At 58.3% G+C, this 115,343-nt stretch carries 100 protein-coding genes, 1 tRNA gene and 1 riboswitch (1 of these 102 only partly in view); of the genes, 61 read left to right on the top strand and 40 right to left on the bottom strand.

Annotation, left to right across the window (positions count from 1 at the left end; genetic code table 11):
• Positions 1 to 31: 31 nt before the first annotated feature.
• Together J2S62_RS09075 and J2S62_RS09070 are read right to left on the bottom strand one after the other, a co-directional pair.
• Complete coding sequence (locus tag J2S62_RS09075) at positions 32 to 1,963, bottom strand: HNH endonuclease signature motif containing protein (RefSeq protein ID WP_310173891.1); 1,932 nt, start codon at positions 1,961 to 1,963, stop codon at positions 32 to 34.
• A gap of 390 nt (positions 1,964 to 2,353) precedes the next feature.
• Positions 2,354 to 3,148, bottom strand: a complete 795-nt coding sequence (locus J2S62_RS09070; RefSeq protein WP_310173888.1) for an RDD family protein — start codon at positions 3,146 to 3,148, stop codon at positions 2,354 to 2,356.
• Positions 3,149 to 3,255: 107 nt separating this feature from the next.
• Here J2S62_RS09070 and J2S62_RS09065 point away from each other — a divergent pair, with 107 nt between their 5' ends.
• The gene (locus tag J2S62_RS09065; protein WP_310173886.1) at positions 3,256 to 4,248 is read left to right on the top strand and encodes a stage II sporulation protein M; all 993 of its coding nucleotides are present in this window, start codon (positions 3,256 to 3,258) and stop codon (positions 4,246 to 4,248) included.
• An 86-nt stretch (positions 4,249 to 4,334) separates the two neighbouring features.
• Entirely contained in the window at positions 4,335 to 5,453 is a 1,119-nt protein-coding gene (locus J2S62_RS09060) for a TIGR01906 family membrane protein (RefSeq protein ID WP_310173883.1), read from the top strand.
• Here the strand turns inward: J2S62_RS09060 and J2S62_RS09055 are convergent.
• Both J2S62_RS09055 and J2S62_RS09050 read right to left on the bottom strand, forming a co-directional pair.
• Positions 5,444 to 7,255, bottom strand: a complete 1,812-nt coding sequence (locus J2S62_RS09055; RefSeq protein ID WP_310173880.1) for an AMP-dependent synthetase/ligase — start codon at positions 7,253 to 7,255, stop codon at positions 5,444 to 5,446. The two genes, J2S62_RS09060 and J2S62_RS09055, sit on opposite strands and share 10 nt — an antisense overlap.
• 79 nt (positions 7,256 to 7,334) lie before the next feature.
• Complete coding sequence (locus tag J2S62_RS09050) at positions 7,335 to 8,978, bottom strand: dolichyl-phosphate-mannose--protein mannosyltransferase (protein WP_310175826.1); 1,644 nt, start codon at positions 8,976 to 8,978, stop codon at positions 7,335 to 7,337.
• A gap of 31 nt (positions 8,979 to 9,009) precedes the next feature.
• On the opposite strand from J2S62_RS09050, the gene rsmI reads away from it, so the two are divergent.
• Complete coding sequence (gene rsmI, locus J2S62_RS09045) at positions 9,010 to 9,876, top strand: 16S rRNA (cytidine(1402)-2'-O)-methyltransferase (RefSeq protein WP_310173876.1); 867 nt, start codon at positions 9,010 to 9,012, stop codon at positions 9,874 to 9,876.
• Positions 9,877 to 9,939: 63 nt separating this feature from the next.
• Here the strand turns inward: rsmI and J2S62_RS09040 are convergent, their stop codons facing one another.
• Positions 9,940 to 11,199: a ferrochelatase gene (locus tag J2S62_RS09040; protein ID WP_407649943.1), complete on the bottom strand. Its 1,260-nt coding sequence runs from the start codon at positions 11,197 to 11,199 to the stop codon at positions 9,940 to 9,942.
• A gap of 320 nt (positions 11,200 to 11,519) precedes the next feature.
• Between J2S62_RS09040 and J2S62_RS09035 the strand changes: the two genes are divergently transcribed.
• From J2S62_RS09035 to J2S62_RS09005, 7 genes are all read left to right on the top strand, one after another.
• The gene (locus tag J2S62_RS09035) at positions 11,520 to 12,065 is read left to right on the top strand and encodes a hypothetical protein (protein WP_310173871.1); all 546 of its coding nucleotides are present in this window, start codon (positions 11,520 to 11,522) and stop codon (positions 12,063 to 12,065) included.
• Positions 12,066 to 12,293: 228 nt separating this feature from the next.
• Positions 12,294 to 13,775, top strand: coding sequence for an NAD-dependent succinate-semialdehyde dehydrogenase (locus J2S62_RS09030; RefSeq protein ID WP_310173870.1), 1,482 nt, complete (start codon positions 12,294 to 12,296; stop codon positions 13,773 to 13,775).
• A gap of 69 nt (positions 13,776 to 13,844) precedes the next feature.
• Positions 13,845 to 14,798 carry a TatD family hydrolase gene (locus tag J2S62_RS09025; RefSeq protein WP_310173869.1) on the top strand — a complete coding sequence of 318 codons (954 nt, stop codon included), beginning with the start codon at positions 13,845 to 13,847 and terminating at the stop codon, positions 14,796 to 14,798.
• Between the two features lie 169 nt (positions 14,799 to 14,967).
• On the top strand, positions 14,968 to 15,987 hold the full coding sequence (locus J2S62_RS09020; RefSeq protein WP_310173866.1) for a G5 domain-containing protein: 1,020 nt from the start codon (positions 14,968 to 14,970) through the stop codon (positions 15,985 to 15,987).
• A gap of 104 nt (positions 15,988 to 16,091) precedes the next feature.
• Positions 16,092 to 16,997 carry a 16S rRNA (adenine(1518)-N(6)/adenine(1519)-N(6))-dimethyltransferase RsmA gene (gene rsmA / locus J2S62_RS09015; protein ID WP_407649942.1) on the top strand — a complete coding sequence of 302 codons (906 nt, stop codon included), beginning with the start codon at positions 16,092 to 16,094 and terminating at the stop codon, positions 16,995 to 16,997.
• A complete protein-coding gene (locus J2S62_RS09010) occupies positions 16,994 to 17,956 on the top strand; it encodes a GHMP family kinase ATP-binding protein (RefSeq protein ID WP_310173860.1) in 963 nt (320 codons plus the stop codon). The genes rsmA and J2S62_RS09010 overlap by 4 nt, the downstream gene beginning before the upstream one ends.
• A gap of 71 nt (positions 17,957 to 18,027) precedes the next feature.
• Positions 18,028 to 19,821 (top strand): ABC-F family ATP-binding cassette domain-containing protein, encoded by a 1,794-nt coding sequence (locus J2S62_RS09005; RefSeq protein ID WP_310173857.1) that lies wholly within the window; start codon positions 18,028 to 18,030, stop codon positions 19,819 to 19,821.
• Here J2S62_RS09005 and J2S62_RS09000 read toward each other — a convergent pair.
• Both J2S62_RS09000 and J2S62_RS08995 read right to left on the bottom strand, forming a co-directional pair.
• Positions 19,804 to 20,946 (bottom strand): threonine synthase, encoded by a 1,143-nt coding sequence (locus J2S62_RS09000; protein ID WP_310173854.1) that lies wholly within the window; start codon positions 20,944 to 20,946, stop codon positions 19,804 to 19,806. The two genes, J2S62_RS09005 and J2S62_RS09000, sit on opposite strands and share 18 nt — an antisense overlap.
• A 32-nt stretch (positions 20,947 to 20,978) precedes the next feature.
• The gene (locus J2S62_RS08995) at positions 20,979 to 21,554 is read right to left on the bottom strand and encodes a MarR family winged helix-turn-helix transcriptional regulator (RefSeq protein ID WP_310173851.1); all 576 of its coding nucleotides are present in this window, start codon (positions 21,552 to 21,554) and stop codon (positions 20,979 to 20,981) included.
• A gap of 343 nt (positions 21,555 to 21,897) precedes the next feature.
• Between J2S62_RS08995 and J2S62_RS08990 the strand changes: the two genes are divergently transcribed.
• A complete protein-coding gene (locus J2S62_RS08990) occupies positions 21,898 to 24,153 on the top strand; it encodes an MMPL family transporter (protein WP_310173847.1) in 2,256 nt (751 codons plus the stop codon).
• A 10-nt stretch (positions 24,154 to 24,163) separates the two neighbouring features.
• On the opposite strand, the gene J2S62_RS08985 is transcribed toward J2S62_RS08990, so the two are convergent.
• Entirely contained in the window at positions 24,164 to 25,084 is a 921-nt protein-coding gene (locus J2S62_RS08985) for a DNA-formamidopyrimidine glycosylase family protein (RefSeq protein WP_310173844.1), read from the bottom strand.
• Between the two features lie 201 nt (positions 25,085 to 25,285).
• On the opposite strand from J2S62_RS08985, the gene J2S62_RS08980 reads away from it, so the two are divergent.
• The 3 genes from J2S62_RS08980 to J2S62_RS08970 are packed head-to-tail and all read left to right on the top strand — an operon-like array spanning position 25,286 to position 26,929.
• Positions 25,286 to 26,227 carry a DMT family transporter gene (locus J2S62_RS08980; RefSeq protein ID WP_310173842.1) on the top strand — a complete coding sequence of 314 codons (942 nt, stop codon included), beginning with the start codon at positions 25,286 to 25,288 and terminating at the stop codon, positions 26,225 to 26,227.
• A gap of 40 nt (positions 26,228 to 26,267) precedes the next feature.
• Positions 26,268 to 26,618, top strand: coding sequence for a DMT family transporter (locus J2S62_RS08975; protein ID WP_310173839.1), 351 nt, complete (start codon positions 26,268 to 26,270; stop codon positions 26,616 to 26,618).
• The gene (locus J2S62_RS08970) at positions 26,615 to 26,929 is read left to right on the top strand and encodes a DMT family transporter (protein ID WP_310173837.1); all 315 of its coding nucleotides are present in this window, start codon (positions 26,615 to 26,617) and stop codon (positions 26,927 to 26,929) included. Before J2S62_RS08975 ends, J2S62_RS08970 begins: the two co-directional genes overlap by 4 nt.
• Before the next feature lie 23 nt (positions 26,930 to 26,952).
• On the opposite strand, the gene acs is transcribed toward J2S62_RS08970, so the two are convergent.
• From acs to J2S62_RS08940, 6 genes are all read right to left on the bottom strand, one after another.
• Positions 26,953 to 28,908 (bottom strand): acetate--CoA ligase, encoded by a 1,956-nt coding sequence (acs, locus tag J2S62_RS08965; protein WP_310173834.1) that lies wholly within the window; start codon positions 28,906 to 28,908, stop codon positions 26,953 to 26,955.
• Between the two features lie 161 nt (positions 28,909 to 29,069).
• Complete coding sequence (locus J2S62_RS08960; protein WP_310173832.1) at positions 29,070 to 30,227, bottom strand: cysteine desulfurase family protein; 1,158 nt, start codon at positions 30,225 to 30,227, stop codon at positions 29,070 to 29,072.
• Positions 30,227 to 31,081: a carboxylating nicotinate-nucleotide diphosphorylase gene (nadC, locus tag J2S62_RS08955; protein ID WP_310173830.1), complete on the bottom strand. Its 855-nt coding sequence runs from the start codon at positions 31,079 to 31,081 to the stop codon at positions 30,227 to 30,229. Before nadC ends, J2S62_RS08960 begins: the two co-directional genes overlap by 1 nt.
• Complete coding sequence (locus tag J2S62_RS08950; protein WP_310173828.1) at positions 31,068 to 32,669, bottom strand: L-aspartate oxidase; 1,602 nt, start codon at positions 32,667 to 32,669, stop codon at positions 31,068 to 31,070. Before J2S62_RS08950 ends, nadC begins: the two co-directional genes overlap by 14 nt.
• Complete coding sequence (gene nadA / locus J2S62_RS08945) at positions 32,666 to 33,979, bottom strand: quinolinate synthase NadA (protein WP_407649938.1); 1,314 nt, start codon at positions 33,977 to 33,979, stop codon at positions 32,666 to 32,668. The genes J2S62_RS08950 and nadA overlap by 4 nt, the downstream gene beginning before the upstream one ends.
• A gap of 30 nt (positions 33,980 to 34,009) precedes the next feature.
• Complete coding sequence (locus J2S62_RS08940) at positions 34,010 to 34,873, bottom strand: NUDIX hydrolase (protein ID WP_310173826.1); 864 nt, start codon at positions 34,871 to 34,873, stop codon at positions 34,010 to 34,012.
• A 181-nt stretch (positions 34,874 to 35,054) separates the two neighbouring features.
• On the opposite strand from J2S62_RS08940, the gene J2S62_RS08935 reads away from it, so the two are divergent.
• The 11 genes from J2S62_RS08935 to pth all read left to right on the top strand — a co-directional run bounded on the left by J2S62_RS08935 (position 35,055) and on the right by pth (position 44,496).
• On the top strand, positions 35,055 to 35,597 hold the full coding sequence (locus tag J2S62_RS08935; protein WP_310173824.1) for a methylated-DNA--[protein]-cysteine S-methyltransferase: 543 nt from the start codon (positions 35,055 to 35,057) through the stop codon (positions 35,595 to 35,597).
• Positions 35,581 to 36,174, top strand: a complete 594-nt coding sequence (locus tag J2S62_RS08930) for a DNA-3-methyladenine glycosylase I (protein WP_310173822.1) — start codon at positions 35,581 to 35,583, stop codon at positions 36,172 to 36,174. The genes J2S62_RS08935 and J2S62_RS08930 overlap by 17 nt, the downstream gene beginning before the upstream one ends.
• A gap of 54 nt (positions 36,175 to 36,228) precedes the next feature.
• On the top strand, positions 36,229 to 36,756 hold the full coding sequence (locus J2S62_RS08925) for a type 1 glutamine amidotransferase domain-containing protein (protein WP_310173820.1): 528 nt from the start codon (positions 36,229 to 36,231) through the stop codon (positions 36,754 to 36,756).
• A 162-nt stretch (positions 36,757 to 36,918) separates the two neighbouring features.
• A complete protein-coding gene (locus J2S62_RS08920) occupies positions 36,919 to 38,679 on the top strand; it encodes a Rho termination factor N-terminal domain-containing protein (RefSeq protein WP_310173817.1) in 1,761 nt (586 codons plus the stop codon).
• 111 nt (positions 38,680 to 38,790) lie between these two features.
• Positions 38,791 to 38,862 (top strand) — tRNA-Gln (locus tag J2S62_RS08915).
• A 46-nt stretch (positions 38,863 to 38,908) separates the two neighbouring features.
• Positions 38,909 to 40,369 (top strand): bifunctional UDP-N-acetylglucosamine diphosphorylase/glucosamine-1-phosphate N-acetyltransferase GlmU, encoded by a 1,461-nt coding sequence (glmU, locus tag J2S62_RS08910; RefSeq protein WP_310175822.1) that lies wholly within the window; start codon positions 38,909 to 38,911, stop codon positions 40,367 to 40,369.
• Positions 40,370 to 40,452: 83 nt separating this feature from the next.
• Positions 40,453 to 41,433 carry a ribose-phosphate diphosphokinase gene (locus J2S62_RS08905; protein WP_310173815.1) on the top strand — a complete coding sequence of 327 codons (981 nt, stop codon included), beginning with the start codon at positions 40,453 to 40,455 and terminating at the stop codon, positions 41,431 to 41,433.
• Positions 41,434 to 41,634: 201 nt separating this feature from the next.
• Positions 41,635 to 42,438 (top strand): DUF222 domain-containing protein, encoded by an 804-nt coding sequence (locus J2S62_RS08900; RefSeq protein ID WP_310173811.1) that lies wholly within the window; start codon positions 41,635 to 41,637, stop codon positions 42,436 to 42,438.
• Positions 42,435 to 42,977: an HNH endonuclease gene (locus J2S62_RS08895; protein WP_310173808.1), complete on the top strand. Its 543-nt coding sequence runs from the start codon at positions 42,435 to 42,437 to the stop codon at positions 42,975 to 42,977. The genes J2S62_RS08900 and J2S62_RS08895 overlap by 4 nt, the downstream gene beginning before the upstream one ends.
• Positions 42,978 to 43,243: 266 nt before the next feature.
• Positions 43,244 to 43,882: a 50S ribosomal protein L25/general stress protein Ctc gene (locus J2S62_RS08890; RefSeq protein ID WP_310173805.1), complete on the top strand. Its 639-nt coding sequence runs from the start codon at positions 43,244 to 43,246 to the stop codon at positions 43,880 to 43,882.
• Between the two features lie 8 nt (positions 43,883 to 43,890).
• On the top strand, positions 43,891 to 44,496 hold the full coding sequence (gene pth, locus J2S62_RS08885; RefSeq protein WP_310173802.1) for an aminoacyl-tRNA hydrolase: 606 nt from the start codon (positions 43,891 to 43,893) through the stop codon (positions 44,494 to 44,496).
• A gap of 64 nt (positions 44,497 to 44,560) precedes the next feature.
• On the opposite strand, the gene J2S62_RS08880 is transcribed toward pth, so the two are convergent.
• Complete coding sequence (locus J2S62_RS08880; RefSeq protein ID WP_310173800.1) at positions 44,561 to 45,085, bottom strand: DUF2505 domain-containing protein; 525 nt, start codon at positions 45,083 to 45,085, stop codon at positions 44,561 to 44,563.
• Positions 45,086 to 45,204: 119 nt separating this feature from the next.
• On the opposite strand from J2S62_RS08880, the gene mfd reads away from it, so the two are divergent.
• Entirely contained in the window at positions 45,205 to 48,813 is a 3,609-nt protein-coding gene (gene mfd / locus J2S62_RS08875; RefSeq protein WP_310173798.1) for a transcription-repair coupling factor, read from the top strand.
• A 13-nt stretch (positions 48,814 to 48,826) separates the two neighbouring features.
• On the opposite strand, the gene J2S62_RS08870 is transcribed toward mfd, so the two are convergent.
• From J2S62_RS08870 to J2S62_RS08845, 6 genes are all read right to left on the bottom strand, one after another.
• A complete protein-coding gene (locus J2S62_RS08870) occupies positions 48,827 to 49,882 on the bottom strand; it encodes an acyltransferase (protein ID WP_310173795.1) in 1,056 nt (351 codons plus the stop codon).
• A gap of 13 nt (positions 49,883 to 49,895) precedes the next feature.
• Positions 49,896 to 50,954, bottom strand: a complete 1,059-nt coding sequence (locus tag J2S62_RS08865; RefSeq protein ID WP_310173792.1) for an acyltransferase — start codon at positions 50,952 to 50,954, stop codon at positions 49,896 to 49,898.
• A 75-nt stretch (positions 50,955 to 51,029) separates the two neighbouring features.
• Positions 51,030 to 51,302, bottom strand: a complete 273-nt coding sequence (locus tag J2S62_RS08860; RefSeq protein WP_310173791.1) for a hypothetical protein — start codon at positions 51,300 to 51,302, stop codon at positions 51,030 to 51,032.
• A 70-nt stretch (positions 51,303 to 51,372) separates the two neighbouring features.
• A complete protein-coding gene (gene deoC / locus J2S62_RS08855; protein WP_310175820.1) occupies positions 51,373 to 52,050 on the bottom strand; it encodes a deoxyribose-phosphate aldolase in 678 nt (225 codons plus the stop codon).
• A 27-nt stretch (positions 52,051 to 52,077) separates the two neighbouring features.
• Positions 52,078 to 53,784 carry a phospho-sugar mutase gene (locus J2S62_RS08850; protein WP_310173789.1) on the bottom strand — a complete coding sequence of 569 codons (1,707 nt, stop codon included), beginning with the start codon at positions 53,782 to 53,784 and terminating at the stop codon, positions 52,078 to 52,080.
• Positions 53,774 to 54,532: a purine-nucleoside phosphorylase gene (locus J2S62_RS08845; RefSeq protein ID WP_456077495.1), complete on the bottom strand. Its 759-nt coding sequence runs from the start codon at positions 54,530 to 54,532 to the stop codon at positions 53,774 to 53,776. The genes J2S62_RS08850 and J2S62_RS08845 overlap by 11 nt, the downstream gene beginning before the upstream one ends.
• A gap of 171 nt (positions 54,533 to 54,703) precedes the next feature.
• Here J2S62_RS08845 and J2S62_RS08840 point away from each other — a divergent pair, with 171 nt between their 5' ends.
• Both J2S62_RS08840 and J2S62_RS08835 read left to right on the top strand, forming a co-directional pair.
• On the top strand, positions 54,704 to 56,110 hold the full coding sequence (locus tag J2S62_RS08840; protein ID WP_310173784.1) for an NAD(P)H-quinone dehydrogenase: 1,407 nt from the start codon (positions 54,704 to 54,706) through the stop codon (positions 56,108 to 56,110).
• 100 nt (positions 56,111 to 56,210) lie between these two features.
• A complete protein-coding gene (locus J2S62_RS08835; RefSeq protein WP_310173781.1) occupies positions 56,211 to 58,196 on the top strand; it encodes an acetoacetate--CoA ligase in 1,986 nt (661 codons plus the stop codon).
• 93 nt (positions 58,197 to 58,289) lie between these two features.
• On the opposite strand, the gene J2S62_RS08830 is transcribed toward J2S62_RS08835, so the two are convergent.
• From J2S62_RS08830 to J2S62_RS08815, 4 genes are all read right to left on the bottom strand, one after another.
• Complete coding sequence (locus J2S62_RS08830) at positions 58,290 to 59,702, bottom strand: MFS transporter (RefSeq protein WP_310173778.1); 1,413 nt, start codon at positions 59,700 to 59,702, stop codon at positions 58,290 to 58,292.
• A 129-nt stretch (positions 59,703 to 59,831) separates the two neighbouring features.
• Positions 59,832 to 61,667, bottom strand: coding sequence for an acetyl/propionyl/methylcrotonyl-CoA carboxylase subunit alpha (locus tag J2S62_RS08825; protein WP_407650012.1), 1,836 nt, complete (start codon positions 61,665 to 61,667; stop codon positions 59,832 to 59,834).
• Between the two features lie 176 nt (positions 61,668 to 61,843).
• A complete protein-coding gene (locus J2S62_RS08820; protein WP_310173771.1) occupies positions 61,844 to 62,476 on the bottom strand; it encodes a Maf family protein in 633 nt (210 codons plus the stop codon).
• Entirely contained in the window at positions 62,473 to 64,101 is a 1,629-nt protein-coding gene (locus J2S62_RS08815) for a DUF885 domain-containing protein (RefSeq protein WP_310173768.1), read from the bottom strand. Before J2S62_RS08815 ends, J2S62_RS08820 begins: the two co-directional genes overlap by 4 nt.
• A 168-nt stretch (positions 64,102 to 64,269) precedes the next feature.
• Between J2S62_RS08815 and J2S62_RS08810 the strand changes: the two genes are divergently transcribed.
• The 4 genes from J2S62_RS08810 to J2S62_RS08795 all read left to right on the top strand — a co-directional run bounded on the left by J2S62_RS08810 (position 64,270) and on the right by J2S62_RS08795 (position 67,684).
• A complete protein-coding gene (locus J2S62_RS08810) occupies positions 64,270 to 65,031 on the top strand; it encodes an amino acid ABC transporter ATP-binding protein (protein WP_407649936.1) in 762 nt (253 codons plus the stop codon).
• Positions 65,032 to 65,070: 39 nt separating this feature from the next.
• Complete coding sequence (locus J2S62_RS08805; protein ID WP_310173766.1) at positions 65,071 to 65,940, top strand: glutamate ABC transporter substrate-binding protein; 870 nt, start codon at positions 65,071 to 65,073, stop codon at positions 65,938 to 65,940.
• A gap of 131 nt (positions 65,941 to 66,071) precedes the next feature.
• Positions 66,072 to 66,746 (top strand): amino acid ABC transporter permease, encoded by a 675-nt coding sequence (locus J2S62_RS08800; protein WP_310173763.1) that lies wholly within the window; start codon positions 66,072 to 66,074, stop codon positions 66,744 to 66,746.
• Positions 66,743 to 67,684, top strand: a complete 942-nt coding sequence (locus tag J2S62_RS08795) for an amino acid ABC transporter permease (RefSeq protein WP_310173760.1) — start codon at positions 66,743 to 66,745, stop codon at positions 67,682 to 67,684. Before J2S62_RS08800 ends, J2S62_RS08795 begins: the two co-directional genes overlap by 4 nt.
• Here J2S62_RS08795 and J2S62_RS08790 read toward each other — a convergent pair.
• Entirely contained in the window at positions 67,681 to 67,887 is a 207-nt protein-coding gene (locus J2S62_RS08790) for a hypothetical protein (RefSeq protein WP_310173756.1), read from the bottom strand. The genes J2S62_RS08795 and J2S62_RS08790 overlap by 4 nt on opposite strands.
• Positions 67,884 to 69,503 carry an acyl-CoA carboxylase subunit beta gene (locus J2S62_RS08785; RefSeq protein ID WP_310173753.1) on the bottom strand — a complete coding sequence of 540 codons (1,620 nt, stop codon included), beginning with the start codon at positions 69,501 to 69,503 and terminating at the stop codon, positions 67,884 to 67,886. The genes J2S62_RS08790 and J2S62_RS08785 overlap by 4 nt, the downstream gene beginning before the upstream one ends.
• Before the next feature lie 74 nt (positions 69,504 to 69,577).
• On the opposite strand from J2S62_RS08785, the gene J2S62_RS08780 reads away from it, so the two are divergent.
• The 11 genes from J2S62_RS08780 (at position 69,578) to J2S62_RS08730 (ending at position 80,708) form a co-directional block, all read left to right on the top strand.
• A complete protein-coding gene (locus J2S62_RS08780) occupies positions 69,578 to 70,312 on the top strand; it encodes a biotin--[acetyl-CoA-carboxylase] ligase (protein ID WP_310173750.1) in 735 nt (244 codons plus the stop codon).
• 26 nt (positions 70,313 to 70,338) lie between these two features.
• Positions 70,339 to 70,878 (top strand): PH domain-containing protein, encoded by a 540-nt coding sequence (locus tag J2S62_RS08775; protein ID WP_310173746.1) that lies wholly within the window; start codon positions 70,339 to 70,341, stop codon positions 70,876 to 70,878.
• A complete protein-coding gene (locus J2S62_RS08770; RefSeq protein WP_310173743.1) occupies positions 70,875 to 72,026 on the top strand; it encodes an adenylate/guanylate cyclase domain-containing protein in 1,152 nt (383 codons plus the stop codon). Before J2S62_RS08775 ends, J2S62_RS08770 begins: the two co-directional genes overlap by 4 nt.
• Complete coding sequence (locus J2S62_RS08765) at positions 72,026 to 72,754, top strand: PP2C family protein-serine/threonine phosphatase (protein WP_310173741.1); 729 nt, start codon at positions 72,026 to 72,028, stop codon at positions 72,752 to 72,754. The genes J2S62_RS08770 and J2S62_RS08765 overlap by 1 nt, the downstream gene beginning before the upstream one ends.
• Position 72,755: 1 nt before the next feature.
• Entirely contained in the window at positions 72,756 to 74,969 is a 2,214-nt protein-coding gene (ligA, locus tag J2S62_RS08760; RefSeq protein WP_310175816.1) for an NAD-dependent DNA ligase LigA, read from the top strand.
• Complete coding sequence (locus tag J2S62_RS08755) at positions 74,966 to 76,030, top strand: inositol monophosphatase family protein (RefSeq protein ID WP_310173739.1); 1,065 nt, start codon at positions 74,966 to 74,968, stop codon at positions 76,028 to 76,030. Before ligA ends, J2S62_RS08755 begins: the two co-directional genes overlap by 4 nt.
• A complete protein-coding gene (locus J2S62_RS08750; RefSeq protein ID WP_310173737.1) occupies positions 76,027 to 76,542 on the top strand; it encodes a GNAT family N-acetyltransferase in 516 nt (171 codons plus the stop codon). The genes J2S62_RS08755 and J2S62_RS08750 overlap by 4 nt, the downstream gene beginning before the upstream one ends.
• 12 nt (positions 76,543 to 76,554) lie before the next feature.
• Positions 76,555 to 76,821: an Asp-tRNA(Asn)/Glu-tRNA(Gln) amidotransferase subunit GatC gene (gatC, locus tag J2S62_RS08745; protein WP_310173735.1), complete on the top strand. Its 267-nt coding sequence runs from the start codon at positions 76,555 to 76,557 to the stop codon at positions 76,819 to 76,821.
• Complete coding sequence (locus J2S62_RS08740; protein ID WP_310173732.1) at positions 76,821 to 78,092, top strand: amidase family protein; 1,272 nt, start codon at positions 76,821 to 76,823, stop codon at positions 78,090 to 78,092. The genes gatC and J2S62_RS08740 overlap by 1 nt, the downstream gene beginning before the upstream one ends.
• Positions 78,089 to 79,561: an Asp-tRNA(Asn)/Glu-tRNA(Gln) amidotransferase subunit GatB gene (gatB, locus tag J2S62_RS08735; RefSeq protein ID WP_310173729.1), complete on the top strand. Its 1,473-nt coding sequence runs from the start codon at positions 78,089 to 78,091 to the stop codon at positions 79,559 to 79,561. The genes J2S62_RS08740 and gatB overlap by 4 nt, the downstream gene beginning before the upstream one ends.
• Positions 79,562 to 79,643: 82 nt before the next feature.
• Complete coding sequence (locus J2S62_RS08730) at positions 79,644 to 80,708, top strand: NAD(P)/FAD-dependent oxidoreductase (protein ID WP_310173727.1); 1,065 nt, start codon at positions 79,644 to 79,646, stop codon at positions 80,706 to 80,708.
• Here the strand turns inward: J2S62_RS08730 and J2S62_RS08725 are convergent.
• Positions 80,705 to 81,538, bottom strand: coding sequence for a protein kinase family protein (locus J2S62_RS08725; RefSeq protein ID WP_310173725.1), 834 nt, complete (start codon positions 81,536 to 81,538; stop codon positions 80,705 to 80,707). The two genes, J2S62_RS08730 and J2S62_RS08725, sit on opposite strands and share 4 nt — an antisense overlap.
• 195 nt (positions 81,539 to 81,733) lie before the next feature.
• On the opposite strand from J2S62_RS08725, the gene trhA reads away from it, so the two are divergent.
• The 4 genes from trhA to J2S62_RS08705 all read left to right on the top strand — a co-directional run bounded on the left by trhA (position 81,734) and on the right by J2S62_RS08705 (position 84,547).
• On the top strand, positions 81,734 to 82,417 hold the full coding sequence (trhA, locus tag J2S62_RS08720) for a PAQR family membrane homeostasis protein TrhA (RefSeq protein ID WP_310173723.1): 684 nt from the start codon (positions 81,734 to 81,736) through the stop codon (positions 82,415 to 82,417).
• Between the two features lie 70 nt (positions 82,418 to 82,487).
• Positions 82,488 to 83,156 (top strand): hypothetical protein, encoded by a 669-nt coding sequence (locus tag J2S62_RS08715; RefSeq protein WP_310173721.1) that lies wholly within the window; start codon positions 82,488 to 82,490, stop codon positions 83,154 to 83,156.
• Between the two features lie 52 nt (positions 83,157 to 83,208).
• Positions 83,209 to 83,532, top strand: a complete 324-nt coding sequence (gene cutA, locus J2S62_RS08710) for a divalent-cation tolerance protein CutA (protein ID WP_310173719.1) — start codon at positions 83,209 to 83,211, stop codon at positions 83,530 to 83,532.
• Positions 83,533 to 83,713: 181 nt separating this feature from the next.
• Positions 83,714 to 84,547, top strand: coding sequence for a VOC family protein (locus J2S62_RS08705; protein ID WP_310175814.1), 834 nt, complete (start codon positions 83,714 to 83,716; stop codon positions 84,545 to 84,547).
• 129 nt (positions 84,548 to 84,676) lie between these two features.
• On the opposite strand, the gene J2S62_RS08700 is transcribed toward J2S62_RS08705, so the two are convergent.
• Both J2S62_RS08700 and J2S62_RS08695 read right to left on the bottom strand, forming a co-directional pair.
• A complete protein-coding gene (locus J2S62_RS08700) occupies positions 84,677 to 85,327 on the bottom strand; it encodes a VOC family protein (RefSeq protein WP_310175812.1) in 651 nt (216 codons plus the stop codon).
• Between the two features lie 234 nt (positions 85,328 to 85,561).
• Complete coding sequence (locus J2S62_RS08695) at positions 85,562 to 86,656, bottom strand: baeRF3 domain-containing protein (protein WP_310173718.1); 1,095 nt, start codon at positions 86,654 to 86,656, stop codon at positions 85,562 to 85,564.
• Between the two features lie 144 nt (positions 86,657 to 86,800).
• A riboswitch (SAM riboswitch) is annotated at positions 86,801 to 86,912 on the top strand.
• Positions 86,913 to 86,986: 74 nt separating this feature from the next.
• On the opposite strand from J2S62_RS08695, the gene J2S62_RS08690 reads away from it, so the two are divergent.
• From J2S62_RS08690 to J2S62_RS08680, 3 genes are read left to right on the top strand one after another with little or no spacing between them, the layout of a single operon-like run.
• Positions 86,987 to 88,324: an O-acetylhomoserine aminocarboxypropyltransferase/cysteine synthase family protein gene (locus J2S62_RS08690; RefSeq protein WP_310173716.1), complete on the top strand. Its 1,338-nt coding sequence runs from the start codon at positions 86,987 to 86,989 to the stop codon at positions 88,322 to 88,324.
• Between the two features lie 14 nt (positions 88,325 to 88,338).
• Positions 88,339 to 89,469 (top strand): homoserine O-acetyltransferase MetX, encoded by a 1,131-nt coding sequence (gene metX, locus J2S62_RS08685; RefSeq protein WP_310173714.1) that lies wholly within the window; start codon positions 88,339 to 88,341, stop codon positions 89,467 to 89,469.
• Between the two features lie 4 nt (positions 89,470 to 89,473).
• Entirely contained in the window at positions 89,474 to 90,100 is a 627-nt protein-coding gene (locus tag J2S62_RS08680; protein ID WP_310173713.1) for an alpha/beta hydrolase, read from the top strand.
• Positions 90,101 to 90,173: 73 nt separating this feature from the next.
• On the opposite strand, the gene J2S62_RS08675 is transcribed toward J2S62_RS08680, so the two are convergent.
• From J2S62_RS08675 to J2S62_RS08660, 4 genes are all read right to left on the bottom strand, one after another.
• A complete protein-coding gene (locus tag J2S62_RS08675; RefSeq protein ID WP_310173711.1) occupies positions 90,174 to 91,220 on the bottom strand; it encodes an NAD(P)-dependent alcohol dehydrogenase in 1,047 nt (348 codons plus the stop codon).
• 110 nt (positions 91,221 to 91,330) lie between these two features.
• On the bottom strand, positions 91,331 to 92,206 hold the full coding sequence (locus J2S62_RS08670) for a formylglycine-generating enzyme family protein (protein ID WP_310173708.1): 876 nt from the start codon (positions 92,204 to 92,206) through the stop codon (positions 91,331 to 91,333).
• Positions 92,196 to 93,842, bottom strand: coding sequence for a sulfatase family protein (locus J2S62_RS08665; protein ID WP_310173706.1), 1,647 nt, complete (start codon positions 93,840 to 93,842; stop codon positions 92,196 to 92,198). The genes J2S62_RS08670 and J2S62_RS08665 overlap by 11 nt, the downstream gene beginning before the upstream one ends.
• Positions 93,843 to 93,955: 113 nt before the next feature.
• Positions 93,956 to 94,186, bottom strand: coding sequence for an RNA-binding S4 domain-containing protein (locus J2S62_RS08660; protein WP_310173704.1), 231 nt, complete (start codon positions 94,184 to 94,186; stop codon positions 93,956 to 93,958).
• Between the two features lie 113 nt (positions 94,187 to 94,299).
• On the opposite strand from J2S62_RS08660, the gene J2S62_RS08655 reads away from it, so the two are divergent.
• Genes J2S62_RS08655 through J2S62_RS08645 form a run of 3 tightly spaced genes read left to right on the top strand, consistent with a single transcriptional unit; the run spans position 94,300 to position 97,756 of the window.
• Positions 94,300 to 95,676 (top strand): glycine--tRNA ligase, encoded by a 1,377-nt coding sequence (locus J2S62_RS08655; protein ID WP_310173702.1) that lies wholly within the window; start codon positions 94,300 to 94,302, stop codon positions 95,674 to 95,676.
• Positions 95,677 to 96,543, top strand: coding sequence for a GNAT family N-acetyltransferase (locus J2S62_RS08650; protein WP_310173700.1), 867 nt, complete (start codon positions 95,677 to 95,679; stop codon positions 96,541 to 96,543).
• Positions 96,536 to 97,756, top strand: a complete 1,221-nt coding sequence (locus J2S62_RS08645) for a YibE/F family protein (protein ID WP_310173697.1) — start codon at positions 96,536 to 96,538, stop codon at positions 97,754 to 97,756. The genes J2S62_RS08650 and J2S62_RS08645 overlap by 8 nt, the downstream gene beginning before the upstream one ends.
• On the opposite strand, the gene J2S62_RS08640 is transcribed toward J2S62_RS08645, so the two are convergent.
• Together J2S62_RS08640 and J2S62_RS08635 are read right to left on the bottom strand one after the other, a co-directional pair.
• Positions 97,750 to 98,937, bottom strand: coding sequence for an MFS transporter (locus tag J2S62_RS08640; protein ID WP_310173695.1), 1,188 nt, complete (start codon positions 98,935 to 98,937; stop codon positions 97,750 to 97,752). The genes J2S62_RS08645 and J2S62_RS08640 overlap by 7 nt on opposite strands.
• Positions 98,938 to 98,977: 40 nt before the next feature.
• Positions 98,978 to 99,682: a class I SAM-dependent methyltransferase gene (locus tag J2S62_RS08635; RefSeq protein WP_310173693.1), complete on the bottom strand. Its 705-nt coding sequence runs from the start codon at positions 99,680 to 99,682 to the stop codon at positions 98,978 to 98,980.
• 351 nt (positions 99,683 to 100,033) lie between these two features.
• Between J2S62_RS08635 and J2S62_RS08630 the strand changes: the two genes are divergently transcribed.
• From J2S62_RS08630 to J2S62_RS08615, 4 genes are read left to right on the top strand one after another with little or no spacing between them, the layout of a single operon-like run.
• A complete protein-coding gene (locus J2S62_RS08630) occupies positions 100,034 to 101,545 on the top strand; it encodes a CoA-acylating methylmalonate-semialdehyde dehydrogenase (RefSeq protein ID WP_310173691.1) in 1,512 nt (503 codons plus the stop codon).
• An 8-nt stretch (positions 101,546 to 101,553) separates the two neighbouring features.
• The gene (locus tag J2S62_RS08625) at positions 101,554 to 102,615 is read left to right on the top strand and encodes an enoyl-CoA hydratase/isomerase family protein (RefSeq protein WP_310173689.1); all 1,062 of its coding nucleotides are present in this window, start codon (positions 101,554 to 101,556) and stop codon (positions 102,613 to 102,615) included.
• A 9-nt stretch (positions 102,616 to 102,624) separates the two neighbouring features.
• Positions 102,625 to 103,503 carry a 3-hydroxyisobutyrate dehydrogenase gene (gene mmsB / locus J2S62_RS08620; RefSeq protein WP_310173687.1) on the top strand — a complete coding sequence of 293 codons (879 nt, stop codon included), beginning with the start codon at positions 102,625 to 102,627 and terminating at the stop codon, positions 103,501 to 103,503.
• Positions 103,504 to 103,505: 2 nt separating this feature from the next.
• Positions 103,506 to 104,279: an enoyl-CoA hydratase-related protein gene (locus J2S62_RS08615; RefSeq protein WP_310173685.1), complete on the top strand. Its 774-nt coding sequence runs from the start codon at positions 103,506 to 103,508 to the stop codon at positions 104,277 to 104,279.
• A gap of 129 nt (positions 104,280 to 104,408) precedes the next feature.
• Here J2S62_RS08615 and J2S62_RS08610 read toward each other — a convergent pair whose 3' ends face one another.
• Entirely contained in the window at positions 104,409 to 106,166 is a 1,758-nt protein-coding gene (locus J2S62_RS08610) for an AMP-binding protein (protein ID WP_310173683.1), read from the bottom strand.
• Between the two features lie 426 nt (positions 106,167 to 106,592).
• On the opposite strand from J2S62_RS08610, the gene J2S62_RS08605 reads away from it, so the two are divergent.
• From J2S62_RS08605 to J2S62_RS08595, 3 genes are all read left to right on the top strand, one after another.
• Positions 106,593 to 107,354, top strand: a complete 762-nt coding sequence (locus J2S62_RS08605; protein WP_310173679.1) for an SDR family NAD(P)-dependent oxidoreductase — start codon at positions 106,593 to 106,595, stop codon at positions 107,352 to 107,354.
• Positions 107,355 to 107,402: 48 nt separating this feature from the next.
• On the top strand, positions 107,403 to 108,557 hold the full coding sequence (locus tag J2S62_RS08600) for an acetyl-CoA C-acetyltransferase (RefSeq protein ID WP_310173678.1): 1,155 nt from the start codon (positions 107,403 to 107,405) through the stop codon (positions 108,555 to 108,557).
• A gap of 77 nt (positions 108,558 to 108,634) precedes the next feature.
• Positions 108,635 to 110,197, top strand: coding sequence for a fatty acyl-CoA synthetase (locus J2S62_RS08595; protein ID WP_310173674.1), 1,563 nt, complete (start codon positions 108,635 to 108,637; stop codon positions 110,195 to 110,197).
• A 2-nt stretch (positions 110,198 to 110,199) separates the two neighbouring features.
• Here J2S62_RS08595 and J2S62_RS08590 read toward each other — a convergent pair whose 3' ends face one another.
• From J2S62_RS08590 to J2S62_RS08580, 3 genes are all read right to left on the bottom strand, one after another.
• Positions 110,200 to 111,270 (bottom strand): DUF998 domain-containing protein, encoded by a 1,071-nt coding sequence (locus J2S62_RS08590; RefSeq protein ID WP_310173672.1) that lies wholly within the window; start codon positions 111,268 to 111,270, stop codon positions 110,200 to 110,202.
• A gap of 35 nt (positions 111,271 to 111,305) precedes the next feature.
• Complete coding sequence (locus J2S62_RS08585; RefSeq protein WP_310173670.1) at positions 111,306 to 113,066, bottom strand: AMP-binding protein; 1,761 nt, start codon at positions 113,064 to 113,066, stop codon at positions 111,306 to 111,308.
• Positions 113,067 to 113,147: 81 nt separating this feature from the next.
• Entirely contained in the window at positions 113,148 to 114,170 is a 1,023-nt protein-coding gene (locus tag J2S62_RS08580) for an LLM class flavin-dependent oxidoreductase (RefSeq protein WP_310173668.1), read from the bottom strand.
• A 312-nt stretch (positions 114,171 to 114,482) separates the two neighbouring features.
• Between J2S62_RS08580 and dusB the strand changes: the two genes are divergently transcribed.
• Positions 114,483 to 115,343: the 5' portion of a tRNA dihydrouridine synthase DusB gene (gene dusB / locus J2S62_RS08575; protein ID WP_310175810.1), read on the top strand. Its footprint extends 288 nt past the window's final position; 861 of the gene's 1,149 nt are visible here — the first part of the coding sequence; it begins with the start codon at positions 114,483 to 114,485; the stop codon falls past the right edge of the window.

The following is a 115,343-nucleotide window of genomic DNA, read 5'->3' as shown; positions in this document are numbered from 1 at the left end:
CGATTCTGTATGGGATCGCGGCCATTAGCGTTTAAAACGCCCAGTAGAGGTTCCGGAGTAGGGGTTGGGTGGGGTCTAACCAGGGGGCTGGTTGGAAGAACGTGGTGCCGTGGTGTTTGCGGATTTTCCATTTGCCGTTATGCACCGCCCCGTGGTGGTGGGCGCACAGGGTGATGGCGTTATCGACGTTGGTGGTGCCGTTGTTGAGCCATTCGGTGATGTGGTGGATTTGGCAGTAGACGGCTGGCACGGTGCAGCCGGGGGCTTGGCAGCCACGGTCTCGGGCTAGGATCGCTCGACGTTGGGTCGGGGTGAATAACCGATGAGCGCGGTATTGGGCGAGGACTTCGTGGTGGCCGTTCCAGATTTGGCCCACGAGTTTACTGTCACAAGCTAATGGAGCAATGTCAGCAGGGCGCATGGCGCCGATGTTCACGGCCTCCGACATAAACTGAGTCCACGATGGTGGGGAGTGGCCCCGGGTGTGATCGGGATTCAAACATACCGGCTCGTGATCGGGATTCGGACGCGTGATGATCGGTGGTAACACTCCGGCGGCTTGGGGTGGTCGTCGCACCGCCTCCGGGAGAGCACCGACTCCGAGGGTTTCATAGGCTGTCTGGATGTCTTGGACGATCATCAACTGAGCCGACGCCCCGTGGGCTTTCTTGACGCCGAGGTCCTTGGGATCCATCGTCAACAAGTTTTGAAACATGCCAATGATAATGGCTGCTAACCGCTGACCGGTGGTGAGCGGGTCGATAGTCGCCGTCTTTTCAGCTGAGAGGGTGGCGCCCTGAGGGTCTTCAGCTTGAGCATCCGGATCCGGGCTAGATGTCAGGTCGTTGAGGTCATTGACGGCTGCCGCCGGGTCAGGTGCTTCCTGGTCGTCGGTGGCTAGCAGGTCCAGGACCTCTTGGGGGATCTCGACCGGGGTGCCATTGAAATTCAGCTGATGCAGGGACCAGTTTTTAAACGCCGCATACACCGCCGGGGTGGCATGCATGCTAATTTTGCCGGACCCATCGGCCAGGTTCTGGGTGCGAAGCGCGTTGTCGGGTTGTTTGCGCAGCGCATCGGATACCAGGGGCCCGTCAGGGTCGATCGCGTGGGCGATTTTGTTGGCCCATCGGGTTTTGGCTTCGGAGAGTTCATCGGGAGTCAGAGTCTCGGCGGCATCGACCAGAGCGTCTTCAAAGGCCAGCAGGATGTCGCGTTTGATCCCGGGGAGGGCCTTGGTTTTGTGCACGTACTTGGTGAGATCTTTGTCCATGCTGATAATCCGATCGAGGTTTTCGCCGGAAATCTTGCCTTCGGCAAAGGATTCAGCGACTTTGAGCAAATTGGGCTGATAGGCCGCCAACGCGGGATTTTTGCCCGAGGCCCAGGTGACATACGGGACCCGATCATGAATCTTCGTCGTCTGAGCTGTGGAGAGTTTCAGCACTTCCCGGAAGTACACCTGCCCATTCTTATAACCTTTGACCCCTTCTGGAGTACCGAGCATTACCTGCTGATCGTTCATGGCGGGTTCCAGATGGGCCGCGAAATGTGTGAGGATCGCATCGGCCGCTCGCTGATGGTGTCGCAACATATGCGCAATGCCAGGCAGCGAATCATAATAGTTATCAGGTGCTACGGGTATCGAGTGCGGCGACGTCGCATGCTGCTGTGCGCTGTTGGGATCATCTGCTGCGCCTTGATCTTCAGCATCTCTATCGTTGTTGGTCTGGTGCGTGACCGTAGCGGATTTGAATCCCATCCAGTCTTCCCCGGAAGCCGTGACAAAGCGAGCAATTTCTGAAGCGGCCGCCGGATCGGCCATCCGCTGTGCGGCCACGTCGGCGAAGAAGGCTGCAGCGTAGACGGCTTCTCCCACACTCATGTCATCGGCAGCTGCCGGGTCAAACGCTGGCGAGGACACCGGGGAGCCAATATTGGGCAAAATTTGGGTGGTATCCATCAACGGGTCCTTTCGACAGGCAACAAACAGCAGGAAGTTCGTGATTAACGACGAGAAAAAGGAGAAAGAGTGGAAGGGGAAGGGTTGATGTATGCCCCCATTTTACCGTCTGGCTGTGACGTACGCAATAGTTTTAATGGTTTTAAAGCGTGTTTTAATGTCGTGTTTGGCGGTATATATCATACGGGTAGGACACGATAAGGGTGTGGTATAAGTTTTGTGGATAACTAAAAACATTTTCGACTTTTCCACATTCGACCGCGACAGGGTTGCGCGTTCGATGTGAAGCGATTACGAGCGCCTCGTCCGGCAACCGAAATGGGACCCTAAGACGTCAAAAGAAAATCCACTCCCGCACGTCTCGGGAGTGGGCGTAAGCAACGAGTTTCGTTATTTCAAGAGGTATTCAGCATCGCGTTGTCGACGCTCACGTCGTTTCGCGAGGACCTGATAATCCCGATTTCTACGTTCTGCCATGACACCCACAAGAAAAGTAAATGGGTCAATACCCTGTGGGGGACCAGGAGTAACGTACGGCAGCACCGCAACGTACAACTGGTTCGACAGATGAGCCAGCGCGCCAGGGTCCATCGTCGGCGCATTGCGGATCAGCGAATTAATTTGATGTGCCAGCCCTGCGGGGACGCGCCCCAGATCGGCAGTTTGGGCCCAGTTTTGTAACGCGGGTGGGACGGCCGGTAGGGGAGCGGGCATCCGAGGCGCTCGAGCCACAATGACAAACGTTCCGGCCATCATATCGCCCAGGCGTTTGGACTGCCGGTTGAATAATGACGCAATAATGGCCACCGAGCCGGCGGTCATCCACAATTCAAAGACTCCGACGAGACACCGCGTCAACGCGTGGCGCCAACGGATGGTGCCGCCATCATCACGCACGACGCGCAACCCGAAAATCAGCTTGCCCAACGAACGTCCCTTGGAGAGCCCTTCGACCAACAGCGGGATGACAAATATCAGGGTGACCATCGCAATGATGACGACGGCTTGGCCGGCTGCGGCATCGACGGCAAAGATCGCGGTGAACTGACCGACGAGCATCATGAGAACGAGCCAGCCCACAAAGTACACCACCGCATCAAGGACGGCTGCGGCTAACCGGGGCATAAAGTTTGCAGCCCGAAGATTCAACACCACAGCTTCACCGGTGATGGTGTGTTCCCGCATGCTGCATCCTTGTCATGTCCGGTATCAAAAGGCTAGGTTCCAGTCTAAACCTACGTCATGAGTCACCGGCTGAATGTCCGCCGACTCACCCTAGTAGTGTAGGCGGTGTGGACTTGGAAGCATACGCCGAAACGCACCGCGTCGATTGGCGCAGACTCGACACCTTAGCGCGCCGATCCGGGCTGTCTGCCCCTGAAATTGACGAGCTGGTGGAGCTGTACAGCCGGGCGTCCACCCAGTTGTCATTCGTTCAGGCTCAAGATCCGGACGGGCCCTATGCCAACCGGTTGTCGCTGATTATTGCCCGAGCCCGGGCCCGCCTCACCTCGGCCACCGGGTCGCGGACCGCCGACGTGAAAACCTTCTTTGCCGTGAAGCTGCCCTATGCCTTGTACCGCATCCGGTGGCTGACCATGGTGCTGGGCGCCGCGTTTGTGGCCGTGGCGTTGGCATATGGTTTCTGGTACGGCAACAACCCGCAGATGTTCGATGCGATGTTAACCGAAGAAGCCCAACGAGCCTACGTCGAGGAAGACTTCACCGATTACTACTCCGAGAACCCAGCTGCCTCGTTCACCACGCTGGTGTGGGTCAATAATGCCTGGATCGCCCTGCAAGAAGTGGCTTTTGGCATCACCGGATTTTTCGTCCCCTACGTGCTGTGGGTCAACGCTCAGGGGTTGGGTATTTCTGCAGCACTGATGCATCGCTACGACGAACTCGACACGTTTTTCGCCTTCATCCTGCCCCACGGGCTGATGGAGCTAACCGCCATCTTCATCGCCGGGGCCGCCGGGCTGCGGGTGTTTTGGGCCTGGGTGGCACCGGGCCGGATGACGCGCCTGCAGTCACTGGCCTATTGGGGGCGTCAGTTGATCCTGGTGGGTGTGGGGCTGGTCGGTGTGCTGCTCATTTCTGGGCTCGTCGAAGGACTCGTCACCCCATCTGGTCTGCCGACCTGGGCGAAGATTACCATCGGTGCGCTTGTGCTGGCCGGGTACTGGGCCTACACCTGGATCTTCGGGTCGCGAGCCGCCCGCGCCAACGCTGACGCCGATCTGGCCGACTATGACGGGGGACGCCAGACGATCACCGGGTAGATCCGCTGGTCTCCGGTGTGCCACACTCCACGATGGACGTACCGCGTCGTAGGCTGACCATAAACCGTGAGTGAAAGGTGGGCACTATGTCGAAGCAGTCTTGGCAGCCCGACGAGCCAGCCGAGTCCGAGAAGCCAACCGCACAACAGGATCCCACCCCGGATCCGACCGTGCCAATCCGGGCCACAGAACCGGATACAGCACCGGCCGCTGCACCACGCCGTCCGCGCCGTCGGATCGATCCCGAAGGCGAGGCCCTGCACACCGGATCCACCGCCAAGTCCAGGCCATCCATCGACGACCTCGTCACGCCACAGCCGGTCGCTGCCGGTTCAACCGCAACCACACCGGGTACCGCCCCAGGCGCGACCCCATCGCCCAACGCATTACCCACCGAACCGTTAGAAGATTCCTTCGAAGACGCCGCTGCCGCCCGGGCAAAGGCACGCGAGCGAGCCGTGGTCGGTTCGCCCGCAGCAGCTAGAGTGATGCAGGTCGTCTTGGCCATCCTGGCGCCGCTGGTCATACTCATCGCGGTCATCCGACTGGTGGCCTCCCCGGTGTTTCTGTGGTTTGAATACCACCGGCCCGGATTCCCACCCGATCTCTACGGCATGGATACCGAACAGCGGCTGACCCTGGGGTCGTATGGCCTGGACTACTTATTCAACCTGGCGCCACCGGCCTACCTGGCAGATCTGCGCTTTGCCAACGGCAACCCGGTCTTCACCGACGCGGAAGTCGCCCACATGGTTGACGTCAAACAGGTCATGTGGGGCACCATGATCGGCGGGCTGATCGCCGCGGTGATCTGTCTGGTGTTAATTGTCTTGTTGTACCGGATGCGCAAAGGGGCCATCGCCCGCGCCCTGTTTGCCGGGGCTCTGTGGTTCACCATCGCCCTGACCCTGCTGGCCATCGTTGCGGTCTTTGGCTGGGAGGCGTTCTTTGCGGGCTTCCATCAGGTTTTCTTCGCCGATGGCACCTGGACGTTTTATCAAACCGATTCACTGATCCGGCTCTACCCGGGCCAGTTCTGGATCGATGCGGCGGCCTGGATTGCTGGCATCACACTGGCCATCATGATCATTACGATGCTGCTGACAGCCCCGACCGGTCGACGGCGCTACCGCAATGAGCAGGCGCAGCGGTTCCTGGAATCCCAGGTGCTGGGCGACGGTTCGGCCGCGCGCACTCAGCCGTAGAGTTCGGCCATCGCCTCGTCGAAGTCGTTGATGACCGCTTCGCGGCGCAACTTCTCCGACGGGGTGACGTGTCCAGTTTCTTGCGACAGTTCAGTCGGCAGGATCGCCATCTTGCGGACGGATTCGGCCTGCGACACGCTTTGGTTGGCCAGATCAATGTAGTGCTGGATTTCGGCGTGGACATCTTCATCGGTCCGGGCCTGTTCGACCGTGAGCCCGGCCTTGCCGCGCCGGGCGGCCCACTGTTCGAGCTGCTCGGTGTCCAGCGAAATCAGTACCCCAACGAATGGTTTGTTATCCCCGACGACGACGGCGTGCCCGACGATTGGACACGTCGAGATGGTCTCTTCCAGCGGGCCGGGGGAGACGTTTTTGCCGCCGGCGGTGACCAATAGGTCTTTGGTCCGGCCGGTGATGTAAATGAAACCCGCGTCGTCGATTTTGGCCAGGTCACCGGTGGCGAACCAGCCCTCGTCGTCGAAGGATTTGGCGTTTTCTTCGGCAGAAAGATAGCCGGGGGACACGACCAACCCGCGCAACAGCAGCTCGCCCGATGCAGAGACTTTGGCTTCCATGCCGGGCACGAGCTTGCCGACCGAGCCGAGCCGGACATTATCCGGCACGTTCACGGTGGCCGGGGCGGTGGATTCGGTCAGCCCGTAGCCTTCATAAATCTCCAGACCCATCCCGGTGAACAGGTGGGCGAGTTTTTCATTCAGCGGCCCGGCACCGGAGATCGCGGCACGCGCCTGGCCACCGAAAACCCCTCGAATTTTCGCGTACACGATGCGGTCATAGAGGGCGTGTTTGACGCGCAAGCCCACCGGCATTTCGCCGGTCTGGCGGGCCCGCGACCACTCTTCAGCAACCTCGACCGCATCGGTGAGCAGGGTCTTGCGAAACCCGGTGGCATCTTCGATCTGCGTCAGAATCGCGTTATAGGCTTTCTCCAGAACCCGCGGTACGACCAGCAGCCACGTGGGCTGATAAGCACCCATGAGTTTGGTGACGTTGCTGGTATCTGCGGTGTGGGCGACTTGGATGCCCGCGACCAGGGCGAAGTACTGCACGGCCCGAGCCAGGATGTGAGCCAGCGGCAGGAACATCAACAGTCGTGGATTGGGACGATCCAGCACAATCTCACGAGCCCAGGGAACAATATTGACCGCCCCGTCGGCCAGGTTACTGTGCGAAATGCGGGCCCCTTTGGGGGTGCCGGTCGTGCCAGAGGTATAGACGATCGTGGCCGTAGTGTCCATCGTGGCCACACTGCGGGCGGCTTCGATCTGGTCATGCGACACGTCGGCACCCAGTTGACCGAGCGCGGCCAAGCCGTCATCGGTCAGCTGAAATTGTTCGATGTCGTGCAGGTCGTAGTCTTCGATGGCCCGGGCGACCGCCCGCGATGGGGCGTCTCCGGCGACGAAGATTTTGGCGGCCCCGGAATCGGCGAGAATATGGGCAACCTGGGAGGGCGAGGAGGTCTCATAGACGGGCACGGAAATGCCACCGGCAAACCAAATGGCCTGATCCACCAGCGCCCACTGATAACTGGTCCCCGACATGACCGCGATCAGGTCGCCGGGTTTGACGCCCGAGGCGATCAGCCCGGCGGCGACTTTGCGCACCTGAGCCAAGAATTCGAACGCCGTGACTTCCGACCAGCTTAGGTTGTCAAGGTCGGTGGTGTTTTGGACGGCGTAGACGACTTGTGCAGGATTGGCACCGAGGCGTTCGACCACCAGATCGGTGAGGTTTGAGTCGGGGTCGAGGCGTTGAATTTCTGGTGTAGCGACGTGCACGAGGCCTGCTTTCGACGGGTTCAGACTTGCCGGGCCCTAGTCTATCGTCATCATCGTGACCCCGTCATGGTGTGTGTCACTATATCCAGGACTGGAACCACATGCGGTGCTGCCACTGTTCCCAATCGATGGGCACCCCGGTCCAGATGGGCAAGAAATATGCGGTGACCGCCAGTGCTGCCACGACGAACAGACCGATCCCGACCGCCGCGTTGGTTCGCGAGCGCCACCCGGTTGCGTCCGGGGTGGTGCGGTTGAGCCACAGTCCGGCCACGTAGGCAATCGCCAGGACCAGAAACGGTACATAGGCCACCGTGTAGAAAAAGAACATCGTGCGCTCTGGCCATATCACCCAGATGAGTTGTCCGGCCGCATACACGGCCAGGATGGCCCCGGCGCGCCAGTCGCGGACCACCAGCCAGCGCAAGAAGATGATGACGATGGCGAGCAGTCCGGTCCACCAGATGAGCGGGTTGGGCAGATCCAGGATGGCTGCCGCGCAGCGTTCTGCCGCACACGTCATGCCATCCTCGTCGGTCCGGTAGTAGAAGGACACCGGCCGTCCGGCAAAGGGCCATATCCATGCGGCCGAGGCATAGTTGTGGTCGCTGTCCAGACCCGTATGGAAGGTCGTGGCCTGGGCGTGATAGTGAATCAGGGATGCCAGCCAGTCGGGTAGCCAGGTGGGGTGTTGGGCGCCCCAGGTGCGATAGTAGCCATCGGTTGAGGCCAACCAACCACCCCAGGTGCCGATATAAGCGATCGCGCCGATGAGCACAATTGAGGCAAATGCCCACAACCCATCCAGAACCACGGCACCGGGCAGCCAGCGGCGGATACCGGCGGTTTTGCGCGCGTTGGCATCCCACCAGACGGTCAGTAGGCCAAAGGCTGCGACGAAGGCTAGGCCTGAGAGTTTGACGGACACGGCAATGCCCAGCAGTACCCCGGCCAGGATGCGCCAGGGGCGCAGGCCCAGCCACGGGCCGTACGTGATCGTCTTCTCCCAGGCGGTGCGGTCTGCTCGGGAAGCGTCGGGATCGGTGGCGCGTCGGTAGCGAGCCGCAAGCTCCGTGACCAGACGTCGTCGGCCCCATGTGCGGTCAGCGATCAGCGCGCAAAACGCCCCGAGCACAAACACCATGAGAAAGATATCCAGCAGGGCCGTGCGCGACATGACGATGTGGTGACCCTCGATGGTCAGCAGCACCCCGGCGACCGAGGCCAGAAATAGCGAGCGGAACAGTTTCGCGGCTAAGACGAAGGTCAGCAGCACCGCCAGGGTGCCGGCAGCGGCTGCGCTAAAGCGCCACCCGAACGCGTTGTCATACCCGAATAGGGCCATACCCACGCCGATGAGCCACTTGCCGGCTGGCGGATGCACCACATACGCGGCTTCCTGGTCGGGTTCGGCTTGACCTGCCGCAAAGGCATCGTCGACATCGTCGCCCCAGGCGCGTTCGTAACCGAAGTGCCACAGCGAGTAGGCATCTTTGACGTAGTAGGTCTCATCGAAAATGAGCTCTTGAGGGTGTGCCAGATTCCAGAACCGCAATAGCCCGGCCGCCACGGTTAGCACGGCGGCGATGACCCATCCTGCGGTGCCGAGCCGAAACGTTGGGGACAGCAGTCGAGCGTGGAGTCCCTGAAGCGAAAAGGCGGCAGCTTTGGACTGCAGCCAATTTCCGGGCTTGCTCAGGTGGGGAGTGGACACACAGGCCATGCTACCGGTCGTGGGGGCGGATAATGGGAAGATGGACACACCTTCAACCCCCTCAGAACCGACCGCGCTCGCGGGCCTGACCTTAGCCGCGACCCCGATTGGGAACCTGGCCGATATGACCGACCGGGTCAAGGCCGTGGTGGGGCAGGCCGATATCATTGCCGCCGAGGACACCAGGTCGCTGCATAAGTTATTACATGCCGCCGGGGTACAATTTCGCGGCACTGTGGTGTCGCATCATGAACATAATGAAGCCGAATCGGCAAAGGGGCTGATTGAGGCGGTGCGTTCCGGCCGCTCCGTCGTGTTCGTACCCGAGGCGGGCATGCCGGCGATCTCTGATCCGGGGTATCGACTCGTCCAGGAAGCCATTGCCGCTGATATCCCGGTCACGGTCGCTCCCGGTGCATCGGCTGCGATCACAGGGTTAGTGTTGTCCGGATTGCCAACGGCGCGCTTTGCCTTTGAAGGGTTTCTCCCACGCAAGACCGGCGAGAAAACCACAATGCTGGCAGACCTGGCGGCTGAACCACGGACCCTGATCTTCTATGAATCCCCGCACCGCACCGCCGACACGTTAGCCGCGATGGCCCAGGCGTTTGGTCCGGATCGTGCCGCAGCCGTGGCACGCGAGCTGACCAAATATCACGAAGAGATCGCCCGCGGGACACTGACCGAGCTGATCGAGTGGGCCAATTCGAAAACCCTTAAGGGTGAGATTGTGATCGTGGTGGGGCCAGCGCCTGACGCCGCGCCGGCCACTTTTGACCAAGCGTTGGCCCAGGTGCAGACCCTGGTGGCCGAGGGACAGCGGTTGAAGGCCGCGACCCGGCAAGTTGCCGACCAGACCGGGCATTCGGCGCGCGAATTGTATAACGCAGCCCTTTCGGAGCGTTAGAAAGACCAAATCGGTGGCACCCTCGCGTCAGCAAGAGCCCACCGGTTTGATGAGGTGTTTGGATTAGGGCAGCAGGCCACCGGTTGCGGCACGCAGTGGGCCGGAGCCTTCACAGCAGCCGGCGCGGCATACGTCATAGCCCGGACCGTATTTGGTCAGCGCTTTGCGCTCGGAAGCTGGCGTACCATTGAGGCGTTCTTCGACCAGATCGACCATGGCGGCAACGAATTGTGGATGCACCCCGGGGGTCGCAACCCGCTTATAGAGCAGCCCTTGTTCGTCGGCGGTTTCCTTGGCTTCGATATCCAGGTCCCACCAGACTTCCATGTGATCCGACAAGAAGGTGGCCGGAACGACGACGACGGCTTTGCGCTTGCCGGGCAGCTCTTCGAGGTAGTCGTTGATATCTGGTTCCAACCACGGGATATGGGCGGGGCCGGATTCGGACTGGTACACCAGTTCCCACGGCACATCAATGCCGTACTGTTCTTTGACGGCCTCCATGACCAGGCCACCCACTGCCAAGTGCTGTGCCTTGTAGGCGCCGAGTTCACCGTAATCGTGCTCATCGGGTTCGCCCGATTTAGCGTTATCTTTGATCGGGATCGAGTGTGCGGTGAACAAGACTTCTACGTCTTTGCTCAGATCCAGGTCCTGGCGTTCTTCGACCAATTCGGCGATGGCCTTGAGCGTGCCTTCGATGAATGGGTTCACGAAACCCGGGTGGTCAAAGAAGGTCCGTGAGGAATCAATCTGGACGTCATCCCAGAGATCCAATGCCTCAAGAGCGTCGGCGAAGTCTTCGCGGTACTGACGGCACGAGGAATAGGCCGAGTAGGCGGAAGTCACCAGCGCGAAGATTTTCGTGGGGCGACCATCGACTTTATTGTCCTCGTGGGCCTTGGAGACGGCTTCGGTGAAGTACGGGTCCCAGTTGCGGTTGCCGAAATAGACCGGCAGGTCGATCTCGCGGCGCTTGAGTTCTTCCTCAATCGCTGCCTTCAGCGCAAGGTTTTGTTCGTTAATCGGGCTGACACCGCCGGCTTCCCGGTAGTGAACAGCGACTTCTTCTAGGCGTTCATCGGGGATGTTCCGGCCCATGGTGACGTTACGCAAGAACGGGATGACGTCATCTTGACCATTGGGGCCACCATATGACGACAGCATGATGGCATCGAATTCGGTGGGAACTTCAACCCATTTATCACCGGACTGCGCTTCTGGGGTGGCAGCTGGGACACGAGCACCAGCCTGCACAACGACGCGGGGTGACGGTTGAGGTTTGGACCATTCGGTCACGCGAGCCTCCTGAGAGTTGGGCATCACAACGATCTGGACTGATCGTCAGCCGTGGTTAGTAATCAAGTATTCAAGGTCTTATGCGAGTGAAAAGAGCATGGACCCTACGGTCCGGGTTCGTCTTTCAGTTTAGCCACCGGACTCAACGCGATGCCATTTGGGTCGTGCAGATTCTTCGGCTGTGCGATGAACAGTGAACAAACTCACCACCCACCGCTCTTCGTGGTCCAGAACCCGCGCGAGCTTCCCCAGAGACGCTGTTTTCATCGGGGTGCCCGGAGTACAGTAGAAACACCCCTGGTGCCCAAGGCAGGTGTACTGACGGGGCGGATCCGAGGAGGGTCGTGATGGCTCAACAAGCGCATCCAAACGAACCGATACGTCCCGTCGATCGTGAGGCCAATGACACGACTCTTACCGGGCGTCCAGAACCTGACTTCCGGCCCGACGCGCTGCATAAGCTCCTGGCTGGCTTCAGCATTGGGGTAGCCATCACCGCGCCCATCTTCTTCGCGCTGCAAAGCATCGGGACGCTCGACGTGTTACCGGTGCGCTATGGCATGGACGGACAAGTCCTGCGCGAAGGGTCTGTCTGGGAAGCCATCGGCGGACTGATCTTATTGGGTCTTGGTACGCTGGCCCTGGTCATCCTTGCCCGGTACCCAAAGATCTTGAACTACCCGGTCACCCTGACAGAGCACAACGTGCAGGGACAATACAAAACCGCCGTCTACACGTTAGTGTGGGTGGCTTTCAGCATGTCGCTGACCATGCTCATCTTGGTGGCATCCTGGCTTCAGCTGATCAACATCGGCTGGATATGGCTGGCGTTGTTGCTGACGGTCACAGCCATCATCATTGGCATTTCACGGATGCTCAAGCTCCGCTAAAGCGGCGCTAGCACGCGTTGACCTATTCCCAATGTGAATGGTCGATATGACCCCTGCACATACCCCGATGCGTGCCATAGGCTGGTGCCAAGCGCTACCTTGCCCACCGTGACGAGTTAGCCTTTGCAGAGGGATCTGCGTGTAAAATTTATTGATGCATTGAACTGCACGAGCCTGACGACATATACCGATGTCAGTGCCCGCCCGACAGATCGAAAGAAGGTATCCGTGACTGTCAGCGCACAACAAGAACAAGAACTGCTACAACGCGTTCCCACCGGCCTACTGATCAACGGAGAATGGGTCGAGGCTTCCTCCGGGAAAACCCTGCCCGTTTATGATCCAGCAACGGGCAAAGAGCTGCTGCGGATCCAAGATGGCAACTCCGACGACGCGCTCAAAGCCCTAACTGCAGCCGACGAAGCACAGGCTGAGTGGGCCTTGACCGCACCACGCGAACGCGCCGAAATTCTGCGCCGCGCCTTTGACATCGTGATGGAGCGCGCTGAAGACTTCGCGCTGCTGATGACCCTTGAAATGGGCAAACCGCTGGCCGAAGCTCGCGGCGAAGTCAACTACGGCGCCGAATTCCTCCGCTGGTTCTCCGAAGAAACCGTGCGACACTACGGTCGGTACGGCAACACCCCAGAGAGCAAGCTGACCATGATCGTCCGGCACAAGCCGGTCGGCCCATCCTTGCTGGTCACCCCGTGGAACTTCCCGCTAGCTATGGCCACCCGGAAAGTCGGCCCAGCCGTAGCCTCCGGCTCCACCATGGTCTTGAAACCAGCCCAGCTGACACCACTGACCTCCCAGTACTTCGCCCAGGCCATGCTCGATGCCGGGTTGCCAGCAGGCGTCCTCAACGTGGTATCCGGTTCATCGGCCTCAGCGATCTCCGGTCCGCTGCTCAAAGACCGCCGTCTACGCAAACTGTCCTTCACCGGTTCCACCCCGGTTGGCCGCCGCCTGATGGCAGATGCGGCCGAAAACGTGCTGCGTACCTCGATGGAACTTGGCGGCAACGCCCCACTGATCGTCTTTGACGACGCTGACCTCGATAAAGCAGTCCAAGGTGCGATGGATGCCAAACTGCGCAACATGGGTGAAGCCTGCACCGCAGCAAACCGCATCCTCGTCCACGAAGACGTCGCCGACGCCTTCCAATCAAAATTCGCCGAAGCGATGCGCGCCCGGAAAGTCGGCCGCGGTACCGAACCAGACGTCAACGTCGGGCCCATCATCGATGACAAAGCTCGCGAAGATGTCCACGGCCTGGTCACCGAAGCCGTCGACGCCGGTGCAAAAGTGGTCACCGGGGGCCAAAAGGTCGAAGGCGAAGGCTACTTCTATGAGCCAACCGTCCTCTCAGTCCTGGAAGATTCACCGATCCTGAAACAAGAAATTTTCGGACCGGTCGCTCCGGTCGTGAAATTCAAGGACGAAGCACACGCCATCCGTCTGGCGAATGCTTCCGAATACGGCCTGGCAGCCTACATCTTCACTGAGAACCACAACCGCGCCCTGCGAGTTGCCGATCAGATCGAATTCGGGCTGATCGGGTTCAATGCCGGTGTCATCTCCAACGCCGCAGCACCTTTTGGTGGCGTCAAGCACTCGGGCTTGGGCCGCGAAGGTGGCGCCGAAGGCATCGAAGAATACACCACCGTTCAATACATCGGAATGCCAAACCCACACACCCAGAACTAGGTTTTGGCTCGTAGGACAGCCCCGCTGAGACGTTGAGCTCGGCGGGGCTTTCCGCATTAAGCTGGGCTTATGGCCACTTCAGAACAACACACCCCTGTCCAATACCTGCCGCAAACAGAACGCTTCGGCGATGATGGTGCTCCGGTGCGCTCCGCCACGGATGAATACACCGGACGCAAACGCAAGCTCGAGTATCCACCGGCCCCTGAACGGTCCCCGGTGCCGGTGGTTGATAATCACACGCACCTCGACTTTCGAGACGGTCACGTCCGGCTGACACCCACAGAAATTATGGATGCCGCCGCCACCGTCAATGTGGTCGGAGCTGTTCAAGTAGCAACCGATTTGGATGCTGCCCGCTATACGCTGGAGGCACTGGACCAAGAGCCGCGTTTGCGCGGTGCCCTTGCGATTCATCCCAACGAGACCGTCACACTGGCGCAGCAGGGCAGACTCGATGACGCCATCGATCAGATCGCAGAATTGGCGAAGCATCCCTCAGTGGTCTGTATTGGCGAAACTGGACTGGATTATTACCGGACCGAAGGTGAAGAAAACTGGAAGATCCAAAAATATGCATTCAAGCGCCACATTGAGTTAGCGGTTGAACTCGGGCTCGCGTTACAGATTCATGATCGGGAAGCTCACGACGATGTGATTGCCGTATTGCGCTCGATGGATCAGTTACCCGAACACGTCGTCTTCCACTCATATTCTGGTGATGCGCAGATGGCTGAGATCCTCAATGAGCACGGCTGGTACGCCTCGTTTTCTGGGATCGTGACCTTCAAAAACAACCACGACGCACGCGAAGCGGCCCAGCGGATGCGCCCAGAATTGCTCCTGGTTGAAACTGATGCACCATTTCTGACCCCACACCCATACCGGGGTCGACCAAACGCCCCGTACATGGTGCCATACACGCTGTATCAGTTAGCCCAAACTCGTGACCAACCAGCCGAAGATCTCGGAGCTGTTATCTTTGAGAACACTCAGCGTGTTTATGGAGAATTTCGTAGCTGACTAGGTGGTATCGAAGCAGTAGCTGATGCGTAGCGGCGACGGTGATCAACAATGATCGTTATCAAGTTGTAATCATCGTTACCTTTCCGTTATAGTCGTGCACAATGTCATGACTGGTCGGTGACGAAGCGACCGCCACGTCGGAACTACAACACTTTGGATATTCTTTATGTCAAGCATTTTTAGCGGCACTCTGACGAAGATCGTTGCGCAGATTGCAGCCCTAGTACTCGTAGTGGGCGGACTGGCAGCTTTCGTAATCACTCAGGCGAACGCCGATAAGTCAGCTACTGCCACCGCAGACACCGCAGAACAACCAGCAGACGAACCACTCAACATTGAGCGCGTATCGTCGATCACTCCGTTGAGCGCAGATCAGATTCAACTCCCACGGACCATCGAAATCACCGTCGCAGATGAAACAAAAGAAATTCTGACCACCGGTGAAACCGTTCAAGAAGTTCTGGACAACGCCGAAGTGAGCGTGGGTGCGGATGACAAAGTTTCACCTCAGCCCGATGCGACGCTGAATGACAGCACGAACATCGTTGTCACTGTTGTCGAAAAGCACGAGGTCACTGAAGAAGAGACCATCGAGTACGACACCACACGCAAAAACGACGACAGCCTCGAAAAAGGTAAAACCAAGACCGAAACCGAAGGCGCCAACGGCACCGCAGTCGTGACCTACGAAGTAGTTACCGAAAACGGTGAAGAAGTCGACAAGACTGAAATCGACCGTGAAGTCACCAAGGAACCAACCGATGCAGTGATTCTGCGCGGTACGAAGGAACCTGAGCCAGAACCGGCACCAGAACCAGAACCTTCGTCTTCCTCATCGTCGTCATCATCGTCTTCCTCATCGTCGTCATCATCGTCTTCCTCCTCGAGCTCGTCATCCAGCTCTTCCAGTTCATCGTCCTCGAACTCCGGTGGCGGCGCTCCGACCTCGGGTGTGTGGGCCCAGCTGGCGCAGTGTGAATCCGGTGGGAACCCATCGATTGTCTCCTCGACCGGGAAGTACCACGGCCTGTACCAGTTCAGTGTTGAAACCTGGCAATCCGTTGGCGGCTCCGGTCTGCCATCGCAGGCTTCACCAGCTGAACAGACCCAACGTGCTCAGATGCTGCAGCAGCGTTCCGGCTGGGGCCAGTGGCCAGCATGCGCCAGATCCCTTGGTCTCCTCTAAGCCGCAGATAATGTAATAACCGCACAGAAATTCGGGCCGGAATCCACGACGTGGGTTCCGGCCCGAAGCGGTTAACCAGCGCATCGGGGGTGGCTGTGGCTAAGATGGGCTCTGTGACTTCAGAAGAACTGCCGTTATTATCTGGCGCCGATATCCGCAGACTTGCCGATCTGCTTCACTTGCGACCCACAAAAACTCTGGGCCAAAACTACGTCATCGACCCGAACACTATTCGCCGGATCGTCAATGCCGCACATCTGGAGTCCACCGAACATGTGCTCGAGATCGGCCCGGGACTGGGCTCGCTCACCCTGGGACTGCTCGATCGGGCTCAAGCTGTAACAGCTGTCGAGATAGATGTCCCCGTCGCAGAGCAACTGCCCAAGACCACCGAACAGTGGCGACCCGACAGCGCCGACCGTTTGGCCGTCATCCCCGCTGATGCCCTGAAATTGACCGGTGACGAGATAGTGGCCGCCGCTCCTGCGGCAGCTCATGGGCCGCCCACCGCGATCGTGGCTAATCTGCCCTATAACGTGGCGGTCCCGGTCATGCTGCACTTACTTGCGGAACTTCCCAGCGTCCGGCACGGGCTGGTGATGGTTCAACACGAGGTGGCCGAACGGCTCACCGCTGGCCCCGGTTCCAAAATTTACGGGGTACCCTCCGTCAAGATGGCCTGGTATGCGGAAGCAACCATGGCGGGTGTTATCGGAACCAAAGTCTTCTGGCCAGCACCGCGTATCAACTCGGGGCTGGTACATTTCACCGCGCGCACGCCCCCTGCAACCACAGCCACCCGAACCCAAGTATTTGAGGTCATTGACGTAGCGTTTGCCCAACGTCGTAAGACCATGCGCGCCGCCCTGAGTGCCTGGGCGGGTTCTGGAGCGGAAGCCGAAGAGCTGCTGGTGGCCGCTGGCGTCGATCCGAAGGCCCGCGGTGAAGTCCTGCACGTCACAGACTTTGCACGCATCGCCGAACAGTACCACGCAAGGACCACACCGTGAGCGCACACCCCGCAACTTACCAAACTGTTTCAGCTCAAGCCCCAGCCATGATCGCGCTGACTTCCAACATTGGTCAGCCGCTGGATCATCAACGAGCTCCGGTCCTGCAGCTCAAAATGGCAATCTCACGCTATGACATCGCCGTCATCGAACCACGCGATGACAAAGAGATCTTTGTCAGCTACGAGGACGCGACGCAGACTCCGATCGAATACCAGGACATTCCAGAAGATGATCTGGTCGCTGTGTTCCGGGCCGTTGATGCACTCCGCGATTACCTGGCGCGACCAAAAGTAACCTCTGGTGTCGATATCACGATCCAAAAGAACATCCCGTTCGACACCCATCTCGGTGGCCGAGGAGCCAGCGCAGCCGCTGTGATAGTGGCCCTGACCCAACTCTGGAATGCGAACATTGCACGAGAGGATCTGACCAGAATTGCCCACCGAGTCGAACTCGGTGCGGTGGAGTCTCTGACCGGTGGGGTGCTCCTCAGCCGTGAATCAGCGACCGAAGCCACCGTGACCCAGGTGTTGAGCCACCGCGAACTGGCATTGGTCATCGTCCCGGCCGCAGCTGACATTCCCACCGAAGAGCTCGTCACAATCTTGCAGACCATGCGCGATGAGCAATCACACGATGCCGGTCGTGACCGGTTGGAATTCGATCCGGCGCTGCTCGAGGCACTAGCCCACGGACGCGCCGCTGAAGTCGCGCTGCTGATGCATAACGATTTCCAGCCAGCTCTTGTGACCCTGTTGCCAGAGCATAACGATTGGCTCACCGCAGGCATGACCGAAGGCGCTTTGGCAGCTCAAACCATCGGACCGGGGGCTTCATTGCTGTTGTTAGCTCGCGACTTTGAGGATGCTACGAAGATTGCTGAGCGCTTCGAGGAGCGCATGGAAATCGCAGCGATCGCCGAATACGGTCCCGTAGCGGGCGCGCAGGTGCTCTAACCCCGCCTCGTGGTGCTCTGAACGAAGACCAGACCCGAGCTGTGTCGTCGTCCACTATTATGGATGAAGTTATGGCGCATCTTTTAGGGGCAGAAGCCCTGCACTTTGAATACCCGACTCAACAAGTTCTCAAATCGGTGACGATGGGGGTCTCCGCCGGAGACCGCATCGGCATCGTTGGTCGCAATGGCGACGGCAAGTCAACCCTGATGAAGCTCCTCGTGGGCAAGCTCGAGCCCGATGCCGGACAGGTCACGGTCCGCAGCGACGTGACCATCGGCATGCTGGATCAGTCCGATGCCGTGGATACCAGCCAAACGGTCGGCCAAGCCATCGTCGGCGATCTGGCCGAACACGAATGGGCCAGTGACCCCAAAATCCGCGACGTCATCCGAGGCCTGGTCACCGATTTGGACTGGAACGCCACGGTTGGCTCGTTATCGGGCGGCCAGCGTCGTCGAGTCGCGCTTGCCAGACTGTTGATCGGCGATTGGGATATTCTGGCGCTCGATGAACCAACGAACCACCTGGACGTCGAGGGGATCGCCTGGCTGGCAGATCACCTGAACCGTCGCTGGGCAAATAACGCTGGAGGACTCCTGGTGATCACCCACGACCGGTGGTTTTTGGATGCGGTCTGTAACCAGACCTGGGAAGTGCACGACGGTGTGGTCGATGCTTTCGAAGGTGGGTATGCGGCATATGTTTTGCAACGCGTCGAACGTGACCGGATGGCCGCTGTGGCCGAGGCGAAACGCCAGAACCTGATGCGCAAAGAACTCGCGTGGTTACGCCGGGGAGCGCCGGCTCGAACCGCGAAATCGAAATTCCGGGTTGATGCTGCCACCCAGCTCATTGAAGATGTCCCACCCGTGCGTAACCCCATTGAGCTACAACGCCTGGCGGTGGCCCGGCTGGGCAAAGACGTGGTTGACATTGAAAATGTCAGCGTCAGTTTCGGGGAGCGCCAGGTTTTACGGAACGTCACCTGGCGGATTGCTCCGGGGGAGCGGACCGGCATTCTCGGAGCCAATGGAGCCGGCAAATCCACCCTGCTGGGCCTGATTACCGGCGCGGTACAACCCACCCATGGGAAGGTCAAGCACGGCAAGACCGTGCAAGTCGGCATGTTGGATCAGCAGTTTTCCCAACTGCAAGAAATCGGTGCCGACCGGGTGCGTGAAGTCTTGGCTCGCACCAAGACCAGCTTCACGATCGACGGTAAGGAGCACACTCCCGCTCAACTGCTGGAGCGCCTCGGGTTTCGGCGCGAGCATCTGTCAGCTCGGGTCGATGACCTCTCCGGTGGCCAGAAGCGGCGGTTACAACTGCTCATGCTGTTGCTGAGCGAACCCAATGTGATCGTATTGGACGAACCAACCAACGATGTGGACTCCGATATGCTCACCGCCATGGAAGACCTGCTGGATTCCTGGCCCGCTACGCTCATCGTCGTCTCCCACGACCGGTACTTACTGGAACGCGTGACTGATCAGCAGTATGCCATTTTGGATGGCACGCTGCGCCACGTACCCGGCGGCGTGGATGAGTACTTGCGACTGAGCAAGCAGCTGGCTTCACAACCGGCGGCCACCCGACCCGAGCAGACCCAGACATCAGACGCCACCGAAGAGGACACCAAGCTGACGGGCGGCAAACGCCGTGAGGCACAGCGCGAACTGTCAGCCATTGAACGACGACTCGCCAAGCTCGCGTCGAACATCGAACAGTTACACGAGCAGCTTGCCGCACACGACCAGACTGATTACGAAGGCCTGCAAGAACTCACCACACAGCTTCGCACGGTGGAGCTAGAAAACGAGGAGCTCGAAGAGCGCTGGCTCGAGCTATCCATGCAGTTGTGAACCCACCAGCTCCTGGACCGTTGTAGTGGCCTTGAGTCCGGCACCGGTCAATAACACGACGCTCTGTTCGGTCGGAGCAATCGTGCCGGTGGCCAGCAACCGGGTATACGCTGCCGCCGCGGTCGCGCTCGTGGGTTCCACTAATACACCTTGCGAGGCTAACTGCCCCAGCGCGGCGATAATGGTTTCCTCGGTGACCGCAACGGTGGCACCATGACTGTCACGCAACGCGTGAATGATCTGTGCCAGACGTAGCGGCCTGGCAATTGCGGTGCCCTCAGCAATCGTCGGCAGCACCTGTCGTTCGACTGGCTGATCGGTGTGTGCTTGGAAGCTGGCATCGACCGGCGAACAGTTCTGAGGTTGGGCAGCAAACAGCCGCGGCATCTGATCTATCTGGCCGGCGGTGAGTAGTTCGCGAAATCCCAGCCAGCATCCCAGCAGACTACTGCCGGCGCCGACCGGGACGATCACATTATCTGGTGCCTGGAACCTGAAGTCCTCCCAGAGTTCATAGGCCAGCGTCTTGGTGCCCTGAAGGAACAACGCCTGCCAGTTATGACTGGCATAAAACACGTCACCGTGCGCTTGGCGGATCGCCGCTTCCTGGGAGGCTTCACGAGGACCGCCAACAAGTTCGACCTCAGCCCCATAGGCACGAACTTGCGCAATTTTGCCGGGCGTGGTCGAAGCAGGCGCTACTACCTTCACGTGAAGACCCCCGGCGGCACCGTAACCGGCGATGGATGCCCCACCGTTGCCCGAGCTGTCTTCCACAACTGAGGTGATGCCGTGTGCCCGCAGATAGGACAGCATGACACTGGACCCGCGGTCTTTGAAACTGCCGGTGGGGTTCAAAAAGTCGAGTTTGAAATGCACACGTGCCCCTTCAGACCACGGCATTTCGACCAACGAGGTGAGGCCTTCGCCCAGCGAGATGGGGTTCGGCAGTTCAATGGGCAGCGCGGCACGATAGCGCCACAGCGATCGCGTACTCGTTTCCACTTCAGAGTGCTGGATGCCCGGTCCAGGATCGATCCACAACGGTCGGCCAACATCTGAACGCCATCGAGGCTGCCTCAGATCGTAGACGCTGCCATCTACGGGATCACGATAAACGGTCACTGTTCCATCATAAGGAGACTGCCCCTGGGATGTTATAACCCAGGGGGATCCCACTGCCCGTCATACACCTGGATTTCGTTGGTCATGTCTTTCAAGAACCGGATGACGACCTCGCGTTCGTCCCACGTAAGACGGGCGGCTGCATGGAAGCGTTTGGCCTGCTGGCGCCCGACCGTCTCGACTGCAGCTTCATAGGTGCTATCCGTGATCGTAATCGCCAGTGCACGGCGGTCGCTGGGATGGGGCGCACGTACGATGTGCCCGCCGGCTTCTAACCGATCAAGCAACTTCGTGGTCGATGCCGTGGAGATCTCTAAATGCTGGGCGATTGCCCCCGGAGTAGCAACCTTCTTGGTGTTGCGAGCCACGATCAAAAAGTGCAACGCCTTCATATCGGTGGGTCCCAGCTTCATATACCGCTGCGAGGCATCCGAGAGTCGCTGTTCGGCTGCTCGGAGCGCCGCCAAAGCCGCCATCAGCTCACCAATCTGGCTGATGGTCTCTGGCGTGTGTTCGGCACGGTCGACTAGGCGCGAGTCTGGATCAGAGGCATCCAAATCATAGACATTGGGTGACCGCGGTTGTGGGTCCTCCGGTTGGTCTGTCATAGCAAAGATAACTCCGTTCACATCGCGTTCGCCTAATTGCTAGTTTAGCTAGTAATATAACTTCGGTAACTACTTGGAGCCGACTGGAGGATCTCCCATAGCGACTCAGTTTCATCGGGCCGAGACTGCAGCAGCACCGCCCAATACGGTGGGGCACTTCAAGCACGGTTCCAAGGGCTTCTGCTTATTCACCACACAGCTACGTCGACTCAACTCCTACGGTCTCTTCCGTCAGACTGCCAGGTGTTGAGTCGTTGAACAACTCGGCCCAGTGTGCCGTACTCCACGGCAACCCGGGGCCACACCCCTTGCCCAACCAACCGCACCACGCAGGATCCGATGAATGGACAACATCATGAAACATGCTTCGCCATCTGAGACTGATCAGACGCCAGATGACACTGACCTCGGCAAACATGCTAAACCTCGTGGCCGAACGCCGCGTCGATGGTTACGGATCTTACTGCCGGCGCTGTTGATTATCGCGTGGGTAACGGGTGCGGCAGTCGGTGGCCCCTATTTCGGCAAGGTCAATGAAGTCTCCACCAACGATCAGACCACGTTCTTACCCGAATCTGCCGAAGCCACGCAGGTCCAAGAGCTCCAAGATGAGTTCACCGATAACGACGGTATCCCCGCCATTGCGTTATTTGAGAGCGATGAGGAGCTGTCCGAGGAACAACTGGCCGACATCGAACAAGTGCTTGACGAGGTGGTTGACCTCGACGGGATCGAAGACGAGGTCTCACCACCGATACCCTCTGATGACGGAATGGCCGTTCAGGCGTTCATCCCAATCGATTCGGATGCCGAAACCTCAGATATTGTTTCGGTCCTATCCGATGATCTGCGAGAGGCTGCCCCGGACGGTGTGACGGTCTACGTGACCGGACCGGCAGGCTTCAGCGCTGACCTCAGTGAAGCATTCGCAGGCATCGACGGTCTGTTGCTGATCGTGGCAGTAGTGGCAGTATTTATCATTTTGATTTTTGTGTATCGCTCCTTTCTGCTGCCCATCGCTGTGCTGGCTACGAGCCTGTTCGCGCTGTGTGTGGCCTTGCTCGTCGTATGGTGGCTGGCCAACTGGGATATTGTGCTGCTCAACGGGCAAACACAAGGTATTTTATTTATTCTCGTCATCGGTGCTGCCACCGACTATTCCTTGCTATTAGTCGCCAGATACCGCGAAGAGCTGCGCGTGACCCAAGATAAGTGGGTCGCCGTGACGGGAGCGATCAAAGGATCCATCGAACCGATCTTGGCTTCTGGCTCCACGGTGATCGCCGGACTGTTGATGCTGCTGCTGAGTGATCTGAAATCCAACAGCACGCTAGGACCCGTCGCCTCGATTGGGATCGTATTTGCCATGCTGTCAGCGCTCACGCTGCTGCCCGCAATTCTTTTCGTCTTCGGTCGCACAGCGTTCTGGCCGCGACGGGTCAAATACGAACCAAAACTGGTGGCCGAAGAAAACGGGATGCCATCGAAAGGCTTCTGGCCCAAAGTAGCCAGGCTGGTTCAAAAGCGCCCTCGTACGATCTGGATCGTGACCACCCTGGTGCTAATAGCTGGCGCCGCCGCGGTACCCCAGCTCAATGCCGATGGCGTGCCTGAATCCGAACTGGTCTTGGGCGAATCGGAAGCCCGTGACGGCCAGGAGGCCTTGGGTGAGCATTTCCCCGGCGGCTCGGGCAGCCCTATCCAGGTGATCGCCCCGGAGGGTGACGTCGAGGCCGTGGTTGAGGTGTTAGAAGACTACGAAACCATCGAGGAAGTCTCGATTACCACCGAAGACACTCCGGCAGGCAGCGCACCGATTACTGAAGACGGCATCGAAGCCATGGGCCCACCTGGAACACCAGAGCCCGAACCGACCGTGGTCGAGGGCAACGTGTTACTGGAAGGCACCTTGAGCGAACCGGCTGACTCACCCGAAGCAGCCACCGCAGTTCGTGAGCTTCGGGCCCAATTCGACGAGACAGCACCCGACGCGATGCTCGGTGGGGTGACCGCAACCGACGTCGACACCATCGATGCTTCGATCGATGACCGGAATCTCATCATTCCGATCATCTTGGCGGTCATCTTCGTGATCCTGATGTTGCTGCTCCGGTCGATCCTTGCGCCGGCCTTGCTCATCGCCACCACGGTGCTATCCTTTGCCACGGCCATGGGGGTCTCTGCGCTGGTGTTCAACGGGATCTTCGAATTCCCCGGGGCAGATCCGGCCGTGCCGCTGTTCGGTTTCGTCTTCCTAGTAGCGCTGGGGATCGACTACAACATCTTCTTGATGACCCGAGTCCGAGAAGAATCATTGAAACACGGCACCAGGGAAGGCGTGCTGCGCGGCCTAACGGTTACCGGCGGGGTCATCACCTCGGCCGGGGTGGTGCTAGCAGCAACATTTGCTGCCCTGGCGGTCATCCCGATCTTATTCCTGGCCCAGTTAGCGTTCATCGTGGCCTTCGGGGTACTGCTCGACACCTTCATCGTGCGTTCCCTGTTAGTCCCCGCGTTGACCTACGACATCGGTCCGAAGGTCTGGTGGCCTTCCAAACTGAGCCGCACACCGGAGAAAAACACGCTCAGCCGCTCATGATACGGCGGCCCTATCCGGTCTGGCAGTTGGGGCACCAGTGCAGATCCCGCTCATTATCGGGCTTGGTTCCCAGCTTTTCTAACCGGACGGGGCCGCCACAGCGTAAACAGCCTTGGCGCTCGCGGCCGTACACCCAGAAATTGGGATCACGCCGGCTGCGTTTCCTGTCAGCTCGAGTGCGTGCTTGTTCTGTTGCAGTCGCAACACGCACCCCGAATGGCGCATCGGGATCGCGGCGAACATCCACGGTCCGGCGTCGGGCTCGCTCCGGCGCACGTGGCGGCACGTTGATCACCATCAGGTCTTTGGCCAACAGGATCAATCCGATCAGTTGTTCGTCGGTGAGTTCGGATACGGGCCGGTGTGGATGCATGCCCGCCAACAGCAACACTTCGCACCGGTAAATGTTGCCGATGCCTGACACGAGCCGCTGATCTAATAGCGCTGTGGCAATCGGTTGATCTGGGGCTTGGCGAAAGTTCTGCAATGATTGGGCCAAGAGCTGTTGCGCAGTATCGGGCTGGTCCCAGGCAGAATCCAATAGGTCGGGGCCAAGGAACGCGAGCTGCTGTTCTGCCTGTTCTACCGACAGTACCTCGAGCAGCTTTAGGCTATCGCCGAGCACACTATGGTCTGCAAAGTGCAAGATACAGCGCGTGCGGAAGCTGGGTCGGGTGTCTATCTGCCACGAACCATCCATCCCAAGATGGGACAACACCACGAGCTGATGTGCTGTGTCGGTGACATTCTCGGGTGAGGCGACCGTGACGGAGAGGTACTTGGCGGTTGGCGTGATGTCGGTGACCAACCACCCTGATAAGTCCATGGTGGCCAGTTGCGGCACGCGGAAGTCGCTGCGTTGAATGATGTGTTCGTGCATCACCGGCCGCAATCGGTGAGCCAGTCTGACCAGGGAATCGCCTTCTGGCATGTCCTTACCTCGCTGCCGGGGGCTTTGTCTACGGTCTATCGTAGGCCCCGCCGGTGGTAGCTGACACCCCTGGATCGGTTCGACGCCAAGAATAGGGCTCCTGAGCCGCAATACACCCAAAGGTAGAGGTCAGCGATGACTAGACTCAACAGTCTATTGGAGACGTCATTTCGATGGGGGAGCGGTCATGGGTGGGGCACGGTGAGTTCGTCACGCTTGCAAGGCATCCTGGCGGTGCTCATCGCCTCGTTGTTGTGGGGGACCACCGGGACGGCCGCGACCTTTGCGCCGGAGGTCGGGCCGCTTGCCATTGGCGCCGCAGCTCTCGGCATCGGGGGCCTGTTGCAAGCCCTCATCGCGTTACCAGCCTTACGCCGAGCACGCCTTCATCTCACAACGCACCTCGGGTATATCATCACCGGTGGACTGGCCGTATGGAGCTATCCCTTAGCGTTCTATTCTTCGATGCACCTGGCCGGGGTCGCCGTGGGGACCGTAATCTCATTAGCCTCGGCCCCCTTAGCCTCAGGCATCCTGGAATGGCTCATTGATCGCAAAAGACTCGGTGGCTGGTGGTACCTCGCAGCCGCCTTGGGGATCGCCGGGAGCGCGCTGCTGATCGTATCCACGAATACCAGCGCTGCAGTCAGTGAGCTGTCCGCGCTGGCAGGGATCCTGCTTGGACTAATCGCTGGGGCAGCGTATGCGACCTATTCGTGGGTGGTCCAACGACTCATGCGTGAGGGAGTGGGTCGTGCAGCTGCCATGGGGTCGGTCTTCGGGTTCGGCGGAGCGCTGCTGATCCCCGTGCTGCTGGTCACCGGGGCTCCGCTGCTGGCGAGCCCGCAGGCCCTGTCGGTTGGCCTGTACATGGCACTGGTTCCGATGTTTGTTGGGTATGTTGCGTTCGGGTACGGGTTATCGAAAATCCCGGCCAGCTCAGCGACGACCTTGACCCTGACCGAGCCGGCAGTAGCGACGGTCCTTGCCGTGCTGGTCGTCGGCGAGCAACTGACAATGTCGGGGTGGTTTGGGTTAGCCATGTTTGCGCTGGTGTTGGTGATCATTGCCTGCGCACCACAACACCGTGTGACGAAAACCCAGCCAGCCATGGCTCGCCTCCGGGATATGAAGGGTTGCTAGAGTAATCCCGGATTACGTGACCAAAAGGTGGGGGCTACTGATGTGGAAACGATGGCTATTGTTAATTGGGGCCATAGTTGCCGAAGTGCTCGGTACCATGTCGCTGCGAGCGGCAATTGACGCCCCGCTATTCATCATCGGTGTCGTGGTCGGCTATGTTGTGGGTTTTGCCCTGTTAGGGCTTGCCTTAGGGCAAGGCATTCCCGTAGGGATCGCCTACGGGATATGGGCGGCTGCCGGGGTCGCGCTGGTGGCAATACTGAGCGCCATGATTTTCGGCGAAACCCTGAGCTTTGTGGCCATTATCGGGCTGGTCACCATCATCGCTGGCGTCTTTATCGTCCAAACGGGGCAGGCCAGCGCTCCGAAGGCGGAGGTACTAGAATCATGAGCTGGGTCTATCTGTCATTCGCGATCGTCGCGGAGATTATCGGCACGCTGAGCCTTCGGGCCGCAGACGGGTTCCGCCGAAAAATCTGGATCATCCCGCTGGTGATCTTCTATGCTTTGGCATTCTTCTTTCTGGCGCTGACCATCGCGGCGGGCATGCCGGTGGCGGTCGCTTATGGCATCTGGTCGGCGGTAGGGGTTGCACTGATTGCACTGTTAGCGCGCATCATTTGGAAAGAGCCCCTCACACCTCGCATGATTCTTGGGCTCATCCTCATTATGGTGGGCGTGCTCCTGGTCGAAGTAGGCTAACCCTTTCACAATCTCGATGCGGATTATGATTTTTGTCTGGCCCGCATCTCCTCCTGGATCGCATCCATGACGGAGGCATCGGCCAGTGTGGTTACGTCACCGATTTCACGGTTTTCAGCCACATCTTTGAGGAGCCGGCGCATAATCTTGCCAGACCGAGTTTTGGGCAAATCCGGGACGACCATGATGGCCCGCGGTGTGGCGATCGGACCGATCGAGGCCCGAACATGATCCCGTAACTGTTGAACAGCATCGTCGCGATCTTTGGCGCTCTCGCGGAGGATGACAAACGCTTCGATCGCCTGTCCGGTGGTCTCATCCTGCGCCCCCACCACGGCGGCTTCTGCCACCATACTGTGGGCCACCAGTGCGGATTCGATCTCAGCCGTCGACATCCGGTGGCCTGAAACATTCAAGACATCATCGACCCGACCCAGAACCCAGATATCACCGTCGCGGTCATATTTGGCCCCGTCACCGGCGAAGTAGACGCCCGGGTATTGCGACCAGTAGGTCTTCTTGTAGCGTTCTTCGTCTCCCCACAGGGTGCGCAGCATGGCCGGCCACGGTTCGGTGATCACCAGATAGCCACCACTACCGGGCTCGACGGGTTGGCCTTGCTCGTCATAAATATCTGCCACAATCCCGGGTAGGGCGCGCATCGCAGCCCCTGGTTTTGTTGAGGTCACACCGGGCAGCGGGCTGATCAGGATGCTGCCGTTTTCGGTCTGCCACCACGTGTCCACGATCGGACAGTTATTGCCGCCGATATGTTCGCGATACCACATCCAGGCTTCCGGGTTGATCGGTTCGCCCACGCTGCCCAGCAGACGCAGGGTGGACATGTCGTATTTGGCCGGGATATCGCGGCCCCAGCGCATGAAGGTACGAATACTGGTGGGCGCACAATACAACACGGTGACCCCGTATTTTTCCACGATCTCCCACCAGCGACCGCGGTGTGGGGTGTCCGGGGTGCCTTCATACAGCACGGAAGTCGTGCCATTGGCCAATGGCCCGTAAACAATATACGAGTGCCCGGTGACCCACCCGATATCGGCCGCCGTCCAGAAGATATCGGTTTCAGGTTTGATATCGAACACCGCCCAGTGGGTATAGGAGGTGCCCACTAGATACCCGCCGGTGGTGTGCATAATACCTTTGGGTTTGCCGGTCGTACCCGAGGAGTACATGATGTATAGGGGGTGCTCTGCATCAAAGAATTCCAGGTCGTGGGTTTCCGATTGCCGGTCGACGAGATCGTGCCACCAGATGTCGCGGTCATCGTCCCAGTTGACCTCTTGACCGGTGCGTTGGACGACGACCACATTGCGGACTTGTGGTAGGTCTTGGAGGGCTTTATCGACGGTGGCTTTCAGCGCGTTCGTCTTGCCCCGCCGGTAGCCCCCGTCGGCGGTGATGACGATTTCAACCCCGCAGTCTTCGACGCGATCGGCGATGGCTCGATCAGAGAATCCGCCAAAGATCACGGTGTGCGGGGCGCCGATGCGCGCGCATGCCAACATCGCAAAGACCGTCTCGGGGATCATGGGCATATACAACGCGACGCGGTCGCCGGCTTTGACCCCGAGTTCGACCAGTGCGTTGGCGGTTTTGGAGACCTCGCGCTGCAAGTCCGCGTACGTGATGACCCGGGTGTCGCCACCTTCGCCCTCAAAGTAGTAGGCCACTCGGTCACCCAGCCCTGCCTCAACATGCCGATCGACACAGTTATAGGCTGCGTTGAGCTTGCCGCCGATATACCACTTGGCAAACGGCGCCTCAGACCAGTCAAGCACCTCATCAAATGGCGTCTCCCATGAGATGCGCTGGGCTTTTTCGGCCCAGAACCCGATGCGGTCTTCTTCGGCTTTGGTGTATTCCTCGGCGGTCACATTCGCTTGGGCCGCGAAATCGGGTGGGGGATCGAAGGTTCGGTCTTCGTGGCTGAGTTCTCGGATCGTGTGTTCGTTGGCCATCGTCTGCTCCTTGACTGCGGCTCATACCGACGAGCAGAACAGCACTGCCTCAGATAGTGGGGTTGGCGTGTCTGCTCCACGATACCTGCGCAAAATGTGATGCATGTCTCACTTGGTACCTTACGCGCAGCGGAGATGAAGTCAAGGGGTTGTAGAATCCGCTACCGGGCAACCGAGGTGTGCTGGGCGAGCACGTTCAGCGCCGTTTGCACCAACCGATCATACGAGGCCTCATCGAGCGGATCCGGGAACGTAAACCGCAACGCCGTGACCGCCACATCGGGGTCGTAGCCCATCGCCAGTAGGATCCCGGAGGGCTCTTTCTTCCCTGCCGAGCATGCCGAGCCCGACGACGCGGCAATGCCGGCGATATCCAGGTCAACGACTAGCGATTCGCCCGAGAACCCTGCGATAACAAACGAGGCGTGGTTGGGGACGCGTTCGGTGGGGTGCCCGGTGAGTTGTGCGCCGGCAACATGCTCCAGGACGGTGGCGACAAAAGCATCGCGTTGAGCAGCCATGGCTTGGGCTCGCGAGCCAGCTTGGCCCATCACGGCAGACACTGCCGCGCTAAACCCGGCAATGGCCGCGAGGTTTTCGGTACCTGCCCGGTGCCCAGACTCCTGACCACCCCCGTGCAATAAGGGTTCAAAATCGATGCCCTGACGAATCAACAAGGCACCGGCACCTTGCGGGCCACCAAATTTGTGCGAGGCAATCGACATGGCATCCACTGCGTCGCCCGGCCAGCCGCCAGCCGCGAAACTAACCGGCAGCGATGCGGCAGCCTGTACCGCATCCGTGTGCATGACCGCCCCGACCGCACGGGCCGCTGCAGCGATCCGCTCCACGGACTGCACGGTGCCGACCTCCCCATTGGCCAGGCCCAAAGATACTAGCGTGGTGTCGGAGCGGATCGCTGCCACAACGGCTTCCTCATCGACGCGCCCGTGGGCGTCCACACCGATCTCGGTGATCTCAAAACCCGCGATGCGCGCCAAAAACTCACAGCTTTTGCGAATCGAAGAATGCTCAATTGCGGTGGTCACAATGTGCTTACCGCGTGGTGTCGCCAAGGCAATCCCCTTGAGCGCAAGGTTGTTGGCTTCAGTCCCGCCGGCAGTAAAGACCACTTCACCCGGAGTGGCCCCAAATGCCCGAGCAAGCGCTTCCCGCGATTGTTGGAGCGTGGCCTTGGCTGTTTTCCCGGGCGTGTGCACGGAAGACGCATTGGCCGGGCCGCCATCTAACACAGCCAACATCGCCTGACGGGCTTCGTCACGCAGCGGGGCAGTAGCGGCGGCATCGAGATACAACATTAGGCAGCGTCCAATCCAAGATCCAGTGCGGCAGCACCGTGGGTGAGGGCGCCAACCGAAATAATGTCGACGCCAGTCTGAGCTATTTTTGCCACCGTATCAAGCGTCACGCCCCCGGAAGCCTCCGCCACACATCTGCCATCGATCAGCTCCACCCCGGCACGTAAGTCGGCCGGGGAGAAGTTATCCAGCAATACACCGGTCACCCCGGCCTCTACCACCGGTTCCACTTGGGACAGCTCATCAACTTCTACGATGATCGACGTGGTGTGGCCGATGCGGGCTTTCACCTGCAAAATCGCTTCCGTTAACCCTGTGCCTTCGGTCGCGCCGAGAGCAGCCAAGTGATTGTCCTTGAGCATGACCGCATCCGAGAGACTGAACCGATGATTGACCCCGCCGCCGGCCACCACCGCATGTTTTTCCAGCGCTCGCAGTCCCGGGGTAGTTTTGCGGGTGTCGGCGATCCGGGCCGACGCCCCGAGGCGGGTCACCTCGGCGACGAACTGTGCCGTCAACGTGGCAATCCCAGAAAGTCGTTGGACGAAGTTTAACGCCACCCGTTCGGCCGTCAGAATGCCAGCAGCCGGACCTGATACAGAGGCCAGGACCGCACCGGCGGAAAACTCCGTGCCCTCGGGGACGAGTTGTGAGACCGTGATGCACGGATCCACCTGACGAAACGTTTCTGACAGCACCGGCCCGCCGGCAAACCGCCCGGGCTGCCGAGCCACGAGATTCGCGTGAAACTGCATCGTCGAGGGAATCGCGGCGGTCACGCTGATATCTCCCCACGGCGCATCTTCGGCCAAGGCCCGGGTCACCCCATCGGCAACAATGCTAGACGTCAACATGATGGTAAAGCTCCTTGGTTGTTGTGGTGGGGTGTCGGACCTCGGGATGATCGGATGGGATGAGACGCCACGCGTTTCGGGTGGCTTGGGCTGGGTCGGGTTCCGGATAATCCTCGCGCCAATGCCCGCCACGAGATTCGGTTCTGGCCAGCGCCGCCATACCAAGCGCCCGGACTAACGGGGTGAGCGGGTGGTCGATACCATCCAGCGCTACTAGCAGTGTGGTCAGCCCGGCTCGGGTGCGCACCAACCCGGCATACTGTTGGGTCAGCGCGCGAAGTTTCCCTTCAGCCTCGGTCGTAGGAGGCGCCGGGGACGGCGCGTACCCAACGACGTGTGCGGTGGAAATAAACTGGCGGAAGGCGGACTCAAGTGGCCAACTTGGATGATGGCGATCCTCGCGTGCAGCCTGTGCTGCCCGCGCCCCAAAGACTAAGCCTTCTAACAGTGAATTTGAGGCCAGCCGGTTCGCCCCGTGCACACCGCTCGAAGCGGCCTCACCGACGGCATAGAGTCCTGCAACTGAGGTGCGGCCCCAGGTATCGGTGGCAACACCACCCATGCAGTAGTGCGCAGCGGGGGCGACGGGGACCCACTCGGTGGTCCAATCGATCCCGTGGGTAGCTAACCGAGAAGTCAGCACCGGGAATCGGCGTGCAAGTGTGCCAGGCCCCTGGGTTTGGTCGATGACGGTGGCATCCAACCAGACTGACGACGTCGCCTCCTGGTGCATCACGGCGGCACTGGTTCGAGAGACGACGTCTCGTGGGGCCAGCTCGGCATCCGGGTGCGTGCCCAGCATGAAGCGCTTGCCGGTGGAGTCGCGAAGGACCGCCCCGGCACCGCGAACCGCTTCAGAAATGAGCTCCCCGGAGACCGACAACACCGTCGGATGAAATTGCACGAACTCGAGATCTGCCAGCACGGCACCGGCGTTGGCTGCAGCCAGAATCCCGCGCCCGGTCACTGCCGCGGAACTCGACGTGCTCGCATAGAGCCCGGCGTACCCACCGGTTGCCAGGATGACAGCACTAGCATCCAACTTCGCATCGCCGTGTGGCGTGGTGTAATACACCCCGATGACCCGTCCGCTTTCAGTAGCAAATTGTGTTACGGTCGCCTCGTCGATCAACCGGACGGTCCCGTCGGCAATATGGCGCTGAACTTTTTGCGTCAGGAAGGCAGACAGTGCGGCACCCGAACGGTCCTCGCCGGCATGCACAATGCGTGCCGTGCTGTGGGCGCCTTCCAACCCGAAGATCAGGTCGCCGCTGTCGTCACGGTCTGCTGGGAAGCCTTCGTCAAGCAAGTCGTGGACGCACCCGATGCCCTGTTCTGCAAGCAGACGCGCAACATGCGCATCGACAAGCCCAGCACCGGCGGTGACGGTATCGGCGGCGTGTGAGGCCGGCGTATCGCTCGGCCCGAGGGCAGCTGCGATCCCACCCTGTGCCAGTGCAGTATTGCCAGCCGCGAGCTCATCGACGCCGAAACGCCCGGTGGTCACGAGCGTCACCGGCACACCCTCGCGTGCCAACCGGTCTACCGCAGTCAAGCCCGCAACGCCGGCTCCGATCACCACGATCATGGTCGAGCCGCCAGCATCCGCTCCAAAGCCACCTCGGCATCAGCCGTCACGGTCGGGTCTACCGAAATCTGGTTGACCACCCGCCCGGCGACATATTCTTCTAAGACCCAGGCCAGATAAGCCGGGTGAATACGGTACATCGTGGAACACGGGCACACCACCGGATCGAGACAGAAAATGGTCATTTCCGGGTGTTGGGCCTGGAGCCGGTTGACCAAATTGATCTCTGTCCCGACGGCGAACACGTCGCCGGGTTTGCCCGCCGCGATCGCTTTGCGAATGTATTCAGTTGAGCCCACACCATCGGCGGCTTCAACAACCGGCGCAGGGCATTCCGGATGCACAATAACCTGCACATCGTCGTAGTCCGCACGGGCCTTGTCGATTTGGGCGACCGTGAAGCGCTTATGCACCGAGCAGAACCCGTTCCACAAAATGACCTTAGCGTCCTGGAGCTGTTGCATGGTGTTACCACCCATGGGCAGGTAGGGACGCCATAGTGGCATGTGGTCTTCACTGATCCCCATGGCCTTGGCAGTATTGCGACCGAGATGTTGATCCGGGAAAAATATGACGCGCTTACCGCGTTCAAACGCCCACTCCAGCACAGTCGCGGCGTTCGACGACGTACACACGATGCCACCGTTGCGACCACAAAATGCTTTGATCGCAGCCGAGGAATTCATATACGTCACCGGGATCACTTCAGCTTTGTCCCCGGAAGAGGTGCCGAGCGCCTCGGTAAGTTGTTGCCAGGCGGATTCGACCTGGTCAATCGTGGCCATATCTGCCATCGAGCACCCTGCTGCCAGGTTTGGCAACATCACGGCCTGGTCAGCGGACGACAAGATATCTGCGGTTTCAGCCATGAAATGTACCCCACAGAAGATAAATGCCTCAGTTTCGGGGTGATCTTTGGCTGCTTGAGCAAGCATGAACGAATCGCCCACAAAATCGGCGTGTTTGACGACTTCGTCGCGTTGATAAAAATGGCCCAAAATTTTCACGCGATCACCCAGCTGAGCTTTGGCAGCAACGATCCGATCGTGTAGCTCTGCATCTGTCGCCTGCGTGTAGCTCGCCGGGATAGCTTTTTGCTGCGGAGCGGTAGCAGGTGCAACATCGCCCGTTGAAGCTCCCGGCCCATAGCCGGGCTCGGTGTCGATCTGCCACGGGTCTGCGGTCAATTGACTGTCACACGTGGTGGTCATGGTTGCCGGCTGGCCAATAGCGATCGTATCGCCCAGCATCGTGCGAGTGCGCCGTTCAGTTTCGGCGGCGGCCGCGATCAAATTCGCAACGCTTGTCATAGGACTCCTTCGTCTTCGGATGAGTTCTGCTCAGGCCTTTTCAGGTTCTGCTGTGAAACGATAAAGCCGCGCAGGGCGGTGTGGTGTGCCTTGTTCCACTCGCCCGGTATCTTCCAGCTGCCCTTGGGCCAGCATGTCTCGCCGGAAATTGGCGGGATCGAGTTGCTCACCCAGAATCGCCTCGTGGACGCGCCGCAGCTGGGCCAGGGTAAATTCGCGACCGAGAAATCGGTGAGCCACCATGGAATATTCGGTGCGTTGCCGTAGGCGCCAGACGGCGTAGTCGATAATCTCGGTGTGATCAAATGCGAGCTCAGGGAGCCGGTCAATCGAAAACCAGGCAACGTTATCATCGGCGCTGGCCACCAGGGCGCCTGAAAATTCGGTCACCGCGTCAGGCGCGGCGCTTGCGACGTCAGATGCCACATCGCGGGACGGTTGAGGACTTGGCGGCGAGGCCAGATCGAGCGCGCCATACGACCCCCAATAGGCAATGGTGACCAAGCGTTGTGCTGTGGCTGATCTGGTGGTCGCACCAAAACTGTAGAGCTGTTCCAGGTACCCGGGGGAGCGCAGCACCGCTTCGTGCAGGGTCCGTGCTGCCGTTTGGTCTAGATCCTCATCCCACGGAATGGGCCCTCCCGGCAGCGCCCAAAGTCCATCAAAGGGAGGACGAGTCCGGCGCACTAAGGGCAACCACAGCGTGGTCGAATGCTCATCACGGGCTCCCTCGCGGCCGGCATACTCACCCCATGTCGAAATCACCTCACCAGTGCCGGGGTCTGCCACATTGGCGTCCACGGGTGGATGCAGCGCGAACGCAACGGTCGACACTGCAACGGCCGGGGGCATAAACCGCCGCTCTGAGGCACTCGGTGCAGATAACTGAACCATCGCTTCCTTCCTGATGCCGACTGCAACCCTTAAAGTCATATTGACTCTAAGCAAGTATGAACGGGGTGGAGTGTAATGTCAAACACGTTCACCGAGCTATCCACAGGCCGACAGGGCGGGCCTTACCTCTTCGACTCGAGCGGGCATAATGGTGTATAACGTTCAACCAAAGGGGTAGATCATGACCCACACTGCTGTACCCGAAACCGTTCACTACACCATCCAGACATCGCCCATCGGTCAGCTCCTGATCGCCGCGATTAACCAAGAGATTGTCCGCGTGGCGTTTCACAATCAGGATTTCGACACTGTTATCACCGGGCTCCAGACCCAGTTCGGTGGTCCCGTCCACCGGGATGACAACGCATTACAGTTCGCAACCGATCAGTTCGAGGAATATTTCGCCGGCACCCGCTACAGTTTCCAACTGCCCACACGGCAAATTTCACCAGATCGATTCAATAGTCAGGTGCAACAACGCCTCACCACGATCCCGTACGGCCAAACCCGTTCGTACGGCGAGTTTGCTACCGAACTGGCGCGTCCCGGTGCTGCTCGGGCGGTGGGGAGTGCGTGCGCCCGAAATCCCATGCCGCTGATCCAACCCTGCCATCGCGTTGTCCGAGCCGACGGGACAATCGGTGATTTCAGTGGAACACCGGCGGCGAAGAAATACCTCTTGGCTTTCGAACGAGGCGAAAACCCAGATGCGCCAACATCCTAAATACGCCAATGTGCTCATCGACGACGAAGGTGTAGCTCGTCCCCGATGGGCGGTATCTAATCTCGTCTTACAGCACTACTTCGACACGGAGTGGGGGCGCCCGGTTCGCGATGAACTCGGTCTCTTTGAACGGCTCAGTCTTGAAGGGTTCCAAGCCGGACTTTCGTGGCTGACCATCCTGAACAAGCGACCGGCTTTCAGGGCAGCGTTTGCCGAGTTCGATCCTGAGGCCGTGGCCGTATTTACAGACGGCGATGTGGAGCGGCTCATGACCAACGACCAGATTGTTCGCAACCGACAAAAGATTCTCGCCGTCATCCAAAACGCGAAAGCCACCCTGGCGCTGCGAGAAACCATAGGTCTCGTTGACCTGATCTGGTCATATCAACCCGTCGAAGCTCCGGAATTAGACGACGATGGTAATCCGCCAAGCCAGTCCCAGGAATCTATCGCGCTAGCCAAAGAGCTCAAGCGCCACGGCTTTCGCTTCGTTGGTCCCACAACGATCTTCTCCCTGATGGAGGCCGTGGGCATGGTTGATACCTTCCCGTTTCGAAGATCCTCTGACCTTTCATAGGCCCAGGACGCTCGTTAGGCTGGTGTTGCACCCAATCTGAATAGGAGTGAATTCATGAGCGACATTCAAGGACGTCGCATAGCATTTCTGGTTACCAATGGTTATGAACCGTCGGAACTCACTTCACCATGGGACACCGTGACCGATCAGGGCGGCGAAGCTGTCCTGGTCTCCCCAGAATCTGACAAAGTCAGTAGCGGGGATCATTCCCAAAAAGTCGATCTGCACGTGGCCGAAGCGAAAGCAGAAGATTTTGACGCACTGGTGTTACCTGGCGGCACAAAAAATGCCGACAAGATCCGCATGGATCAAGATTCCGTGAACTTCACCCGCGCGTTTTTTGATGCCAATAAAACGGTGGCATCGATCTGTCACGCAGCGTGGATTCTCACGGAAGCCGATGTGGTCAAAGACCGGAATATGACCAGCTACCCAAGCCTGCAGACCGATCTGCGGAACGCGGGCGCGAACTGGTCCGATGAAGAACTCGTCGTGGATGGCAACCTGATTACTTCACGCACACCGGACGACCTGCCAGCCTTCAACGAAGCGATTATCAACAAGCTCACCGAAGAGAACTAACCTCGATGACCCTTTATTCGGCGCGGATGCAAAATTGTATTCGCGCCGAATGTCCTTAAACAGTCAATCGGCGAAAGTTCATGCATCCATTGGAAACATCGGCGTACCTAGGCGGGCAGGACCCATACCTGTGACACGTCTAACTAGTGCAGAATAGAGAACATGGACTCATCACAAGATACTTCCCTCATTCGCCGACTGGGTCGGCTTGTCGGTCGCAGTGTGCTGACCGCGGCCGCAGTTGCGGTTTCCCTCTATGCAACGCGGAGGCGATCCAACCCAGAGGAGAGCCAAGAGCCTTCAGCTGATGAGGCGGCTGAGGAAACTGTTGCGACGGCTGCTGAAGCAAGTGAGGAGGAGTCGACAGTAAAAGAGGCCCCGGCTGAGGATGAAGCTCAAGGGACACCTGAGAATGAGGCTCAAGAATCCGAAGAGTCTACTTATGAAGTAGCCAAAGACGAGCCAGTTGCGGAAGAGACCCCTACTGAGGGTGAAGCTGACGAGTCAGGTAGGGAAGCCGCCGCAGAAGAACCTGTAGACGAAGAGGTCCCTGCAGACGATGAGTCCGATGAGCTTGAAGAATCAGCCGATGAAGCGACAGCGCTCGAGGAGCTGACGGCAGATGAGTTGTATCCGATGGCGCAACGTCTAGGCATTACCGGTCGAGCAACCATGGACCAGGCGCAGTTGGTCGAAGCCCTACAGGCCGAAGGGGTTCAAGAAATAGTCGATGGGGAACCTGTAGGAGAAGAAGCTTTTGCGGGGGATGAGTCTGAAGAAGCAGCTGATGAAGCGAGAGCGCTCGAGGAGCTGACGGCAGATGAGTTGTATCCGGTGGCGCAACAAATGGACATTGCTGGTCGAGCGACCATGGATCAGGCGCAGTTGGTCGAAGCCCTACAGGCCGAAGGGGTTCAAGAAATAGTCGATGGGGAACCTGTAGGAGAAGAAGCTTTTGCGGGGGATGAGTCTGAAGAAGCAGCTGATGAAGCGAGAGCGCTCGAGGATCTGCCGGCAGATGAGTTGTATCCGGTGGCGCAACAAATGGACATTGCTGGTCGAGCGACCATGGACCAGGCGCAGTTGGTCGAAGCCCTACAGGCCGAAGGGGTTCAAGAAATAGTCGATGGGGAACCTGTAGGAGAAGAAGCTTTTGCGGGGGATGAGTCTGAAGAAGCAGCTGATGAAGCGAGAGCGCTCGAGGATCTGCCGGCAGATGAGTTGTATCCGGTGGCGCAACAAATGGACATTGCTGGTCGAGCGACCATGGATCAGGCGCAGTTGGTCGAAGCCCTACAGGCCGAAGGGGTTCAAGAAATAGTCGATGGGGAACCTGTAGGAGAAGAAGCTTTTGCGGGGGATGAGTCTGAAGAAGCAGCTGATGAAGCGAGAGCGCTCGAGGATCTGCCGGCAGATGAGTTGTATCGGGTGGCGCAACAAATGGACATTGCTGGTCGAGCGACCATGGACCAGGAACAGTTGGTCGAAGCCCTACAGGCCGAAGGGGTTCAAGAAATAGTCGATGGGGAACCTGTAGGAGAAGAAGCTTTTGCGGGGGATGAGTCTGAAGAAGCAGCTGATGAAGCGAGAGCGCTCGAGGATCTGCCGGCAGATGAGTTGTATCCGGTGGCGCAACAAATGGACATTGCTGGTCGAGCGACCATGGACCAGGAACAGTTGGTCGAAGCCCTACAGGCCGAAGGGGTGCATGAAGTAGCCGATGGGGAACCTGTAATAGAAGGGGCCCCTGCTGAGGAAGACGCTGAAGAGCATGCTGACGAAGCGAGACCGCTTGATGAGCTGACGGCAAATGAGCTGTATCGGGTGGCGCAACGGTTGGACATTGCTGGACGATCGACCATGCGCAAAGCACAGTTGGTCGAGGCCCTGCAAGCCGAAGGTATTGATGAAGCAGAGGTATAGCCCGCCAAAACACTGCGCCGCCACCCCGGGTTTCGAACCCAGAATCGTGACAATTCGAAAGTTCAGGGCAAATGTGGCACAATAATTCAGGTGTTGATGATCAATCAACAGTCCGCCCTGGTGTAATGGCAGCACGCCAGCCTTTGGAGCTGTGTGGTCTAGGTTCGAATCCTAGGGGCGGAACTGCCGCAACGCGGTTGAGAAATAGCGTCTTACGATCAAAGGTGAGATCTCCTTGAATTCTTCTTCTCCCGCGGCTGTTATCGTGCTAGCCGCCGGCGCTGGCACACGAATGAAATCGGCACTCCCCAAAGTTTTGCATCCGATGGCCGGACGCTCGCTGGTCGGGCACGCCCTCGACGCTGCAGCTAGTCTGAGCCCTGAGCACCTCGTCGCCGTTGTACGTCACGAACGTGAACGCGTCGTTGAACACCTGCTCTCGCACACGCCCGATCTCGTCATCGCCGACCAAGATGACATCCCAGGTACCGGACGCGCAGTAGAACTCGGTCTACAAGCCATCGGCGATGTCACTGGCACCGTTGTGGTGACCTACGGTGATGTGCCGCTGCTGACCCCTGAGACGCTCAACGCGCTGGTGACCGAACATCAAGAATCTGCAAACGCAGTGACGGTATTGAGCGCCAACGTGCCGGACGCCACCGGCTACGGCCGCATCGTACGCGACGACAATGGTCTGGTGACCGAAATTGTCGAACACAAAGACGCGCTGAAAATTGCTGAAGATACCGGTGATACCACGATCGCCGACATCACCGAGATCAACTCTGGGATCTATGCCTTTGACGGTGAAGTGCTCGCCCGCACACTCGCCGAAGTCACCACCGACAACGTCCAGGGCGAAAAATATCTGACCGATGTCTTGAGTCTGGCCCGCGCCGAAGGCGGACGGGTAGCCACCTATGTCACCGAAGACCTCTGGGAAGTCGAAGGCGTCAACGACCGCGTGCAGCTCGCCACGCTGGGTGCGGTCTTGAATCGTCGGATCACTGAACGCTGGATGCGCGAGGGCGTGACCATCGTGGACCCCTCCACTACCTGGATTGATGTCGACGTCGAACTCGACCAGGACGTGACCATCAAGCCCAACACACAACTGCACGGCAAGACACAGGTTGCTACCGGCGCGGTGATTGGTCCCGACACCACACTGATCGACGTCGTCGTTGGCCAAGACGCGAACATTCGCCGTACCGAAGCAACCGAGGCCACCATCGGCCAAGGGGCTAAAGTCGGACCCTTCACTTACATTCGTCCGGGCACCGTGCTGGGTGAGACCGGCAAAATCGGCGCCTTCTACGAAACGAAGAACGTCAACATTGGCCGAGGCGCCAAACTCTCCCACCTCGGGTACGCCGGCGATGCTGATATTGGCGAGAATACCAACATCGGCTGTGGCAATATCACCGCGAATTACGACGGAGTGCAAAAGCACCGGACCGTCATTGGCGCCGAAGTCCGCACCGGCTCCAACACCGTGTTCACCGCACCGGTGAGCATCGGAGACGGCGCGTACACCGCAGCCGGAGCAGTTGTGCGTAAAGATGTTCCACCCGGTGCACTGACCATGAACGCTGTGGACCAGCGCATCATCGAAGATTGGGTCCTCAAGCGTCGACCTGACACCGCAGCAGCCGACGCTGCTCGCAAGGCCAACGAGGCGTCATAATTTGCCGCCCGTATGTTTCAACACTGTAAGAACCCCTACAGTGAAAGCACCAGCAGCACGCCGTATGTTCAAGGGAGAACTGGTTGAGCGAAATTGTCACCAATGAGAACAAGAAGCTCGTATTGGCCTCGGGTCGAGCGCACCCGGAGCTTGCAGAAGAAATAGCAGAGCATCTTGGCACCGAACTACTACCCTTAGACGCCTACGACTTTGCAAACGGTGAAACCTATGTTCGCCCAAGCCAGTCGGTGCGCGGCAAAGACGTTTTCATCCTGCAGTCCCACCCAGCGCCCATGAACAACTGGGTCATGGAACAACTATTGCTATGCGATGCGATGAAACGTGCCTCCGCTCGTCGCATCACCGTAGTCTCACCGTTCTATCCGTACGCTCGACAAGACAAAAAAGGCCGCGGACGTGAGCCCATCTCCGCGCGGATGATCGCTGACCTGTATCAGGCCACCGGAGCTAACCGCATCATGACCATGGATCTGCATACCTCGCAGATCCAGGGCTTCTTTGACGGACCGGTAGACCATCTGTTCGCCTTCCCCATCCTGGTTGACTACATCCGTGGGCGGGTTGACATCGACAAGGTCACAGTCGTTTCACCTGACACCGGACGCGTCCGTGTAGCCGAGCAGTGGGCCGACCGGCTCGGTGGTGCACCACTAGCATTTGTGCACAAATCCCGTGACCTTTCCCAGCCCAATAAAGCCGAATCCAAAACCGTGGTCGGCCAGATTGAAGGCCGCACCTGCGTCCTGATCGATGACATGATTGACACCGGCGGTACCATCGCCGGTGCCGTACAGATCCTCAAGGATGCCGGCGCTGCGGAAGTCATCATCGCTGCTACTCACGCGGTCTTCTCAGACCCAGCTGCGCAGCGTTTGGCAGACTCAGGTGCCTCGGAAGTCGTGGTCACCAATACTCTGCCAATCCCGGAAGAAAAGCGCTTCCACAACCTCACCGTGCTGTCAGTCGCGCCGGTCCTGGCCAACGCGATCCGCGAAGTCTTCGAAGACGGATCGGTTACGAGCTTGTTCGACGGCAACGTTTAAACACGCCGGCCCATCGTATTCTCACCCGCTCTCCGCAAGGGGAGCGGGTGATTTCGTCTCTGGAACCTTTTGGTTTGCCAACGATAGCGCACGCCGGGAGATCTCGTGGCGTTTTTCCACAGGCTCGGAGGTCTTCGTGGGGTTGTCCACAAAGCGTGGGTTTTCCCTTATCATGTCCGTGTGAATAGCTAGCATTGTGGTATGGAAACAGCGGTTGAGATGGCAGATCTGGTCCAGGAGTTCGTTGACTCCCTGGCCGAGTTGCCGCCTGCTGCGTCCGAGGAAGGCAACATTGACCGGCTCCAACACCTGGAGCGCGCCAAACGAGCTCTGGCTGCTGCCCAGGCGAGTGCGACGAATGCGTTTGTGGAGCAGCGTAAGGCCCATGAGGCCGGGATGCGGATCACGACCTCCGAGCAACTCAAAGGCATTGAGGCCGAAGTCGGCCTAGCCCGTGGGGAATCGCCGTTTGTCGGCGCCGCGCTGACCTATACGGCCACCGCGTTGTGTAACGTTCTACCGAACACCTATGCGGCGTTAGCTGCTGGGCGTGTCAGTGAATATCATGCTCGGATCGTGGCCGAGCAGACGAGTCATCTCTCGGATGCTCATCGTCGGGAGATTGATGGGCTGATTGCCCACCGGTTGGGCAAGGCCTCCAGCTCCCAGTTACGCAAGCTGATTCTGGGACATTCCTACCGACTGGATCGTGCGGCCGCTGAGCAACGGGCAGCACAGAATCAGCGGGATCGCCGGGTGTGTTTGGATCCGGGCAGCGACGGCTTCTCGTATCTCACCGCCGAGTTGCCGACTCACCAGGCGGTAGCGGTCATGGACGCACTGAGGCAACAGACCAATACACGCCTGGCCGCCCAACGCCGGCGACAGACCGAGGCCGAAGCCGCCGCTGACACCCCTGCGGCCGAGCCCTTGAGCCGCGACCAAGTTATGGCCGATGTGTTCGTGGAACTGCTCACCGGCCAAACCACCGCCGGGGGGGGGTGACCGCCGAAGTCGTGGTCGTGATGCACGATACGAGCTTGTTGGGTGATGATGATGTGCCGGCCTGGATCCCCGGCCACGGGCCGTTACCTGCCGGCATGGTGAAACGCTGGTTGGCAGAGCCTGAGGCGGCGAAGTTTTTCCGGCGCATGTACACCCGCGCCACCGATGGCCAACTCGTGGCACTGGAATCTAAACGACGTCACTTCCCCGAAGGGCTGTCTAAGATGTTGGCCATCCGGGACGACACGTGCGCGACGCCATGGTGCAATAGCCCGGTGGAAGATGCCGATCACCGGAAATCCTGGGCCCAGGGTGGGACCACTAGCTGGGATAATGCCACCGGGCTGTGTAAACGCTGTAACCAGCGCAAAGAAAATCGGGGTTGGAAGTATTCCGGGACCCCAGCCCTACTCATGGTGACCACCCCGACCGGGCACCAGTACACGGTGCCCACCCGACCCCCGATCAGCCAACTCCGCCACGACACCACAGACCCACCCATGGGACCCATCGACATCGCCTGGCCCGTCGCAGCCTAACACCCATGCCACCATGCCCACCCGAAGGTGCGCGCACCGGGACGCTGCTAGTCGCGGGGCGTAAGTACCAATCTTGGAGTTGCCAAGGGTAGATTCGTCTGCAGCAGGCACAGGTGCTATAGTAATGAGTCGTTGCCCAGGCGAGGGAGTCTCACCACTCCGTGATCGACGAGGCTGAGTAGCACCCACTTTTGGTGTTTTACTGTTCCTGCCTGGAAAATATGAGTGCATCCCGCACTTTGGAAAAACCTAGGAGGAACACACATATGGCTGTTGACTATATTGAACTCACAGTAGAAAACCGCACCGACTTCGGTAAAGGTGCTGCCCGCCGTGCACGCCGTGACGGTTACATTCCCGCCGTACTCTACGGCCACGGCGAAGAACCACGCCACCTGCTGCTGCCACGCCACGAAGGTTTCCTGGCACTGCGTAACGCAAACCAGCTGCTGCGCCTAGTTGAAGGCGATAGCGCCGAAATGGCACTGCCAAAAGACATCCAGCGCAACCCGCTGAAAGACGAAGTCGACCACGTCGACTTGATCCTGGTCCGTCGCGGTGAACTTGTCACCGTGGATGTCTGGGTTGAAGTCATCGGTGAACCTGCACCAGACCACACCTACGTGCTCGAAGCTAACAGCATTCCTGTTGAAGCCGATGCACTGGATCTGCCTGAATCTGTCGAGATCGACCTGACCGGCCGTACCGCAGGCGAACACGTCTACGGAACTGACGTCATCCTCCCAGAAGGCGTCACGCTGGATGTTGAGGACCCAGAAGAGTACCTCATCGCCACCGTTGACGAAGTCTCCGAACAGGACCTCGGCGAAGACACCGACGCAGATGCATCAGGCGAAGTCCCAACCGTAGCTGAACAAGCAGCTGCGAAATCGGCCGACGAGTAAAACTCGCCTTGTCGACTCACACCGTAGGACCGCTCGATCCCACCACCGGACCAGTTCTGGTGGTGGGATTGGGCAACCCCGGCGACCGATATGCCGCAACCCGCCACAACATCGGTCACATGGTGGTCAATGAGCTAGCCGAACGCAACAGCCAACGATGGAACACTCACAAGGCAGGGGCTGCGGTCGCAGAATTCCGCTTGGGCATCGGAGGCTCCAAGATTGTGCTGGCCAAACCGGCCACGTATATGAACCTATCGGGCAAGCCCATTGCCGCACTGTTAAAATTCTTCAAAATCGGGCCCGAGAATCTCATCGTGGTGCACGACGAACTCGACATTGAATTCGACACTATTCGCCTCAAACGCGGTGGGGGCGAAGGTGGACATAACGGCCTAAAATCCACGTCTCAGGCACTGGGCACCAAAGAGTACTTACGCGTCAGAACCGGTATTGGACGTCCCCCAGGACGGATGGCTCCGGCAGATTATGTCCTGCGTCCGTTTTCGACCACCGAACTCGAAACGCTGCCAATGCACATTGACCGGGCAGCAGACGCCGTGGAAGTCTTGGTCGAAGACGGACTCACCACCGCACAAAATCGTTTTCACTAAGAAAGCCCACAAAAATGCGGGATGACCCCAGAAGGACCATCCCGCAAACGCGCTTGGTAGTACGTTAGTGCTGCGTCAACCAAGCATCCAATTTCTTGTTCATTTCAGTCAGCATTTTTCCTACTTGAGGCTCAGCCATCTGCGCGATCTTCGACCCCATCAACGGGATTGAAGATTTCAACGATCCCGAAACATTCACGGTCGTACCGGTCCCATCAGCAGTCGGGGCCAGCTTGATTGTTGCCGTACCGGTCGCTTTGGCCATAGGCACTTTAATCGTTACATTGGCATCACGAGCGCCGTCCCCGGACGCAGCGGACCACGCCTCGGATTGCTCAATGTTCACGCGGCCTTTGACGAAACGCTGCACCGCCGATGGCAGCCGCTGAGCGACTTGTTCGCCATTGACACTGCGGTGAATGGTCACGGAGACCGTGTCACTAGCAGCAGGCTGCGGTGGCACAACAGTAAATTTATCAACACTGGCATTGAACTCTTCAGCGACGTGCTGCTGAAAATCTTGGCTAATCAGTCCCTCAAACACACGCTGCGGTGGGTGAGAAATCGTCGTGGATTCATTGAAAGCCATGGGTTCCCTCTTTGCTGCTCGCTAACAGTGGATAGAAGGTAAGTGTAGACGATGCGGCTTGTAAAACAGTTATGCTGGAAGGCGCGCCACTTGTGAATATCCCCAAGATTTGGAAGTTAATGTTGTCTGAAGACGCTGTGCTCTCAGGGCTTTTGGCTCAGATTGAATCCGATTCCGCCGTCGCAGCAATGCGAACCTCCATCACGCGTACCGACCGTACCGCGGACTTGTCGCTCTCGCTGCCAGACGGCGCACGGGAAGCTGTGACCGCCAGCCTGGCACAGGCTTTGTGCGAGTCAGCGTTTGAAGCCCCGGTTGTACTCTTAGTGACCGCTACTGCTCGCGAAGCAGAAGACCTGGCACAAGGGTTGAGTGCCTGGATGGATGCCTCAACCGTCGCGCACTTCCCATCGTGGGAAACTTTGCCGCATGAGCGTCTGTCACCACGCAGCGACACGGTGGGCGAGCGCATGGCAGTGCTCCGTAAATTGGCCCACCCCGGCCGAGACGGTCAAGCACCTCTGAAAGTTGTCACGGCCCCGGTGCGGTCCATCGTCCAGCCGATCGTCAAAGACCTGGGTGACTTGGAACCGGTCTTATTACAAACCGGCGAATTTTACGACTTCGAGCAGGTCATTGAAGACCTCGCCAACGCTGCCTACACCCGGGTGGATATGGTCTCCCGGCGCGGAGAATTCGCTGTCCGCGGCGGCATCATCGATGTTTTCCCGCCCACCGAACCCCACCCGTATCGTATCGAATTTTTCGGTGACGAAGTCGAGGAGATCCGCTACTTTTCGATCGCTGACCAGAGATCACTCGTTGATACCTCCGATGACGGATCGGAAACCCCGACCAACATGTATGCGCCACCGTGCCGCGAACTGCTGTTGACCGAAGAAGTTCAGCAAAAGGCCCGTGACCTGCAAGTCTCCATGCCCAATGTGCTGGAGATGCTAGAGCCCATGTCCAACGGCATGGCAGTCGAAGGCATGGAGTCGTTGGCCCCGCTGGTCACCGAGATGGAGTCTTTCCTCGAAGTACTGCCCGAAGGCTCGATGACCATTCTGGTAGAGCCTGAAAAAGTCCGCGGCCGGGTTCATGACCTATTGACCACCAACGAAGAATTTTTGGAAGCCGCCTGGGCTGCCGCCGGTGAAGGGCTGTCAGCTCCGGTGGAAAACCAACAGGAAGCCGGTGGGTTCGCGACCCTGGGGGATACCCGCACCGTGGCCCTCGAACAGGACCAGGGGTGGTGGCAGTTCACGGCGTTCGACACTGATGAGACGTTTGATGCCACAGCACTGCGTTCGGGTTTCAGGTCTCCGGTACAGTTCGCCGGTGATGTGGCAGCAATGCAAGAACACGTGTCCAACCGCATCCGGGACAAGTGGTCAATTGTGGTGGCCACCCACGGCCCCGGTCCGGCACGACGACTGGCAGAACTCTTCGGCGAACAAGGACACACCGCTTCAGTGGTCGACGCCATCACCGAACCCAAACCAAGCCAGATTCAGATCACGGTGGCTTCGCTGGGAGCCGGCTTTGCGTGGCAGGACCAACGGTTAGCCATTGTTACCGAATACGATCTATTCGGTCGACAAGCAGCCGGTAGCCAACGTGGCGAGAAACGCTCGTTGGCGCGTAAACGTCGCAACGCAGTGGACCCGCTGGCCTTGGAAGAAGGCGACTTCGTGGTCCACAATCAACACGGTATCGCCAAATTTATTGAACTCCAACGACGTAAGGTGGCTGGAGCCCGCTCTACAGCGGGCGAAGAAGGCTACCGCGAATACCTCGTGTTGGAGTTCGCTCCGTCAAAACGCGGTGGGGCCGGCGACCGGCTTTTCGTCCCGACCGACCAGCTCGACCAGGTCAGCCAGTATGTGGGCGGCGATGTGCCATCCTTGTCGAAAATGGGCGGTTCCGACTGGGCCCAGACTAAAAGTAAAGCCCGACGAGCGACTCGCGAGATCGCCAAAGAACTTATCCAGTTGTATTCTGCGCGAATGGCCACGAGAGGACACGCGTTTTCGTCGGATAGCCCGTGGCAGGATGAACTAGAACAAGCCTTCCCTCACATTGAAACCCCCGATCAGCTCACCACGGTTGACGAAGTCAAAAAAGACATGGAAAACGAAGTGCCCATGGACCGGCTGGTCGCAGGAGACGTGGGCTTTGGTAAAACCGAAGTCGCAGTGCGCGCTGCCTTCAAAGCGATCCAGGACGGTAAACAGGTGGCCCTGCTTGTGCCAACCACGCTGTTAGCACGACAACACGCAGAAACATTCACCGAACGTTTTGCTGGTTTCCCCGTGACCGTCCGGGCATTATCGCGGTTCCAAAAAGCCAAGGAGTCGCGGGAGACCGTTGAGGGCCTAGCCGACGGCAGCGTCGATATGGTCATCGGGACTCACCGACTGCTATCCGATGAAATCCAGTTTAAGGATCTTGGACTGGTCATTGTCGATGAGGAGCAACGGTTTGGTGTCGAGCATAAAGAAAAGCTCAAACACATGCGTACCAACGTCGATGTGCTGGCTATGACGGCCACCCCGATCCCACGAACGTTGGAAATGTCGATGACCGGCATCCGCGAGACCTCGACGCTTGCCACTCCACCAGAACAACGCCACCCGGTGCTGACCTACGTGGGCCCGTATACCGACAAGCAAATCACTGCGGCCATCCGGCGAGAAATGATGCGCGAAGGTCAAGTTTTCTACGTCCACAACCGGGTGAACAGCATCAATAAGGTCGCCAGCCGGATCCAAGAGCTCGTACCAGAAGCGCGGGTTGCTATCGCCCACGGTCGGATGTCCGAGTCCACGTTGGAACAAATCATGGTCGACTTCTGGGAAAAGGAATACGATGTTCTGGTGTCGACCACGATTATCGAAACGGGCCTCGATATCGCCAACGCCAACACCCTGATCATTGAAGACGCGCACCGTTATGGGCTGTCCCAGTTACACCAGTTGCGGGGTCGTGTCGGACGCGGCCGGGACCGTGCCTATGCGTATTTCCTCTACGACTCTGCCAAACCGCTCAACGAAACCGCGATGGAACGGCTCAAAGCAGTGGCCACCCACAACGAACTAGGTTCGGGGATGCAGCTGGCCCAAAAAGACCTCGAAATTCGAGGCGCCGGCAACTTATTGGGTGGCGAACAATCCGGGCACATCGCCGGGGTGGGCTTCGATTTATACTTGCGGATGGTCGGCGAAGCGGTCGCCGATTTCAAGGGCGAAGAAGATACCTCCCCACAAGAGGTCAAAGTTGAACTGCCCGTCAACGCGCATCTACCGCACGACTACGTGCCGGGTGAGCGGCTGCGCTTGGAGGCATACCGTAACTTGGCACAAGCTACCGACACCGATGCGGTCAACGCCGTCGTCGAAGAACTCAACGATCGCTATGGTGAACTACCTGAAGCCGCTCAGAACCTCGTAGCAGTTGCGAACTTCCGAAACACAGCGCGCGAGTACGGGATCTACGAGATCATGCTGATGGGTAAGAACATCAAATTTGGTCCTATCGAAGAGCTCCCGGATTCCCGAGCGATGCGGCTGAAGCGGATGTATCCCGGGGCTACATACCGGGCGCCGTTGAAGGCCATCATGGTCCCCAGACCCAAGACGCAGGCAGTCACCGGAAAAGAGCTGGTCGATGCAGAGCTGTTGGCATGGGCCGGGGAATTCATTGCCAACATCTTCGGTGATAACTAGTCCCGCGCGTCGGCTACCGGTTGCGGAAGATGTTGCGCTCTTGACGCGCTCCCGAAAGTAACGGTGCTGCCGGGGTCATGTTGATCAGCAGGCCTACGGCAAATGAGGTTGACAGGGCCACTCCGATGCGCAGCCAGAAGTCTTGCAGTGAATCAGAACCATAGCCGTTCTGGTACATCCAGATCAGCATGAGCCCGTGGAAAAATACCACGGTCGTACCCGTTCGGACCAGCCGTGAGACACCAGCGCGAGTCCAGGGGAAGTTTTCGAGGGCATCATTCACCCAGGTAGCAAACACCAAGATAAACCCGATCGTCACTGCAATCGCGATCAATGGGGTTAAGATCGGCGTGCCAAAATTTCCTGCTTGAATGAAGTGGGCACTCACGTCGGTGGTCGCCGTGACGACCAACGCCCCGACAACCAACAGCAGGCCTAATACCGCGAGTAGGTGTGAGGAAAAGTGCTGCACGATCGGCATCAACAGTTTGCGCAGCAGTTCCCCGACTAACAGGTAAAACATCACAGGCCACGCCAGTCCCAGGCGCAGCGGCGTATCTACCAGAACATGCGTCTCAAGCACTCCGGTACTCACCAGGTATGAAGCCACATAGGTCGCGACCATCCCAAGGACCGCGACACTCCACACCACCGCTGTACCGAAGCGTTCGAGAAACCGTCGTAAAATCGTGGCCCCGGCCAGTGTGGTCACGAACCAGGCGGCCATCCAAAAGATTGACTGCCCGGTGCCCCCTAACCACCCGGACTCGAGGTGTTCCAAAATGACGTCTTCTTGACCCCATGTCACCGTGATCAACCACACCGAAATGATCACCGACCAGGCAAGGTAGGGGATGACCAAAGTATCCCACCGCCGGGTGAACTCGGATTGGAAGGTTCGTCCGGCCGTGAAGAAGAACCCCGACAACATGAAGAACAGGGGCATACGCCAGATAGTCAGCAGTTCTTGGTGGGGAAACGCCCCCGCATGGCCCACCACGACCATGACGATGGAAAAGACCCGCAGCAGGTCGATTCCGGTATTGCGTGGTGGGCGTGTCGTCGGCATATGCTCGTTTCCCTTAGGCCGCGGTGGCGATGCGCGCCGGACGTTCCCGCGGCACGCCCGAAAATAGTCGGGCCGCGGGGGTCATGTTCACAAGCACACCGATAGCGAAGGCGAGCACGAGCGTCACACTGAACCGGATGGCCAGATCAGTGAGTGAGCTGCCATTGAAGCCGACGTTATACATGTACAGCAGGATCAGACCGTGGCCCAGCACCACGGTAGAACCCGTCCGGGCTAAGCGTCCAATCAGTCGGGCTGCAAGCACCCAGCGGTGTAGGGCCCGGTTGACCCCGGTGGCAAACACCATCAAGAATCCGATCGTGACGATAATGGAGATTGCTGGCGTGATGACTGGCCAACCGAACAGCCCGGCGTGAATATACTGGGCGGGGATGTTGAAATGTGCCACCAAAATCAGCGGAGCAACAATCAGCACGACACCGATCGAGGTGGCGCGCGTGGCAGAAAGCTCAGTCACGATGGGCATGATCCGCGTCCTGATTTCTTGACCGATCAGCAAGTAGAAGATGACCGGCAGACTGATACCCAACCGTAGTGGGAGTTCGGCAAACGGATGTCCATCGAGTACATCGGCGCGGTCCAAGTAGACAAATACCCGCGATGCCACGATGCCTCCGATGCCGACAGCCCAGGCGACCCAGCGGGGGAAGCGCTCGAAATACCGCAGCATGACAGCTGAGATAGCAAGCGTGAGTAAGAACCAGGATGACATCCAAAAGATCGACCGCCCGGTGCCACCGCGCCACCCGGTGTGTAGGTGATGTAGCAGCTCGGCGGGATCTGACCACTTCACGACTAACACGACCAGGGTGATGATCATCGACCAGGCCAAATACGGGATGACCAGTGTCTCCCACCGGCGGGCTGCTTCGAAACGTAGGGAGCGACCGTATGGGACAAGAAAGAACCCGGAAAGGATGAAGAATAACGGCATACGCCAAATGCTCAGCAACGTCGAACCATCAAAGGTTCCGGCGTGACCGAGTATGACCATGGCGATGGAGAAGACGCGCAGCGCATCGATGCCGAGGTTACGGTGTGTTGTTTTCATAAGGTGTGCAAACACAGCAGCACCCGGGGTGTAACGACCCCGGGTGCTGCGCGAAGTGTTTTAGAGGCTCGCGGTTTAGAGGTTAGGTGACTTGGTTTCGTGAATTGGGTCTGTCACGAAATCTTCATCCACGGTGTTGGACTGTCCGGTGAACTGCCAGCCGATGAAAAAGACGATGGTAGACAGCACAAGCAGGCCGCCGAAGGTCCACCATACGTTTTCAAAATCGGCGAAATTCAGCAGGTAAAGGCTCACTAGGAATAGCACCAGGGAGACGCCAAAGATCAACCAGTTGCCAGCCGCGTTTCCTTCACCGGAAAAGTTTGCCGGTTTGCCGTCACGAATCAAGGGACACCTCGTTCTTTCAGAAAGTTTACAGTCGTCAGCTTACCTCGGACGACGATGCGATGATGTGTTGTTAACTTACAATAGCGTATGTCGCGCTGGCTCCCAGGCGGGTTGCGCCAGCTTTGAGCATATCAATGGCATCTTGGCGGGTGCGGATGCCTCCGGAGGCTTTTACACCGACCCCGTCGCCAACGGTCGAGCGGAGTAAAGCGACATCTGCGACTGTCGCCCCGCCGGGGCCGAAGCCGGTTGAGGTTTTCACGTAGTGTGCCCCGGCCTCCACTGCTGCTTCACAGGCAATGATCTTTGCTTGGTCCGTCAGTGCGGCGGTCTCCAAAATGACCTTGACCACCACGTCGTGGCCAGCGGCAGCTTCGACGACCGCACCGATGTCACGGACCAGTGTTGCCTTATCGTTGGCCAGCGCGGCGGCCTGATCAATGACCATGTCCACCTCATCGGCGCCGTGTTGAATTGCTTGGGAGGTTTCGTAGGCCTTCGTCTCTGGGGTCTGGGCGCCGGAGGGGAAGCCAATCACGGTGCAGACTTTCACTGGACTGGAAGCTAATCGTGTGGCCGCGCGTTCGACCCAGATGGGCTGAATGCAGACCGAGGCTGTGCCATACGATTGTGCTTGCTCGCACAACGTGTCAATGTCTTGAGCCGACGCGGTGGGCCCCAAGAGCGTGTGATCAATCAGAGCGGCCAGTTCAGTAGCATCGAGCTGATCGACCTGCTCGGGGGTCATGGATGCAGTAGGTGACACGTTTTCTCCTTAGGTGACTTCCACGAGGGTGGCAGCTTCAGTGTGTAACTGATGCATGACCGCTTCAACAGTGGCAAGGGGGATGCCGGGTTCTGCCAGCACCGAAATGTAACACTTGACCTTGGGCTCGGTGCCCGAGGGCCGGATCATCAACCGAGTTGAAATGTCACCGGTGGTCGCAAATTCGACCATATGTTGCGGCCCGTAGCGTTGGGCGAGTAGGACATCGTCCTGCTGATAATCAATAGTCGTCACCGGTCCGTAGCCGGCGAGTGTCTCGGGCGGATTGGTCCGTAAATCTTCGACGAGTAGTGTCCCAACGCTAGGGGAGGGCACCATCACAGATATCTGCTTCGACAGGGCAGGTCCGATATTTTCCGTCAACTCGGAGAGGTAGTCGACCAGGGAGCTGCCCTTGGCTTTCAACTCGGCCGCTAGGTCGGCGACAACCACGGCGGCTGAGAGCCCATCTTTATCGTTGACTATCTGTGGGGCGACGGCATAGCCCAGGGCCTCTTCGTAGCCGTACCCTAAATTCGGTACGCGGCAGATCCATTTGAAACCCGTGGGGGTAATCGCATGTTCGACGTCGTGGTGTTGGGCTAGTTGGGCTAGCTGTGGGGCTGAGACCACCGAATTTGCTGTGGTCAGGTCGTGCGCTGACAAGTAGGGCATTAGCCGCGCACCAATGATCAACCCGATCTGGTCACCTGTCAGGCGCTGCCATTGACCGTCGATGGGGACCATGATGGCAAGCCGGTCGGCGTCCGGGTCGTGGGCAATAACGAGGTCGGTATCGGGGTGGGTCTGCGCTGTGGCGACCGCAAGATCGAGGGCACCGGGTTCTTCGGGATTCGGAAAGTCCACGGTTGGAAATGTTGGATCGGGTTGCACCTGGTCCGTCACCACAGTGGGGGCCGAAAACCCGGTGGCTTCCATGAGCTCACAAAAGGTTGCCGCTCCCACACCGTGCAGGGGCGTATAGACCACGCTGAGATGCCGACGGTGTGTTTCGGTGGGGGACAGGTCGTTGAGGAATGCTGCCACGGCTTTAACATATTCGTCGATGACCGCTTCGGTAATCATTTCCCAGCCTGTGTCCGCACGATCAGGTAGATCAGGGGCTACGTTCCAACGCTGAATATGGGTGGCGATCTGCTGATCAAGTGGGGCCGTGATCTGGGCATAGGCTCCAGCAGCATCGGCGAGCCGGGCGCCTAAGTACACCTTGTACCCGTTATCAGTGGGCGGATTGTGCGATGCGGTGACCATAATCCCAACGTCTGCCTGAGACCTTTGCAGCGCGAAGGCAACAACCGGGGTGGGCGTTGGCATCGCCATGAGTTGAACTCGGCACCCAGCCGCCGTAAATACCGCAGCAGAATCCAGCGCGAAATCTTTCGAGCCGTGCCGGGCGTCGTAGCCAATAATCACGGCCGGGTCGGGCACGTGAGCGGTCGCAAAGTCAGCGATACCGGCGGCTGCGCGTTGGACGACCACGCGGTTCATTCGGGTGGTGCCGGGGCCAAGCGGCGCCCGCAAACCTGCGGTCCCGAACGTCAAATACCCGGCGAACCGAGCTGTTAGCGCGGCATGTGCTGTGTCGTCTCCGCGTTCTGCGGCAGCAATTTCTGCTTCGAGCACACCAGCGTTGGCAGGATCGAGTTCCATCCACTCACGCGCGAGGGCCATGACATCTTCGAGTTCAGATTGCATGAATAATATCCGCCAAAATTTTGGAGACACGGGGCGCGGCAGCGCTGCCGGCTGCGATGACATCCTCGTGGGTTAAGGGGGCATCGGTCACTCCGGCTGCGGCATTGGTGACTAACGAGATGCCCAATACTTCGAGACCGGCGTGCCGGGCGGCAATGGTATCCAGTGCCGTGGACATACCCACGAGATCGCCACCGAGTGTGGCGGCCATGGCAACTTCTGCTGGGGTCTCATACTGTGGCCCGGCAAACTGGACGTATACACCCTCGGTGAGGGACGGCTCGACGCGCCTGGCGACTTCGCGCAGGTGTTTGGCGTACGCGTTGGTCATATCGACGAACTCTGGCCCCACCAGCGGAGTTGTCCCGGTGAGATTGATGTGATCAGAAATCAGCACGGGGGTGCCAGGCGCCAGGTTCGGGTCTAAACCGCCACAACCGTTGGTCAGCACCACGGTGGATGCACCGGTGGCTGCTATGGTGCGGACCACGTGCGCAACGGCTTGGACATCCCGACCGGCATAGAAGTGCGTGCGAGACCCGAAGACCAGCACCCGCCGACCATTGGGCAACCGTACCGAAGACACCTTCTGGACGTGTCCGGCAACCCCGTCGCCACCTAGCCCGGGAACCTTGTCGAACGAGACCTCACCGGTCACTTCACCCAGTGCATCGATCGTGTGAGCCCACCCGGAGCCAAGCACCACACCGAGGTCATGTTTGGGGGTATCGAACTGTTCGGCCAGCATGCTGGCGGCTTCACGCGCCAGGTCAAAGCCGGGATGGTCGCCACGCAGAAAGTGTTGAGTATCGTTCACAGCACCTACTGTATCGCCGGTATCAGCCAAAACCAACGCAATACAAGCTCCACCGGCGTAGTCTGTGTGCATTCGGTTCCGAAACAGACCACAATAGACAACGTGAGCACTTTAGAAATAGTTCCTCGTCCGTCCATTACTATTGTCGGCGGCGGCCCCGGCGGGTACGAAGCCGCCCTGGTGGCCTCAAAATTTGGTGCCGACGTCACGCTGGTTGAACGCAACGGCATCGGCGGCTCGGCGGTACTGACCGACGTGGTCCCCTCCAAAACGCTGATCGCTGCCGCTGACTCTCGTCGCAGGGTAATGGGCGCTCCAGGTCTCGGTCTGGACTTTGACGCAAAGTCCGTGCGGTCGGATCTCGAGGGCATTAACCAGCGCCTGTTGCGTCTAGCCTCTGAACAGTCAGAGGATATTCGTCGCCGCCTCCAAGCCAACGGGGTGCGGATTGTCGTCGGGGAGGCCAAATTCGTCGAACGTAACGTGGTCGAAGTGGTCACGATGGATGGCAAAACCGAGACGATCACCTCTGATGCAGCACTCATCGCCACCGGTGCGACACCTCGCGAACTGGATTCAGCCAAACCCGATGGCGAACGCATCTTCAACTGGAAACAGCTGTACTCGATCGATGAGCTCCCAGAGCACCTCGTCGTGGTCGGTTCTGGTGTGACCGGTGCAGAATTCGCGTCCGCATACCAGCTGCTGGGCTCCAACGTCACCCTGGTGTCCTCGCGCGAAACCCTGCTGCCCGGCGAGGATCCAGACGCGGCCCAAGTGCTCGAGGACGTGTTTTCGGAAACCGGTGTGAACGTGATCTCGCGGACGCGCGCCGAATCGGTCACCAGGACTCGCGACGGAGTGCGCGTGGAGCTCTCCGCCGGGGGATACGTGGAGGGCACGCACTGTCTCTTAGCCGTTGGTGGTATTCCGAATACCGCTGATCTGGGACTGGAAGACATTGGGGTGGAAATGACCCCGTCCGGCCACATCAAGATTGACGCAGTTTCGCGCACTTCGGTCTCCAGCATTTATGCCGCAGGGGACTGCACCGGCCGCCTTGCGCTCGCGTCGGTGGCCGCCATGCAGGGGCGGATCGCCGTCAACCACCTGCTGGGTGATATCGTCAAACCGTTTTCCAGTAACCAAGTGGCCTCTAACATCTTCACGTCCCCGGAGATCGCCACGGTGGGTGTGACCGCTGAGATGGTCGCGACCGGTGAGTATCAAGTGGATCAGCATGTCATTCCGATGGCATCCAACCCGCGCGCCAAGATGATGAACGTTGAAGACGGCTTCGTTAAAATCTTCTCCCGGCGCGGCTCGGGTCACGTTGTGGGTGGGGTCATCGTCGCACCGCGCGCCTCCGATCTGATCTATCCGCTTTCGTTGGCTGTCTCGCAAAAACTCCACGTTGATGACTTGGCCGAGACCTTCACCATCTACCCGTCGTTGTCGGGCACGGTGGCAGAAGTTGCACGTCAGCTGCACCGTCGCGAAGAGTTTTAGACCGCGCTCAACAAGGTGATCTGGACTACACTGTGGTCCAGGAGTTTGAGGTGAGCATTCAACGGTGCCCACCTTGGCATCAACGACGTTGGGAGACACTTTGAGCAACGATATTCTGTGGCAACCACAAGCTGAAACGGTGCAACAGACCGCGATGTATCAGTTCATGCAGGCCATGAAAACCAAACACGGTCTGGCCATGGAGACCTACCTGGACCTGTGGAACTGGTCGGTTGATGATCTTGAAGTTTTCTGGACCGAAATCTGGGAGTATTTCGACATCATCGGGCACAAGCCCACCGGCCCGATGGTGCAGGGGCAGATGCCCGGCACACAATGGGCCCAAGGCGCCAAAGTGAACTACGCAGAAAATATTCTGCGTCATGCCACCAAGATGGCGGACCAAGAAGCCGTCGTCGGTCTGGATGAATCCCTCAACCGTACCGCGCTGACGTGGCAACAGCTCAATGAACAGGTCGGGGCGTTTGCACACCATTTGAAAACGATCGGCGTCACTGAGGGGGACGTGGTCGCCGCCGCGTTGCCCAATATCCCGCAAGCCATTGTCGGGTTGCTGGGCTCCGCAGCCGTGGGCGCCATCTGGTCGGTGGTCAACGTTGATTTCGGGGTGCCCGGTATCGTCACGCGCTTCCAACAGCTGCAACCTAAAGTGCTCATGACCATTGATGGGTTGGAACTCGGCGGCACAGTGCGCGATCAAATTGGCGACCTCGATCGCCTGTTACAGGAACTCGACTCTGTGACTCATCACGTGTTGGTCGAAAATACACACGCCGGCGATCACTCTTTGGTCGCAGAGATTGTGGCCTCCCATAACGTTGAAACCGCGGTCTTTGACGAGATCGTGGCGGAAGGTCGCGAACCCGAATTTACCGCGGTGGATTTCTCTCACCCGCTGTGGGTGTTGTATTCTTCTGGGACCACCGGTACGCCCAAGGGCATTGTGCAAAGCCAAGGCGGGACCGTGTTGGAGATCGCCAAATCCTTTGGACTGCATTATCACGTCCCCCAGGGCGAGGCCGTCTACATTTCAACCTCAACCACCTGGATGCTGTGGAACATGCTGGTGGGCTCGCTGATTATCGGTGCAAAAGCCATCACCTACTCCGGCGGGGTGTTCGCCGGGGGACCCGGGCGGCAGTTTGAGATTTTGGCCCAGGAACGCGTTGCGCTCTATGGGTGTGGTGCCGCCATCCTGACCGGCGTTCAAGAGTCAGGGTTGGTCCCGAAAAACGAGTACGACCTGTCGAATCTGACCGATATCCTAGTCTCGGCGTCACCGCTTCCAGCGCGAACCTGGCACTGGGTCTATGATGCCGTCAAACCGGATGTGCGGCTCCGGTCGGATTCCGGTGGCACCGATGTGTGCTCCGTATTCGTAGGTTCCAACCCGATGGATCCGGTGCGCGTCAATGAGCTCATGGGACCGGCACTCGGTGTTGCAGCCGACGTCTTTGACGGATCCGGCAGGTCAGTAACGGATCAGGTGGGAGAACTGGTCATCACCAAACCGATGCCCACCATGCCCCTGTACTTCTGGAACGATCCGGACGATGAGCGGTATCATGAGGCCTACTTCAGCCAGGACCCACATATCTGGTACCACGGAGACTTTGCCACCCAGACTTCTCGGCAATCCTTCGTGATCCACGGCCGGTCCGACGCGACCCTGAATCGCGGCGGTATTCGCATGGGGTCCAGTGACCTCTACCAGGTGGTTGATGCCCTCGATGAAGTCACAGCATCCATGGTGATCGGAGCAGAACTCGACGACGGCGACTACTACATGCCGTTGTTTGTGGTGCCCACGGACCCTGAGATCGCCCCCGAGCAGCTCAAAGACATCATCACCGAGGCGATTCGTACCGAACTGTCCCCGCGCTATGTGCCCGATGACATCATCATCGCACCGGGGGTGCCCATGACGAAGACCGGCAAGCTCATGGAAGTTCCGATTAAACGCGTCTTGCAGGGGATGGCACCGGAGAAGGTGGCCAAGGAAACCGCCGCTGATCCAGCTGTGCTGGAGTGGTACCTCGACTACGCCGCAGACACCGCGAAGTAGTAGGACTGGGTACGACAACGGCCCGGATCCTCGACGGCTCAGTGCCGCCGAGGTATCCGGGCTGTTGGTATCTAAGGCGCCCGAAAGTAAGGGTTAGCGGGTGCGCTCGATTTCGTCTTGATCAAGGGCTGACAGTGAACGATATTTGGTTTCAGGGCTCAGTGCCAAGAAGATCAAGGTGATCACCGAGGCGGCTGCCAAGTAGTAGCCCACGTAGGAAACATCGAAGGTGCCCATCAGCCAGGTGGCGATGAACGGTGTCAGCGCTGCACCAAGAATGGACGAGACGTTGTAGGAAATGCCGGAGCCGGTGTAGCGGGTTTCCGTTGGGAACAATTCCGGCAGGATCGCCGACATTGGTCCGAAGGTCAGGCCCATCAGGGACATGCCTACGATCATGAACACGATCATGCGCGTGGTGTTGAGTGTGCCGTCGGCATCGACGATGACATCCGCGTTGAGCCACCACCCGAACAGCAGACCGAAAATGATCATCAGCGTGGTAATGGTCAGCATCGTCGGCTTTCGACCGAATTTATCCGCTAGCATCCCAGCAACCGGCACAAAGGCTGCGAAGAACAGAATCGAGATCAGCTGGATGACCAGGAAGTCATTATAGGAGGTTCCCAGCCCGCCGGCTTCTGGTGCACCGATGGCATAAGACAGGATCCAGGTGGTCATCAGGTAGAACAGCACGTAGGTGGCGTACATGATGAACGTTCCCAGGATGAGCTGCCACCAGTTTTTGGCGAACACGTCTTTCAATGGGGCTTTGACGCGCTCATCTTTGGCAATGGCCTGTTTGAAGACCGGGGTCTCTTCCAGCGAAACGCGAACCCAAAGTCCAATGGCCACCATAACGATGGAGGCCAAAAACGGTATGCGCCACACCCAGTCAACAAAGACGTGGTCAGCACCGTGGGCTGCCGAATCGTAATCGAAAGCCAGGGCCAGCACCAGGAAGAAACCGTTGGCGAGCAAGAACCCAAAGGGCGCGCCCAACTGTGGCCACATCGCCGCGGATGCGCGTTTGCCAGGTTTGGCGGTTTCGGTGACGAGCAGGGCAGCACCGGACCATTCACCACCCAGACCAAGACCCTGACAGAAGCGCAGGATGGTCAGCATCGCCGGCGCCCAGAGCCCGATCTGGTAATACGTTGGCAACAACCCGATGATGAAGGTCGCGATACCCATGGTCAGCAGGGCACCAATGAGTGTGACTTTGCGGCCCAGTCGGTCGCCCATGTGACCGAAGATGATGGATCCGAGGGGACGAGCAACAAACGCCGCACCAAAGGTCGCCATCGAGGCAAGCAGGGCGGTTTGGGCGTCGCCGCCGGGGAAGAAGATCAGTGGGAACACTGATACAGCTGCGGTGGCGTAAATATAGAAATCGTAGAATTCGATGGTAGTGCCTACAACCGAGGCCATGATGATTTTCCACCGGGGCACGCCCAGGTCGGCATCTTGAATACCATGCGAAGTCGCTGCGGGTTGCGTTGACATCAAATGAACTTTCGTCGTGGATAGAAACGGTCAGGTGACGTCTGAGTGGTGCATGACGTGCGGTGTCACCTGTGAAACCACCTCAGTGTATATAAGCGCAGTTTCACCGGGTGACACTTCTACACTTTGTTACCCCTCGATGGTTGCTAACGCCGCTCCGGCATTGACGGTCGCTCCGGGTTCGGCGGTGAGTTCCGTCACGGTACCGGCCTTATGCGCGGTGATAGGCTGTTCCATCTTCATGGCTTCCAGCACCAAAATCAGGTCGCCTTCGACCACTTCTGCACCGACTTCCACGCCCAGTTTCACGATGGTGCCTTGCATCGGTGAGGTCACGGTGTCCCCCGATGCCCCTGCCGCCGAGGCACCTGAAGCTTTCGTTGCCGTGCGTGATGGACGACGGCGCTGGGGCTTGGCATCCACCGCAGCAATACCGGCCAGCGAATCGGGCAGCGTTACCTCTACCCGCTTGCCGTTGACCTCCACCGTGACCACCCGGCGTTCGACCTCGTCTTGGTCATCCATGCCGGGGACCACAGACTGTGGTTGCAACTCGTTGATGAAATCGGTTTCAATCCATCGAGTGTGCACCGTAAAGGGCCCCTCAACCGGAACCTTCTGGTTTGGCTGATCCAACTCGGGAGCAAAATTTGGATCCTGAATCACCGTGCGATGGAAAGGCAGTACGGTTGCCAACCCGGCAATGCGCATCTCGTTGAGGGCACGCTGGGAACGCTGTAATGCTTCTTTGCGATCCCGTCCGGTGACAATGAGCTTGGCGACCATCGAGTCGAAAGCTCCCGAAATGGTTTCGCCCTCTTCGATGCCGGTGTCAATGCGCACACCGGGACCTCCCGGCAACCGCATTTTCGTAACCGTGCCCGGGGCCGGCATGAAATTCTGGCCGGGATCTTCGGCGGTGATCCGAAATTCAAACGAGTGGCCATGAACCTCGGGATGGTCATAGCCCAGTAGCTCACCGCGGGCGATCCGGAATTGTTCGCGCACCAGGTCTATGCCAGTGACTTCTTCGGAAACCGTGTGCTCGACCTGGAGTCGGGTATTGACTTCCAAAAATGAGATCGTACCGTCTTGGCCAATGAGAAACTCGCAGGTGCCGGCGCCAACGTAGCCAGCTTCTTGGAGCAGCGCCACAGAGGCGTCATAGAGTTGTTGTTCCTGCTCGGCGGTTAGGTAGGGTGCGGGCGCCTCTTCAACGAGTTTTTGGTTGCGCCGCTGTAAGGAGCAGTCACGGGTCGAGACGACCACCACATTGCCGTCCTGATCCGCCAAACACTGGGTCTCCAGGTGGCGCGGGGCATCCAGGAAGCGTTCGACGAAGCATTCGCCGCGGCCAAACGCTGCTGTGGCCTCGCGAACCGCCGACTCAAAAGCCTCCGGGATCTCTGAACGCTGCCGAACAACCTTAATGCCACGTCCGCCACCGCCGTGAGCGGCTTTGATAGCCAACGGCAGGCCGTACTCATCGGCGAAATCCACGACTTCCTGGGCGGTTTGTACGGGATCGGCGGTGCCTGGTGCCAGTGGCGCCCCAACCCGCTGTGCAATATGACGGGCAGCTACTTTGTCACCGAGCGCGTGAATTGCTGCCGGAGGCGGGCCGATCCAGGTTAAACCTGCATCAAGCACCGCTTGAGCGAACTCAGCATTTTCCGCCAGAAACCCATAGCCCGGGTGCACGGCGTCGGCCCCGGAATCACGGGCAGCGCGCAATACTTTCTCGACCGACAGGTAGGTGTCGGTGACCGTGTCACCGTTGAGAGAAAATGCGTGGTCCGCGAGCCGAACGTGCATCGCATCGCGATCCGGGTTGGCGTAGATGGCTACCGCTTCTAGTCCCTCGTCTTGTGCAGCGCGAATAATGCGGACCGCGATCTCACCCCGATTGGCGATCAGAACCTTCGAAAAGGGTTGGTAGATCATCGAGGATGACGCGCTGGTCATGGACATAGAAACAATTCTCCTTGGTTGGAACGCTCCGCAAAAATGGCACGCAAAGCACGAGTCGCATCGTTGCCATCTCAAGCAGCTTAGGCCGAATCCGTGGAAACCATACAGGATGACGCACCGGCGGAGCCAAAAATACCGATTTTCTTGTAGGAATGCTACAAAAATGTGGGCTAGGTGTTCGCCTCCCAGAGTGCGGTGAGGTCGACGTCGACGCGTTCTAAGAGCTCTCGCACAGCGCGCAACGAGAGACCCAGGACGGCATTGGGGTCACCATGGACCGACGAGATCATCGTGGCCCCATGCCCTTCTAAGGTGAAGCCGCCGGCAACGCCCAACGGCTCACCCGTGGCGATGTAATCATCGATCACCTTGTCGCTGGCGTTGGCAAAAGTCACCGTGGCGCTGACCGTTTCTTGCAGCACTCGATGTTTCGATTCCTCCAGCACCGCGATAATGCAGTGTCCGGTGTGTAAGGTTCCGGATTTGCCGCGCTGTGCCCGCCAGCGAGCTCGTGCAACCTCAGGTCGGTGGGGCTTGCCGTAAGGACGTCCTTCAAACTCGAAGATCGAATCAGCAGCGAGGACATAGGTGGGTTGTTGTGCTTGGTCGGTGCTGATGAGTAGATCCGCGACGGCGTGTGCTTTGGCGGTGGCAAGAGCCTGTGCTTGGACTGGTGGTGGGTCACTATCCACCGTCAGAGCTTCCTCATCGATGTCGGCAGGTTGTTGGATAAACGGTATGCCTGCCCTGTGCAGGATAGCTGTCCGAGCAGCAGAAGCCGATCCCAAGATAATGGTGCTCATCGAAGTGCCTCTTCTAACGTGTCGAGTCCCATCGAACCTAACTGTAAGGCGCGGGTGTGGAATGTTTTGAGATCGAATCCCGGGAGGGCTTCGTGCTGGGCCCTGATCTGTTGCCAGATTCGTTGCCCTACCGCATAGCTCGGGGCTTGTCCGGGCCATCCCAGGTACCGAGTAAATTCAAAGTCCAAAACCCCAGGGGACTCGTACAGATGCTCTTGCAAGAAAGCAAAACCGACCCCCGGATCCCAGCTTTGTGCGCCCCACGCGTCCGGGGCGGTAAACCCACAATGCACACCAATATCGAAAACGACCCGCGCGGCGCGCATCCGCTGAGCGTCTAGCATGCCCAGGTAATCTCCGGGATCGTCGAGGTATCCCAACTCGCGCATGAGCTCCTCGGCATAGAGCGCCCAGCCTTCGCCATGACCCGACACCCACAACCAGTGACGCCGCCAGGAGTTCAACTCGTCAGCGTTCAGCATCGCGGTGGCGATTTGCAGATGATGTCCCGGGACCCCTTCATGGAAGACCGTGGTAGTTTGCTGCCACGTGGTGAACGTTTCCTCGCCTTCTGGAACTGACCACCACATACGTCCGGGGCGGGAGAAGTCTGCGGAGGGCCCCGTGTAGTAGATCCCACCGTCCTGGGTCGGCGCAATCATCGCTTCCACGTAGTCCATGGGGGTAGGAATATGAAAATGCTGCTTCATTGCTTCGATGGTGGTATCCGACAGGTCCTGCATCCATCGCCGCAGCGCCTCAGTGCCGTGTAATTTTCGGGCCGGATCGGCAGATAGCCGCTGCCGGGCTTCCTCAATGGTGGCTCCCGGGTGGATAAGGTCAGCCACCCGGTGTTGTTGCTCTACGATGCGAGCAAGCTCAGCCAGACCCCACTGGTAGGTTTCGGCCAGATCGATTTCGGCGCCCAAAAACCGCCGCGATGCCAGAGCATAGTAATCTTTGCCCACCGCATCTTCAGCACGCGCTGCCGGATACAGGTCAGAGGCCAAGTACTCAGCGAAATCTGCATAGGCTTGTGCAGCCTGTGCTGCAGCATCCTCCAGCTCAGTGTGTCGTGCTTGATCAAGCCCCTCGGTCGTGGCGACGAGCTCAGGAAAGAAGCCCTGCGCGGCTGCCTGAGACTGTCTAATGCAAGCATCGACTTGGCGTTGAGCCGGCGGTAGCCCGAGTTTGACTGCAGCCTCGAGTCGATCCTGATAGCCAGTCAGGGCGGCCTCGACCTGCGTGAGACGTGCTGCAATATTGCCCCAGTCTTCAGTCGTGTCTGTGGGCATCAAGTCAAAGGTGGAGCGAATGTCTTGAACTGGCGAAGCGATGTTATTAAGCTCCACGAGCCCGGTCGCGTAGAGCTCACGATCGACGGTGAGTCGTTCGATCATTGCGCTGCGCGTTACCTTGTCTTGGGCATTGGCTGCTGTCAGTTCGTGCAGTTGCGTCAGGGTACGAGCCTGGAGTTCATCGAGTGCAGCGGCACCATCGGGCGAATAATCCGGCAGCTTATCGGCGTAACCGGGTAATCCGATTTCGGTCGCTGAGACAGGATCTAGTTCGGCTAAACCTGCTGCATAGCGCTCTGCCAGCGCATCAATCGAGGTTTTGGGCATGAGGTCATCTTAGTATCTCTGGGTTCAGACGACACCAAGAGCCTCCCGAGCTCCAAAATTTTGCGATATCGCCCCTAGTAAAAGCGACCTCACCTGATAGAATGTGATCTACATCACTTCACCTGTGTTTGAGAAGTGGCCGTGAGGCCACTTCTTGAGGAGCTCATCATGACGCCAGAGACCACGAAAGCACCGCTGGTCAGAATATCCGGAGTCAATAAACATTTCGGAAATTTCAAAGCACTATCCGATATTAACGTTGATATCCCAAAAGGCCAGGTCTGCATCGTTGTGGGCCCCTCTGGTTCCGGAAAATCCACGCTGTGCCGCACCATCAATCGTCTCGAAACGATTGACGACGACGGTGGTTACATCGAAATCGATGGGAAGCGCTTGCCGGAAGAGGGCAAAGCTCTTGCAGCGCTTCGAGCCGATGTTGGAATGGTGTTTCAGTCGTTTAACCTCTTTGCCCACAAGAGCATTCTCGAAAACGTCACGCTGGGACCGATCAAAGTCCGCAAGCTGCCCAAACGACAGGCAGAAAAAGAAGCCATGGACTACCTGGACCGAGTCGGCGTCGGCGAGCAAGCGCGGAAACTGCCAGCCCACTTATCTGGCGGGCAACAGCAACGCGTCGCAATCGCCCGAGCACTGGCGATGAAGCCCAAAGTCCTCCTCTTCGATGAACCCACCTCAGCGCTTGACCCTGAAATGGTCCAAGAAGTACTCGACGTCATGGTTGACCTAGCGGCCGGCGGGATGACCATGGTGGTCGTAACCCACGAAATGGGCTTCGCCCGCAAAGCAGGGGACCGGTTGCTCTTCATGTCCGAAGGCGCAGTCATAGAAGATACCACCCCAGAGAATTTCTTCACCAACCCTCAGACCGCACGGGCCCAAGACTTCCTATCCAAAATTTTGACCGAGTAAATACCCCATCACAAACACCCTGAACCGAAAGGTACCCCCATGAAGACACCATGGAAGAAAATAGCAGCCCTCGGCGCCGCTGCCGCTCTGGCATTATCGGCATGTTCCCCAGGGGCCTCAGAAGACGCAGAGACCGATACCGAAGCCGAAGGAAACGGCGGAGGTGGGGAGACCATCACCGTCGGGATCAAATATGACCAGCCGGGTCTTGGTTTCCGAGAAGGAAATAATGAACCCACCGGTTTCGACGTGGACGTAGCCAAGGCCGTGTTAGCCGAGATGGGTTATGAAGAAGATCAGATCGAATGGGCCGAAGCACCCACTCCGCAGCGTGAAAACATGCTGGAAAACGGACAGGTTGACATGATCTTCGCAACCTACTCCATCACCGAAGAACGTGCTGAGCGAGTCGACTTTGCAGGACCATACTTTATGGCCGGACAAGATATTTTGGTTCGCGTAGATGACGAAGAGATCAACGGACCAGAAGATCTCAATGGTAAGAACCTCTGTTCTGTTACTGGCTCCACCCCAGCACAAAACGTCCGCGATACCTACGCCGACGAAGTTGAATTGGTCGAACAAGACGGGTACAGCGAATGCCTGACCTTCTTGCAATCGGGTCAAGTTGATGCCGTTACGACCGACGACATTATCCTTGCCGGTCTTGCAGCTTCAGATGAATACGCTGGCGAGTTCAAAGTCGTAGGTGAAGCCTTCACGGAAGAACCCTATGGCGTCGGCCTGCCCAACGGTTCAACTGAGACCTGTGAACAGGTCAATGAAGCCATCCAGACGCTGCGTGATGACGGCACCATCGACGAACTGCTCGCAGCTAACACCGAAGGAGTTGACTACGAAGCAAATGCCGAGCTCAACGATAATCTTGAGCTGCGAGAGTGTGAATAAACCGTAATCGCAAAGCCCGGCACCTGCCGGGTTCGTCTATTCATCACCGAGTTCGGTGTCCTCAGCTTCTGCCTGGGCACCGGGCTCGGTGACATCTGACTCGAACTCACACCAACAGGCAGGCAACAGCTATGGAAGATATTCTCTTTCTTTTTGAGCAATATCCCATCTTCGAAGGGTTTTGGACCAACATCCAACTGGCATTCTGGGCCAGCATTTCTGCCTTTACGCTTGGGGTCATCCTTGCTCTATTCCGCATCTCACCGGTGCGCTCAATGAGCTGGCTGAGTGCAGCATTCATCAACCTGGTACGAAATACACCGCTCACTGTGCTGGTTGTTATGGCTGTCCTCGTGTTCTGGGGCCAACTTCAAATCAGCATGCACTCAAACTTCGATACGAACTTTTTCATCCTGGCGACCATAGCCCTATCGGTATACCACGCCCCATTCTTTGCCGAAGCCATTCGTTCCGGTGTCAATACGGTACCCGCTGGACAAGCTGAAGCGGCCCGTTCCATCGGGCTCGGCTTTTTCCCCGCGGCGCGCCACGTGATCATTCCCCAGGCACTGCGAGGTGCTATTACCCCGATTGGTAATACACTTATCGCCTTGATTAAAAATACGACGGTAGCTGCCGCCGGATCCGTGATGGAGGCCTCCGGCGTGATGCGCACCATGATCGAATTCAACCCCAATGTCATGGTCGCGATCTTCTTGATTATCGCGATCGGATTCAGCCTGATCGTTATACCGGTGGGGCTCCTGACCACGTGGTTATCTGTGAAACTGGCGGTGACACGATGAGTACCACCTATGTCCTCTTTGATGAACCAGGCCCACGGGCACGAAAAATCATCACTATCCTCAACATTGTCGTCGCACTCATTGCGGTCGCAGTGCTGGTATGGGTGTACCTCGCCTTAGCAGCACAAGGCCAAATGCGCCCACACCTCTGGTGGAACGCCATCAATGCCAACGCCTGGGGGAACTATCTGTTGCCCGGCATCCAGTTCACGCTCCAAGCCGCCGCCATCGCGGTGGTCTCCTCCGTGATCTTTGGCCTGCTATTCGGGTTCTTACGGCTCGCACCGTTCAAGCTCGTTCGAGGCCTCGCGATGGTGGTGGTCGAATTCTTCCGCGCAGTGCCCGTGCTGGTACTGATGGTATTTTTCTACTTTTTCTTCTCACAGTACTTATCTGGCATCATTGACCCGCGAGATTCCGCCTATTATGCGGTGATCGTTGCGCTGACACTTTATAACGGCGCAGTTATTGCTGAACTGGTGCGCTCCGGGGTGCGGTCGCTACCGGCTGGCCAACGTGAAGCGGCACTGGCCGTCGGAATGACCACTACGGGATCGCTTCGAACTGTTGAAGTCCCGCAAGCTCTGGTGGCCATGCTGCCATCGCTGGTATCCCAATTCGTGATCATCCTGAAAGACTCAGCACTGGGTTACATCATCGGGTTTGCTGAACTGTTGCGTTACTCACGCCATCTGGGCGCCGGCTACGGCAATATCCTGCAAGCGCTCGTTGTTGCAGCGGTGATCTTTATCGTCATCAACTACGCCCTGGTGTGGTTAGCACAACGCTTGTCACGACGTCTCAGTTCGCGCACATCAGGCGACGTCGGGGTGGGCATTCCCGGGATGGTACAAATCGCCGAAGACGCTCCCGCCGAGTCAGAACCCACCGAAACCCGGTCCCAAGCGATTATTGCCCAAGACCGACCGCGCGATTAGTGGCCGCGGGGTGACTCGTGCCACCCGTCAATCGCAGCCCAAGTCGAGATCACACGATTGCGTGTCGAATGATCGACCGGGGGTTCAGCCGGTGGGGTCTCGACCAGCTGTGTGTTGATCACGGTCAACAACGCGGCGGTTTCTTCTTCGGTCAGCGACGTTCCGTTAACCCGAATGCCGGTAGATGGTGGTTGACCTGTCATAGTGGTATGTTTCCGTGCTTCTTTGCTGGACGTGATTCACGTTTCGCCACGGTTGCCCGCAGGGCACGCACTACTTGTGCGCGGGTCTCTGACGGAGCGATGACCGCGTCAATGTACCCGGAGTCAGCAGCCTCATAGGGGTTCAGTAGTGCGGTTTCGTAATCTTCGATCAACTCAGCCCGTCGTGCCTCGACATCCCCGCCGTCTTGTTCGACCGCGACGAGATCTCGCCGATACAAGATATTCACGGCTCCCTGGGCGCCCATGACACCGATTTGGGCGGTGGGCCAAGCAAGGTTGACGTCGGCGCCCAGCTTCTTGGATCCCATGACAATGTAGGCGCCACCAAACGCCTTGCGCGTGATAATCGTAATCTTGGGTACGGTTGCTTCAGCGTAAGCGTAAATGAGTTTTGCACCGCGGCGAATGATTCCGGAGTGTTCTTGGTCGACGCCGGGCAAGAAGCCAGGAACATCGACCAGTGTGACGATCGGGATGCTGAACGCATCACAGAACCGTACAAAGCGTGCAGCCTTTTCCGAGGCCGCGATATCCAGGGTGCCGGCCAGCTGTGACGGCTGGTTCGCGACCACACCCACGGTGCGACCTTCGATGCGAGCCAGACCCACAATCACGTTGGGTGCGTATCGTTCCTGGATCTGCAGCAACGCCCCATCGTCCACGATGGCCGCGATGACTTGACGCATGTCATATGGCTGGTTCGCGGAGTCCGGGATAATAGTATCCAGGGCCAGATCTTCGACACTGGTTTCTAAGTCCTGCTGGAAAGTTGCCTCTTGGGTGATGAAATTATGTGCCGGCAGGTAGTCGAGCAGTTCAGAGACCCAGTCAAAGGCGTCTTGTTCGTCAGCGGCCATATACGCGGCCGTCCCGGAGGTCTCATTGTGTTGACGAGCCCCTCCTAAGGTTTCCATGTCGACCTCTTCACCCGTGACCGACTTGATGACATCTGGGCCGGTGATAAACATGTGAGAGGTCTGGTCAACCATGACCACAAAATCGGTCAGGGCAGGGGAGTAGGCCGCCCCACCGGCGGCCGGGCCCATGATGATCGAAATCTGCGGGACCACACCTGAGGCCATGACGTTATTGCGGAAGATATCGGCAAACATGGCCAACGAATCCACGCCCTCTTGAATGCGAGCGCCCCCACCGTCGTTGATAGCGATAATTGGGAAACCATTCGTGGCCCCGAATTCTTGGGTTTTGACGATCTTTTCGCCGTTGACCTTCGACAGCGAGCCGCCAAACACGGTGAAGTCTTGGGCGTAGATGGCGACGTTATGTCCATCAATGGTTCCGTATCCCGCGACGACCCCGTCGCCTTCTGGATGGCGGGCATCCATCCCAAACGAGGTGGTGCGGTGGGTGCGCAGCTGATCGAATTCCACGAAGGAACCGTCATCGAGCAGTGCTTGGATCCGTTCGCGGGCGGTTTGTTTTCCCCGGGCGTGTTGGCGATCGACGGGTCCCTGACCGGTGGGCAGCAGAGCTGCTTCGCGCCGGTGGAAAAAGTCTTCGAGTTTGCCAGCAGTGGTGGTGAGATCCGGGGTAGTGACGCCCAGGTTGTCACCAGACTGTGCGGGGTTGGTCAACGGGTCCTCCAGGGTAGAGTATGGCCTGTATCCTGGATAATACTACCGGTTGTTTAAGATGAAGGTTCTCGTACGTGGCGCAACTACAGCAGCAACAGATCGCCCCCGGGGTGTACTGGGTTGAACAGACCGGTTCGACGCAGGATCTGGTGATCGCAGCTCAGCACGAGCTTGCTCATGGGGATGTTATTGCCACTGACCACCAGACGGCAGGGCGTGGCAGGCTGGATCGTAGCTGGGACACTCCCGCCGGCACCGCAGCCGCCATGTCGATCGCGTTACGACCCAAGCTGGCATCAGACCTAATGGGCGTGTTGACACTGGTGGTGGCTGATGGCCTCGTGCGCTGGTTTCGTGACCTTGGTGTGACAGCCGGGGTGAAGTGGCCCAACGATGTGCAAGGTCCAGATGGTAAGAAACTGTGCGGTATTTTGGCGCAGTGGCTGCCTGAAACCCACACCGTGGTGGTTGGTGTGGGCACGAACCTGAATTTCGGAGAGCATCCGAGGCTTGACACAGCTGGCGCCCTGGCGGACTATGGCCTGGACATGCCAGCCCAAGACTTTGTGATCGCAGCTCGTGACCGTTTGGTTGAGGCCGTCGACGATTTCGCGGCTGCGCCGGATATTTCCGCATTGGAACCTACGATGACGACTATCGGCCAACAGGTCAAAGCGATTATGCCCGGGGGCAACGACATTTACGGGACTGCCGTGGGTCTTGGCGCCACCGGTAGCCTGATAGTACGCGGTGACACGGATGAAGAAATCTTTGCCGCAGATATTGTACATTTACGACCGGCCTCATAATTGGGCGCGACACCTCAAGGAGGGACATGCGAACGCACTATGTGACGGGTGAACACCTGCTGGTGCGTACCCGTGCGCACCCATCGGTGTTAATCCGCCCGGCTTGGTACCTTATTTTATGGGCTGGGGCTGCAGGGTTGTTCTCCGGTGTGCTGGCCAGTTATACGATGCCCGACTTCATCCGGAGTGCAAGTCCGACCCTGACCACCATCGGGCTGGGGTTGATTGCCATCGGCGTGTTCCTGACAGTTATCCGACCACTGTGGCAGTGGTTAGTGTCGCGGTATGAGATCACAACGCATCGCGTTGCCCACAAACTGGGAGCGATCGCTGTGAAGCGACACTGGGTTGCGCTACATTCCTTAGTGTCGCTGAAGGTGCATCAGTCGCGTCGCCAGCGACGTCGTGGTTCAGGGGATCTGCACCTGATGAACTCTCGTGGCCAAACCTGGGTGCTGCATGACATCCCAGAAATTTCAGAATTTCAAACCCTTGTCGATACGGAACGCTTCGGTTCCCATGGCCGTTACGCTAACGGTTCGCTCAGTGAAAGTAGGGGCTTGTGACCAAAGATTCAGATACGCACGCTGAACCCACACCAACCCAGCCACTTGATATAGTGCAGCCAACGCCGGCCAGTTCAGCAGACTTAGGCGCCGCGGAACCATTTTCGGAAACCTGGACCCAAGCCATCAAAGTCCTCGATGAAGAACTCATCGGTGGCCCACGGCTTCTGACCCCGCGCGACCTGGCAAAAGAACTTGGTGTCTCAATCGTATCGGCCCGCAAGATTTGGCGTGCCATGGGCTTTCCGAACATCAAAGCCGACGAAAAGGTCTTTACCCAACAAGATGTCGCAGCCATGGCCACCATCGTGGAATTGGTTCGCGAAGATGTCCTCAACGAAGAAACCGCCATCTCAATTGCCCGATCCATCGGGCAGATGACCGACCGCATGGTGGTGTGGCAAATTGAGGCCCTGGTGGAAGACAAGATGAGCGCCGAAGGACTCTCGGACCCCGAAGCCCGCCGGGAAGTCGTGCGACTGCTGCCCTCGGTCATCGAATCCTTAGAAGACGTCGTAACCTACTCCTACCGGCGCCAGCTCAACTCTGCTTTACAGCGACTGACCGTACGTGTCGAAGCCGGTCTAGCGGCTTCCGAAGAAGGCCGGGACGGTACCGAGGACGATACACCCCTGCCGTTGGCCCGAGCCGTCGGCTTCGCCGACATGGTGTCCTATACGGCCTTGTCGCGGACCATGAGCGAGCGGACACTGGCCCAAATGGTGCAGCGGTTTGAACAAATCTGTGCCGAAATCATCGCCGTGGGCGGTGGCCACCTGGTCAAAACCGTCGGGGATGAAGTGTTGTTCAACGCCGAAACTCCCGAAGCCGGAGCCGACATTGCGCTGGCGCTGTCCCAAGCCCTGAATGAAGATGCCGTGTTGCCATCTGCGCGCGTTTCGGTGGTGTGGGGCCGTGTGCTGTCGCGATTGGGGGATATTTATGGCCCGACCGTCAACCTCGCGGCACGGTTAACAGCACTGGCCGATCCAGGGACAGTGCTGGTGGATCAGTTAACCGCCAATGTACTAGCCGATGATGAACGGTATATTTTAATTCCCCAACCACCGCAGTCGGTGCGCGGGTTCGGTCCGATTAATCCCTCCATGCTGCTGCGCGGCGCCGGAGACGGGATAGAGGTTGACTAATGTATAGTTTTACAGCCGCGGCCGCCACAGATGTGGGCTACCAGCGGGATCTGAACGAGGACTCCTACCTAATACGCGACGGATTATACCTGGTGGCCGACGGGATGGGCGGCCATGACGGCGGGGAGCTGGCTTCTGCCGCTGTCATCGACACGTTCATCCAGGCGTATGAGCAAACCCCGCAACCGTTTGAACTAGCGAGTCTCCAAGAGTGGCTCACCCAAGCCAACCGGGCGGTCTACGATATCGCCGAAGGCCGTGCCGGGACCACGCTGACCCTGTTGACCAATGTGCTGCACCAAGACAAGCCACAACTGGTTGTAGCCAATGTCGGAGACTCACGCACCTATCGTTATCGGGCCAATGACGAGGCCTTTATCCAGCTCACCCAAGATCACTCGGCTGTGGCTGAAATGGTCCGGTTGGGCCAACTGAGCGCCGAAGAAGCCCGCGAACACCCGGCGCGCAACGTCATCACCCGAGCGGTCGGCTCCAACTTGCGTCTGCTCGCCGATGTGGTGTTGTTGGACGCCAACGTGGGCGATCGCTTCTTGCTGTGCACCGACGGTTTGACCGGTGGGGTCCAAGACCAAGAGATCGGGCTCATCCTGGGAGCCGCATCGACGGTTCAAGATGCTGCAGATCAACTGGTTGAACTGGCCCTAGAAACCGATGGCTCAGATAATGTCACAGTCGTCGTCGCTGAAGTCACCGAGACCACCCAGTAGAATGGCGGCCGTGAACACTCCTGATCCAGAACTGTTAGAGCGCTACGAAACTCTCAAAGACCAGGTCCGACATCACAGACGTGCCTACTACGTCGACGATGCACCTGAGATCTCCGACGCGGCCTTCGACGCGCTGTTTCGGGAACTCGAAGATCTTGAGGCCCTCCACCCGGAAATCGTCACCGGGGATTCACCAACCCAGGAAGTCGGGGGCAACGCGGTCTTTTCGCCCGTGGAACATCTGACCCAGATGTATTCGCTGGAAGACGTTTTCTCGGTCGAAGAATTGGAGACCTGGTTTGCACGCGTTGGGAGTCGCCTCACACAGCTTGGCGTGACCGACGAAGTCGGCTGGTTAGCCGAGGTCAAGATCGACGGGCTGGCGATCAACTTGCTTTACCGCAACGGCTCCTTGGTCCGCGCTGCGACCCGCGGCGATGGAGTGGTCGGCGAGGACGTCACCCAAAATGTGATGACCATCAAAGAAGTGCCAACCAAGCTCACTGGTGACAACATTCCGGCGGAACTTGAAGTTCGCGGCGAAGTGTTCATGCCACCGCAAGCGTTCAACGAGCTCAACGATGCACGGGCCGAAGACGGGCTGGCACCGTTTGCAAATCCCCGCAACGCTGCTGCCGGTTCCCTGCGACAAAAAGACCCGGCCGAAACCGCCAAGCGTCGCCTGTCCCTGTTCGTTCACGGGCTTGGTAGGGTGACCGGGGCGACCGTCACCTCACAGCACCAAGCCTACGAATTGCTGGCGTCCTACGGGCTGCCGGTCTCGCCGTACAGCAAGCTCATCACCGGGCCCTCCGATCAGGTGGCCCAAGAAGTCATCGAATACATCGAAGACTACGGCGATCGACGCCACGATCTGATTCACCAGATTGATGGCATCGTCGTCAAAGTCGATGACGTGACCTATCAGCGGCAACTGGGTTATACCTCCAGGACGCCTCGGTGGGCGGTGGCCTTCAAATACCCACCCGAAGAAGTCCACACCAAACTGCTGGATATCCGCGTCAATGTCGGCCGAACCGGACGAGTCACACCGTACGCGTTGATGCAACCGGTCTTGGTGGACGGCTCAACGGTGTCCATGGCCACACTGCACAATAAAGACGTCGTCAAAGCCAAGAACGTCAAAATCGGTGACACCGTGGTACTGCGCAAAGCCGGCGATATTATCCCCGAAATTGTCGGCCCGGTCTTGCCGTTGCGCGACGAGGACGTCGTCTACGACTTCGTGATGCCCACCCACTGCCCGGCGTGTGACACGCAGCTTCGCCCGCTCAAAGAAGACGACGTCGATCTGCGGTGTCCCAATGCCAAAAGCTGTCCGGCACAACTGACCGGACGCATCGAACATGCTGCCTCACGGGGTGCGTTCGATATTGAGGCCCTCGGCGAAGAAGCGGCCACCTGGCTAACCAACGGCCCTGGTCCTAACCCGGCCGACCACGGTGGCATCGTGCAACCCACCGGCCCCGGCGTGCTGACCTCCGATGCGCAACTGTTCGATCTGGCCACCAACGGCGACGAGGAGCTCAAAGCGCAACTGGCCGATGTGTATGTCTGGCGCGAAAAACGCTCACAAGGCCAGCCGACCGGCGTGTGGGAAAAGGTGCCCTACTTCTATAAACGCACCACGCACGAACCAACCTCCAACACGCTGCGCCTGTTCGAGGAACTCGAAAAAGCTAAAACCCAGCCGCTGTGGCGGGTGCTGGTCGCGCTATCCATCCGGCACGTGGGCCCCACCGCGGCCCGGGCGCTCGCCGCATCGTTCGGCTCGATGGACGCCCTGCGAGAAGCCGCCGTAGCGCAGGATTACGAGCGCTTCACTTACGTCGATGGTGTCGGTGAGGTCATCGCCAGCGCCGTCATGGAATTCTTTGCCAGCGACTGGCGATTGGCCATTATTGACGCCTGGGCAGCCGCCGGTGTGACCATGGCCGATGAGGTGACCGAAGACTCCACCCTGCTCGACGGTGTCACCGTTGTGGTGACCGGTACGTTGGAGCATTTCACCCGCGACTCCGCCAAAGAAGCCATCCTCTCACGCGGGGGTAAAGCCACCGGTTCGGTCTCGAAAAAGACCGACTATCTGGTGGCCGGGGACAACGCGGGGTCGAAACTCGACCGGGCACGACAGCTGAGCGTGACAATATTAGATGAACAAGGGTTTCAAGACTTACTAGCAGGAGAACGATGAACGCATTCTTAGCGGTGGCACGTGCCGCCGCAGAGGCCGGTGCTGCCCAATTAGCCCAACGCCCCGAAACCGGTACGCCCTTGACGGTGACGGATCTGGGTGCTGAAACGAAATCCTCGGGTTCGGACTGGGTCACAGACTTTGACCATCGGGCCGAAGACGCCATCCGCTTCGTGCTGCAATCGTACCGGCCGCACGATGAAATTTATGGCGAAGAATTCGGTGCCACCACCGTGGAAAACCCCAGTGGCTACCGCTGGTCCATCGACCCGTTGGACGGCACGACCAACTTCATCAGAGGCCTACCGCACTACTGCTCTTCAGTGGCCGTGCAATACGAGGGCCGGTGGATCGCCGCAGCCATTGTGGCACCGGCACTCGGCCGATCCTGGTGGGCCACTGATGGTGGGGGTGCCTTCACCACTCGCACCGGACCCCTGGATGTGGGCCTACCCAGCCAACCGGCCGAACCCGTCCGACTCACCGGCCCGGTCCTGGGCAGATCCGGGCGCCTACTGTCGTCTGGCTTCTCCTATGACCCAACCCGCCGAGGGTTCCAGTTCGAACAGCTGCAACGCCTGCTACAAACCGGTGACTTTTCAGACCTGCGACGCGCCGGCTCAGCAGCCCTGGACCTGTGCATGGTCGCCGACGGCACCCTCGATGCCTACGCCGAATACGGGCTCCAAGAATACGACTGGGCCGCCGGCGCGCTGATCGCCAACGAAGCAGGCGTGCCGGTTCGCCGTCCAGCGTGGCAAGTCTCCGACACCACCCCCGACTGGATCATCGCCGGGGACGTCGGTGTCGACCACCACGCCCTAGAAGTGGACCCCAACCACCCGATCGGTCGCACGCAGCTGACCGGAACGGTCACCACGGACAACCCCCAGGACTGGATCGAGCAACTGACCGCAAAACATACGGCGGGCGGAATACTGCAGGTCAACAACTTCCACCTGCACTGCACCCCAGGGGATGGCATGGTCACCGTGGAAGCAACCGGGCCCGCCGACCAAGTAACCTCTCTGCAGCAACGTCTGGGAGACCTTCGTTGGTGACCATCCGTCCGGCGACCCCCGAAGATTATCCGGCGGTGCGCGACCTCACGCATGCCGCTTATATAGCCGCCGGGCACATCGCCCCGGAATCTGACTACGCCGCAACGCTGACCGACATCCCGGCACGCGCCGAGGGACTGTATGTGGCCGAGGTCGACGGACAGGTCGCAGGCAGCGTCAATATTGCGCCGCCACCATCGGGCATGACCGAGGTAGCCTACGATAACGAATTAGAGTTTCGTATGCTGGCGGTGCACCCGGACTTCCAGGGCCAAGGCATCGGGCGAGCACTGGTCACCTACGCGTTAGACCTGGCTCGCACCCGCAATGCGGACGCGGTCGCGATTACCACCATGGCATCCATGACCACCGCCCAGGCCATGTATCATGCCATGGGGTTCCGACGGGCCCCGCAGCGCGACTGGAACCTCTACACCGCAGGCATCGTGGATCATGACGAAGGACTCGAAACCTTCCTGGTCTACGTCCACCCGCTGAATTCAACCCCCTAGTGAAGGAGCTGTATGGTTGAGCACATTGCCGCAACCGCACATATCGCGCTCACCGAAGACGAGCGCACCAAACTTGCCGCTGAGTTCGATCCGATCATCGAGTCCCTTACGTTGACCGCTGATCCACAGCTGCCTGCAACCGTCAACCCGCTGCCGGTCAACAACGTGCTACGCGACGACACCGTCGCCAACGAACTCACCACTGAACAAGCCATCTCGGGGGCCCCTGAAGCTCAAGACGGTCAATTCATGGTCCCTGCGATTCTGGACGGAGAATAATGTCGCTTACCCACCTGACCGCCACCGAAATGGCGGCACAACTGCGTGCCGGTGACACCACCGCAGTGGAACTGGTCACCGCACACCTCGATGCTGGCTCCGACGCCTACGCCTACGTCAACGCCGATGATGCACTGGCCGTGGCAGCCGACGTAGACGCCGGCAAATACGATCATCCGCTGGCCGGGGTCCCCGTCGTGTTATCCGATGTCATCGTCACCGCTGACATGCCCACCGAGGCCGGTTCCGACTACCTCGCCGGGTGGGTGTCGCCGTATGAGGCCACCGTCGTGACCCGCTTACGCGCAGCCGGACTGCCTATTTTAGGCAAAGCGACCGTCTCCGAATTTGGTATCGGCGAAGAATCCGGTGCACACCAGGCCGTGAGCAACCACCAGGCCCCGTTCGCGGTGGTTTCCGATACCGCCGGCACAGCCCGGCACATCGCCGCAAAAACCGGTGTCGTCGCCGTCAAACCGACCTACGGGGCCATCTCCCGATACGGTCTGGTAGCCGCCGTGTCCTCCATGGACACCATCACCCCGATTGCCCGGAACACGGCGGATGCCAAAGCGCTGCATGCACTTCTCGCCGGACCTGACGCCCAAGACCCCACGAGTCTGCACTACGAGTGGGACCTCGACAGTTCCTCCGATGTTGCGGGCCTCACCATTGGTGTCATCACAGCCCAGCCCGTAGACGTCAACGACGGCGCATGGGCCCTGTATCAAAACGGTCTTGCCGCACTGGAAGGTGCCGGTGTCACGACCACCGAGGTCACCCTGGAGTCCCTGGAACAGGCACGCCAAGCCACCCACATCATCGGTGCGGCCGAATTTTCCGCCAACCTAGCCAAATTTGATGGCATCCGCTTCGGCAACCGCGTCACCCCCGACAACGCGACCATGCAAGACGTCATCATGGCCTCGCGCGGGGCCGGTTTTGGCTACGAGACCAAACGTCGGATTATCCTGGGCACGCAGTTGCTGTCCTCGGGCACCATCACCTCGCATTTCTACCCGGCCCAGCGCGTCCGCACGGCCGTCATCAACGACCACAACGCCGCGTTTGACACGGTAGATGCGCTCGCCGTGCCCGCCGCGACCATCCAGGGCGCCGAATACGACTCCACTAACCCGGGCGTGGGGGCGTCTCTTGCCGGGCTACCCGCCGCCAGTGTGGCCGGCGTCCACATTTCCGCACCAACCTATGCAGATGAACTGGTCTATCGCATCAGCGCCGTTGTCGAATCGGCAGGAGCAGCATCATGAAAACCGCTTTACAAACCTACGAACCCGTGTTGGGTTTTGAAGTCCACGTCGAACTCAACACCACAACCAAAATGTTCTCCACCGCGACCAACGCCTTCGGAGACCAACCAAACTCCAACGTGACCCCCGGAGACCTTGGGCTCCCCGGTACGCTGCCGACCATTAACGCTGCCGGTATCGACTACGGCATCAAGCTGGGACTGGCGCTGAACTGCACTATCGCACCAGAGTCACGGTTCACTCGCAAACAGTACTTCTACCCGGATCTGGGCAAAAATTATCAGACCTCGCAAGAAGAACCCGCGATCGCTTACGACGGCTATGTCGATGTCGAACTCGATGACGGGGAAATCTTCCGGGTCGAAATTGAACGCGCCCACATCGAAGAAGATGCGGGCAAACTCACCCACATCGGCTCGACCGGCCGTATTCATAACTCCTCGGCCTCACTGGTGGACTACAACCGGGCCGGGGTACCACTGGTTGAGATCGTGTCCAAACCGATTACCGGTGCCGGCGAGCGAGCCCCAGAATTGGCTCGCGCCTACCTGGCCACGATCCGCGACATCGTCAAAGCGCTGGGCGTATCCGATGCGCGCATGGAACGCGGCAATATTCGCTGTGACGCCAACGTCTCGCTGATGCCCATCGGATCAACAACCTTTGGCACGCGCACCGAAACCAAGAACGTGAACTCGACCCGTGCGGTGGCCGCCGCCGTGGAATCCGAGATCATCCGGCAGGCCAAAGCCTTGGACGCGGGCGAAACCATCGTCCAAGAAACCCGACACTGGGACGAGGAAAACCGGTCCACCCGTTCCGGGCGACCAAAATCTGACGCCGACGACTACCGGTACTTCCCAGACCCCGATCTGGTGCCGATCGTCACCGATGAGGCGTGGATTGATCGGCTCCGGGCCGATCTGCCAGAAAACCCGGTGCAGCGTCGTCGCCGTCTGCGCGACGAATGGCAGTTCTCCGAGACTGAGTTCCGCGATGTGGTCGCTGCCGGGATCCTTGACGAAATCGAACAAACCGTCAGCGCCGGGGCGACCCCGGAAGCCGCACGGAAATGGTGGATGGGCGAAATCGCCCGCCTGGCCAACGAAGAAGGCGTCTCCCCAGAAGCCCTAGGTGTCACGCCCGCCGATGTGGTCGAAATCGAGCAGTTGATTGCCGACAACACCATCAACGACAAGATCGCCCGCCAGGTCGTGGGCTACATTGCTGCCGGAGAAGGCCGTCCCGGGCAGATCGTCGAAGCTCGCTCGCTAGCTGTGGTCTCGGATGATGGCGCGCTGTCCAGTGCGGTTGACGAAGCAATGGCAGCCAACCCCGATGTCGTCCAGCGCATTAAAGACGGGCACATGAAGGCCGTGGGCGCGCTGATCGGTCCCGTCATGAAGGCCACCAAGGGTCAAGCCGATGCCGGCAAGGTTCGCGAAATTATCCTGGAAAAGATCGGCTAACCAGGACTCCATCGGCGCAACGCGGGACGGTATCACCGCCCCGCGTTGAGCCGTGGAACTGGATCGTGGAAGGACTGCACAGGTGCTCATCATAGGCGGCGGAATCGCCGGCATATCGCTGGGGCGAGAACTGTCAGTCCGTGGGCATCACGTCACCTTGTTGGAAGCCGAGCCGCAGCTGGCCTATCACACCTCTGGGCGGTCAGCGCAACAACTCGTCCTGGGATATGGGCCGCCTGCGGTGCGGGAATTGACCGACATTACCGTCGAGATGCTGCTGGACCAACAGCAAGCGCTGGCCCAGCCAGTTGTGTGGCCCTCAAGATTTCTGATGGTCGGCACACCAGGAGAAATTGACGAGGGCGCCTATCCGGGACAGCTCCGGCTGGACGCCGAGCAGCTGCGGCACCTGGCACCCGAGCTGCGCGCCGACAGGTTTGCCGCCGGGGCCCTCGACGAGCGTTCCTTACGCACCAAAGCCGAAGCGATGCTCGACTGGCTGGTGCATGATGCCTCGAACATGACCGTTCGGCGCAACGAACGCGTCGTTACCGCAGCCTATGACCACGGCGGGTGGACGGTGACCACCAATCATGCCACCTACCGGGCACAAACGGTGATTAATGCTGCTGGCGCGTGGGCCGATGAGGTTGCCGAACGGTGTGGGATCGCACCGCTGGGGCTGACGCCCCTACGTCGTACGGCTGCGATTCTCGACCTCGATGACTCGCTGCGCCCTGACCGTCCCATGGTGATGAAAGCCGACGGTTACTATTACCGGTACGAAGATCCCCAAGCCATTCTGGCCTCTCCGCAAGAAGCCGTGGCCTCGCCGCCCGAAGACGCCCAACCGAATCCTGAAGATATCGATGCGCTGATTCACGAGATCCAAGCCGATACCACCTTGCATGTGACCGGGGTCCGCCAAGCCTGGACCGGTCTGCGCACCGAAGCCCCGGACGGCGTCCCGGTGGTCGGGTTCGATCAGCACCCCGGGTTTTTCTGGTTGGCCGGTCAGTCAGGTTATGGTTTCCAGACCTCATTGGGTTTCGCTCGCCTGGCAGCCGACCTGCTTGTAGATGGGACAGCGGGGGACTGGGTTACCTCCCAATCGGTGCAAGACCTCGCTCCTGACCGGCTGCGTTAGTCCTCGGCGTACGGGATCGCCCGATAAGCCTCGAGAATCCTCGGTTGGACTTTCTTCTTGAGTCTGCGCCAGCCTGCTGCCGACACATTCCAACTGAGCGCATCGGCCAGTGCGTACAAGCCCAGCGCGCCTGACCAAACTCGCGCGCGATTCGGGACCGCAGTAAATTCCTCCGGTCGCACCGCGTGCCAGAGGCTCAGGTAGGTGGCATTCAGTGCGGTATCCCAGTTGGCCGCGTAGTCCCAGTCCAGAATTCCCACCAGCTCGCCGTCGACCCAGTGCATATTGTGCCCGGCCAAGTCGCCATGCACCAGACCGCAACCCACCTGATCATCGGTCCACCCGTGCACGTGCTCGGCGATCGACCAGGCCATCCGATCAGGTACGACCGCATCTAATGCTTCGAGCATTACACGGGTGATCTGGCCCCGCTGAGCAAACGGAACGTTCAGTGTTAAGCCTGTCGTGTCATAGGTCTCAAGCTCGGACACGATACTTGCCAGCATGTGGGGTTCACCGCGACCGTGTGGGTGAGCGGTGCCAGGAATATAGGCCTGGAGCACGCCGTGCTCAACTTCCGATAGCGGTGTGGGCACCGCCCAGGGAAGCTCAAGATCTGTAAGCAATTGCATTTTGCGGCTCAGATCCGGGTCGGTCTGGCGCGGAATGCGCGCCACCGCGAGCTTTTCTGCGACCAAGATGGTGTGATCTTTTCCGCGTTCCACGACTTGCGCCGTTCGCCAGTCATAACCTCCCAGCTGTGTCGCGAGATGCTCGGGGACTGAGGGGAGGAGTCGACGACTGAGCATCGCAGCGCGGGTAGCAGGCATGGTTCAATCTTAGCCAGGCATCAGAAGCGGTTGTGGCACATGGCTTCAGGCGAGCATTGTCGGCGCCAAAACGGTGTGTTACGGTCAAGCCAGCCTTATATGGCACGATTCCTACTGGCGCCCAACACTGAGTCGCCGGCCTCATGCCCAATCCAATGAGCCGCTCATGTCCCGACAGGATAGCCCGGAGAATAGATGACATCCAAACCAACCACAGCGCGAAAGAGTCGGCCTTCGATCGATCCGAAAGCTCTCCTGACGAAACCACGCGCCCGAGGTTGGATCCACTTGGTTGCGACACCGCTCGCCTTGATCGCCACCATGCTGTCGGTCGCTGTTCCGGAGACCTTCACCGAGCGTTTGAGTGTGGCCATTTTCGGAATCTGCTCGGTGGTGTTGTTCGGCTCCTCCGCGGTGTATCACCGCGGGAACTGGTCCCCGCGCGTTATGGCCGCGTTGCGTAGGCTTGATCATTCCAATATTTTTCTGCTCATTGCTGGCACGTACACCCCCTTGGCCGTGATGCTGCTGCCCCAGAGCCAAATGCAATTGCTCCTGACCGTTATCTGGATTGCCGCGCTGGGCGGCATTTTGATGCGCCAATTCTGGATCTGGGCGCCGCGATGGGTATATGTGCCGATCTACATCGCTCTGGGCTGGGTAGCGGTCTGGTATTTACCAGACTTCTACGCAGCAAGCGGGGGCCTGGTCGTCTCCTTCATCGTGCTAGGTGGCGTCTTTTACACCCTCGGTGCGGTGGTGTATGCGCTGAAACGACCAAACTTTTTCCCGTACTCATTCGGGTTTCATGAGATCTTCCACGTGTGTACCGTGATTGCTTGGGCGTGCCATTACGTTGCGATCCTTGTCTCGATGTGACAATACTTTCCCAGCTAAATACGTGATCAAGCATCGCCAAGACGGGACAGCGTCGGTATGGTGAAAAATAATGCCTACTTCAAGCGTCAACACTGTACAACGCCCAACCACCGCTCAAGCGTATCGCCATTGGCCGATGATCGGAGCCGGGGTGCTGTTCGCCGGCTCAGCCGTGTTAGCACTCATTGCCCAAGACTGGCGGAACTTCTCGATCGCGCTAATTGCAACCATTTTGGTCTTTGCACCACTCCTTGCCGAACGCTGGGTAAATCTGCAGGTGCCGCTCAGTATTCAGTTGCAGTACGGCCTACTGCTGCTGACGGGACCCTACTTGGGAGGGTACTGGCGGTGGTATGAAATATGGCAACCATGGGATACCGTCGTCCACTTGTACTCGGGCATTTTCGTTAGTTTCGCACTCATCTTAGCGCTGGGTAAAACACTCGATGCCTACCGACTCAGACTTCCGGTGTGGGTTGAGATGGTCATGCTGATCACTGCGAAGGCATTCATCGCCCTGGCCTGGGAAATCGGAGAATTTGTCTTCGACCTCACCTTTGACACCCGAACCCAAGGCGGGAACTTCGACACCATGACCGACATGATCGCGGGGTTGACGCCATCCTTGTTTATCGCTGGGATGCTTTTCGCCTATCGCCGCCGCGGCGCTGTTGGCTACATCGGTACCTTATTGGACGTGCAACAGCCCAGCAAAGTAGGCGCTGGCAACGCGCAGTGAGTCTGTAGCTTCGAGCCTTCCGGTGCGATGATGATTCAGGCAGACTGGCTGCATGAATACTCCAGAATTTGTCATCGTCCAGACCACCACCGACTCCGAGGAAGAAGTTCAGCAACTGGCCGCAGCCGCTGTGGAACAGCAGCTGGCCGCCTGTGTGCAGGTCTCCCAAGTGCAAAGTTACTACCGCTGGGAAGGGCAGGTGCACCACGATTCTGAATTCCTGCTGTCCTTCAAAACCACCGCCGCGGCGGTCGATAAACTCAAGAAGCTTTTTGCCGACCAGCATTCATATGATGAGCCCGAAGTCGTGGTTATACCGATTCTTGATGGGAGTCCCGGGTATCTGCAGTGGATGCGCGACAGCGTGACCAATTGATGCCCCCTGAAATGCACTTGCCCTCAAAATATGACTTTCTGCGGAAAGTAATCTACACTGGAGGTAGTTGCTTCAAATTTTAACGGCAGACGGTGTTTGCTGTAAGACTGAATCGAGAGGAATCCGAGTGACTCAACAGATAGATCCCATCGAAAACGCCCGACTTGCAGACGATACTGAAATGGGTGCGGTGACCCTCAAGGTTGCGGACCTGGACAACATGATCAAGTACTACACCCACGCGCTTCCGCTGCAAGTAATTGATCAGCAAGGTTCTTCCGCGATCATTGGTCGGGGCAACCGGCCACTTGTGATCCTGGAACACGCTCCAGAACTCCAGCACGCTTCCCGACGTGCAGCCGGTCTATTCCACACGGCAATCCTTTTTGAAACCGAAACGGCCCTGGCTGCTGCTCTCTATACAGCAGCTCAATATGCCCCCAACTCCTTTACTGGTAGTGCCGATCACTTAGTGAGTAAAGCCTTTTACTTCAATGATCCAGAAGGCAATGGTATTGAGCTCTATTGGGACCGTGACCGCAGTGAATGGAGCTGGGTGCACGGTCAAGTGGAGATGGATAACCTGTTATTAGATCCCAACCAGTATCTCCGTGACTACTTAACCGAAGATGCGATCCAGAACCCCGTGATCGGGGGAGCAGAGATTGGTCACGTCCACCTACAAGTGGGTGACCTGGCTGGAGCTCGGAAATTCTATGTCGATTGGTTGGGCTTTGATGCGACAAAAGCGAACTTTCCGGGTGCCTTATTCGTCAGTGCCGGCGGGTATCACCATCACATGGCGATGAACATCTGGAATAGCCAAGGAGCCGGCCGCCGTGACAACACCCTCGGCTTAGGTCAAGTCGATATCGTGTTACCTAGCAAGGATGCCCTCGGTGAAGTGACCGAACGCGTCAAACACTACGGCGTACAAGTCGCTGATGACGGCCGAACCGTCCGTTTCGAAGATCCCTGGGCCAATGAACTCCGGATCCAAGCCGCCGATGCTTAAGTTCACGCTGTGAGCCACGCTCTAGAGGCGTGAGCTGAGGCTCCAGAGACAGAGAAAAACGGTCATTGGGTTGGGCAATGTGTTGTCCTCCCAATGACCGTTTTCTTTCCCCCGGGATTCTTGGTAAGCCTAGACCGTTACGAGACCCTTTGGTGTTGAGAAGGTGACTTCTGCGATACCCGGTGTGCCGGACGGGGAGATGTACTTGATGTTCAGATCTTCGACCATCTCATCGGAATCGGCCAATCCCAGCCAATCTCGCACACGCGGCCGATTGCCTGCGATGGTGATCGACTCGATCGCGGCCTCAGCGGGCTCTGCCTGCGAAGGGTGCAGATCTTCGGTCCCCTCGTTCCACCGCAGAATATAGGGCACCTGCGGGTCGGCGATGAGGCCCTTAATACCGATCTGTTGCCACTCTAAAGTGCGACCATCTGGGAAGGTCCGAGCACCGGGCACGGCGCGACGGTCGAGGCGTTCTTCAAACGGTGCCATGTCGTCTACGGAAACGACCCAGCCCATCCAACCGCCGCCCATATTCGAACGAGCTCGAACGGCCTGCCCGAAGGGCGCCTTTTCGGCTGCTGGGTGTTCCAGCACCTCAACGATCTCAAAGTATTGTCGGTTTTTCATCGGGAAAAAGAGGTTGCGCGTCCCGAAACGCGGGTGTACCCCACCGTTGACCCAATCGACGCCGAGAAGCTCGGCCATCCTATCGGCGGTGGCATGGAGTCCTTCCGGACCTACAGCATAAGAAACATGATCCAAGCGCATGTTCATCAGCATGTCACGAAAGCGCCGTTGAAATTGAAATGTGTCACATTATGCTGTTTTGTGGCATGCCCGTCCGGCAGTATTTCTGCCTGTCACAAGGGACTTTAGAAAAAACTTTGCCGCTGCGCTGTATTACTAGAATCCGGCGCCATTCGTTGCGTTGGGGGATGGGACAGGGTACGCAAAACCCCTCGAAAAACGTCGAAACATTTCTCGAGGGGTATTTGGTGCGTGGGGTTTCTAGTAGCGCATGAGCGCCGCAACGTTTTCAACACGACCATCGGAGATGATGACGATATCTCCGGAATTGAGTTTGGTGTGCAAGATCGCCGTGTTCACGTCCCCGGTGCCGTCCGAGGCGTTCAGCGACGGGTTAATAAATAACGTGTCCACACGACCAGCAACTGCCGCCTCGCGGATAAGATCTGGCTGTGTTTCACCCAGACCGGTGCCGGAAACATCTGCGAAACGCTCGTATGCTGCGTCATCATTGGCAGCAAAGTGCGGGCGCACCACGTCCCAACCGGCTTGCTGCAATTCGCGGTTCGTTGAAACGTCTGGATTACCTGAGATGAAATCTTCGGCAACCACCGGGTAGGACGATGCAGCTTTAACCGATGCAACGTTTTCGGCAACGCCAGCTAGGACCATCGGCTGGGAGCGAGCCCTGCCGAGGAGATCTCCAAGAGATGAGCCGACTTCTTGTAAAAATCGTTCAATTTCGACTTCTTGGTTGTCAGCTGCCCCACCGTGGCCGTGGAAGACGGGGCCCGCACCGCCAAGTGAGCGGTTTTGCAGCTGAGATTGACGATCGTCAGTGTCGACGACGTCTTCAAGTGATTCCGGAACGATGTCTTGCAGATCGAGCTGGACCACCGAGTCTTTAGTGGCATCAAGGACGCGTACTTTCTTGCGTGAGATCGCCAGAATATAGTACGCGTGGGATTTGGTGAGGGCTTCAGAAATCGGGCGCAGCACGAAGTGTTCTGCGACATGGGTGTATTCGGACACGGGAACGCCGAGCCGATAGATGAGGTTCAGGCCTTTGGCAGCGAAAAGGGCAAGTGATTCACCCTGCTGACGTAAGAACGGCGCATCAGTGGCGATGGCATCAAAGGAAGCCAACATATCTTTGGCGTCTGATTCGGGGACCCCAGCATTGACGAGTTTCCGTCGTGCTTCCTTGACCAGTGACTTAACACGGGTGGCGGTATCTTGGGGTTGATGTTGTGGTGGAGCGGTCGGCAGAAATATAGTGACCTTTGGCCCGGTGGCTGCGGCCATGGCTTTCAGGTCATCAGCGGTGATCTGATCAAAGTATCCGAGTTGTTCCATACGACAACAATACAACTTGTCATCTCGATTTTGGAGCGTTGATCAGTCCGAATTATTGCGTACATCATAAATTCAGCCCACGGTGTGGATAACCGGTCTCAGAAGTCGCCATTTTGATTGATTTCTGGCATAGTAGTGGGTGTTGGTCACGAGTGTCAGTAAATATGCCCCGGCTTACTGACCGGCAACCCTCCACCGCGGTGGGGTGCCCCGGGTGAGGACCAGGTCTCATGACAAATTGAGACAAGCGCGGGTCTTCGCGCACGTCATTAGCTGCGCGGCAGACGGGCGTTGAGAAGACCCCTTGAAGGTATGAAGGAGTCTTTCCACTTGGCACAACGCGACATCACTGATCAGTCCACTTGGGGTATCTCGACCCGTCAGATCCACTCTGGAATGGATGTGGATTCTGAGTACGGCTCGACACAGCTGCCCATCTACCAGACGACCAGCTTCAATTTTCCTGATACTGCCACTGCCGCCGGCCGTTTCGGACTCTCCGAGCTGGGACCGATTTATTCCCGCATCACAAACCCCACAACCGATGCGGTCGAAAATAAGATAGCCGCCTTGGAAGGTGGCGTTGGTGCGGTGCTGCTGTCCTCAGGACAATCAGCCACGACGCTGAGCATCCTGAACGTGGCTGGTAGCGGTGACTCGGTTGCGGTCTCGGCCTCGCTGTATGGCGGGACGCAAAACTTGTTCAAACACACGCTGCCACGGTTGGGTATTGAAACGATCTTCGTCGAAGATCCGCACAACCTCGACGAGTGGCGCCAAGCGATCAAACCCAACACCAAAGCACTCTTTTCAGAAGTCTTAGGCAACCCTAAGGCCGATGTGCTCGCCCTTCCAGCGGTGGCCGATATCGCACATGAAGCCGGTATCCCGCTGATCGTGGACTCGACCTTAACTCCGCCAACGCTCATCCGTCCGTTTGAACACGGAGCCGATGTAGTCATCCACTCCACCACCAAATACCTCAGCGGTCACGCCAACGGTCTGGGTGGGGTCATCGTGGACTCCGGCAATTTCGACTGGACAGCCAATCCTGAAAAATTCCCATGGTTTAACGAACCCGATGAGTCTTATCACGGCTTGGTGTTCGGAACCGATTTTGGCCCCAACGGCCCACTGGGGGCAAACCTGTCCTACATCTTGCGCATCCGCACCCAGCTGTTGCGTGACATGGGGAATTCAGCCTCACCGTTTAGTGCGTATTTGATCAACCTAGGGCTCGAAACGCTTTCGCTGCGCATGGAACGCCACATAGCAAATGCACAGCGAGTTGCTGAATGGCTCGAGGCGCACCCGCAGGTCGAAAGCGTGCAATACTCCGGGCTGAAATCTTCCCCCTGGTACGACCGGGCGCAGCAGCTCTTGCCCAACGGTACCTCCGGAATAGTGGCCTTCAATATCGTCGGTGGCGCGACCGCAGGACAGAAATTTGCTGAATCGCTGACGTTGCACAAACTGGTCGCGAACCTCGGAGATGTGCGGTCACTTGTTGTTCATCCGGCTACCACGACCCACAGTCAGCTTTCTGAAGCTGAGCAGCTAGCAGCCGGTGTCAACCCGAGCCTGGTCCGTCTCTCGGTAGGCATCGAAGACATCACAGACATTCTCGACGATCTGCAGTCCGGCTTTGATGCCGTTGCCACGAACTAACAAGGAGTGAGGTCATGTCATTGGATCTAGAATCAGTGACCGACCCGGCGACATACGTAGGCCAGTCAGCGCTCACCACAGTCGCGATTGGCGAATTACATTTTGAGACCGGCGGGTACCTGCCAAATGTTGAGCTTGCCTATGAAACCTGGGGGACCCTCAACAAGACAAAAACCAATGCCATCCTGATCCAGCATGCCCTCACCGGTGACAGCCATGTAGCGTCTTCGCAACTGGCGCCCGAAGCGGGCTGGTGGGAATACCTGGTTGGGCCCGGCAAGCCCATCGATACCAATAAATGGTTTGTCATTGCGACCAATATGGTCGGCGGGTGCTACGGGTCAACCGGCCCTTCATCGTTAGATGAGCACAACCGGCCCTACGGGTCACGGTTCCCGTTCGTTACGATCCGGGATGCTGTAAACGCCGAAGCCAAGCTTGCCGACATCCTTGGGATTGAACGCTTCCACGCGGTGCTGGGAGGGTCCATGGGTGGTGGGCGTGCTCTGGAGTGGGCCGCAATGTATCCGGATCGTGTTTCGGGTGTTGGAGTCATCGCCTGCGGCGGGCAATCCACCGCCGAACAGATCGCGTTTGCACAAGCACAAGTCGAAGCCATTCGGCTAGATCCAAACTTCAAGGGCGGAGACTACTACGGCGGACCGGCACCAATTCAAGGCCTGGGGATTGCGCGTCGAATCGCCCACATTAACTATCGTTCCGAGCCGGAACTCAACGTGCGCTTCGGTCGCAAGTTTCAAGGTAATGAGAACCCGCTGGGCTCCCCGGTTGCAGCCCGGCAGGGTCGCTACCAAGTTGAGTCCTACCTGAACTACAAGGCTCAGGACTTGGCCGGTCGGTTCGACGCGAACTCCTACATCGCCCTGACGGAAGCGCTCATGTCGCACGATGTCGGGCGTGGCCGTGGGGGACAGGCTGCAGCGGTGGCCAAGATCAGCGCAACACCGTTCATCGCCGCGGTCAATTCCGATAGGCTGTACTTCCCAGAACAAAGTTACCAACTGGCAGCTGACTTCGGTCCGCACACTCCGGTGCACCTGATCGACTCGCCCATCGGACATGATGGCTTTCTCACCGACCTGCACCAAGTGGCCGACGAGATGATCAAGACGTTAGGACTTTAACCGCATGCATGTTCGCTGGTCACACGACGAACCGCGCCCAGATACAGACCTCGTAGTCTTTCTGCACGGCTTCGGTGCCGATGAAAACGACCTGTTTCCTCTGGGCAACTACTTCGATGATCGCTTCACCATCGCCAGCGTTCAAGCGCCCAAGCAGCTGCCACCGCATTTCGGGGGCTACTGCTGGTTCCCGATCTCGACCGAGCTTGAAGCAAATGCCGAAGAAGTCCGGACCGCCATCGTGCAATTAGACGAGTGGGTCCAGTCGGTCGCTGACCAGTACCGCAGTGTGTCCTTGCTGGGCTTTTCCCAGGGCATGGCGATGGCCACCTCGCTGATGCGGATGCGCCCCGGATTCTACCCAACCGTGATCGGCCTGTCGGGTTTCGTGATCGAAGCCGCCGAGCTCGATGACCTATTTGACGACGAAGCGTTCGCAACCTCCAACCAGTTGATGTTTTGGGGATACGACCCGGAAGATCCCATTGTCGCAGCCGATCGGATTGCACAAACTGCCAACTGGTTGCGTCCGCGAGTAAACCTGGTCGAAAAAACGTACCAGGGAATTGGTCACGGCATCCACCCGCAAGAAATCAATGATTTCCTGGGCTTTCTGAAGGTGCACGTCTAGACCACCTTCGACAGCCCCTCGGGCCGAGGCTTCAGACTGGGTAGCCCTCCACCCCGGCTCAAGCAGTGCAGGACTAGCCGTGAGGCGTGACCACGGCGCGACCCGACACCTTCCCATCTACGAGATCTTGATAAGCGTCTAAGGCTTTGTCCATGGGATACTTGGTCACTTTCGGTGCGATCTTGCCAGCCCGGAACAGGTCCGCGACTTCATGTAAGTCCTCGATAGTGCCCCAGTAACTGTTGGTCAGTTCCACCTCATAGGGCGTGGTATAAAACGTCCACTCATAGGGCTGCCCCGCGATACCTAACACCGTGAGTCGACCCTGTACCGCCATGGATTGCATCGCGGCGTTAATCGTGGGGGAGACACCCACGAAATCAAACGCGGCATCGACACCCTTGCCACCGGTCAGCTCACGGATTTTTGCGGCCTGATCGTCGCCACCCGGCACCGTGACGGCACCAAGCTGTTCAGCTTCGGCCATCGCATCCTCTTTCATGTCCGTGGCGATAATCGTCGCCCCCGTCAGAGCTTGAAGAATCTGTACGCCCAACAGGCCGAGACCCCCGAGACCAATAACCAGCGCGTAGGTATCTGCGCCCGCTAATTTTGGTAGCGCAAGCTTGATCGCGTGATAGGGCGTGAGCCCAGCATCAGCCAGCGGCGCCGCTGTGGCTGGATCAGCGTCACCCAAGGGAACCAAGTTACGTGCCGGCACCGAGACGTATTCGGCCATCCCGCCATCACGGCCTAAGCCGATGCCCGGATACGGGTTGGTCGCAGCATTTTCACAATACGTATCTTGGCCTCGGGAACAGGCCTTACACCGGCCGCAACCGACTGGACCATACACCAAATACGCGTCGCCCTGATCGAAACCGGTGACCCCCTGACCGACCTCTTCAACCCAACCGGCGTTTTCATGCCCCAGCACAAAGCCGGTCGATAAACCCGCGGGGTTAAAATCAGCATCGTAGTCCTGGAAGATTGCCACATCTGAGTGGCAGGCACCGGCTCCGGCTACTTTGAGTAACACTTCACCGGGACCAGGCGTGGGTTTTTCTACGTCTTTGAGCACCGGAAACGTTTTCCAGTCTTCGAACACTACTGCGCGCAAAACATCCTCCTAGAACGGGGTTATTTCCTTGCAGTTTTATGCTACGGATTGCCACGACAAGACGCATGGCACCGCTCTCGGTTTACCGGATGGTTATCTGATGTTGCTAGTTAGCGGGCACACCGGAATCCGAGGTGAGTGGTGGCCGAGTCGGGGCTTTGTGGTTGCCGGGCTGCGGGCCGGTACCGGGCACAGTATGTGGGATCGCACAGATGAGAGCCTCCTTTTACCACGAGGTGCTCGGCGTCGGATGCCGGATCGGTCGGAGCTGCACAACACGAAGACGGCGAGTCTCGGACGGAGCTGAAGTCGCTGGTTGTCCACTCCCACACGTTGCCGATCATGTCGAACAATCCATGTTTTGTCGGCGGGAATGCTCCGACCGGGCTGGTGCCGACCCACCCGTTGGCTCCGGTATTTTCATAGGGAAAGTTGCCCTGGTAGGTGTTGGCCATCAGCTGTCCGGCGGGCATGAACTCAGCACCCCATGCATAGGCGTGACCCGCTGGCGAAGCAACCGCATGCTCCCATTCGGTTTCAGTGGGAAGACGTCGACCGGCCCATGTCGCATACGCTTGAGCATCTTCGTAGGACACGTGCACCACGGGGTGGTGATCGAGCCCGGCAAGGTCGGATGCTGGGCCGCCGGGGTGCCGCCAGTTGGCGCCCGGAACCCATCGCCACCATAATTCCCAGCGCAATAAGTCCACTGGCCCGGTCGTGGGGGTGAAGACTAAGGATCCAGGAGCCCGCATCTCGGGTGGTATCCCCACGACGTCATCGGGGATGGGACGTTCGGCTGTCGTAACCCACCCCGTATCGGCCACAAATGCTGCGAACTGCGCGTTGGTCACCGGGTGGCGTTCCAACTCGAAGCTCTCCACTGTCACCTGAGTACGGGGTGCTTCTTCCGGGTAGAAGTCGTCAGACCCCTGCCACGAGGTGCCACCAGGGATCGTCACCAGCTCGGTGAGTTCAGGAGACATGCGTCCTGCACTGCGAGATGACCTCGTCTGCATCATCGAGCCATTCGATCTGCATCCAGCGGTTGGTTGGGGTCCCGGCATCATTGGATTGTGGGGCGCCCTGGGTGGAGCGGCCGCGTCGAATGTGTTCGGCAAGCAATTGCGCTAGCTCGCTGACTTTGTCGGGGTATTGTTCTAGGAGATTGGTGGTCTCGGTGGGATCCTCGGCCAGGTTGTACAGTTGGGCGGGCTTATAGCGGGTGGCTTCTTCACCAGCGGGCTGTGCCATCAACGATTGGAAACCGTCGCCATCGGTGACGCAGTCGAGCTTCCAGTCGCCCTGGCGGATAGCCAGACCGCCACCACCCGATGAGGCAACCACATCCTGTCGAACAGCACGGTCCGAGCCCTGCCATACGGGGAGTTGCGACACGGAGTCTTCCGCGGCGGTCTCAGGCAGTTGCTCACCTAAGACTTCTGACAGGGTAGCAAAAACATCCGAGTGCGAGATGAGATGATCCGAGGTTGTGTCGGGCTCGATAACCTCAGGCCACCGCACAATAAACGGTTCGCGATGACCACCTTCCCAAATATCGGCCTTCGCCCCACGCCAGCCATTCGACGGATCATGGCCTTGGGCGCGCAGGTCGGGCAAACCAGCCACCGGAGAGACGCCGTTATCCGAGGTCACGATGACGATGGTATTCTCGCGCTGCCCGGCGTCATCAACGGCCTGAACCAGTTGGCCGACGTAGTCATCAAACTGCAACACGAAATCCCCGTAGGGTCCCAGACCCGAACGCCCCTGCCACGGCTCATTTGGAATGATCGGCCCGTGCACTAAGTGTGAGGGGACATATAAGAACCACGGATCGTCGCCTTCTAACATCCCGTGGAGCACGTCAAGGGCCTTGTCCTGGAAGTCTTGCACCAGGCGTGTGACATCAAAGTCCTCGACCATGGGTCCTTTCTGAATCTGGTCCCACTGCGAGGAAGTGGCCCGGTCGAGTTGCCACTGATCGCCGCCGAATTTGGTCGGGATGCCTTGGGCTTGTCCATCTTCGATGTACACGAAGGGCGGCTGATCGTGCGAGGCGGCGGTGATGAAAGAGTAGTCGAAACCAAGGTCATTGGGGCCGAAAGTAACCGGTTTGCTGTAGTCAATGTCTGCCCCTTCGACCTCCCACTGCTGGCCGGCATTGAAGTTGCCATGGCGACCGAACCGAGTATGGGGAATGGGATGTTCATCAACCGACAGCCCATACCGGTCGAGATCGTTGCCGTGTTCTAATAACTGCCAGTCCAGTCCTAAGTGCCATTTCCCGACCACCGCGGTCGTATATCCGCGGTCGGACAGAAATTGCGCCAGTGTCAGCCGATCCTTTTCAATCAGTGATTCGGAGTCACCGGGTAACACCAGTCGTTTGAGTCGCGAGCGCCAGTTGTAGCGTCCGGTCAATAGGCCATACCGTGAGGGCGTACACAGCGCGCTGGTGGCGTGGGAATCGTAGAATCGCATGCCCTCAGACGCCAGGCGGTCCATGTTTGTAGTCTCCCAGCCGGCGTTGGGGTTGAAGCACGACACATCCCCTTGACCAAGGTCGTCAGCAAAAATGAGGAGCACGTTGGGTCGAGTTGAGTGTGATGCTTCAGTCATAGATCTGGCCTTTCAAAAAGAATCAGTTCACAATCTCAACTGTAAGTATCTGACCTGTGGCGGACAAGGGTGTTGTGCCAAAACTAATAGTCGGCATCAGCTGGGAGGGGACGTTATTCGGTCTCAATGATCACGTCGAGATCAAGTTGCGTAATGGTGATGACGTCACCGGCTCGAAGCTGCCTGCCGCGCCGAGTCTCAACTTCGTCGTTGACTAAAATCTCGCCGGCGCTGATGACCTCTCGCGCGTCGACGCCGTCTTCCACGACGTTGGCAAGTTTGAGTGCTTGCCCCAATCGGATCATCTCGTCACGGATTATTAGGGTTTCGCTATTGGTGCTCATAATTCTATTGTCACTCACCAGCATCAAAGTTTCGACTAACCTAAACTAGTTGAAGGTTAATCCCAGCCTCACAATCAAATGTGTAATTTTCGATAATGGAAAGTGATACCTCCATGGCACAACCGTCCACTCTCGACCAGGTTATTAACCTGGCAAAACGCCGCGGATTTGTCTTCCAGGCCGGTGAGATTTATGGCGGTTCACGCTCTGCATGGGACTATGGTCCACTCGGCGTTGAACTGAAAGAAAACATTAAATCTCAGTGGTGGAATACCTTCGTTCGAGGACGCGGCGACATGGTCGGGTTGGACTCTTCCATTATCCTGCCACGCCAAGTGTGGGAGGCTTCCGGCCACGTCGAAACGTTTGTGGATCCGCTGGCCGAATGCATGGCGTGTAACCACCGCCACCGCGATGATCACCTCATTGAGGCCTTCGAAGCCAAACACGGTCGCACCCCAGAACGTGAAGAATTGGTCTGCCCAAATTGTGGCACTCGCGGACAAATGACCGAAGCACGCACCTTCTCGGGTTTGATCCGGACCTTCCTGGGCCCAGTGGCTGATGACGAAGGGCTGCACTACCTTCGCCCAGAAACCGCCCAGGGTATGTACCTGAACTTCCTCAATGTGGTCAACACAGCCCGCAAAAAACCACCGTTTGGGATGGGCCAGATCGGTAAAGCGTTCCGCAACGAGATCACACCGGGCAACTTCATCTTCCGCACCCGCGAATTTGAACAAATGGAAATCCAGTACTTCGTCCCACCGACCCAAGCCGATCAGTGGTTCGACACCTGGGTAAACCTCGCCCAGGACTGGTTCTTCGACCTGGGCCTGAACCCCGATAATCTGCGCCAATACAATGTGCCAGACGGCGAACGGGCCCACTATTCATCGGTGACCATCGACCTGGAATACAAATTCGGATTCGCCGGCAGTGACTGGGGCGAACTGATGGGTATCGCCAACCGTGGAGACTTCGACTTATCGAATCACACCAAGGGTTCCGGCACGAAGATGCAATACTTCGACCAAGCCACCGAAGAGCACTACACCCCGTACGTCATTGAGCCATCATGGGGCCTGACCCGGTCACTGATGGCATTCCTCGTCGACGCCTATGCCGAAGATGAGGCTCCCAATGCAAAAGGTGGCGTCGATAAGCGCACGGTGCTGCGCCTAGATCCACGTTTGGCACCCTTCAAAGCGGCTGTCCTGCCGCTATCGAAGAAAGCTGAGTTGGCAGAACCTGCAAACCAGCTGGCGGATCAGCTGCGCAAACGTTGGAACATCGATTATGACGATGCCGGTGCCATCGGGCGTCGCTACCGTCGTCACGACGAAATCGGCACGCCCTACTGTGTCACCTTTGACTTCGACTCGCTGGAGGACAACGCCGTCACTGTTCGTGATCGCGACTCGATGGCTCAAGAACGCGTGTCCTTGGATCAGGTCGAGCACTACCTGGCAGAGCGCTTAGGACTCTAAGTGCACATCCGTGAATGGCAAGAAGGCGACGATCTGCGGTTACTGGAGATTTTCGGTGATCCAGCAAGCGCACAACACCACTACGACCGCACCATGTTAGGGCCTTCAACGCAAGACCCTTCTGGTGTGTGTCTCGTCGCTGAAGACGACGGCGTCCCAGTTGCAGCCGGAGCGATTCGAGCACAAGCCATCCATCCAATGCGGATGTGGTGTTTTATCGAGACCGCTCCGCTGCAACGACGCCGGGGGTTCGGCAGTGCACTGTTGGCCCAGCTTGTGGAACGCATACCAACTGATACCGCGCTGAAAGCACGCTCGGTGGCCGGTGACGATGCTACCGCTGCGTGGCTCCAGGCCCATGGGTTCGGCCAGATACAGCGCTCTCAGCGGGTTATTGTTGCCGCCGGCACCTTCGAGGCCCCTGATATCGAGGTCGAACAACTGGCCACCGGCTCAGTGGAATTATCGAAGGTCGCTGCCGAATACTACAACGCCACGCACCACTGGGATCCATCGAGTCTCAGCATCACACAAGCCCAGCAACTGTTACTAGCACCGCAATCCGGGGCTCAGCAGGCCTTCGTCACGCGGCACCAGGGTCGCATCGTGGCCTTTGCCATCGCGTATCCGGGCCCTGTGGCCAATGTTGTGGATCTGTTCGTCGGACATGACCCGCAGCATGACGAGCCTGCTGACCACCTAAGAGCCTTGGTGGCGGTGGCTGGTGAACATCGCAGCCTTGCTATTGAGATTGATAACTCCACCACGGCACTCAATGCACTGTTAGTCCAAGCGATCAACGCTGATACCGCCTTGGTAGAACACGAGTCTGTAATCTGGGCGACCGACGCCTCCACCGATGCATAACGTCCCGTCAACCATTCCTGCCACCCGACGCAGGGTCACCATCTGGATGTTTGCCATCCTGGTCCCGCTGGGTATCGCGCTGTTTGGTGCGATGCTTTGGTTATGGCCATCTGGGACCCATCAAGACCTGTCGCTTGATGACCCTTATGGCACCACGGAAAGCTTCTCAGTGGTATCCGGTTCGGTTTCATCGGTGTCCAGTACGCGCTGTGACGGTGGCGCCGAGACGGGCAGCCCCACGCAGGTGCAGCAGGACTTAAAATGCCAAACCGCCCAGGTTGCCACCGACCGGGGTAGCTATGAGGTCGATATTCCCGTCCAGGTATCGGCCTCCACCGAGGTCGTGCGGGGCGATAACGTCAAGATCCTGATCGGTGAGGACCTCGCTGAGGCGGGGGTTTTTGTCGACTTTGAACGTACCGTTCCGGTTGTCCTGTTGGCCGCCCTGTATGCCCTGGTGGTCGTCCTCGTCGCTCGCTGGCGCGGGGTGCGGGCCATCGGTGGGCTCATCTTATCCTTTGTGGTGTTATTCGGGTTCATGATTCCGGCACTGCTAGAAGGTGGCCCGCCATTTTGGGTTGGACTGATCGGCAGTATGCTGATCATGCTTGTGGTCCTCTACTTTGCCCATGGTGTCTCGTTACGCACCACGACTGCGCTGCTTGGCACCTTTATCGGATTGTTGTTGACGGCCGGATTAGCGGCCTGGGCCTCCGATACGGCGTATCTCATCGGATTGGGTGAAGAGTACTCGTACATTCTGACTTCCGTTGTCCCCGAAATCCGCTTATCCGGAATTGTCCTGACCGGTCTGCTGGTGGCTGGTTTAGGTGTGCTCAATGATGTAACCATCACTCAGTCTTCAGCCGTCTGGGAGATCAAAGCAGCCCAACCCACGATTTCTGCGCGTAATCTCTTTGCAGCAGGGATGCGCATTGGTCGTGACCATATCGCCTCGACCGTTTATACGATCGCGTTTGCCTACGCGGGAGCAGCCCTGCCGATGCTGATGGTCGTATCGTTATATGACCGCTCCATGATGGACACCATCATGTCTGCGGAAATGGTGGAAGAAGTAGTGCGCATCCTGGTTGGGTCCGTCGGCCTGGTGCTAGCGATTCCCATCACCACAGGCATAGCCGTTGCGGTGGCCAATGCGGTAGCTGAACCCACTGAACAACGCCGTCACCCAGCGGTCGTCACCACTCACTGAGCCTGTCGTCTGGCTCGAAAATACCAGGTGAATGCCACACTTGCTGCAAGCAAGACTGCCGCACACGCCAGATAGGTCAGTTGACCACCCCAAACGGTAAAACCGACCCCACCGACCAGACCCGCAAACGCTAGACCAATATCGAAAGTCATGTTCCAGGCAACACTGCCTCGGCTTGGACTTCCAGCCTGTTGGAACGCTAAGAACAGGCTGGCTGCTTGCACACTTCCAGTGCCGAAACCAAGCACCCCCATGGCCAGCAGCAGAACCCACCCGGCGGGTAACACCGCGGCAGACACCAACCCGAGCAGCGTGATCGCCAAGCCGATGGTCATAACTCCGCTAGCTGCATGACGGTCCAACATTGCGCTGCCGAGGAAGCGTCCGCCGATAACTAACCCCTGCATGACCGCGATGTACCACACCGGGGAGGCATCAACTGCTGCCGGGCCGAAGGCAAGCACTAAACCTAGTACGGTCAAGACGATAGCCGTTGGCAATAACACTGCGACCAGACCGATAATGTGCATTCGGCGTACTGGCTGGTCATGGTCTTGCGCTGCGGCGCGGGGTCCGGCCTGTTCGGTGACGTGTTTCGAGGGCACGGCCGCGATGGCAGGTACCGCTAGGAGTAAGAGGGCAAAGCTCAACCATTTCACCCCGGAGCTGGACATCATCGTGATAAGCCAGAGCCCAAGCGGCGCACCGATCGCGGTGGCGGTTGCTGTGGTTGCGCCAAAGAAGCCAAGGGCTCTGCCGAGACGGTCCGGGGATACGGTCGATGGCACCACTGCCGTACCAATCACTACGAGTGTGCCAAACCCGAGCCCGGACACGACACTGCCGATCAGCAGCGCGACAAACGGCTCCGGGATGACCACTGTGCACAGGTGCCCTAGCGCTTGGAGACCGATGGCGGCTAAGAACGTATAACGCGCACCCAGCCGCGTATTAAGGGCGGGAACGGCCGGCTGGACGACCACCACCGCAATCATCATGGTGGTCAAGACGGACCCGGCGGTGACCGCCGTTAATCCCAGACTTTCACCGATGCTGACCAGGGTGGAGTAATTGAGGAAAAACGTGCCGAAACCAAACAGCGCCATCCACATCACTCCGAGTAATGCTGGGGTCAGCGTCCGGTGCGGTGTGGGCTGTTCAGCGGAAGTGGGCAGGCGCATACTCCTGACCATAGAGCATGGTCTGAGTAGGTCAGGTGAACTATGGCTTGAGTCGCAGCACGGCCATGAGAAACTCGCCGTCTTCATCGAATGGCTCAAATTGCCAGGATCCGAAGCGTTGGTAGACCTCTAAACCGGCTTGTGCAGCATCCGAGGTGAACTGTTGGTTGGAGTAACCGCGCGCCAATTGAAACCCGGTAATGAAACGGGAACTGGCGTGCATATGCTGTGCCACATTGACCAGGGCCGGGATGCGCTCCCAGTCTGCTAAGAACGTCTGGACGTTGCCCGCCGATACAATGATGTCGAAGGTTATGATGTCGTCAGAATCGTCCCGCACCGCAAAGTTGGCGAGGTCTGCTACCTCAAAATGCGCCTGAGGGTATTTCTCCGTGGCGATTTTGATCAGATGAGGGTCCAAATCGATGCCTGTGACGTGATGGCCAGCTGATGCCAGATAACCGGCGACCCGTCCGTTCCCGCAACCGGCATCCAAGATGGTGGAACCTCGCGAGGCGAGCGCATCGATGGCTCGTGCTTCACCATCGATGTCATTGCCGGCAGCTTCCAGGCGTTCCCATCGTTGGGCATAGCGTTCTGAATGCGTCGGATCCTGCATTGCCTGACGCCACTTATTCAGTTCACGCTTGGGCTCGGCTGGCTGATCGGCCGCTGATTTCGGAGTGGCAGAGAGCGAAAAGGTGTGAGCGGAGTCGGGGGTCGAAAGAAATTCCTCGTGAGACATATGCCCATTGTAGGAGTGCCTCCTGTGACCGAGTGCCGTATTCCACGTTCGGCAAGATTCGCGGACTCCTTGTGGGTTCACATCGGAGCTCACGGGGCGCATGAACAACCAGGGTGAGGCTCAAGCTCATCCATCGATTTATGCACAGTCTGGCAGCAGCATTGTGCATGCATGCACATCAGCTGTGAGGTATTGGTCAGCGGTTTTCAAGCTGTAACTGTGGCGTACACCACCGAATAAGTGGCATATTAGACATAACGCACGCAACAGAACATGCTGTTGCGGCACGAGCATCATTAGCGCACCGCAGGGGGACTTTCCTGCGGTGCCGTTCATGTCGAAAGGGACACGATGACACAGACACTGACGCAACAAACCCTGAGCCACTACATCAACGGCCAGGCCGTCGAAGGGAAATCGGGGCGCTTTGCTGATGTCTATCACCCAGCCACCGGCGAAGTAGCTGCTCAAGTACCCCTGGCTACGGCAGAAGAAGTGCACGAGGCAATCGAGATCGCGAAGCAGGCACAGATCGGATGGGCGCAACTCAACCATCAACGACGCGCACGGATTCTTGGACGTTTCGTAGATCTAGCCCACGAGAATATGGATGAGCTGGCCACGGCTCTGTCCAATGAGCACGGGAAAACATTCGATGACGCTAAAGGCGATGTCCAGCGCGGGCTGGAAGTCATTGAATTCTGCATGGCGGCACCGCACCTGCTCAAGGGCGAATTTTCTGACCAGACCGGTACCGGCATTGACACCTACTCGATGCGTCAACCACTGGGCGTCACCGCTGGCATTTCACCGTTTAACTTCCCAGCGATGATTCCACTGTGGCAGGCGGGCCCATCCCTTGCTGCTGGAAACGCTTTCATCCTGAAGCCTTCCGAACGGGATCCTTCGGTACCGTTGATGCTGGCTGATCTCTTCAAACAGGCCGGTATGCCAGATGGCGTCTTCCAAGTGCTCAACGGTGACAAGACCGCCGTCGATGCGCTGCTAGATCACCCGGATGTCGAAGCAGTGGGTTTCGTCGGTTCCACGCCGATTGCCCAATCGATCTACACCACAGCAGCCGCCAACGGCAAACGCGCACAGTGCTTCGGAGGTGCAAAAAACCACGCCATTATCATGCCTGATGCTGACCTAGATCAAGCCGCAGACGCCCTGATCGGAGCCGCTTTTGGTGCAGCCGGAGAACGGTGTATGGCGCTTTCCGTCGCAGTCCCAGTGGGCCAAGAAACCGCTGATGCCTTGGTCGCAAAGCTTGCAGAAAAAGCCAAGAACCTCAAAGTCGGCCCGTCGCTGGATCCCACTTCAGACTTCGGTCCGGTCGTAACTGCTGAAGCCAAAGCCCGCATTGAACAGGCCATCGCCACAGGTGTCGAAGAAGGCGCCGAACTGGTATTGGACGGCCGCGGTGTGAAGGTAGAAGGTCACGAAAACGGGTTCTATGTCGGAGCGACCATCTTCGACCGTGCCACCAAAGACATGACGATCTACACCGATGAAATCTTTGGGCCGGTACTGACCATTGTCCGAGCCGCTGACTTCGAAGAGGCCCTCGCGCTGCCATCGGACCACAAATACGGCAACGGGGTGGCAATCTTCACCCGCGATGGTGACACCGCTCGAGAGTTCACCCGCCGGGTCAATGTTGGCATGGTTGGGGTCAACGTGCCCATCCCCGTCCCGATTGCCTACTACACCTTCGGTGGATGGAAAGCCTCCGGCTTCGGAGACCTCAACCAGCACGGTGCCGACGCGTTCAAATTCGTAACCCGCACCAAGACCGTCACCTCGCGCTGGCCATCCGGCGTGAAGGAAGACGCCAGCTTTATCATGCCGATTCAGTAAAGGAATACATGTCACACGACGAAGTTCTAACATCCGTCCGGGGCGGTCTGGGCGTCATCACGCTCAACCGTCCCCAAGCGGTCAACGCGCTATCCTACAACATGATTGGGCTACTCGACGAAGCGCTCACGTCATTCGAAACGAACGACGCGATCCACGCTGTCCTGATCCAAGGATCTGGCGACCGTGGCTTATGCTCCGGCGGCGATGTTGTCTCCTTGCACGACAGCGCAGCGAAAAACGATCTCGCCGGAATCGTGCCCTTCTTCCGCGATGAGTACACACTGGACCATCGCATCTACGCGTACTCCAAACCCTATATCGCCATCATGAACGGGCTAGTACTGGGCGGGGGAGTCGGTATTGCAGTCTCGGGTTCACATCGAGTGGTCACCGACTCGACCAGGCTGGGCATGCCTGAGGTCGGGATCGGCTTCAGTCCCGACGTAGGCGGCCCGTACTATTTGGCCAACGCACCGTGCAATATCGGCAACTATATGGCCCTGACCGGAACGCACATTTCCGGCGCTGATGCCGTCTACGCGGGCATGGCTGACGTGCTGATACCCGATGCGCGCCTCGACGAGCTCATCGAACGCCTCGAAGACGTTCAGGCAGCCAACGAGGTGGACAACATCTTGGCCGAATTCAACCAGCCGACACCCTCGGCGCTGGAAACCGAGGCCCACTGGATAGAAACGGCTTTCGGTCAGGACAGCGTCGAAGATATTATCGCGGCGGTCCGAGAAACAGCAGAGCAAGGCAACGAAGTGGCCCACAAAGCGCTCAAAGCTCTGCAACGAAACTCACCCACCGGGATGAAAGTCGCATTGGAAGCAATCCGGCGGGCGAAAACACAGACCCTAGCCGAAACCCTGACGCAAGATCTTCGCACCACGATGCATGCTGTAGCTGGTCCCGACCTCGCCGAAGGCATTCGTGCACAGCTCATCGACAAAGACCGGAACCCTCAGTGGTCCCCGGCCACCTTAGAAGAGGTCACCGATGAACTCGTCGAAGCCTTCTTTCAGCCCGTCGAGGGTATCGACGATCTTGTCATCGAATCGTAAGGACAAAGAATGAAAATAGCTTTTCTCGGCCTTGGAAACATGGGTTTCCCTATGGCACGAAACCTTGCCAACGCCGGATACGACGTGACTGGTTACGATGTGGTGGAGTCAGCCACGCAGGCCATTGCCGAACACAACGTAACGCCTGCCGACACGGCTCGTGCTGCTGTAGAGGGCGCGAATGTGGTCATTACAATGTTCCCGGCCGGCAAGCATGTGTTGGAGGCGTATCAAAACGAGCTGTTGGCGGCCGCTCAGCCTGACACGTTATTCATCGACTCTTCCACTATTGCAGTTGATGATGCACGACGTGCAGCCGAACTGGCGCGCGAAGCAGGCCACCGAGCACTGGATGCTCCTGTTTCTGGCGGTACAAAAGGTGCCGATCAGGGTACCCTGACCTTTATGGTCGGAGGCGACCAAGCTGACTTTGAGCAAGCCAAACCATTATTCGAAGTCATGGGGCGAAAAATTGTGCACACCGGAGAATCCGGAACCGGCCAAGCTGCAAAAATCGTCAACAACATGGCGCTGGCGATTAATACCATCGGGGCAGCTGAAGCGTTCAGTCTGGGTGAAAATCTGGGACTCAGTCATCAGACACTCTATGACGTTATGTCTACCTCAGCGGCACAGTCGTGGGCAGTCAGTACGAACTGTCCAGTTCCGGGTCCAGTACCAGAAGCTCCCTCCTCCAATGACTACCGGCCTGGCTTTGCAACCGCTCTGATGGCAAAAGATCTCAATCTTGCGAAGTCAGCTATCGAAGCGACCGGCACACCAGCAGACTTCGGACTGGCTGCGTTTCAGGCGTACACTGAGTTCAACACTGAAGATAATGCAGGTAAAGACTTTTCCGCCATCATTGCCACCAAGAAGAAAGGCTAACGTTGTCAGACCACGTTATTTTGACCGAAACCGTTGATCGTGTCGGTATCATCCGGCTCAATCGTCCCAAAGCTCTCAACGCACTCAATGTTGAGGTCATCACCGCGCTCGTTGAGGCCGCAGAGACTTTCCAAGCTGACCCGAACATCATGGCTATTGTCGTCACCGGCAATGAGAAGGCGTTCGCCGCAGGCGCTGATATCAAAGAAATGGCCGATAAATCGTTCGTCGAGATGCATATGGCCGACTGGTCGGCTCGCTGGGATCGCTTTACCGCGATACGGTTGCCTATCATTGCTGCAGTCAATGGCTATGCGCTGGGTGGCGGCTGCGAGTTAGCGATGATGGCAGACATCATGGTCGCTGGACCGAAGACGCAATTTGGACAGCCTGAGATCAATTTGGGTGTCATCCCGGGTTGGGGTGGCTCCCAGCGCCTGACCCGAGCCGTTGGCAAAGCCAAAGCTATGGATATGGTGCTCACCGGTCGCATGATGGACGGTGAAGAGGCTGAACGCGCCGGTTTGGTCGCTCGTCTGGTTGAAGACGATAAAGTCTTTGACACCGCGATGGAAATAGCGCAGACCATTGCAGCCAAGTCTCGCCCAGTGGTGATGGTTGCTAAAGAGGCCGTGGATGCGGCGTTTGAAACGACGTTGTCACAAGGTGTGCTGTTTGAGCGCCGGACCTTCCATCCGCTCTTTGCCCTTGAGGATCAAAAAGAAGGTATGGATGCTTTCGCCAATAAACGCAAGGCCCAGTTCAAAGACTGCTAAGCCTAGCCGTTGAACTAGCACGACGGAGTCAGCCACAATTATCGGCTCACTCCGTCGTGGTTTAACCATTCGACGCCTGAGGTCACCAAACGAAAGTTTGTTTGGTGACCTCAGGCGTTTTTGGAGTTGTTAAAACTCTGCGGCCGAGTACTCGTGGTCATAACCGCCGGTGGTGCTTCTGCTGGCTAAGGCTTGGGCCGTCAGCTCCCCATCGGCTCCATGAAAGGCTATCTCTTTTTTGCGCAGCTCCACGCGACGGATCTTGCCCGAAATAGTTTTCGGCAATTCAGCAAATTCCAAACGTCGAATCTTGGCGTATGGCGGGAGTTTCCGAGCCGTGAAATCAAGTATGTCCTTAGCAGTGGAAGGCTCCGGAGTATAACCCTCAGCTAGCACCACGTATGCTTTGGGCACCGACAGACGGATCGGATCAGGGGAGGGGACCACCGCAGCTTCCGAGACCGCTGGGTGCTCAATGATGACTGACTCCAATTCGAACGGTGACAGTTTATAGTCCGATGCTTTGAACACGTCGTCGGCCCGGCCCACATAGGTGAAGATACCATCGGCATCTCGTTCCATAATGTCTCCGGTCCGATAGTAGCCCCCGAAGAAGGCTGCCTCAGTCTTCTCGGGATCTTTGTGGTAGCCAGCCATCAGGCCAACCGGTCTGGGGTCGGTGACCAGACAGACTTCCCCTTCACCGGGCCCTTCGATCAGCTGATCTGTTGCTGGATCGATCAGGACCACCTCATAACCTGGCAGCACCCGTCCCAAGGACCCTGGTTTGACGTTCTGTCCGGGGGTGTTGGCGATCTGCAGTGTTGTCTCGGTCTGTCCGAAACCGTCTCTGATATCAGCACTCCATGCGGTGTTTACCGCTTCGATCACCACGGGATTCAACGGCTCGCCGGCTGCGAGAACCTTTGTGGGAGGCTTCGTCATCTTGGTCAGATCAGCTTGAATCATCATTCGCCATACGGTGGGTGGTGCACAGATCGAGGTAACCCCCTCGGCGTCCATAACCCGCATGAGCTGTTCAGCATCAAAGCGCGCGTAATTGAAAATGAAGATGGTGGCTTCAGCAATCAGTGGCGCAAAAAAGTTTGACCAAGCATGCTTGGCCCAGCCCGGCGAGGCAACATTGAGATGTTTATCGCCGGGTTCCAGGCCGATCCAATACAGCGTAGACAAATGACCCACGGGATACGACACATGGGTGTGGGCTACCATTTTTGAACGCGAGGTCGTCCCCGACGTGAAATAGATCAACGCGGTATCATCAGCCGGGGTGGGTTCCATTGCTTCAAAGTTCTCTGCGGCTTGATACGAATCCGTATAGCGATACTGTGGATGGACCGCGTCATCGGGCAGTTGGTCGGTCGAGGTAGTAATCACACTGAAGTGACCGGTCACCGCATCGAACTTCTGGGTATTGGCGGGGTTGGTGACGACCCAACGGGCATCCGATCGATCAAGTCGCTCTTGGAGCTGTTCTGGCGCCAACATCACCGTAGTGGGTAACAACACCGCCCCAAGCTTGAGCCCCGCCAGCATGGTCTCCCACAATTCGAATTGATTATCCAACATCACAATGACACCATCGCCGCGCTTGACGCCTAAACCGCGAAGCCAGTTGGCTACCTGGGCGGAACGTCGCGACAGGTCCGCATAGGTGGCGCTATACCGAGAGCCGTCTTCTTCCAGAATTACCAGAGCGTCCTGCTGAGCGCGCTCCTGACTGGCTGCTACCTGATCAAACCAATCCAGCGCGAAATTAAACTGTTCGAATCGTGGCCACGAGAACTTCTCGTGTGCGCTTTGCAGGTCGGTCCGGTGTGCTAATAAAAGATCGCGTGCCTGCCGGTAGTCATCCGTTACTGACATGGGTCTCCTTTGAGCCGTGTGACGAACATTGAGTGTGATCCAGCGTACATCGATCCGCTGTGGTCCAAGAGCGTTTTTGCCGCGCAGAGTCGTACATGACATCCACGAGCCGGCAGTTTGGTCTGATGGCAGGGGGCCAGAACATGCTCGATAATGCCACGGTGGTCATTGCTGCACAGGCCATGTGCGGTGATTGCCGAGGTAGGTAAAAAGAACTTTCGGTGTGGGGTGCTTCACTGTACGCTTGTGCAATGACTAGGATGTGACGAGGGACTCAGTAGAGCTTTGCGTTCGTCGTTCCGACGCGAGATAGCAAAGATTCTCAACGTTGCCGAAGTCATACATACTGAAGAAGACAACTCACCACGCACTCACCGACCAGCACAGGCATCTAGCGAGTATGTCTGCTGGATAGAGAGGAACATCATGGACATTCAGGGTCAGGCGGCCATCGTCACCGGAGGAGCCTCGGGCTTGGGCGCAGCCACTGCACGAGCATTAGCTGCCAAGGGCGCCAAAGTCTATGCCTTTGATTTAGCCGCCGGAATCGAAAAAGCCGATCGCATTGACAACGTGGAGTATATGGAAGTCAATGTCACCGACCACGGGTCCATCCGAAACGCCATCTCGATCGTGGAGCACGGGGATGCACCGCTGCGTGCGGTCATCAACTGCGCCGGTATCGGCACTCCGGGACGAATCCTGTCTCGCAAGGGCCCGCATGATCTTGACCAGTTCGCCAACGTGGTCAATGTGAACTTACTGGGAACATTCAACGTCATGACACTTGGTGCCGAACTCATCGCCAAACAAGAGCCCGTCGACGATGACGGACAGCGCGGTATTGTGATCAACACGGCCTCCGTGGCAGCATTTGAGGGACAAATAGGGCAAGCAGCCTACGCCGCTTCAAAAGGTGGGGTGCACTCATTGACCATCTCAGCAGCTCGCGACCTGGCCTCACATGGCATTCGGGTCAATACGGTCGCCCCTGGCATCGTTGAAACGCCCATGATGGCGGGAATTACCCCGGAGTTCCGCCAGGGCCTCGAAGCATCGGTGCCATTTCCATCGCGCCTGGCACGCCCAGATGAATATGCCGAGCTCGTGCTGGATCTCATTCGCCATGACTACCTCAACGGGCACACCCTCCGGATGGATGGGGCGTTGCGAATGGGCCCCCGGTAGACGCACAACACCGCACCACTACAGATTGACTCCCTGAGGAGGAAACCGATGTCGGAAGCATACATAGTCGACGCGCTTCGCACACCTGTTGGGCGCCGCAATGGCGCATTGGCTGATATTCATTCTGCAGATCTCGCCGCGGTTCCACTGTCGGCCATGCTCGACCGCGTCGGTGTAGACACCACCGAATACGACGAAATCATCTTAGGCTGTATCGACCAAATCGGCCCGCAGTCTTTTGATATCGCTCGGACTGCGTGGCTGGCTGCTGGAGGCTCTGAAGCCGTTCCCGGTACAACGATCGACCGTCAGTGTGGTTCTGGACAGCAGGCCATTCACTATGCGGCTCAGGCTGTAATGTCTGGGACAGCAGATCTGGTCGTGGCAGGCGGTGTGCAGAATATGTCCACCGTCCCGCTGGGAACCGCCAATTCGATCATGAAAGATCAGGGCTATCCCAACCCGTTTGCTGGTTCGAAGGCCTGGGCTGATCGGTACGGTGACCAAACGATTTCACAATTTCACGGTGCCGAAATGATGGCCAACCGGTGGGGGATTACCCGAGAGCAGGCTGAAGCGTTTGCTGCCGAATCACACCGTCGGGCGATTGCCGCTCAAGAAGCCGGTTTCTTCGCGGAAGAGATTATGCCCTTGGGAGGGCTGCGCGATGACGAAGGGCCGCGTACACCAAACCGGGCCAAGATGCGTGAGCTGCAGACGTTGCGCCCACACGGCATCCACACCGCTGCCACAGCCTCACAAATTAGTGATGCTGCCGCTGTTCTGACGATCGCCTCGGAACGTGCTGTCAAAGAATACGGTCTAGTCCCGCGAGCGCGGATCCATCATATCTCGGCCCGCGCTGACGATCCGGTCATGATGCTGTCGGCCCCGATTCGTGCGACCCGTCATGCTCTAGAACGTACGGGCATGGAGATCGAAGACTTCGATGCCATCGAGATCAACGAAGCATTCGCCTCCGTGGTCCTCTCCTGGGAAAAAGAACTCCGCCCGGACATGGCTAAAGTGAACATTCACGGCGGTGCGATTGCACTGGGCCACCCCATCGGCGCAACCGGTGCGCGCCTGATGACCACCTTGCTGCATACCTTGGAGAACAATGATGGGCGTTATGGGTTGCAAACCATGTGTGAAGGTGGCGGCCAAGCCAACGTCACGATCATCGAACGTCTCGATTCCTAAATAGAACTGTCAGAACTGCCTACGCGTTACGCGCGACGACCCAAGAGATGCCCCGATAGTACGCAGGAGCCTAACCTATGACCTCGACACCCACCCTTGATGAGCAGATCCGTGTAAGCCAACGAAGCTCTGTCTCGTTACACTTCGCCCGAGTCGCTGCGACTCAGCGCGATACCACCGCGTTGAAGTACCAAGACAGGACGTGGACGTATCGGCAACTCGATCAGGCCGTCACGGTCGCTGCCGCCCAGCTTCGAGACCTGCAATTGCAACCGGGTGACCGGGTCGCAGTGATGGGCAAAAACTCGGACACCTTTTTGATCTTGTTCCTTGCTGCGTCACGGGCTGGGTTGGTACATGTCCCGATCAACTTCGCACTCACGGGACCCGAACTTGAGTACTTGGTCACCGATAGCGACGCGGCGGTGTTGATCGTGGATGACGAATACGCTGACACCGTCGATGATATCGAGCAGACAGCGCAGTTGAAACATGTGGTCCGGATGTCGGAGATGTTGCACCACATTGAGACCGGGTTGGAAACCGGGGAGTCGGTAGCGGAGCTCGTGACGACACACGATTTCGATGCCGCAGAAGAATCGGACCTTGCCCAGCTGCTGTACACCTCAGGGACGACCTCGGCTCCCAAAGGTGCGATGTTGACGCACCGTGCACTGCTTGCGCACTATAACGGTGTGATTCCTGCGTTGGATTTCACCCGTGATGACAACCCGTTGATCGCCATGCCGTTGTATCACTCGGCAGCAATGCATGTCTTTGCTATCCCGTATCTGTTCCTCGGCGCCACCATCCGGTTAATTCGGGTGCCCGATATCGCTGAGATTCTGGAGCGTATTGAAGCTGAACACATTGGCTCGCTGTTTTTGGCTCCCACTGTTTGGGTCCCGCTGTCACAACACCCCGACCTTGGCTCCCGCGATCTGTCGACCCTGACGAAAGTTCAATATGGGGCATCGATCATGCCCGTGACGGTCTTGCAGCGTCTTCGTGACCAGTATCCGGAGATCGGGTTCTATAACTGTTTTGGACAAAGTGAGATGGCGCCGCTCTGTACGGTCTTGCGACCAGAAGAACATGATGCGCGTCCAGCATCCGCTGGTCGAGCAGTGGGTACAGTTCAGATGCGCGTCGTGGACCCAGAAACCGGCCGAGACGTTGCCCCAGGAGTGCCTGGCGAAGTGCAATACCGGTCACCACAACTGTTCTCCGGGTATTGGAATAAGCCCGATCAGACGCGCGAAGCATTTATGGACGGGTGGTTCCGTTCCGGCGACCTGGTGGTGATCGATGAAGAGGGTTATATCGAAGTGGTCGATCGGATCAAAGACGTGATCAACACCGGTGGCGTGCTCGTAGCATCCCGTGAAGTTGAGGACGCCATTTATCGCCATGAAGCGGTAGCCGAAGTGGCCGTCGTCGGGCGCCCCCACGAAAAATGGATCGAACAAGTCACTGCTGTTGTGGTGCTCAAAGACGGGTATGATCACGTCACCGACGAGGACATTCGAGACCTGACAAGAAAATACCTGGCACGCCATAAAGTCCCCGGTCACATTGAATTCGTCACGGAACTTCCGCGCAACCAGTCCGGCAAACTCCTCAAACGTGAACTGAAATAGTCCTAGCGCGCCGATTGGCGTTGCAGCAAGTGGCGGCGTTGGGAAGCGACCGAACGATTCGGCGTCAGGATACTTAGCACGCGGACAAACGTCGTCATCCATAACAAGGCCAGACCTACCACGATGCTTTCTAGTGCGGTGACCGACAAGAGCGGAAAGACGAAAGTCACCACCACCGCGACTGCCACTAATCCCAGCAGGAGGACAGTCACAGCCTGCAGCACAAATGGGCGGATCGGTAGGACATATAGTGTGAACCCAGCTGTGCACACTAATAACACCAAGGCAGCAAAGGCGGCGGTGGTATGGGAAACGGGGCGGGTGTCCAGCGGGAACCAGCCCACAGCCGCCAGAGCCAATCCCGTCACCAGCCAGAAGACCACCACTACAGTGATCCTAGGGATGGCCGCGTCGTTGAGTAAACGATGCAGATCCCGTCCGATATACGACCCGATAGTTGCTACTAACAACCCGGCCATAATCAAGGTGCCATTGAAAGCCCAGGCGCCAGCGCCGATGCCCAGTTGCGAATAGTTGCGTTCCCACCAGGTGGAGTCGACTTCGGTGAGCATGGCGAAAACTGTCCCGACAATAAGGAATGTGAACAGCAACGCAGCGAGGTCTCGGGTACTGAGATCTATCCCGGCTTGGAACGACAACCGGCCACCCAAGGCAGCCGCCACTCCCGTCAGAAGGCCACCGCCAACAGCTCCCAGCTGCAGTCCTGGTAAGCCCGCCTCTAATAGCTGTCCGGCCAATAAAACACTGAGCCCTGTGACGCCACCAAAGGCAACGGTCAAAGCGATAAATGACAGGTTCGAGACCCACAATTGCCACGCGGGCATAAATTGTGTTTCGCCGTGCCGGTGCAGAAATGAGCTCAGCACGAATGCCAACACAGCAATGCCTGCGCTAATGAGTGCCATCGGACCGATGACGGACCCCTCACCTGCAAAAGGCCGCACCTGATCCCAAAATACGATGGTCGCAGTGCCGGCTCCGAGTACAAAGGACCCGACAGTGGCCCAGAATGCCAGGGTCTGTTCGTGAAGGGCCCGTTCGATGCTGCTCATAGTTTCAGCAAACCCCAGGGTCTATGCCGGTTCCCTTAGGAGGAGGCCCGGAACTGGGCGTCAGTGTATTCGTGTCCGAAACCTTCGGTGGAAGTACGGGCCGCCAAAGCTTCCTTGGTGTACTGGCCGTACTCACCATGCGTGTCAATCTCTTCTTGGCGAAGCGCCACGCGACGGGTTTTACCAGAGACTGTTTTAGGTAAGGCCGTGACAAATTCAAGCCGCCGCAGGCGTGCATAGGGCGGCAGCGCGGTCCGGGCGTGCGCAAAGATGTCCTTGGCAGTTTCGGCCGTGGGGGAGTAACCCGGTGACAGGACCACGTATGCTTTCGGTACGGCGGTTCGGATCGGATCTGGGCTAGGGACCACAGCGACTTCTGAGATTGACGGATACCCCATGAGCCCATTTTCTAGTTCAAATGGGGATAGCTTATAGTCGGCGGCTTTGAAAAGATCGTCGGCTCGACCGATATACGAATACACCCCGTTAGTATCGCGGGCCATCAGGTCCCCGGTGAGATAGAGACCCTGACCGAATGCCTGCAGGTTACGTTCCTCATCCAGGTAATAGCCTGGGGTGAGCCCAACGGGTTTGGGATCGAGCCGTATGGCGACTTGTCCGGAACCGGCGCCGGTGATGATTTGCTCGGTCTGTTCGTCTACGAGTTCAATGTGGAACCCCGGCAAGGGTATCCCGAGCGCCCCTGCCGGGACCTCGAGGCCCGGGGTGGTCGCGATTTGTAAGGTCGTCTCTGTCTGGCCGTAGCCGTCACGAATCGTGACTCCCCAAGCGTCACGCACTTGTTGCAGCGTTGACAGATTGAGTGGCTCGCCAGCGGACACCGCATTGGTTGGCGGGTGGGGGAGTTGAGCCATATCAGCATGAATCAGCATGCGCCACACCGTGGGAGGTGCACACAAGCTGGTGACAGCGAACTCTTCCATCACTTCCAACATCTTTTCGGCATCAAACCGAGCGTAGTTGACCGCCAGGATGGTCGACTCAGCTATCCAGGGTGCAAAGAAGGATGACCATGCGTGTTTGCCCCAACCCGGGGAAGAGATATTAAGATGTACGTCGTTTGCGGTCAAACCCAACCAGTAGAGCGTGGAGAAGTGGCCTACGGAATAAGAGGCTTGCGTGTGGAGTACCATCTTGGGTTCGCTGGTGGTACCGGAAGTAAAGTAGACCAGCATCTCAGCATCGGCCGGAGTGGGGCCGTCGACCGTAAACGCGGAGGTCGAGGTATAAGCATCAGCAAAGTGGTACGTGCCATTGACCCGTGTCTGACCGGTGACGAAAATTCCCAGCTGCTCGGTGTCTACTCCGTGCGCTGCCAGTTCTTCGAATTTGTGAATGTTGTCTTGGTTCGTTAGTACCCAGTCGACTCCGGCGCGCCGAATTCGTGAGGCTAACGCCTGAGCGTCGAGCATCGCGGTCGTCGGGAGGATCACTGCGCCAATCTTGATGGCGGCAAGCATTGCTTCCCATAGCTCGACTTCGTTATCGAGCATCATCATGAATTTATCGCCCCGAGTGACTCCCTGGGCTTGAAACCAACCGGCTACTTGGGTGGAACGGGCCGAAAGCTCGGCAAACGTCAATTGCTGCGTGCCGCTATCTCCGGTCACGATGAGTGCGGGCTGATCGGCTCGCGCGGGGTCTTGACCCAAGGCATCGAACCAGTCCAGTCCGAAATTGAAGTGCTTGAACTCAGGCCAAGTGAATTCCTCAGCGACCTCGGTGGGGCTGAGCGCCATGAGACGGTCACGGGCGGCACGATATTGTTCAGTCACAGTCAATGAAGATCCTAACGCCGAGCATGTTCAACATCGATAGTCTAATCAACCCGCTCACGAGTTCTCGGGATGAGGGGTTTATTTCCAGCCAAGCATTCTGAACACTTCCATCCAGCCGGCGAAGATCTCTCGGTTTCGTTCGGGACCCAGCTGAGCCGGATTCGCGAATAGAATGTAATCCGCTTCGACCATTGCCTCGTCGTGCGAAAGTGTCTCAGCCAGTTGTTCTATGGTTCCGACGTAGGTCGGTCCAGAACGGGCGGGGCCGCCTTCCAACTGGCCAGCCTGATCGCGCTGACTACCGGCGTGACCAAACATGCGTTCATCCTGCACGGAGCGCAATGCAAACATCGACCGCGTTACTGCTGTCTTGCCACCGGTCTCATATCCTGAGTTGGCATAAGCGTCCTGGTAGCGCCGGAGTTGGTCGGCTTGTTGGAGATGAAATGGCCGGCCGTCATCTTGGAGCAGCAGCGTCGAGGATAAAAGGTTGTAGCCTTGTTGCCCTGCGACAATCCCCGAGCTGGTAGACCCCGAGCCCCACCACAGACGATGCACTAAACCCGGTGATTGTGGTTGTGTCACCAGGTCCGTTGCACCACCAGGAGACCACGGGGAGTGCGGATCGCCGGTGGCCACCGGTTCCCCTCCGATGGCAGCACGAATACGTTGGCCGCGTTCTTGGGCCACATCATGCCAGGTCTGACCAGGCGTTAACGTATACCCGAACTGTTCTTGCCCGTCGACTGCAGCCTCAGGAGAGCCACGCGAGATCCCGAGCTGCAAGCGCCCATCGGCGATGAGATCCGTCGTGGCGGCTTCTTCAGCGAAATACAGTGGGTTCTCGTATCGTAGATCAATGACACCGGTACCCAGTTCAATCGTGCTGGTCTGGGCGGCCATTGCGGCAAGTGTCGGAAATGGTGCCGACAACATCCATTGAAAATGATGCACCCGGATCCAGGCGCCGTCGAGACCTTCCTGTTCTGCCGCCACCGTCATGGCGAGCTGGTCATCAAGTGCTGCTTTCGGGTCCACCGAGCCGCTGACGCGGTCATACCCGAAATGTCCAAAGTTCAAGAACCCAATTTTCTTCGTCATACCTGACGGAACGCGCCAGACAAGACCCGTATTCCACTTGTGATGGCGCTCTCGTCTGGAGGCTACGTTGGTATTGCAAGCACCTGGGCACCGCAATAGCTGCATCATAACTTCTGAGCCAACGTGTTGCCCCTGGTGAGATTTCTCCACAGGCTCAGGGCTCCGCTGGGTGTTTCAGCTGGAATCTGGGATACTTGTCATGTTATGACTAGCGTTTCATCAAAGACAGCCACTCCCGGACCAGCATTCTCCACGCGAGAACGCGGCATAGGAGACCAGGGCGCACCACACCCGGCTCCGTCGGCGCCTGCCATGCAGATGCCACCGTTGAGCATCGGCAACATCACACTCGACGTGCCAGTCGTGCTTGCTCCGATGGCCGGGATTACCAACAAAGCGTTCAGACGGCTGTGTCGAGAATACGGCGGCGGCTTGTATGTGTCTGAGATGGTTACAGCTCGGGCTCTGGTAGAACGCCACCCGGAATCGATGCGCATTATCGAACACGATCCCGACGAAGTCCCACGCTCCGTGCAGCTCTATTCGGTCGATCCGGTGTATACCCGCAAGGCGGTACGCATGATCGTGGAAGAAGATCGAGCCGATCATATTGACCTCAACTTCGGTTGCCCGGTCCCGAAAGTCACCCGAAATGGTGGCGGTTCCGCGCTTCCTTGGAAGCTGGATCTGTTCACCGCGATCGTCGCCGGCGCTGTCAAAGAAGCAGAACGCGCCAACATCCCGGTGACTATCAAGATGCGTCGGGGTATCGATGAAGACCACCTGACCTATCTTGAAGCAGCCCGACGTGCTGTTGATGTCGGCGTCTCAGCGGTAGCACTCCACGGGCGCACCATGCGGCAGCACTATTCAGGCCAAGCCAACTGGGACTCGATTGCAGCGTTGAAAGACGCCATCACCGAAGTACCGGTGTTGGGCAACGGGGATATCTGGTCGGCAGAAGACGCGATGGCCATGATTGAATACACCGGGGCCGATGGGGTGGTGATCGGTCGCGGCTGCCAAGGACGCCCCTGGCTATTCGGTGACGTCCAGAACGCATTCAGCGGCTCACAGGAACGCTTCCATCCAGATCAAGGCACCGTAGCCGATGTGCTGTACCGCCATGCTGAATTGCTGGTCGATACTTTCGGTGGCAACGAAGACAAAGCT

It is taken from the genome of Enteractinococcus fodinae (assembly GCF_031458395.1).
Lineage (GTDB): Bacteria > Actinomycetota > Actinomycetes > Actinomycetales > Micrococcaceae > Yaniella > Yaniella fodinae.
Note: the sequence above shows the minus strand (reverse complement) of the source record. Positions and strands in the feature narration are given on the sequence as shown.

What these genes read in the sequence shown, in the direction of transcription:
- J2S62_RS09075 (WP_310173891.1), bottom strand. Translation starts at nt 1,963, where the DNA reads ATGGATACCACCCAAATTTTGCCCAATATTGGCTCCCCGGTGTCCTCG.
- J2S62_RS09070 (WP_310173888.1), bottom strand. Translation starts at nt 3,148, where the DNA reads ATGCGGGAACACACCATCACCGGTGAAGCTGTGGTGTTGAATCTTCGG.
- J2S62_RS09060 (WP_310173883.1), top strand. Translation starts at nt 4,335, where the DNA reads ATGTCGAAGCAGTCTTGGCAGCCCGACGAGCCAGCCGAGTCCGAGAAG.
- J2S62_RS09050 (WP_310175826.1), bottom strand. Translation starts at nt 8,978, where the DNA reads ATGGCCTGTGTGTCCACTCCCCACCTGAGCAAGCCCGGAAATTGGCTG.
- rsmI (WP_310173876.1), top strand. Translation starts at nt 9,010, where the DNA reads ATGGACACACCTTCAACCCCCTCAGAACCGACCGCGCTCGCGGGCCTG.
- J2S62_RS09040 (WP_407649943.1), bottom strand. Translation starts at nt 11,199, where the DNA reads ATGCCCAACTCTCAGGAGGCTCGCGTGACCGAATGGTCCAAACCTCAA.
- J2S62_RS09025 (WP_310173869.1), top strand. Translation starts at nt 13,845, where the DNA reads ATGGCCACTTCAGAACAACACACCCCTGTCCAATACCTGCCGCAAACA.
- J2S62_RS09020 (WP_310173866.1), top strand. Translation starts at nt 14,968, where the DNA reads ATGTCAAGCATTTTTAGCGGCACTCTGACGAAGATCGTTGCGCAGATT.
- rsmA (WP_407649942.1), top strand. Translation starts at nt 16,092, where the DNA reads ATGGGCTCTGTGACTTCAGAAGAACTGCCGTTATTATCTGGCGCCGAT.
- J2S62_RS09005 (WP_310173857.1), top strand. Translation starts at nt 18,028, where the DNA reads ATGGCGCATCTTTTAGGGGCAGAAGCCCTGCACTTTGAATACCCGACT.
- J2S62_RS08995 (WP_310173851.1), bottom strand. Translation starts at nt 21,554, where the DNA reads ATGACAGACCAACCGGAGGACCCACAACCGCGGTCACCCAATGTCTAT.
- J2S62_RS08990 (WP_310173847.1), top strand. Translation starts at nt 21,898, where the DNA reads ATGGACAACATCATGAAACATGCTTCGCCATCTGAGACTGATCAGACG.
- J2S62_RS08985 (WP_310173844.1), bottom strand. Translation starts at nt 25,084, where the DNA reads ATGCCAGAAGGCGATTCCCTGGTCAGACTGGCTCACCGATTGCGGCCG.
- J2S62_RS08975 (WP_310173839.1), top strand. Translation starts at nt 26,268, where the DNA reads ATGTGGAAACGATGGCTATTGTTAATTGGGGCCATAGTTGCCGAAGTG.
- J2S62_RS08970 (WP_310173837.1), top strand. Translation starts at nt 26,615, where the DNA reads ATGAGCTGGGTCTATCTGTCATTCGCGATCGTCGCGGAGATTATCGGC.
- acs (WP_310173834.1), bottom strand. Translation starts at nt 28,908, where the DNA reads ATGGCCAACGAACACACGATCCGAGAACTCAGCCACGAAGACCGAACC.
- J2S62_RS08960 (WP_310173832.1), bottom strand. Translation starts at nt 30,227, where the DNA reads ATGTTGTATCTCGATGCCGCCGCTACTGCCCCGCTGCGTGACGAAGCC.
- nadC (WP_310173830.1), bottom strand. Translation starts at nt 31,081, where the DNA reads ATGTTGACGTCTAGCATTGTTGCCGATGGGGTGACCCGGGCCTTGGCC.
- J2S62_RS08950 (WP_310173828.1), bottom strand. Translation starts at nt 32,669, where the DNA reads ATGATCGTGGTGATCGGAGCCGGCGTTGCGGGCTTGACTGCGGTAGAC.
- nadA (WP_407649938.1), bottom strand. Translation starts at nt 33,979, where the DNA reads ATGACAAGCGTTGCGAATTTGATCGCGGCCGCCGCCGAAACTGAACGG.
- J2S62_RS08940 (WP_310173826.1), bottom strand. Translation starts at nt 34,873, where the DNA reads ATGGTTCAGTTATCTGCACCGAGTGCCTCAGAGCGGCGGTTTATGCCC.
- J2S62_RS08935 (WP_310173824.1), top strand. Translation starts at nt 35,055, where the DNA reads ATGACCCACACTGCTGTACCCGAAACCGTTCACTACACCATCCAGACA.
- J2S62_RS08930 (WP_310173822.1), top strand. Translation starts at nt 35,581, where the DNA reads ATGCGCCAACATCCTAAATACGCCAATGTGCTCATCGACGACGAAGGT.
- J2S62_RS08925 (WP_310173820.1), top strand. Translation starts at nt 36,229, where the DNA reads ATGAGCGACATTCAAGGACGTCGCATAGCATTTCTGGTTACCAATGGT.
- J2S62_RS08920 (WP_310173817.1), top strand. Translation starts at nt 36,919, where the DNA reads ATGGACTCATCACAAGATACTTCCCTCATTCGCCGACTGGGTCGGCTT.
- J2S62_RS08900 (WP_310173811.1), top strand. Translation starts at nt 41,635, where the DNA reads ATGGAAACAGCGGTTGAGATGGCAGATCTGGTCCAGGAGTTCGTTGAC.
- J2S62_RS08890 (WP_310173805.1), top strand. Translation starts at nt 43,244, where the DNA reads ATGGCTGTTGACTATATTGAACTCACAGTAGAAAACCGCACCGACTTC.
- J2S62_RS08880 (WP_310173800.1), bottom strand. Translation starts at nt 45,085, where the DNA reads ATGGCTTTCAATGAATCCACGACGATTTCTCACCCACCGCAGCGTGTG.
- mfd (WP_310173798.1), top strand. Translation starts at nt 45,205, where the DNA reads ATGTTGTCTGAAGACGCTGTGCTCTCAGGGCTTTTGGCTCAGATTGAA.
- J2S62_RS08870 (WP_310173795.1), bottom strand. Translation starts at nt 49,882, where the DNA reads ATGCCGACGACACGCCCACCACGCAATACCGGAATCGACCTGCTGCGG.
- J2S62_RS08865 (WP_310173792.1), bottom strand. Translation starts at nt 50,954, where the DNA reads ATGAAAACAACACACCGTAACCTCGGCATCGATGCGCTGCGCGTCTTC.
- deoC (WP_310175820.1), bottom strand. Translation starts at nt 52,050, where the DNA reads ATGACCCCCGAGCAGGTCGATCAGCTCGATGCTACTGAACTGGCCGCT.
- J2S62_RS08850 (WP_310173789.1), bottom strand. Translation starts at nt 53,784, where the DNA reads ATGCAATCTGAACTCGAAGATGTCATGGCCCTCGCGCGTGAGTGGATG.
- J2S62_RS08845 (WP_456077495.1), bottom strand. Translation starts at nt 54,532, where the DNA reads ATGCTGGCCGAACAGTTCGATACCCCCAAACATGACCTCGGTGTGGTG.
- J2S62_RS08830 (WP_310173778.1), bottom strand. Translation starts at nt 59,702, where the DNA reads ATGTCAACGCAACCCGCAGCGACTTCGCATGGTATTCAAGATGCCGAC.
- J2S62_RS08825 (WP_407650012.1), bottom strand. Translation starts at nt 61,667, where the DNA reads ATGACCAGCGCGTCATCCTCGATGATCTACCAACCCTTTTCGAAGGTT.
- J2S62_RS08820 (WP_310173771.1), bottom strand. Translation starts at nt 62,476, where the DNA reads ATGAGCACCATTATCTTGGGATCGGCTTCTGCTGCTCGGACAGCTATC.
- J2S62_RS08815 (WP_310173768.1), bottom strand. Translation starts at nt 64,101, where the DNA reads ATGCCCAAAACCTCGATTGATGCGCTGGCAGAGCGCTATGCAGCAGGT.
- J2S62_RS08810 (WP_407649936.1), top strand. Translation starts at nt 64,270, where the DNA reads ATGACGCCAGAGACCACGAAAGCACCGCTGGTCAGAATATCCGGAGTC.
- J2S62_RS08805 (WP_310173766.1), top strand. Translation starts at nt 65,071, where the DNA reads ATGAAGACACCATGGAAGAAAATAGCAGCCCTCGGCGCCGCTGCCGCT.
- J2S62_RS08800 (WP_310173763.1), top strand. Translation starts at nt 66,072, where the DNA reads ATGGAAGATATTCTCTTTCTTTTTGAGCAATATCCCATCTTCGAAGGG.
- J2S62_RS08795 (WP_310173760.1), top strand. Translation starts at nt 66,743, where the DNA reads ATGAGTACCACCTATGTCCTCTTTGATGAACCAGGCCCACGGGCACGA.
- J2S62_RS08790 (WP_310173756.1), bottom strand. Translation starts at nt 67,887, where the DNA reads ATGACAGGTCAACCACCATCTACCGGCATTCGGGTTAACGGAACGTCG.
- J2S62_RS08775 (WP_310173746.1), top strand. Translation starts at nt 70,339, where the DNA reads ATGCGAACGCACTATGTGACGGGTGAACACCTGCTGGTGCGTACCCGT.
- J2S62_RS08765 (WP_310173741.1), top strand. Translation starts at nt 72,026, where the DNA reads ATGTATAGTTTTACAGCCGCGGCCGCCACAGATGTGGGCTACCAGCGG.
- ligA (WP_310175816.1), top strand. Translation starts at nt 72,756, where the DNA reads ATGGCGGCCGTGAACACTCCTGATCCAGAACTGTTAGAGCGCTACGAA.
- J2S62_RS08755 (WP_310173739.1), top strand. Translation starts at nt 74,966, where the DNA reads ATGAACGCATTCTTAGCGGTGGCACGTGCCGCCGCAGAGGCCGGTGCT.
- gatC (WP_310173735.1), top strand. Translation starts at nt 76,555, where the DNA reads ATGGTTGAGCACATTGCCGCAACCGCACATATCGCGCTCACCGAAGAC.
- J2S62_RS08740 (WP_310173732.1), top strand. Translation starts at nt 76,821, where the DNA reads ATGTCGCTTACCCACCTGACCGCCACCGAAATGGCGGCACAACTGCGT.
- gatB (WP_310173729.1), top strand. Translation starts at nt 78,089, where the DNA reads ATGAAAACCGCTTTACAAACCTACGAACCCGTGTTGGGTTTTGAAGTC.
- J2S62_RS08725 (WP_310173725.1), bottom strand. Translation starts at nt 81,538, where the DNA reads ATGCCTGCTACCCGCGCTGCGATGCTCAGTCGTCGACTCCTCCCCTCA.
- trhA (WP_310173723.1), top strand. Translation starts at nt 81,734, where the DNA reads ATGACATCCAAACCAACCACAGCGCGAAAGAGTCGGCCTTCGATCGAT.
- J2S62_RS08715 (WP_310173721.1), top strand. Translation starts at nt 82,488, where the DNA reads ATGCCTACTTCAAGCGTCAACACTGTACAACGCCCAACCACCGCTCAA.
- cutA (WP_310173719.1), top strand. Translation starts at nt 83,209, where the DNA reads ATGAATACTCCAGAATTTGTCATCGTCCAGACCACCACCGACTCCGAG.
- J2S62_RS08705 (WP_310175814.1), top strand. Translation starts at nt 83,714, where the DNA reads ATGGGTGCGGTGACCCTCAAGGTTGCGGACCTGGACAACATGATCAAG.
- J2S62_RS08700 (WP_310175812.1), bottom strand. Translation starts at nt 85,327, where the DNA reads ATGAACATGCGCTTGGATCATGTTTCTTATGCTGTAGGTCCGGAAGGA.
- J2S62_RS08695 (WP_310173718.1), bottom strand. Translation starts at nt 86,656, where the DNA reads ATGGAACAACTCGGATACTTTGATCAGATCACCGCTGATGACCTGAAA.
- metX (WP_310173714.1), top strand. Translation starts at nt 88,339, where the DNA reads ATGTCATTGGATCTAGAATCAGTGACCGACCCGGCGACATACGTAGGC.
- J2S62_RS08680 (WP_310173713.1), top strand. Translation starts at nt 89,474, where the DNA reads ATGCATGTTCGCTGGTCACACGACGAACCGCGCCCAGATACAGACCTC.
- J2S62_RS08670 (WP_310173708.1), bottom strand. Translation starts at nt 92,206, where the DNA reads ATGTCTCCTGAACTCACCGAGCTGGTGACGATCCCTGGTGGCACCTCG.
- J2S62_RS08665 (WP_310173706.1), bottom strand. Translation starts at nt 93,842, where the DNA reads ATGACTGAAGCATCACACTCAACTCGACCCAACGTGCTCCTCATTTTT.
- J2S62_RS08660 (WP_310173704.1), bottom strand. Translation starts at nt 94,186, where the DNA reads ATGAGCACCAATAGCGAAACCCTAATAATCCGTGACGAGATGATCCGA.
- J2S62_RS08655 (WP_310173702.1), top strand. Translation starts at nt 94,300, where the DNA reads ATGGCACAACCGTCCACTCTCGACCAGGTTATTAACCTGGCAAAACGC.
- J2S62_RS08645 (WP_310173697.1), top strand. Translation starts at nt 96,536, where the DNA reads ATGCATAACGTCCCGTCAACCATTCCTGCCACCCGACGCAGGGTCACC.
- J2S62_RS08640 (WP_310173695.1), bottom strand. Translation starts at nt 98,937, where the DNA reads ATGCGCCTGCCCACTTCCGCTGAACAGCCCACACCGCACCGGACGCTG.
- J2S62_RS08635 (WP_310173693.1), bottom strand. Translation starts at nt 99,682, where the DNA reads ATGTCTCACGAGGAATTTCTTTCGACCCCCGACTCCGCTCACACCTTT.
- J2S62_RS08630 (WP_310173691.1), top strand. Translation starts at nt 100,034, where the DNA reads ATGACACAGACACTGACGCAACAAACCCTGAGCCACTACATCAACGGC.
- J2S62_RS08625 (WP_310173689.1), top strand. Translation starts at nt 101,554, where the DNA reads ATGTCACACGACGAAGTTCTAACATCCGTCCGGGGCGGTCTGGGCGTC.
- mmsB (WP_310173687.1), top strand. Translation starts at nt 102,625, where the DNA reads ATGAAAATAGCTTTTCTCGGCCTTGGAAACATGGGTTTCCCTATGGCA.
- J2S62_RS08610 (WP_310173683.1), bottom strand. Translation starts at nt 106,166, where the DNA reads ATGTCAGTAACGGATGACTACCGGCAGGCACGCGATCTTTTATTAGCA.
- J2S62_RS08605 (WP_310173679.1), top strand. Translation starts at nt 106,593, where the DNA reads ATGGACATTCAGGGTCAGGCGGCCATCGTCACCGGAGGAGCCTCGGGC.
- J2S62_RS08600 (WP_310173678.1), top strand. Translation starts at nt 107,403, where the DNA reads ATGTCGGAAGCATACATAGTCGACGCGCTTCGCACACCTGTTGGGCGC.
- J2S62_RS08595 (WP_310173674.1), top strand. Translation starts at nt 108,635, where the DNA reads ATGACCTCGACACCCACCCTTGATGAGCAGATCCGTGTAAGCCAACGA.
- J2S62_RS08590 (WP_310173672.1), bottom strand. Translation starts at nt 111,270, where the DNA reads ATGAGCAGCATCGAACGGGCCCTTCACGAACAGACCCTGGCATTCTGG.
- J2S62_RS08580 (WP_310173668.1), bottom strand. Translation starts at nt 114,170, where the DNA reads ATGACGAAGAAAATTGGGTTCTTGAACTTTGGACATTTCGGGTATGAC.